84 protein-coding genes and 1 other annotated feature (1 of these 85 running past the window's edge) are annotated in these 115343 nt (G+C 47.1%); of the genes, 15 read left to right on the forward strand and 69 right to left on the reverse strand.

Going from position 1 to position 115343, the window contains the following annotated elements; all coding sequences use genetic code 11:
• The 5 genes from MHI12_RS21290 to MHI12_RS21310 form a co-directional block, all read right to left on the reverse strand.
• Positions 1-2770, reverse strand: the 5' portion of a protein-coding gene (locus tag MHI12_RS21290) for an SbcC/MukB-like Walker B domain-containing protein (protein ID WP_405170238.1). It extends 650 nt beyond the left edge of the window; 2770 of the gene's 3420 nt are visible here — the first part of the coding sequence; its start codon is at positions 2768-2770; its stop codon lies off the left edge, out of view.
• Complete coding sequence (locus MHI12_RS21295) at positions 2767-3951, reverse strand: exonuclease SbcCD subunit D (protein WP_127545229.1); 1185 nt, start codon at positions 3949-3951, stop codon at positions 2767-2769. Before MHI12_RS21295 ends, MHI12_RS21290 begins: the two co-directional genes overlap by 4 nt.
• Positions 3952-4005: 54 nt before the next feature.
• Positions 4006-8433, reverse strand: coding sequence for a helicase-exonuclease AddAB subunit AddA (gene addA, locus MHI12_RS21300; RefSeq protein ID WP_405170239.1), 4428 nt, complete (start codon positions 8431-8433; stop codon positions 4006-4008).
• Entirely contained in the window at positions 8430-11933 is a 3504-nt protein-coding gene (addB, locus tag MHI12_RS21305) for a helicase-exonuclease AddAB subunit AddB (protein ID WP_405170240.1), read from the reverse strand. The genes addA and addB overlap by 4 nt, the downstream gene beginning before the upstream one ends.
• Before the next feature lie 199 nt (positions 11934-12132).
• On the reverse strand, positions 12133-13509 hold the full coding sequence (locus MHI12_RS21310; protein ID WP_253502016.1) for a class I SAM-dependent rRNA methyltransferase: 1377 nt from the start codon (positions 13507-13509) through the stop codon (positions 12133-12135).
• 697 nt (positions 13510-14206) lie between these two features.
• On the opposite strand from MHI12_RS21310, the gene MHI12_RS21315 reads away from it, so the two are divergent.
• Complete coding sequence (locus MHI12_RS21315) at positions 14207-15208, forward strand: Na/Pi cotransporter family protein (protein WP_076250688.1); 1002 nt, start codon at positions 14207-14209, stop codon at positions 15206-15208.
• Positions 15209-15266: 58 nt separating this feature from the next.
• Here the strand turns inward: MHI12_RS21315 and MHI12_RS21320 are convergent, their stop codons facing one another.
• The 18 genes from MHI12_RS21320 to gpr all read right to left on the reverse strand — a co-directional run bounded on the left by MHI12_RS21320 (position 15267) and on the right by gpr (position 33074).
• Positions 15267-15701, reverse strand: coding sequence for an NUDIX hydrolase (locus tag MHI12_RS21320; RefSeq protein ID WP_036615070.1), 435 nt, complete (start codon positions 15699-15701; stop codon positions 15267-15269).
• A 113-nt stretch (positions 15702-15814) separates the two neighbouring features.
• Positions 15815-17161, reverse strand: a complete 1347-nt coding sequence (gene mtaB / locus MHI12_RS21325) for a tRNA (N(6)-L-threonylcarbamoyladenosine(37)-C(2))-methylthiotransferase MtaB (RefSeq protein ID WP_036615072.1) — start codon at positions 17159-17161, stop codon at positions 15815-15817.
• Positions 17162-17163: 2 nt separating this feature from the next.
• Positions 17164-17928 (reverse strand): 16S rRNA (uracil(1498)-N(3))-methyltransferase, encoded by a 765-nt coding sequence (locus tag MHI12_RS21330; protein ID WP_036615075.1) that lies wholly within the window; start codon positions 17926-17928, stop codon positions 17164-17166.
• A gap of 137 nt (positions 17929-18065) precedes the next feature.
• Positions 18066-18746, reverse strand: coding sequence for a site-2 protease family protein (locus tag MHI12_RS21335; protein ID WP_076211651.1), 681 nt, complete (start codon positions 18744-18746; stop codon positions 18066-18068).
• 3 nt (positions 18747-18749) lie between these two features.
• Positions 18750-19715 (reverse strand): 50S ribosomal protein L11 methyltransferase, encoded by a 966-nt coding sequence (gene prmA, locus MHI12_RS21340; RefSeq protein ID WP_076250681.1) that lies wholly within the window; start codon positions 19713-19715, stop codon positions 18750-18752.
• Positions 19716-19905: 190 nt separating this feature from the next.
• A complete protein-coding gene (locus MHI12_RS21345; protein ID WP_211080824.1) occupies positions 19906-20298 on the reverse strand; it encodes a hypothetical protein in 393 nt (130 codons plus the stop codon).
• On the reverse strand, positions 20291-20470 hold the full coding sequence (locus tag MHI12_RS21350) for a YfhD family protein (protein WP_017687220.1): 180 nt from the start codon (positions 20468-20470) through the stop codon (positions 20291-20293). The genes MHI12_RS21345 and MHI12_RS21350 overlap by 8 nt, the downstream gene beginning before the upstream one ends.
• A gap of 28 nt (positions 20471-20498) precedes the next feature.
• Positions 20499-20867, reverse strand: a complete 369-nt coding sequence (locus tag MHI12_RS21355; RefSeq protein ID WP_017687219.1) for a hypothetical protein — start codon at positions 20865-20867, stop codon at positions 20499-20501.
• 240 nt (positions 20868-21107) lie between these two features.
• Positions 21108-22232 carry a molecular chaperone DnaJ gene (gene dnaJ / locus MHI12_RS21360; protein ID WP_036615086.1) on the reverse strand — a complete coding sequence of 375 codons (1125 nt, stop codon included), beginning with the start codon at positions 22230-22232 and terminating at the stop codon, positions 21108-21110.
• Between the two features lie 129 nt (positions 22233-22361).
• Positions 22362-24206 carry a molecular chaperone DnaK gene (gene dnaK / locus MHI12_RS21365; protein WP_076328115.1) on the reverse strand — a complete coding sequence of 615 codons (1845 nt, stop codon included), beginning with the start codon at positions 24204-24206 and terminating at the stop codon, positions 22362-22364.
• A gap of 161 nt (positions 24207-24367) precedes the next feature.
• On the reverse strand, positions 24368-24931 hold the full coding sequence (grpE, locus tag MHI12_RS21370) for a nucleotide exchange factor GrpE (RefSeq protein ID WP_036668567.1): 564 nt from the start codon (positions 24929-24931) through the stop codon (positions 24368-24370).
• Between the two features lie 44 nt (positions 24932-24975).
• On the reverse strand, positions 24976-26007 hold the full coding sequence (gene hrcA / locus MHI12_RS21375) for a heat-inducible transcriptional repressor HrcA (RefSeq protein WP_036615092.1): 1032 nt from the start codon (positions 26005-26007) through the stop codon (positions 24976-24978).
• A 254-nt stretch (positions 26008-26261) separates the two neighbouring features.
• Positions 26262-26732 (reverse strand): N-acetyltransferase, encoded by a 471-nt coding sequence (locus MHI12_RS21380; RefSeq protein WP_017687214.1) that lies wholly within the window; start codon positions 26730-26732, stop codon positions 26262-26264.
• Positions 26733-26850: 118 nt separating this feature from the next.
• A complete protein-coding gene (hemW, locus tag MHI12_RS21385; protein ID WP_405170241.1) occupies positions 26851-28035 on the reverse strand; it encodes a radical SAM family heme chaperone HemW in 1185 nt (394 codons plus the stop codon).
• Between the two features lie 222 nt (positions 28036-28257).
• A complete protein-coding gene (gene lepA / locus MHI12_RS21390) occupies positions 28258-30072 on the reverse strand; it encodes a translation elongation factor 4 (protein ID WP_036615097.1) in 1815 nt (604 codons plus the stop codon).
• A 145-nt stretch (positions 30073-30217) separates the two neighbouring features.
• The gene (locus tag MHI12_RS21395) at positions 30218-30577 is read right to left on the reverse strand and encodes a hypothetical protein (protein WP_076328117.1); all 360 of its coding nucleotides are present in this window, start codon (positions 30575-30577) and stop codon (positions 30218-30220) included.
• Between the two features lie 53 nt (positions 30578-30630).
• A complete protein-coding gene (locus tag MHI12_RS21400; RefSeq protein WP_047843799.1) occupies positions 30631-31926 on the reverse strand; it encodes a stage II sporulation protein P in 1296 nt (431 codons plus the stop codon).
• Positions 31927-32072: 146 nt separating this feature from the next.
• Complete coding sequence (gene gpr / locus MHI12_RS21405) at positions 32073-33074, reverse strand: GPR endopeptidase (RefSeq protein WP_036615103.1); 1002 nt, start codon at positions 33072-33074, stop codon at positions 32073-32075.
• A 175-nt stretch (positions 33075-33249) separates the two neighbouring features.
• On the opposite strand from gpr, the gene rpsT reads away from it, so the two are divergent.
• Positions 33250-33522, forward strand: coding sequence for a 30S ribosomal protein S20 (gene rpsT, locus MHI12_RS21410; protein ID WP_024628504.1), 273 nt, complete (start codon positions 33250-33252; stop codon positions 33520-33522).
• Between the two features lie 187 nt (positions 33523-33709).
• Here the strand turns inward: rpsT and holA are convergent, their stop codons facing one another.
• The 3 genes from holA to MHI12_RS21425 form a co-directional block, all read right to left on the reverse strand.
• A complete protein-coding gene (gene holA / locus MHI12_RS21415) occupies positions 33710-34726 on the reverse strand; it encodes a DNA polymerase III subunit delta (RefSeq protein WP_036668560.1) in 1017 nt (338 codons plus the stop codon).
• A 257-nt stretch (positions 34727-34983) separates the two neighbouring features.
• Positions 34984-36267: a zf-HC2 domain-containing protein gene (locus MHI12_RS21420; protein ID WP_047843800.1), complete on the reverse strand. Its 1284-nt coding sequence runs from the start codon at positions 36265-36267 to the stop codon at positions 34984-34986.
• Positions 36264-36812, reverse strand: a complete 549-nt coding sequence (locus MHI12_RS21425; protein WP_017687205.1) for an RNA polymerase sigma factor — start codon at positions 36810-36812, stop codon at positions 36264-36266. Before MHI12_RS21425 ends, MHI12_RS21420 begins: the two co-directional genes overlap by 4 nt.
• A 351-nt stretch (positions 36813-37163) precedes the next feature.
• Between MHI12_RS21425 and MHI12_RS21430 the strand changes: the two genes are divergently transcribed.
• On the forward strand, positions 37164-37466 hold the full coding sequence (locus MHI12_RS21430; protein WP_017687204.1) for a hypothetical protein: 303 nt from the start codon (positions 37164-37166) through the stop codon (positions 37464-37466).
• Positions 37467-37706: 240 nt separating this feature from the next.
• Here the strand turns inward: MHI12_RS21430 and MHI12_RS21435 are convergent, their stop codons facing one another.
• From MHI12_RS21435 to MHI12_RS21450, 4 genes are all read right to left on the reverse strand, one after another.
• Complete coding sequence (locus MHI12_RS21435) at positions 37707-39146, reverse strand: polysaccharide deacetylase family protein (RefSeq protein ID WP_405170242.1); 1440 nt, start codon at positions 39144-39146, stop codon at positions 37707-37709.
• Between the two features lie 701 nt (positions 39147-39847).
• Entirely contained in the window at positions 39848-40624 is a 777-nt protein-coding gene (locus MHI12_RS21440) for a DUF3298 domain-containing protein (protein ID WP_405170243.1), read from the reverse strand.
• 170 nt (positions 40625-40794) lie between these two features.
• Complete coding sequence (locus MHI12_RS21445; protein ID WP_347397801.1) at positions 40795-41685, reverse strand: DUF3298 domain-containing protein; 891 nt, start codon at positions 41683-41685, stop codon at positions 40795-40797.
• A 1-nt stretch (position 41686) separates the two neighbouring features.
• Positions 41687-42193 carry a sigma-70 family RNA polymerase sigma factor gene (locus tag MHI12_RS21450; RefSeq protein WP_341008244.1) on the reverse strand — a complete coding sequence of 169 codons (507 nt, stop codon included), beginning with the start codon at positions 42191-42193 and terminating at the stop codon, positions 41687-41689.
• Positions 42194-42987: 794 nt separating this feature from the next.
• Here MHI12_RS21450 and MHI12_RS21455 point away from each other — a divergent pair.
• Positions 42988-43440 carry a hypothetical protein gene (locus tag MHI12_RS21455; protein ID WP_341008245.1) on the forward strand — a complete coding sequence of 151 codons (453 nt, stop codon included), beginning with the start codon at positions 42988-42990 and terminating at the stop codon, positions 43438-43440.
• Positions 43441-43455: 15 nt separating this feature from the next.
• On the opposite strand, the gene MHI12_RS21460 is transcribed toward MHI12_RS21455, so the two are convergent.
• The 3 genes from MHI12_RS21460 to MHI12_RS21470 form a co-directional block, all read right to left on the reverse strand.
• Complete coding sequence (locus MHI12_RS21460; RefSeq protein ID WP_405170244.1) at positions 43456-46326, reverse strand: ComEC/Rec2 family competence protein; 2871 nt, start codon at positions 46324-46326, stop codon at positions 43456-43458.
• Between the two features lie 101 nt (positions 46327-46427).
• Positions 46428-46949: a cytidine/deoxycytidylate deaminase family protein gene (locus tag MHI12_RS21465; protein WP_091028354.1), complete on the reverse strand. Its 522-nt coding sequence runs from the start codon at positions 46947-46949 to the stop codon at positions 46428-46430.
• A gap of 39 nt (positions 46950-46988) precedes the next feature.
• The gene (locus MHI12_RS21470; RefSeq protein ID WP_405170245.1) at positions 46989-47624 is read right to left on the reverse strand and encodes a ComEA family DNA-binding protein; all 636 of its coding nucleotides are present in this window, start codon (positions 47622-47624) and stop codon (positions 46989-46991) included.
• 185 nt (positions 47625-47809) lie between these two features.
• Here MHI12_RS21470 and comER point away from each other — a divergent pair, with 185 nt between their 5' ends.
• Positions 47810-48655: a late competence protein ComER gene (comER, locus tag MHI12_RS21475; RefSeq protein ID WP_036615122.1), complete on the forward strand. Its 846-nt coding sequence runs from the start codon at positions 47810-47812 to the stop codon at positions 48653-48655.
• On the opposite strand, the gene leuS is transcribed toward comER, so the two are convergent.
• The 17 genes from leuS to spoVAC all read right to left on the reverse strand — a co-directional run bounded on the left by leuS (position 48636) and on the right by spoVAC (position 66025).
• A complete protein-coding gene (gene leuS, locus MHI12_RS21480) occupies positions 48636-51080 on the reverse strand; it encodes a leucine--tRNA ligase (RefSeq protein ID WP_074095915.1) in 2445 nt (814 codons plus the stop codon). The two genes, comER and leuS, sit on opposite strands and share 20 nt — an antisense overlap.
• Before the next feature lie 78 nt (positions 51081-51158).
• Positions 51159-51428: a binding site (T-box leader), on the reverse strand.
• A gap of 111 nt (positions 51429-51539) precedes the next feature.
• Entirely contained in the window at positions 51540-52496 is a 957-nt protein-coding gene (locus tag MHI12_RS21485; RefSeq protein WP_405170246.1) for a phosphotransferase family protein, read from the reverse strand.
• A gap of 220 nt (positions 52497-52716) precedes the next feature.
• A complete protein-coding gene (locus MHI12_RS21490; RefSeq protein ID WP_249912226.1) occupies positions 52717-53487 on the reverse strand; it encodes a class I SAM-dependent methyltransferase in 771 nt (256 codons plus the stop codon).
• 320 nt (positions 53488-53807) lie between these two features.
• A complete protein-coding gene (locus tag MHI12_RS21495) occupies positions 53808-54713 on the reverse strand; it encodes a S1 RNA-binding domain-containing protein (RefSeq protein ID WP_036668546.1) in 906 nt (301 codons plus the stop codon).
• Positions 54710-55057: a ribosome silencing factor gene (rsfS, locus tag MHI12_RS21500; RefSeq protein ID WP_405170247.1), complete on the reverse strand. Its 348-nt coding sequence runs from the start codon at positions 55055-55057 to the stop codon at positions 54710-54712. Before rsfS ends, MHI12_RS21495 begins: the two co-directional genes overlap by 4 nt.
• 200 nt (positions 55058-55257) lie before the next feature.
• The gene (yqeK, locus tag MHI12_RS21505) at positions 55258-55824 is read right to left on the reverse strand and encodes a bis(5'-nucleosyl)-tetraphosphatase (symmetrical) YqeK (protein ID WP_405170248.1); all 567 of its coding nucleotides are present in this window, start codon (positions 55822-55824) and stop codon (positions 55258-55260) included.
• A complete protein-coding gene (locus tag MHI12_RS21510; RefSeq protein ID WP_074095918.1) occupies positions 55808-56398 on the reverse strand; it encodes a nicotinate-nucleotide adenylyltransferase in 591 nt (196 codons plus the stop codon). Before MHI12_RS21510 ends, yqeK begins: the two co-directional genes overlap by 17 nt.
• 15 nt (positions 56399-56413) lie before the next feature.
• Positions 56414-56707 (reverse strand): ribosome assembly RNA-binding protein YhbY, encoded by a 294-nt coding sequence (gene yhbY / locus MHI12_RS21515; RefSeq protein WP_017687186.1) that lies wholly within the window; start codon positions 56705-56707, stop codon positions 56414-56416.
• Positions 56708-56852: 145 nt separating this feature from the next.
• Positions 56853-57722: a shikimate dehydrogenase gene (aroE, locus tag MHI12_RS21520; RefSeq protein ID WP_405170249.1), complete on the reverse strand. Its 870-nt coding sequence runs from the start codon at positions 57720-57722 to the stop codon at positions 56853-56855.
• Between the two features lie 42 nt (positions 57723-57764).
• Positions 57765-58892, reverse strand: a complete 1128-nt coding sequence (gene yqeH / locus MHI12_RS21525) for a ribosome biogenesis GTPase YqeH (protein ID WP_017687184.1) — start codon at positions 58890-58892, stop codon at positions 57765-57767.
• Positions 58889-59416, reverse strand: coding sequence for a YqeG family HAD IIIA-type phosphatase (locus MHI12_RS21530; RefSeq protein ID WP_036615148.1), 528 nt, complete (start codon positions 59414-59416; stop codon positions 58889-58891). Before MHI12_RS21530 ends, yqeH begins: the two co-directional genes overlap by 4 nt.
• Positions 59417-59526: 110 nt before the next feature.
• Entirely contained in the window at positions 59527-61740 is a 2214-nt protein-coding gene (locus MHI12_RS21535; protein WP_405170250.1) for a DUF4129 domain-containing transglutaminase family protein, read from the reverse strand.
• Complete coding sequence (locus tag MHI12_RS21540) at positions 61737-62984, reverse strand: DUF58 domain-containing protein (RefSeq protein WP_405170251.1); 1248 nt, start codon at positions 62982-62984, stop codon at positions 61737-61739. Before MHI12_RS21540 ends, MHI12_RS21535 begins: the two co-directional genes overlap by 4 nt.
• A gap of 3 nt (positions 62985-62987) precedes the next feature.
• Complete coding sequence (locus MHI12_RS21545) at positions 62988-63944, reverse strand: MoxR family ATPase (protein WP_036615157.1); 957 nt, start codon at positions 63942-63944, stop codon at positions 62988-62990.
• Between the two features lie 208 nt (positions 63945-64152).
• Positions 64153-64503 (reverse strand): stage V sporulation protein AE, encoded by a 351-nt coding sequence (spoVAE, locus tag MHI12_RS21550; RefSeq protein ID WP_036615159.1) that lies wholly within the window; start codon positions 64501-64503, stop codon positions 64153-64155.
• 5 nt (positions 64504-64508) lie between these two features.
• Positions 64509-65525, reverse strand: coding sequence for a stage V sporulation protein AD (gene spoVAD / locus MHI12_RS21555; protein WP_405170252.1), 1017 nt, complete (start codon positions 65523-65525; stop codon positions 64509-64511).
• Positions 65522-66025 (reverse strand): stage V sporulation protein AC, encoded by a 504-nt coding sequence (spoVAC, locus tag MHI12_RS21560; RefSeq protein WP_036615164.1) that lies wholly within the window; start codon positions 66023-66025, stop codon positions 65522-65524. The genes spoVAD and spoVAC overlap by 4 nt, the downstream gene beginning before the upstream one ends.
• A 648-nt stretch (positions 66026-66673) precedes the next feature.
• Here spoVAC and MHI12_RS21565 point away from each other — a divergent pair.
• Entirely contained in the window at positions 66674-67747 is a 1074-nt protein-coding gene (locus tag MHI12_RS21565) for a M42 family metallopeptidase (protein WP_405170253.1), read from the forward strand.
• A 227-nt stretch (positions 67748-67974) separates the two neighbouring features.
• The gene (locus tag MHI12_RS21570; RefSeq protein ID WP_036615167.1) at positions 67975-68295 is read left to right on the forward strand and encodes a hypothetical protein; all 321 of its coding nucleotides are present in this window, start codon (positions 67975-67977) and stop codon (positions 68293-68295) included.
• Positions 68296-68526: 231 nt separating this feature from the next.
• On the opposite strand, the gene MHI12_RS21575 is transcribed toward MHI12_RS21570, so the two are convergent.
• Positions 68527-69234: a metal-dependent hydrolase gene (locus MHI12_RS21575; RefSeq protein WP_036615169.1), complete on the reverse strand. Its 708-nt coding sequence runs from the start codon at positions 69232-69234 to the stop codon at positions 68527-68529.
• A gap of 275 nt (positions 69235-69509) precedes the next feature.
• Between MHI12_RS21575 and nirB the strand changes: the two genes are divergently transcribed.
• From nirB to MHI12_RS21595, 4 genes are all read left to right on the forward strand, one after another.
• Complete coding sequence (gene nirB / locus MHI12_RS21580) at positions 69510-71939, forward strand: nitrite reductase large subunit NirB (RefSeq protein WP_405170254.1); 2430 nt, start codon at positions 69510-69512, stop codon at positions 71937-71939.
• A gap of 55 nt (positions 71940-71994) precedes the next feature.
• A complete protein-coding gene (gene nirD / locus MHI12_RS21585; protein ID WP_338588038.1) occupies positions 71995-72321 on the forward strand; it encodes a nitrite reductase small subunit NirD in 327 nt (108 codons plus the stop codon).
• 49 nt (positions 72322-72370) lie between these two features.
• Positions 72371-73153 (forward strand): formate/nitrite transporter family protein, encoded by a 783-nt coding sequence (locus tag MHI12_RS21590; protein ID WP_338588039.1) that lies wholly within the window; start codon positions 72371-72373, stop codon positions 73151-73153.
• A gap of 285 nt (positions 73154-73438) precedes the next feature.
• Positions 73439-74068: a YfbR-like 5'-deoxynucleotidase gene (locus MHI12_RS21595; RefSeq protein ID WP_405170255.1), complete on the forward strand. Its 630-nt coding sequence runs from the start codon at positions 73439-73441 to the stop codon at positions 74066-74068.
• On the opposite strand, the gene MHI12_RS21600 is transcribed toward MHI12_RS21595, so the two are convergent.
• Positions 74069-74878: a response regulator gene (locus MHI12_RS21600; protein ID WP_211080853.1), complete on the reverse strand. Its 810-nt coding sequence runs from the start codon at positions 74876-74878 to the stop codon at positions 74069-74071. It lies immediately after the preceding gene.
• A gap of 4 nt (positions 74879-74882) precedes the next feature.
• Entirely contained in the window at positions 74883-76760 is a 1878-nt protein-coding gene (locus MHI12_RS21605; protein WP_405170256.1) for a sensor histidine kinase, read from the reverse strand.
• 177 nt (positions 76761-76937) lie between these two features.
• Here MHI12_RS21605 and MHI12_RS21610 point away from each other — a divergent pair, with 177 nt between their 5' ends.
• The 3 genes from MHI12_RS21610 (at position 76938) to MHI12_RS21620 (ending at position 80041) form a co-directional block, all read left to right on the forward strand.
• Entirely contained in the window at positions 76938-78242 is a 1305-nt protein-coding gene (locus MHI12_RS21610; RefSeq protein ID WP_405170257.1) for an ABC transporter substrate-binding protein, read from the forward strand.
• 100 nt (positions 78243-78342) lie between these two features.
• Positions 78343-79215 (forward strand): carbohydrate ABC transporter permease, encoded by an 873-nt coding sequence (locus MHI12_RS21615; protein WP_405170258.1) that lies wholly within the window; start codon positions 78343-78345, stop codon positions 79213-79215.
• Between the two features lies 1 nt (position 79216).
• On the forward strand, positions 79217-80041 hold the full coding sequence (locus MHI12_RS21620) for a carbohydrate ABC transporter permease (protein WP_405170259.1): 825 nt from the start codon (positions 79217-79219) through the stop codon (positions 80039-80041).
• A gap of 161 nt (positions 80042-80202) precedes the next feature.
• On the opposite strand, the gene MHI12_RS21625 is transcribed toward MHI12_RS21620, so the two are convergent.
• From MHI12_RS21625 to MHI12_RS21700, 16 genes are all read right to left on the reverse strand, one after another.
• Positions 80203-81531 (reverse strand): MFS transporter, encoded by a 1329-nt coding sequence (locus MHI12_RS21625; RefSeq protein ID WP_405130494.1) that lies wholly within the window; start codon positions 81529-81531, stop codon positions 80203-80205.
• Between the two features lie 20 nt (positions 81532-81551).
• Entirely contained in the window at positions 81552-82187 is a 636-nt protein-coding gene (locus MHI12_RS21630) for a TetR/AcrR family transcriptional regulator (protein WP_036615194.1), read from the reverse strand.
• A gap of 60 nt (positions 82188-82247) precedes the next feature.
• A complete protein-coding gene (locus MHI12_RS21635) occupies positions 82248-83015 on the reverse strand; it encodes an ABC transporter ATP-binding protein (protein ID WP_047843824.1) in 768 nt (255 codons plus the stop codon).
• 12 nt (positions 83016-83027) lie between these two features.
• Positions 83028-85361: an ABC transporter permease gene (locus MHI12_RS21640; protein ID WP_405170260.1), complete on the reverse strand. Its 2334-nt coding sequence runs from the start codon at positions 85359-85361 to the stop codon at positions 83028-83030.
• 35 nt (positions 85362-85396) lie between these two features.
• The gene (locus MHI12_RS21645) at positions 85397-86137 is read right to left on the reverse strand and encodes a thioesterase II family protein (protein WP_405170261.1); all 741 of its coding nucleotides are present in this window, start codon (positions 86135-86137) and stop codon (positions 85397-85399) included.
• A gap of 25 nt (positions 86138-86162) precedes the next feature.
• Positions 86163-87047, reverse strand: a complete 885-nt coding sequence (locus MHI12_RS21650) for a hypothetical protein (RefSeq protein ID WP_405170262.1) — start codon at positions 87045-87047, stop codon at positions 86163-86165.
• Positions 87044-87307 carry an acyl carrier protein gene (locus tag MHI12_RS21655; RefSeq protein WP_017687156.1) on the reverse strand — a complete coding sequence of 88 codons (264 nt, stop codon included), beginning with the start codon at positions 87305-87307 and terminating at the stop codon, positions 87044-87046. Before MHI12_RS21655 ends, MHI12_RS21650 begins: the two co-directional genes overlap by 4 nt.
• A gap of 15 nt (positions 87308-87322) precedes the next feature.
• Positions 87323-88372 (reverse strand): HAD family hydrolase, encoded by a 1050-nt coding sequence (locus tag MHI12_RS21660; RefSeq protein ID WP_100527632.1) that lies wholly within the window; start codon positions 88370-88372, stop codon positions 87323-87325.
• A gap of 19 nt (positions 88373-88391) precedes the next feature.
• Positions 88392-89243 carry a 3-hydroxyacyl-CoA dehydrogenase family protein gene (locus MHI12_RS21665; RefSeq protein WP_405170263.1) on the reverse strand — a complete coding sequence of 284 codons (852 nt, stop codon included), beginning with the start codon at positions 89241-89243 and terminating at the stop codon, positions 88392-88394.
• A 28-nt stretch (positions 89244-89271) separates the two neighbouring features.
• Complete coding sequence (locus tag MHI12_RS21670; protein ID WP_076254388.1) at positions 89272-90591, reverse strand: aspartate aminotransferase family protein; 1320 nt, start codon at positions 90589-90591, stop codon at positions 89272-89274.
• Positions 90588-91568 carry an ACP S-malonyltransferase gene (locus tag MHI12_RS21675; protein ID WP_341008264.1) on the reverse strand — a complete coding sequence of 327 codons (981 nt, stop codon included), beginning with the start codon at positions 91566-91568 and terminating at the stop codon, positions 90588-90590. Before MHI12_RS21675 ends, MHI12_RS21670 begins: the two co-directional genes overlap by 4 nt.
• On the reverse strand, positions 91565-92716 hold the full coding sequence (locus MHI12_RS21680) for an acyl-CoA dehydrogenase family protein (protein WP_405170264.1): 1152 nt from the start codon (positions 92714-92716) through the stop codon (positions 91565-91567). Before MHI12_RS21680 ends, MHI12_RS21675 begins: the two co-directional genes overlap by 4 nt.
• Positions 92713-92970, reverse strand: a complete 258-nt coding sequence (locus MHI12_RS21685; protein WP_036668520.1) for an acyl carrier protein — start codon at positions 92968-92970, stop codon at positions 92713-92715. Before MHI12_RS21685 ends, MHI12_RS21680 begins: the two co-directional genes overlap by 4 nt.
• Positions 92967-97166 (reverse strand): beta-ketoacyl synthase N-terminal-like domain-containing protein, encoded by a 4200-nt coding sequence (locus MHI12_RS21690; RefSeq protein ID WP_405170265.1) that lies wholly within the window; start codon positions 97164-97166, stop codon positions 92967-92969. The genes MHI12_RS21685 and MHI12_RS21690 overlap by 4 nt, the downstream gene beginning before the upstream one ends.
• Positions 97156-113934, reverse strand: a complete 16779-nt coding sequence (locus MHI12_RS21695; RefSeq protein ID WP_405173031.1) for an amino acid adenylation domain-containing protein — start codon at positions 113932-113934, stop codon at positions 97156-97158. Before MHI12_RS21695 ends, MHI12_RS21690 begins: the two co-directional genes overlap by 11 nt.
• A 63-nt stretch (positions 113935-113997) precedes the next feature.
• On the reverse strand, positions 113998-114474 hold the full coding sequence (locus tag MHI12_RS21700) for a DUF6790 family protein (RefSeq protein WP_026080959.1): 477 nt from the start codon (positions 114472-114474) through the stop codon (positions 113998-114000).
• Positions 114475-114897: 423 nt separating this feature from the next.
• On the opposite strand from MHI12_RS21700, the gene MHI12_RS21705 reads away from it, so the two are divergent.
• Positions 114898-115323 (forward strand): Rrf2 family transcriptional regulator, encoded by a 426-nt coding sequence (locus tag MHI12_RS21705; RefSeq protein ID WP_405170266.1) that lies wholly within the window; start codon positions 114898-114900, stop codon positions 115321-115323.
• Positions 115324-115343: the final 20 nt, after the last annotated feature.

The following is a 115343-nucleotide window of genomic DNA, read 5'->3' on the forward strand; positions in this document are numbered from 1 at the left end:
CGGTGCAGGCTAACCACTGTTCCTCTGATACGACAGCACCACCCAGCTTTTGTTCCAATTCACGCAACTGGGATGCCAGTTCACGCTCACGTTCACGGTGTTGCTGGATCTCTCCTGCCAGTCGCTCGGCTTCGTGGGAAGGAATTGCCGCAGACACAACAGCATCATCCGAGTCAAACGGGGATTGTTCCAGCAATTGCTTCCACCGTTCCTGTGCCTGTTGCAAATGTTCTGTGGCCGAGGCGGCTGCCTGATGAGCCATGACGTCTTTCTTGGCTGATTCCTGCTTCAGCGTATCCGCTTCTTTGAAGCGTTGTGCCGAGTCCGAAGCTGTTTTCCGCAGTCCATCCAGACGAGCCTGAGCCGCAACAATCAGATCTTCTACCCGCTGCTCTCCGACCCATTGGCGCAAGCGTTCTTCCTTCTCGGCCAGCTGTTTGCTATTGCCCTGCCACTCCGTTTGCCACTGAATCAGTTGTTTGTCCAATTCCACCAGCTTCTGCTGGAGAGATTGAATGATTTGGTCTTTTTCCTCAAGGAACGTCACGCTTTTGTTCAGACGTTCCTTGATGTCTTCGGCGCGCGCATCGCGCTCCTGCATCGCCTGATAGAGGGCCTTGGCCTCCTCCTGAGCGATGCCCGGCAGTTCCGTGGCCCAGCGGCCCTGCAAGGCAGCCGCTGCGGCCTCGCTCTCGGCCAGCTTGCGCTCCGCCTGGGCGAGCCCGGCACGGCCGGCCTCTTGCGCAGCTGCCGCTTCCATGCGGCGCTGCTGCGCGCCCACAGCCGCCTGCTGCAACGCGGTGGCTTCGGCTTGGAGCGGCGCTGCTGCGGTAGCCAGCGCCTGCGCGGCTTCGCGCAGCGCAGCGGCACGCGATGCCCAGCCTGCCGGGGAGCGCCCGTGTTCGGGCGACCCGGCGGGCTCGGGCTCCGCTGCCGCAGGCGCGGCCTCGGCTGCGGCAGGAGCTTCGCCGGCCGCAGCGCCAAGCTGCGTCAGCAGGCTGCGACGTTCGTGCAGCTGCTGGCGCAGCCCAAAGCGCAGCTCCTGCAGCTCCGCGTGCAGGCTGCGCAGCAGTTCCAGGTCCGCGTCGCCTGCGTGCGGACCTTCTCCCGGCGGCGCAGCCGGGAGCGGGTGATGCGGCGAGCCGCACACCGGGCATGGCTCGCCGTCGTGCAGTTCGGCGCGCAAAGCGGAGGACAGCCGGTGCAGCTCCTGCTCGCGCATCGTGCCACGCAGCTGTTCCTCCGCAAGAGCCAGCAGGCTCTGTTCGCGGCTAATGTCCTGCTCACAGGCAAGCAAGGCCTCAAGACCTTCTGACGCCTGTTCTACCAGATGCTGACGCTGATCACTCAGGCGTGTTTCTTCCTCAGCCGCCGCCTTCAGCTTGTCGGCTCCCTGTTCTGCCGACTGCTTATAAGCTTGCATGTCAGCCTTGTTTTGCTGCAACTGCTCCGCAGCAGTATCCACACGATGTTTCAGTTCTAGCGCAGCTTGAAGTTGCCTGCGTTCCTCTGACTTCACTTCATTTGGCTTGAGGCTCTCCTGTAGTTCCTCTCGCCGTTTGCGTCCGCGCTGTTGCAGTTCCTTTTCTTTCTCAAGCTGCTGTCCCAGCGTAGTTTGTTCGCTCTGCCCCTGTTCCAGCAACTGCGCGAGGCGCGAGCAATCGGCTTGAAGTCCGTCCCGTTCACGTTGCAGCTCTTTTGCTTGTTCGAGTTGCTCCAGGCGCAGCAGAAGTTTCGGTTCTTCCTCAGTCATTTGCTTGCGTGCCGTCTCAGCCTTCTCCGCTTCCTGAACAGCCAGACGCTCATGTTCCAGTGCTTGCTGATGAGCTGTCTCGGCAGTATCCTGCCGCTGCTTCTCTGTAGTCATGGCATCTCGAACCGTCTGCAATGCAGGCAGTATTGCATCTGCCGCAACGGATTGTTTCAGCCGTTGTTCGCCTACCTCTATCTGTGGTTCCAGTGCTTTCAGCTTCTGCTGTTCATCCGTCCGAGCCTGCCGTTCGTTACTTAACTCACGAATTTTGCCCAGTTGTTCAGCTTCCTTCGCAGCTTCATCCAGCGCTTTGCGGGACAATTCAGACTGCTGAACAGCGGTTTGAAGTAGACGTTTCGTTTCTTCCAGCGTCTCCTTGCTGGCATTGCCCAGTCCCTGTTGCTCCGCAGCAAGAGATTGGTGAACCATATCATTATCCTTGACCCGCCGACTTAATTTGATGGCCAACTGGTCCCCATACTTCTCCAGATGGAACAATCGTTGCAGCATCTGGCGGCGTTCACTGCCTTTGAGTGACAAAAACTCGGCAAACTTCCCTTGCGGAAGCACCACTGCCCGTGTAAAATCATCCATCTTCAAACCGATCACATCTTCAACGCAGCGATTCACATCTGCCAATTTGTCGGCAAGTACCTGTTCTTCGCCATTAACCGTCTCTATGAATTTACTGATCGTATTACTCACCGAAACTTCATTATTTCGTTTGAAACGTCGCTCTACCCGGAACCTTCGAGTGCCTTCCGCCGACATCAGTTCAAATGTAAAAGCAACCGACAACGAATCCTCTGCATGATTCATAATGCCTTGTGTCCCGTTCACCGCGCGTTCCACTTTTCCGTACATGGCGAGTGTGATGGCATCGAGCAAAGAAGATTTACCACTACCCGTTGGACCGAAAATACCGAATAGTCCCGTCTCCGTCAGCACGGTAAAATCAATCTCCTGCATCTCCCGATAACTTTGCAGTCCGGCAACTTTTAATAAAATCGGCTTCATCTTTCCTCGACCTCCTCACGCGCACCCGGCTCGTCTTCATCCACAAGTTCCAGGAAAAGCTGTACCAGGCTGTCTTCCGGTTGTGCACCACCGGTCTGACGCTGATAAAATTTACGGAACAGTTCATGCACAGGTAGCTCGGATCGTTGCTCCAAAAGTCCTGCTGCAGCCATCTCGGGATACACCGGGCGAATATGGATGATACCTTCATGTGATTTTCGCAACTGCTGAATCTCCTTCAGGGACATCGCCTCGTCCAGCCACACTTCCATGTCGATAAAAGCCTGCGGATCACGTCCCTCATCCAGCCAGCGATATACTTCTGCCAGACCACCACGGGCCTGCCAACGTACAAGCGGACGCCCGGACGTTAACAAAACTTCTTCTACCTGTGCTGCTCCACCCGGCGCCAGATCAACCATCGTGACAGACTTGCTCTGCCCTGCTTCCGAGAAGCTGTAGGCGAGAGGAGAACCGCTATATCGAATCACACCGTCTCCTTTGACAGCCTGTGCACGATGGAGATGCCCAAGCGCCGTGTATTGCGCACCAGTCGATAAAGATGATGGATCCACCGTGTAGGCCCCACCGATTTGAATCGGACGTTCCGAATCACTCTCAAGTCCGCCGAGCACATAAATATGGCTCATGGCCAAGTTCACGGTATCCGGGCGAAAAGAAGCTGCCAGACGCTGCATTAACATACCCACCCGGTGACTGTATGCCTGACGAAGCACATTTTCATCCCCATCCGTGGTCAGCAATTCATTCAATCTGGCTTCAGAAGGATAAGGTAATGCGGCAATCTGTGCAATTTCTCCGGTTCGCTTTGCATGGATGGTTACCGCTTCTGAAGTAGGCATCCCTACGAGTGTAATGCCCTGTCTGTTCACAAGTGGAGTTACAGAAGCTACACGTTCTGGCTGATCATGATTTCCAGCAATCACCACGAGGGGTCTTCCATGCTCCGTCAGACGTGCTGCCGCTTCATAAAAAAGTTGTTCCGCCGCTGCGGGAGGATTCACCGAATCATACACATCTCCGGCCATCAATATGGCATCCGCCTGCTGCTCATCAGCGACCCTGACGAGTTCATCAACGAAATCTTCCTGTTCACGCAGTCGGCTTCGTCCTTCCAGCGTTTTTCCCAAATGCCAGTCCCCTGTATGCAAAATACGCATCGTCCGTTCCACCCCTCTCCCATGTGAGATACATGGTTTTGAATTCCGATCTTTTTACAATTTCACTGCATGTCCACCATCAAAAAAGTACAGCCATTTCCGGTCAACTTTCCGACCTAATATATCTTCAATAGCCCGTCCATACAGATCTAGCTGGAAGCGATAATTTTTGGTAAGTTCATCCAAACCACCACGATGCTCCAATACCCGATCCGTCTTGTAATCAAGCAAGACAAGCTCGCCGTCCACCTCATACAGACAATCGATAATCCCCTGTACAAGCACGGTTTCATTTTCAATCGTTGCCTGCATTTTGCTATCTTCATTTATTGTCTGCATATCTGAGTTCGCCGCCCGTTCATGTAGCCATTCCACAGGAGACTGATGTGCCGGAAGTCCATACACAAACGGAATTTCCCGTTTCACCCACGCTGCACGCAATAATTCTTTCCCTGGTTCTGTATTGAAAAATCCGGCCAGTTCTTCAGGTTCGATAGCCGCAGCATGATGGGGCAGCAAAATCTGAAGCTTAATCAACCGCTCAATCGTCTGTTCAATAAGCTGTGAATCAACAGATGATCCATCTATAGGAAGATGCTGCATCAACGTATGATACACGTTTCCCCGTTCTGCCCCTGTCAGCTGCGTTGCCTCCATGAATTTGGGACGACGCAGGTGCAGTTTGAAAGACGTACCTGCAGATCCCGCATCCGGAAGGTTCACCGTACCGTTTGAATCTGTCCATGATCCAGTCTCACGCTCGTTAGATTCATCGGATACGCCACGTAGTACATGGCCTGCTTCATCTTTGGTGTAATTGATTCCTGGGTTGTTGTGAGCCAATAATTTCTCGGACTGTTCTCCCAGTTCCTCCATCACCTCTACGGACTGGATATCCTGCATCGCAAGTAACGTTTTCAACTCCGTGACAGATGTACTGGCTGCTACTTGAGTTGCTGCTTCATAGGGGTACGTCCATGAAAGTCGTTGATCAACCTCGTTGATCAGCCGTGTCTCCTCTTGTTGAAGAGCTACTGTGTCTGCACCTTCATCTCCAATGTTTTGGTTAGCCGTATCTTGTGCACTCTTCGTCAGCTCTTCTACCGTTGAAGATGTAACCAACTTCACGGGTTGGACGGCTTTTAGTGCAGCAATTCGTTCTTTCCGTACCTCATTTATCCCGTCTTCTTCTCCGAGTATCAGATCTACCACATGGTCACGGGATACCTGATCGGCGGAAATAATAGAGATCGCCCATCGTGATTGATCATCTGCAAGACAAGCTGAGAACGAATCATTGCTTCCAGCAAGTTCACGCAGCACACCCGCATCTGGATGTCTCATCAGGGATGGCCCAATCCAGTCCAGGTAACTCCGTCCAGCAGCAAGCAGATAATCTGGCAATGCCAGTTCAGGGCTGTCTTTGACCTGAGACCACGCCAGCGCTTTTTTCGCGGCATCTTTTACAGTACCTAGCAGAATCATTTTCTCTTTTGGACGGGTCAACGCAACATACAGCACACGCATCTCTTCAGCCAGCAGTTCAAATTGCGCACGACGACGAATCGCCAGATTGGCTAATGTAGGATAGGCAACCCGGTTCTCACGATCCACAAACCTCGGACCAAATCCCAGTTCCTTATGCATTAGAAACGGTGCGTTCAAGTCCTGCTGATTAAACATCTTGGATATGCCACCGACAAAGACAATTGGAAACTCCAAACCCTTACTCCGGTGAATCGTCATGATACGTACGGCGTTGTCCTGCTCACCAGAGCTACTTGCTACAGTTCCGAGGTCTCCCCCGTTTTCCCGCAGTCTGGAAACATAGGTCAGGAAACGGAACAAGCCGCGATTCGCAGTTGATTCTTCATATTGTCGTGCGCGATCGTACAATGCCTTAAGATTACTTTGACGTTGCAGTCCTCCTGGAAGACCACCAACCCAGTCCAAATAACCGGTTTCCCGATACATACGCCAGATCAGTTCACTTAGACTACCTTGTCTTGCCTCAAGTCTCCACTGCTGCAATTGACGCATAAAACGAATTAACTTCTGCTGCAACTCCGAGCCTGAGATCTCCGTTATACCCAAATCCTCACTTGCATGTCCCGCAACACCAGCATCTTGCATTCCATCTGTATGCAATGTATGCACATCGGATTCATAGACATCATCCAGGATCTCTGCCTCGACTGAAGCTGCTGTCTCCCGCTGTCCCAGTTCCATCTCTGCCCCGGCTTCCGGCCACTGCAACTGGACCATATTGGAATCAGGATGATTATCCTGCCGGGATTGTTGTACAGCATTAGTGGAGGAATCGCTCCAATCTCCCGCAGCCGATATAACCGCATCATAGAATGACTGTCTTTTGTCACCAAGCCGAATCTGTGCCAGTTCCTCTTCATCCAGTCCAACAATCGGGGAACGAAGCACGGAAGCAAGCGGAATATCCTGCCTTGGATTATCAACAAGCTGAAGCAGAGACATCATGATTTCCACTTCTGTAGCCTGAAAATAGCCCTTACTCTGTTCTCCTCCAGCAGGAATTCCCTGCTGTCTGAATTCCTCAATCATGAGCGGAGCCCACATCAAGGTCGAACGCAGCAAGATGACCATGTCACCGTAACGTGCCGGGCGCATCGTTTGCAGGGCTTTGTCATATACATGAAGGGCAGGTTTGTCCGTGTCTCCAACCATCTCCCGAATACGCCTTGCGATTGCCCTCGCTTCCAACTGGGCTGTTTCAAGTTCGGCACTCTCCAGTTCTGCGGAGACCGATGCATCCCCATTCTCATCCGTACTCTCTGTCAGATCAGGACCACCACCCTGACGATCGATCAGCATGAGTTCAGGTGTATACGCCTCATCACCAAGTGTTTCTGACGGGAAGGTAGCCCCATATGCCAGTTGAGCTCGTTCATCGTAAGCAATCTCTGCCACACCTTCGTTCATGAGTTGTCGGAATATCATATTGACCGAATGCACGACTTCTGCTCGACTACGAAAATTCCGCGCAAGATCAATACGTTGACCAGTACGATGCAGACGTTCTTCCACCATTCCGTCCTCATTTGTGCTCGCTCCATACTGGCGATACTTGTTCATAAACAGACCTGGCTCAGCCAACCGGAAACGGTAGATACTCTGTTTGACATCACCGACCATGAATCGGTTACCCGGGTTTTCTCTGGAGATCAGTTTCACGATATCTTCCTGAACCGTATTGGTATCCTGATATTCATCAAGCAACACTTCATCGAATCGCGAACGGTACTCCATAGCCGCATCGGAAGGCATCGACTGTTCAGGCGTTGAATCCTCATGTCGCAAAATGTGAAGACAGTAATGCTCCAGATCACTGAAGTCAACTTGCCCACGTTCCTGTTTGGCCTGTCGATAACGTTCTCCAAATGTACTAACCAACCTCGACAACTCCTGCATGAGTGGTGCCGCTTGCTCCAACTCCTGCCAGAACGCAAACGCACTTCTTCCGAACAATGAACCTTTCAGGTCGGTAACTGCCTTTTTCGCGGCCTCACGGAGTTCCTTCACCTGATCCTGTAAACCCGGGTCCGTCTGATCTTTTTTGCAGGGTTTCAGTTTGCCAAATGTAGCGGGTTGAAACACTTCAGGCAACCTTTCCCATGGCATAACCTGGGCTGCAGACAACAGTTCTTCTACCATCACCAGGTCTTCTTTTAACGTATCTGCATAAGGTGCCGGACCTTCAGGCTGCATGGAAATATGAATGCCTTGACGGAGCAATCCTGCTGCACCACTTAAAGCAAGAGCCGCATCACGCAAAATACTCTGAACCCATGCTGAATGTCCAAGTGCCTCTACACTTTCCACCTGAAAAGCAGACGCCATCTCTGAGAGCCAATGATCCGGCCAGGAATGACTGCGGGAGAAATCATACAAACGTTGCACCAGTCGATGCATCGCATCATCGTTTCGTTCTCCACTGAACCAGTCCACTAATTCGCGGAATGTACTCCCTTCATCTTCTTCGCCATACTTTTCCTCAAATAGTTCTTCAAGCAGTTCCTGCCGCATGATTTCCGCTTCATTTTCATTCAGGATACGGAAAGCCGGGTTCAACGGAATTTGCTGATAATAACGGCGAATGACTTCCATACAGAATGAATGCAGCGTTGTAATAGATGCCCGTCCAAGCAGCGACAGCTGCTTACGCAGATGCTCTTCTCCAGGCTGTTCTTCCAGCGCACGTTCCAACGCTTCCCGAATCCGTTGTTTCATCTCGGCGGCGGCCGCTTTGGTAAACGTAGCTACAAGTAAACGATCCACACTGTATCCTTGGGAGGGATCTGCGATCTTGCGAATAATTCGTTCAACCAGTACGGCTGTCTTGCCTGATCCCGCCGCTGCGGCAACCAGTATGTCTTCTCCGCTTTCGGAAATCGCACTCCACTGGTCATCACTCCAGAAGCTTCCTTCCGGTTTTGGCATATTCGTCATGATGTTTCCCCTCCTTTGGTGTGAGATAACATATCCCAGATTTGCTGTTTGCCCGGTTTGGACAACAGGTTGTATTCATTTCCTTCTATATTCTCATCAAACTGACAAACAGGCTTATATGGACAGAACGTGCACGCCACTTCCTGCTGAATACGATAAGGCTCAATGGCCACATCCCCATCCGTAATCCGGGTACCAATCTCACGGATATTACTGCGGACTGAAGCAAGCAGCGTATCCCATTGCTCTGGCGTAGCTACAGCGGCGCTGCTATAAAAGCTTCCGTCCGCCTTAAGAGCAACTGGAATAATAGCTGAATACCCCTTATCCAGGGTGTTGTCCATTTGAGCAATTGCGTCCCGATCCGCCAGTAGCAAACCTTTCATTTTGAACCGTTTCAGCAGTTCTTGTCCTGCCTGCTCTGATGTCATGCCGTTTGCGGATTGCAACAGCGGGTTATGCACATGGAAATACAACGTTCCTCCCGGCATCGCCGTTTCCCCAAGCCATTCTTCGGCAGCACTAAGCAGCACCTCCAGATAGGTGAGCATTTGCAATGACAGACCATAGTACACTTCATGTAACTTGAGGTCCGTCTGGCTTGATTTATAGTCAATGACACGCAAGAGCAGACCATTCTCTCCTTCTGCGACATCCACACGGTCAATCCGACCCACGATCTCCATCACACAGCCGTTCTCCAGTTCAAAACGTAGTGGCGGCAGTGTTTTATCGGGTCCAAAATCAAGCTCCAATCCAATCGGTTCAAAACTTCCACGTCTGGACTGTTCACCAAGAATAACCGATGCCCGGCTAACAATGTCCTTCAATTTGCGGAAAATATAACCGTATCGCTTGGTGCTTAGCAAAATCTCCCCTTGCAGCTGTGGTGCAATCTGCTCCACCGTTTGCTCGGCTTCATGACGACATTGGTCTGGAGTCAAACTGCCCCAACTACGATTTTCTTCGCGCAATCGCATAGCCAACTGGCTTAGTGCAGCATGAAACAGCTGTCCGATATCAGGAGCCTGAAGGCGGTACAATTGCCGTTCTTTGAGACGCAGCCCATGCGAAGCAAAATGGGAGAACGGACAAGCGACGAACCGCTCCATTCGCGAGACACTCGTCCTCACCTCTGTACCATACAGTCTGCGACTGGTAACTGTACGTAGTGGTAATGCCCGATTACGATAAAAGATTGATCCCATCAACCGTTCCAGCTGAGGTCTGCTTGTCTCTCGAGATACATGCCAATTGTAGACCGCCCACCACATTTCAGGGATGTCTTCTCCGTGGCGCCATTTGCGCAATTGTCCAATGAGCGTTGACAGACTCTGACCCGGATGGGTGACATAGGACCAATGCGCTTCTTCCGAGTTCGCAACCGGCGGTTGAGCGAGCAATGGCTGTTCTTGTAAACCAAACATCTTCCGTACATGACGGACAATCTCGGAAGGAAGCAGTGCTTTCCCCTCATCATCAGCAACCGGGTAACTCAGCCACAACTGGCTGCTTGCCGCTGTAAGTGCCGTATAGATCAGGAAACGTTCATCCAGCATCTGCCTTGTTGCACCTGGTCCAAGCGCCACGCCTCTTTCCGTCAGTAACGATCTCTCCAGTTCCGTTAATACGCCATCATCCTGAGGTACGGCAGGTAATTCACCATCAATCGCGCCAAGGATAAATACGTATTTGATGTCCTGAAGTCGTGTACGGTCCATAGAACCAACCAATACCTGATCAAGTGCTGGTGGTACCAGACCCAGCTTCAGTTCCGTCAATCCGGTCTCAATCATCCCGGCAAACAGCGTGATATCCAGCCGTTCATTCCCCATCATATCGACCATCTGATCCAATAAATCCAGCACAGCTCCCCACATCTGCCGATGTTCTCTCGACCGTTCGGGGTCACCTTGTGCCTTAGCTTCAGCAGACATGTTATCCAGCTTCCATGGGATTTCAGCATCTTCCAGCAATCTGTATAGTGCCTCGCACTGGGCTTTAGCTGTCTTTGCCTTTTTCATTCGTTTCTCAAAAACACCCAAGGAATCTGTAATGACCGTTCGGCAGCTCTCCATTAAAGAAAGCATCTGGTCCCGTCCTCGACTACGGCCATCCTGACCGTTGTCTTCGAGCGACAGGCTTGGTACATACTTCCACGGTTTGCCGTCAGTCCAGCGATACCCGTGAATACCACAAGCCAGTACATAATTCTCAAGCTGGTCCATATCTTCACGAGTGATGGAACCATCACGCGGAAGCAGCAGATCCGTTTTGACACAACGAAATACATCCTCGTAACGCCAGTGGCGCCGAACAATATCCAGTGCGGAACGGATAAACTCGGATAATGGATGATGAAGTTCATTTCTTCTGCGGTCCAGAAAGACGGGTACGCCATAATCCCTGAATAGAGGTTCAGCTATATCAGCGTAGGTATCCAACTGACGAACAAGTACCGCCATGTCCCGATAACGCGCACCTTCGTTTTGCGCCAGACGCCGCATCTCACGCAGTGCCCCCTCCATCTCAGCTCGTCGGTTCTCCGCTGCAACCAGTCGGATTCCGGAATCAAGGCCTTCACTTTTCCAACGAATTCGCCGGTCGAAACCAGCCTCCAGATGAGCAAGTCCCGGACGATCCTTGTATCTCGGTGGAATCTCCGAATCTAGCACGGTTATATCGCTCGGTACACCCAGTTCGTCAGCCATCCCTTTGAGACGCGCATAGGCACTTGCCGTGGGATAAAATAGTTCCAGTTCTCCAGGCAGTGCGCCGTGATCATAAGGACGATCCAATGTCAGTGCAATGGTCACGGAAGAGGACTGCAACATCAGCCGACCGATCACACTCATCTCCTGTGGTGTGAATCCCTGAAAACCATCAATCCAGATTTGGGCATCCTGCAGCAATGCACTTTCCGACAAACGATCTGTCAGCTCGGTCAACGTGTCTTCATCATCAATATATAAATTGGTCAATTCCTGTTCATAGTCACGATATATCAGATTCAAGTCATGCAACTTGTCCTCCAGAATCGGCGAAGTGGATGAGGTATTCCCTCCAGACATCCCTTCTTCCAGCAATGATGGATCAACTTCATAACGTTTAAATTCACTATATAAGTCATTTAATTCGCCTATAAAACCCAGCTGGCTGCCGGATGCACCAAACAGCTTCAATTCTTCCTTACGGCGCTGAATTACTTTATAGAGCAGCATTTTTTTGCCTTCGGCTCCGATCGGAATACGAGCAGAACCACCTGCTTCCAGCATTACACGATAGGCTAAACGGCGAAAGCCGAGCACTTCTGCACGCATGGTACCTTTAATTGCTCCAGAAGACACCAATGCCTGCTCTGTTCGAAAAGAACTCTGTTCGGGAACGAGCAAAATCAAAGGTGTGCCTTGCGGTTCTTGTTGAAGCAGGGATGTAATTTCCCGGGTAATCAGCGAGCTTTTGCCGCTGCCTGCCCGGCCAATAACAAAACGAACGGACATGTCTAATCCTCCAAACCACACGTACAAGATTTTAATTCCCAGTATAACATATCTGACTTGGTTCGGAACATACGTTTGCCACTATCCGGTAAAACCGGAGATCATCTCCGTAAACACAGCAAAACAGAAAAAAGCCCGCAGCTATCACACTGTGGACTTTTGACTTGATCTATACTTGATTGGAACGGAAATCATACAATTAATTCTTTTTACTGCGCACTTCGAAAATAGCAAATTTCAGGTAATGCCCTTCATCCACGCCCAAAATTTGTGGGTGATCCTTACCGGCTGCTTTCCAGTCGATCAAACGAAGCACTTTGCCTGCATCTTCCGCTGCATCAGCAATCGTGTCCAAGAAAAGATCAGGACGCATGTGATACGAACAGCTGGCTGTTACCAAATATCCACCCTCATTAACCAGTTTCATTCCTTGCAGGTTGATATCCTTATATCCACGGCACGCACCTTTAACTGCTGATTTCGTTTTGGCAAACGCAGGAGGATCGAGGATGACCACATCAAATGTTTTACCGCCAGCTGCAAGCGCTTTGGACGTATCTACTTTCTGTTCGGCAGCACGCGCACGTGCAGTACGTTCATCCAGCCCTTTCACTTGTTCACGCAAGTACTGGAATGCATCGGCAACTACGAATTCGACCCGGTCGGTGAATCCGTTCAGCTCCACATTTGTTCGTGCACTCTCAATGGCATGCTCCGAAATATCAAGACAAGTCACTTTTTTGGCTCCATACTTGCAAGCATTCAACGTAAAGCTTCCCGTGTGTGAGAAACACTCAAGTACAGTGGCACCATCCCAATATGGGAATGTAACTACTTTACCGCTTTTATTCACAGGCAAAAGCTGCTCTATGCCATCCTGCTCGGTCGTTTGTAGTGTGATTCCACTCTTGTAGCCCCAACCCTTCATAAGCGGTTCAATGGCTGCACGATTCTCGCGTTGGTCGAAGAAGTAACCTGTCTTCTGACCTTCCACGATATCCACTTTAATGAGTAGTCCATTCTCTGTAACTGTGACATGCCGTGGGCACTCTCCATACAGCGGACCTTTGGTCTGCTCCAAACCTTCCAGTTCACGAATTGAGACATCACTGCGCTCATATATGCCTTCCGGCTGCATTACTTCAATGAGTGCCTGTACGATGGCTTCACGGCAACGATCCATGCCAAGTGTAAGCAACTGTACAACGAGGATGCTGCCGAATCGATCAACGATTAATCCTGGCAGAAAATCAGCTTCGCCGTAAACGAGACGATATGCCTCGCCATCCTGGATAAAACGTTCCCGATGACGCAAACAATCGCGGAAGCGAGATGCAAAAAACGCGGTGTCCATCTGTTCGGACTCCAGAGGTTGATACGCTACAACTCTTACAGTGATTTGAGATGCGGGATTGTAATATCCTGTCGCCAGATAGCGACCTTGATGATTCAATACATTGACCAGATCTCCCGGTTCCGGGTTTCCGTCAACAGAGGCAATTTCATTGTTAAATATCCATGGATGTGCATGTTCAAGCCGCTTTTTGCGACTGCGTTCGAGTGTAACTGATGGCAAGGTAGATCCACTTCTTTCATAGTTAGTTGAAAAGATAGGTTTGGTGCGGCGCGTAGGTGGCGTTTCGGTTACGAATCGATCTTCCGATCGCTGTTGTCTCCAGATTTTTTTGATTCCCTTTTTAAAGGGGAAATCCGGGGACAAAGGCGCACGCTTCGCTTCTTCAGATTCGATTTCGTCCCCTCCACTACGCTTGCACGAATCACCGTATCTTTTGAATTGGGGTGGCACAATTAGGTGGCGCTACGGCGACGAATTGTTCCTCTGATCGCTGTTATCCCCAGATTTTTTTTGATTCCCTTTCTTAAAGGGAAAATCCGGGGATAAAGGCGAGCGCTTCGCTTCTTCGGTAACAATTTCGTCTTCTTCGCTACGTTTGCACGAATCACCGTATCTTTCGAATTGGGGTGCGGCAATTAGGTGACGTTCCGGGTTCGAATCGATCTTCTGATCGCTGTTGTCTCCAGATTTTTTTGATTCCCTTTTTTAAAGGGAAAATCCGGAGACAAAGGCGCACGCTTCGCTTCTTCAGATTCGATTTCGTCCCCTCCACTACGCTTGCACGAATCACCGTATCTTTCGAATTGGGGTGGGGTAATTTAGGTCGCTTCCCTCTGAATTCCTTTAGGCTTGTCATGGTTGTCTTTTCTTACTCATAGGATGAGTTAAGGAACCGGACGGAAGGAATGATGTTTCTATGTTTAGAGATGTTATATTGCCCTTACTCTATGGGCTTATTATCTTTTTTGGTGGCATGAAGCTGATGGAAACGGCCTTGCAGCGCATGGCAGGGCCCATGTTGGCAGATTGGCTCAATCGTGCCACCTCTGCTCCATGGAAAGGCATGGCCTTCAGTGCAGGTGCAACGGCCCTGTTACAGAGCAGTACTGCGGTCACCGTACTCACCATTGGACTGGCTAATGCCAGATTAATTACCTATGGACGCACACTTGGCATCATCCTCGGCACCAACATCGGCACATGCCTGACGACGGAGCTGGTGGGACTGCAGATCGGACGTGCTTCCCTGCCGCTACTCGTCCTGTCGCTAACGGGCTGGGCCATGTTTGTTGTTCTTGGTGAACGCAATCTGGCCGCTCCTGAACGCACGCGTCAGACTCTGTTTAACATCCAGTACAGTTTCCTCGCAGCTGCCGGATTTGCACTTGTTATGACAGGCATTCAGGTGATGCAATCCATTGCCTTACCCTTGCGGAGCATGGGCGTATTTCAATGGTTTCTCGACCGCTCGGCCGACAGCTTGTGGTGGGGCTTCCTGGCAGGTGCCTGTCTGACAGCGCTCATTCACAGCAGCGCAGCTGTCATTAGCATGGCGATTACGCTGGCAGCCACAGGGGTATTGCCTGTGGAGATCGGCATCGCCATTGTGATCGGGTCCAATGTGGGGACCTGCATCACCGCTGTGATTGCTGCCGCGGGCGGAGCATCCGCAGGCAAATTTGTCGCAGCCTCCCATGTTGTATTAAACATTGCGGGAGCGCTGCTGTTTATGCCGCTGATCGGCCAGCTGCATGCAGCTTCGGCCTGGCTGTCAGCGGACAACGGGGCACAGATTGCGCATGCCCAGACCCTTTTTAACATCACCAGTTCACTGCTTGCTTTGCCATTCTGTTACTTGCCAATCTGGCACAAAAAACCACCGGTCCACGCCCCCGCGGCGAAGTCACCCGTGGCTTGATGATCTGCCTGTCCAGACCCACAGAGCGCGCGGCTAACTGACTCGAACAATAAAGCCGTTATACGTTAATGCCTAACTTGTTCAGGGCTACACGCAAGATATCATCGTTATTATCATATCCGCTCTGCTGCTGTAAGGACCATGCTTCTTCCGGAGCATACCAATCCACACCCTTGATTTCTTCAATCTGAGGCTGTAGATCACCACTCTCGGCTTCAACGAGATAATAATGAACTTCCTTGTCCACCGGGCCAAAATCTGCATGTTGGTACGTGTAAGCAATGATATCAACCGGCTCTACAATGCGACCCACCATACCTGTCTCTTCCAAAATCTCGCGCAGTGCCGTCTGTTCAATTGTTTCTCCATCTTCCATTTTGCCCTTGGCGAGAGTTGTTTTACCATAACGATCTACGATAAGCTGAATTTGAAGACGTCCGTCTTCCCCTGTTCTATAAACAACTCCGCCTGCTGAAATTTCTTTTTTGTTCATCGTGCTCTCCCCCATCAACTTCGATATCTTTATCTTATTTTTTGCAAAAGAAGGACCTCATCTCCCCGGGTAAGCTCCCCAAGGAAATGAAATCCTTGTTTCTGCCGCCTCGATCACATCGCGGCGGACTTAAGATTCTCTTCCAACACACGTACCAGCGTAGCCTGACTCTCGTTGACGCCGGCTTTAACCACTTTGACTCGGCACACTTTACCGACCATATCCATCGTTCCGTCAAAGACCAGTTGAATGTAGTTGTCGCTATAACCGTGCAGCTTGCCACTTCCCTCGCGGCCTTTGGCTTCCCCTTCGGGAATAACATCCAGTACCTGTCCAACAAACTGCTCAGCGTACTCCAGCTGCATCTGTTCAGACAAGTCAATCAGTTCATGCACACGTGCATTTTTGACTTCTTCGTCCACCTGATCTTCCATTCGTGCTGCTGGTGTACCCGTACGCTTGGAATAAGGGAATACGTGCATTTCGGAAAAACCGATCTTCCGCATCAACTCATAGCCATTACGGTACATCTCATCCGTCTCACCTGGAAATCCAACAATGATGTCTGTTGTAATCGCTACATCAGGCATTGCTTCCCGAATGCGAAGCATTTTGTTGTAAAACTCTTCTGTCGTATATTTACGGCGCATGCGTTTCAACACCGTATCATCACCCGCTTGCAGCGGAATATGGAAGTGACGAACGAGTTTATCCGAACGTTTGATCACGTCGAGCATGCGGTCATCGATCTGACTGGCTTCAATCGAGCTGATTCGAATACGCTCCAAACCCTCTACCTTATCCAAATCCCACAGCAGATCGGTCAGATCATAGTTCTCCATGTCATCGCCATACCCACCTGTATGAATACCGGTGAGAACAATCTCTTTGTATCCGGCGTGTACGAGTTGATGCGCCTGTTGAATAATGCTGTTTGCTTCCCGACTACGTGAGAGACCACGAGACCATGGAATAATGCAGAATGTACAGAAGTTATTGCAACCATCCTGAATCTTCAGGAATGCGCGGGTGCGGTCAGCAAAATCCGGTACGTCCATTTCTTCAAACACACGGGTTTTCATAATATTACGCACCGCATTAACCGGTTGACGGGACTCCTGAATTTCATTAACGTATGGTAAAATCTTGTCACGGTCCTGTGTACCGATAACCAGATCCACCCCTGGGATGTCCAGAATCTCTGCCGGAGAAGTCTGCGCATAGCAGCCTGTAACGGCCACAATCGCCTCCGGGTTGCGCCGAATGGCACGACGAATAATTTGACGGCTCTTTTTGTCGCCGGTATTGGTTACTGTACAAGTATTAATCAAGTATACATCCGCTGTCTGTTCATCAAAGTCCACTTGATCGTAACCTTCGTTTTTGAACAATTGCCAAATCGCCTCTGTATCATAGAAATTAACTTTGCAGCCTAAGGTGTAAAACGCCACGGATGGCATAATTACATTCCTCCCATTTCTCCGGATTCATATAGCACGCAAGTTAGTGCTGCCATTCCAGCTGTCTCAGCACGCAAAATGCGTTTGCCCAGTCCAACAGATACAGCACCTGCCTGATCAGCCTCTGCCGTCTCCTTCTCAGAAAATCCACCTTCCGGTCCAACCACGATCAAAACTTCTGCACTTGCATCAGGTGCAAGCTGCTCTATAAACGGCTTCAGTGCATCTCTCAGCTGTTTACCGTTTTCTTTCTCATAACAATAACATACCAGACTATAGCCCTCAAAAGAAGATAACAGCCCTTTCCAGGAAAGCGGCTGTTCGACGGATGGAATACGATTCCGGTGACTCTGTTCGGCAGCTTCCTTGGCAATTTTCCGCCACCGCTCCAACCGTTTGCCTTCTTTCTTGGCATCATATTGCACAATCGTACGCTCTGATAGGAAGGGTACAAATGATACCGCCCCAATCTCAGTACATCTCTGGATGACTGTTTCCATCTTGTCACCCTTGGGCAAACTCTGTGCCACGGTTACACGAATCCGTGCTTCATGGTCCATCTCGAGAGGTTCCACAATATTGGCTGTCACTTGGCCCACTTCAATACTCTCAATTTCCACGAGTGCTTCTCTGGAGTTTCCGTCACTGACAATCAGTTTATCTCCAGGTTTACCACGCATGACCTTGCCAATATGGCGTGCATCATCACCTGTGATAATCACAGCGTGTTCATTAAACTGTTCTGCAGATACAAAATATCGCTGCATTAGTCAATCCACCCATCTTGTCCTGTTATGACTGGAATTCACCCCGCCTCATGGCAGGCGTGAATCCAATCGCCACAGATGATCATACAACTTTTACGTGTTTCTGACCAGTATTCCAGTCCATAAACAATGCGCTTTTAGCGATATAATTCGATAATCACCTTTGCCAGATCCACATACATCGTTTGCGCAAACTCATACAAAGGTTGAATCGTCACATTTTGCAACGGAGGTATAACAAGAATCAATAGGAAGATAAAAATAGACCATTGCTCCACCCCTTGCAGCTTGCGGCTGATTGAAGGTGGAACTACATCTTCCAGAATCCGATAACCATCCAGTGGGGGCAACGGAATCAAGTTAAACAGGAACAGGAAAAAGTTGGTTAAGTTAAAGATAGCGAAAAACGTCGTGATTGCTGTCAGCAGCCGCTCATTATCAATCCCACCGAGAGCTCCCGAACCAACCAGTGAAGCATAGATGATTGTACCGATGATCGCGAGCAAAAGATTGCTCAGAGGCCCTGCTGCAGATACGATGATGCCCATCAATCTAGGTTTGTCGAAGTTAGCCCGATTAACGGGAACTGGACGTGCCCAACCAAAGCCGGCAATAATGAGCAGCAGCACACCAAACAAGTCAAAGTGTACAACCGGATTCAGCGTGACCCGACCCAACAGCTTCGCTGTTGGATCACCAAATTTGTTGGCAAAATATGCATGCGAGAATTCATGCACCGTAAATGCGATCAGAATGGTCAGTAAGAAAAACGGAAGCTGATCGATCGGATAACGAAAGAACGAATTCCAAAAGTCCATACTTTACCCCTTTCTGGCTACAAACGCCAGCCAGTCCTCATCACGGTGGATCGCACTCACTTCAAACCCCGAGGCTACCAGTGCATCATGCACAACCTGCTCTTTGTTCTTCCAAATGCCGGATACAATATAGGTCCCACCAGATTCAAGCGCATTATAGACATCGTCTACGAACAATAAAATGATCTCAGCCAGAATGTTCGCCACGACAACCTTAACCGGCAGTTGTACACCAAGTGCAGGGTCCTGACTCCCAAGGACGGACAACAGATCACTCTCTTTAACCGTAATTTGTTGTTCCAGCCCATTCAGTTCCACATTCTCCCTGGCACTGATTACCGCAACTGGATCAAGATCAAGCGCCAGTACATGTTTTGCCCCAAGTTTTATCGCTCCAATAGCCAAAATACCAGAACCTGTACCTACGTCAATGACTTCCTCGCCGCCCTGAATAACCGTTTCCAGTGTGCGCAAGCAGAGGGAGGTCGTTGGATGTGTTCCTGTACCAAAGGCCATGCCTGGATCAAGCTCAATAATTTTCTCATCCGGACTTTCAGGCGTATACTCTTCCCAAGTTGGCTTGATCGTCAAACGTTCCGATACACGTACCGGCTTGAAATATTGTTTCCAGGCTGTTGCCCAGTCATCTTCATCCACTGTACGCGTCTCATAACGAACCTCACCTGTATCAATTCCAAATTCGGAGAGTTCCTCAACTCTCGGATTAACTTCTGACTGTAATGCAACCATATCCGTACCTTCGGAGAAGTACCCTTTGATGACCGCAAAGCCTTCCGGAATATCATTCAACGGAACGTCATATAACTCACCATATGTCGTGTCCCGTTTTTTATTTAAAGTACCGGACTCTTCAATCGAAACCCCTCCAGCACCCGCTTCATGTAAAAAATTCGAAATCATCTCCACAGCTTCTTCTGTGGTATGTATTGTTAGTTCATGCCATAACATACTTGGTTTTTCCTCCTCATTATTCAAACATCCCAACTATTGTACTACACAAGCTAGCCGGAGCACAAAGCCGCACCAGTAAAAGAAAAACAAAACAGGATATCCGCAGCCTGACTGCTCGAATATCCTGTCATCTATTCATACATATCTGTTTCATTTACTTCAGCATTTTGCATAATTCGAATCTCAGTTAGCAAAAACGCCCACCATTCTGCGTGATCATCTCTGCGGCTTGCGGGAGCGAATCGTTGGATACGGACACGGTCAGCAAAATTTCTTGTTTTAGCCTGTTGGCCGAGTCCTCTTTGGGTGTATCATACACCTGACCATTGGACAACATTTCCGTTTCATCACTAATCAAGGCAAGTACATTCAGTTCGCCACTAAATCCTCCGACGACGGCCGTAGGAGAATTATCGGAGCCCGTAACATCGTTTGAATCCAATGCAGACGCTTCATTGCCAAGGCTCTCTATACTCAATTGGTTTGGGTGCAACAATTCCAGGGCTCTGCGTGCAGACTCCGCCTCAGTCCAGCTTGTAAAAACAGCTTCGAGGGTCACTGCCGAGCGATCTTCAGTCATGAAGCTCCCGTCCTTGACGTCGATCAGCCGCTTCACTGCGGCGTAGTGCTTCGATATCTTCATGATCCGCAGCTTCAGCGCTGAATTCCACGTCCTCATTTTTCGCGGATTGCATACGTTTCATCTTTTCCGTTTTTGTTAAAATCTTGCCTGGACGTTCATGTTCTGCCATTGTAATGCTCCTCCTTCAAATTGGGAAACTAGATCATTCCACCGGCTTGTTCGATTATAGACATCGCGCGGTGATGTACCGATTCATCTACGATGACAGTGAGTAATACATCCCTTCCTGTAGGTCCACCTTGCCCACCATCACTCATGCCGCTTGCAGAAGGGTCCGCCGCAGCCATGATTCCAGCACTGGCATTCGTTTGCATCGAATCGGGCACCCATGATGAAAAACTACCGGAAACGCCCGGCTTGTAGGAAGCCCCGCTTGGTCCTACACCCGCATATCGGCTGAATCGATTAATTGACAGGTCCTCCACTCGCAATGCCTCCAGTTTTTTGGCTGCCCCTTGAGCCTGTTCCGGGCTGTGAAAGTACGCCAAAATATTTTTCTCGGTCATCCGCTTCACCTGCTTCCCTAATTTCTCGCATATCAGCTATGCATATCATTCTCGCCATGCTATCTTTCCGCAAGTTCGCTCAGAATATACCGAAATGCTCCCACAAATTGCTGTCGTTCTTCGTAGCATAAATCCATGGATTTCACAAAAACCACTGAACCACAAAAAAAGGCGCACAAAAAAGGACACCCCGCGGTAAAAACCGCTATGGTGTCCTGTTGGGCTTGCTTTATTTTATTCTTAGTCGCCGCGGAAGGCGCGTTTCACTCTATCAAAGAAAGATTGTTCATGCTCATGTGTTTGCTCTCCATCCAGCGAAGCAATTTGGCGAAGCAGATCTTTCTGCTCGTCATTCAGCTTACTAGGTGTAACCACAACCACTTTCACATGTTGATCCCCTTGCCCCATACCGCGCAGGCGTGGTACACCTTTGCCTTTGAGTCTGAAATACGTTCCCGTTTGTGTACCAGCTGGTACTTTCAACTTCACTTTTTCGGTCAACGTTGGGATCTCAACTTCATCTCCCAGAGCTGCCTGAGCAAAGGTAAGTGGAATTTCGCAATAAATATCGTCGCCTTCACGCTCGAAGAAATCATGTGATTTCACGCGAATGACAATATACAGATCTCCCGCTGGTCCGCCACGCAGGCCTCCCTCGCCTTCACCTGTCATACGCAGTTGCGCGCCATCATCTACACCCGCTGGAATGCGAACATGGATTTTGCGTTGCTTGCGGACTTTACCGCTGCCACTGCACGTTGTACATTTTTCTTTGATAATTTGGCCCGAACCGCTACAGTTTGAACATGCACGACGATTAACCATACGACCAAACGGTGTATTTTGCACGACTTCCTGCTGACCGCTACCTTGGCAGACCGAGCAGGTTTCCGGTTTCGTTCCAGGTTTGGCACCTGAGCCATGACAGGTATCACAGCCTTCGGTACGCGGAATCGTAATATCGGTTTCTTTACCGAATACAGCTTCCTTGAACTCAATTGTCATCGTGTACTGCAGATCATTCCCACGTTGCGGAGCATTTGGATCACGTCGTCCACCGCCACCGCCGCCAAAGAACATGTCGAAGATGTCGCCAAATCCGCCGCCGCCAAAATCACCGCCACCACCGAATCCACCTTGATTCGGATCGACATGACCATATTGATCATATTGTGCACGCTTCTGACCGTCACTCACTACGTCGTAAGCTTCTTTAACTTCTTTAAATTTAGCTTCCGCATCAGCAGCCTTGTTTACGTCAGGGTGATACTGACGGGCAAGCTTACGGTAAGCCTTTTTAATTTCATCGTCGTTAGCCGTTTTACTAACGCCAAGCACCTCATAATAATCACGCTTTTCAGCCACTCTTCCACCCCCATATCATTCACCATATCGCACATCGTGACAAAAGGAAAGCCAAAGCGCGGGAGCCCCGGCTATGACTTTCCCTCTAATTCGAACGTCACCGATGTTTAATTCGCGTAGAACTACGAATTAGTTTTGTTTTTTATCTTCATCCACAACTTCGTAATCAGCGTCTACGACGTTGTCACGTTTAGCAGAACCTTGTTGCTCTTCAGTACCTTGTGCTTCTTGCTCTTGCGCCTGAGCTTGCTCATACAGTTTCACGGACAGTTGTTGAACGATCTCTGTCAGTTCTTCTGTAGCAGCTTTGATATCTTCCAGATTGTCGGAAGCCAGAACGCCTTGCAGTTTTTCTTTGGCAGCATTCGCTTTTTCAACTTCGCCAGCATCTGCTTTTTCGCCAAGATCTTTGATCGTTTTGTCAACAGAGTAGATCAATTGATCTGCACTGTTTTTCGCTTCAACGAGTTCTCTGCGTTTTTTATCTTCTTCAGCGTGCAACTCAGCATCTTTCATCATTTGCTCAACTTCCGCATCGCTCAAACCGCTGGAAGAAGTGATTGTGATTTTTTGAGTTTTGTTCGTACCTTTATCTGTTGCAGATACGTTAACGATACCGTTGGCATCAATATCGAAGCTAACTTCGATCTGTGGAACGCCACGTGGAGCTGGTGGAATATCACCCAACATGAAACGTCCAAGCGATTTGTTACCCGCTGCCATCTCACGCTCACCTTGCAGAACATGAATCTCAACGCTTGGTTGATTGTCTGCATACGTGGAGAACACTTGAGATTTGCTTGTAGGGATCGTAGTGTTACGCTCGATCATTTTAGTGAATACGCCACCCGCTGTTTCGATACCCAGGGACAATGGCGTTACGTCGAGCAATACAACGTCTTTCACGTCACCTGTCAGTACGCCCGCTTGTACAGCAGCACCCAAAGCTACAACTTCATCCGGGTTAACGCCTTTGTGTGGCTCTTTACCCGTCAATTTTTTGATTGCTTCTTGTACTGCTGGAATACGTGTCGAACCACCAACCAATACGATCTTGTCGATATCGTTAGGCGTCATACCCGCATCACTCAATGCACGACGAGTTGGTTCAAGCGTACGCTCAACCAGACCTTCAGAGATTTCTTCAAATTTCGCACGGCTCAGGTTCAACTCCAAATGCTGAGGAACGCCATCAGCAACTGTGATGAACGGCAAGGAGATCGTTGTAGTTAATACGCCGGAAAGTTCTTTTTTCGCTTTTTCCGCTGCATCTTTCAAACGTTGAACCGCTGCCTTATCTTTACTCAAGTCAATGCCTTGATCTTTTTTGAATTCACTTACGAGGTAATCAATGATCACTTGGTCAAAGTCATCCCCGCCTAGTTTGTTGTCCCCGCTAGTTGCTTTAACTTCGAAGAAGCCATCACCCAGTTCAAGAATGGATACGTCGAACGTACCGCCACCCAGGTCATATACGAGGATCGTTTGGTCTTCGGATTTCTCCATACCGTATGCCAAAGCTGCTGCTGTTGGCTCGTTGACGATACGCAGAACTTCCAAACCTGCAATTTTACCCGCATCTTTAGTCGCTTGGCGCTGACTGTCATTGAAGTAAGCTGGTACAGTGATAACTGCTTGAGTTACCGTTTGACCCAGATAAGCTTCAGCATCGGATTTCAATTTTTGCAGAATGATTGCAGAGATCTCTTGTGCGGAGTAGTCTTTGCTATCGATTGTTTCCTTGTGGGAAGTACCCATGTGACGTTTGATCGACATGATGGTACGATCCGGATTGGTGATGGCTTGACGTTTTGCTGTTTCACCCACAACGCGCTCTCCATCTTTTTTGAAACCAACTACGGATGGAGTTGTACGTGCGCCCTCCGGATTTGGAATTACGACAGCCTCGCCGCCTTCCATTACTGCTACGCATGAGTTTGTTGTTCCTAAGTCAATACCAATTACTTTGCTCATCCGAAAATTTCCTCCCTCAACAATTTAAAATGAATGGGTCTGATCTGACCCTTATTTAGATGTTCATGTTGCTAATCGTGCTCTATGTGTACAAACCTTTATATTAAACTTCGCCCACATTGTTCAATCATGGAGCCGACTCATTCCTTCCTATAAGGAAATTATGAGCTGACTTTAACCATAGCTGGACGAAGCACTTTATCTTTCAGCATGTAGCCTTTTTGGACTTCCTCAACAACGATACCTTCTTCGTACTCGTCGCTCTCCACTTGCATAATTGCTTGGTGGAATTCAGGATTGAACGGTTGTCCTACCGATTCCATAGCCGTCAGACCTTCATTATTCATCACGGTTTCCAATTGACGGAAAATCATTTGGATGCCCTTGGAGAAAGATTCGACCTCTGCTCCTTCCGGTACAGTAGCCATGGCGCGCTCGAAGTTATCAATAACCGGTACCAGTTCGGTGACCAGCTTCATCGAAGCGTATTTAGCCAATTCTTCTTTTTCCTTCTGCGTACGACGACGGAAGTTATCAAAATCAGCCTGTGCACGGACATAACGCTGTTGTTGCTCCTCAGCTTCTGCCTTCAGACGTGCAAGCTCATCCTGCTCCTGACCAGCCATCTCTTCAGCTTGTGCTTCTGCAGCGCCAGCTTCATTAATAGGCTCCTGCTCAGTTGCTGTTACCTCTTGTTCTTCTGTAAATGATTGCTCCTCTTTCAAGATGTTCACCTCCTTATACGAATGAAATGGTTCATTCCCGAATCTTATTTGAAACGATGTGTTAGCATCGCCGTCAAGTCACGGGATAGTGTATTTAGAATATGAATGACACGTGCATAATCCATCCGCGTGGGTCCTAGAATACCGATCGAACCCAAAGCCTCACCGTCCAATGAATAGGAGGCTGTAATAAGGCTGCAGTTGGCAAAGGCTTCATGATCATTCTCAGTGCCGATTCGCACTTGAATACCAGATCCACCCGGCACGGGCATCATCAATTTCATGAGTGTTGGTGTCTCTTCCAGCAGGTCAAGAATATCTTTTACCTTTTCGATATCTTTAAACTCCGGTTGAGTCAACATATTAGTGGCACCACTGAGGAACAGACGATTATCATGTTCATTGTCAAAGGCACTGTTGAGCACCTGCATAACTTCCTCATAACGTGTAATATGCCGTTCCATCTCTTGCCCAAGTTCGGTATAAAGACGGGATTTCAATTTGTAGATTGGTACGCCCACAAGTTTGGTATTTAACAAGCGAACCACATTTTCCATCTCAGCTACCGAGATTTCTGGTGGAATCTGAACCGTCTTGTTCTCCACTTGACCTGTATTGGTCACGATAATTGCCACAGCTTCACTCTCGTTCAACGGAAGCAATTGGAAGTGACGTAAGGACGTATGGAATACTTCCGGTCCAAGCAGGATCGAAGTATAATTCGTCATATGTGACAAAATATTGGATGCATGCTGAATAACTTGTTCCATGACGTTCAATTTTTCAGCGAAGAACGACTTGAGATCATCCAATTCCTGAGGCTCCACCTGATTCCAAGGGACCAAATGATCGACATAATATCGATAGCCTTTATGGGATGGAATTCGTCCTGCCGATGTATGCGGCTGTTCCAGGAAACCCATATCTTCAAGGTCCGCCATTTCATTACGGATCGTCGCCGGACTGTATCCAACATCTCCCCTTTTGGAAATGCTCCGGGACCCTACGGGCTCAGCTGAACGGATATAGTCATCCACTATAGCGTTCAGAATCATTCGTTGACGCTCTGTTAACATGGTGAGTATCCCTCCTTCTGACTGTACTGTCCCATGTCGTTAGCACTCCGGTTAGATGAGTGCTAAGCGGTAATACAAAAATACCAAACTGACGTGAACATTGTCAAGTGAGTTTGATGAGTGGGCTCATCTATTTATAGTATAGACCAATGTCGACGAGTCCTAACAACTTTATTGAACATACTTTGAAGTAAAAAAGGACTGCATGTAGGGCAGAGGCAGACTCGGCTCGATCCATGCAGTCCATTCAGTTGTTAAGCTGAAACGTTAAGCTCTTTTAATACCGCGATCTCATCGCAACAATCCTGCTTGCTGCAATGAACACAGTCGGTCCATACTTTCTCAGGGAAAATCTCTTTTTCCACTACGGCAAAACCGTTTTTGAGGAAGAAGGATACTTCATATGTCAACGCCATAACCTTAGGAATCTGTTGTTTCTCCGCTTCTTCTACCAGTCGGTCCAGCAATCGGGAGCCAATACCGAGCCCTTTGTGTCCTTCCGAGATACCGAGTGATCTGACTTCCACCAAATCATTCCCCAGACGACAAAGCGATCCGCAACCCACCACTTCACCATCAACTTCGGCTACAACAAAGTGCTCCAGCTGTCGGTGCAGTATCTCCCGTGATCGCGGAAGCATGATCCCACGCTCTGCATAGCCCTTAATCATTTCATACAGTGGTTCAACATCTTCCGGCACGGCTTTTCTGCATATTACCGACATCCTGCTCTCCTCCTATTACCAAGCTTTCCAGAGGAAAGCTGACTTCGTAGTTGTTAAATTAACACGCTCTGTAAAATCAATATGAATAAATATACAACAGAGCGTATAGAATTTCAAGCTATGAATTCAGCGATATGGACCCGATAAACTCCGCAAAAACGTCATTTCCGAACAGGATACCCTTCTCGCTCAGTCGGAAGCCGTCTGCCGTCCGCTCAAGCAACCCTGCGTTCAACATTTTGCCCAAAGGCTTCGCAAACACTTCTTCCATGGACTCTCCGAACTGTTCGCTAAAGCGTGAGGCCGAAGCTCCCTCCAACATTCTCAGTCCAACCATCAGATAATCTTCCATAGCTTCCGGGCGAGCAATCTCAAAATGATCCAGACGAGGCAGTCCTGTTCGTGAAGCTTCAACATAAGGATTTATACCTTTAATATTCATATGCCGTTCGCGGCCCACATATCCATGTGCACCTGCACCCAGACCATAGTAGTCCTCATTACGCCAGTAGGTAATATTGTGACGACTCTCAAAGCCCGGCTTGGCAAAGTTACTAATCTCGTATTGTCCATAGCCCGCTTCTTTCATACGTCTCATTAATAGAAGATACATCTCCAGCTCATCATCTTCATGAGGAAGTGGTAACTGGTTCTTCTGATACAGGGTATGGAAAAGTGTATTCTCTTCCACTTTCAGGCTGTAGATGGAGTAATGCGGCAGATCCAGTTCCAGCGCTTTGTCGATACTCTCATTCAACATTTCAACAGTCTGGTTTGGCAAACCAAACATCAGGTCAATGGACAGGTTATTCAAGCCTGCTTTTCGAGCATTTTCCAAACTGCGATATACATCATCCGTATTATGAATACGGCCAATGCCTGTCAGCAGATCATTCTGAAAAGCCTGCACGCCAAAGCTGACACGGTTGACGCCGCCTTCTTTCATCGCAGCGAGTTTCTCCGCATCCGTTGTTCCCGGGTTGGCTTCCATCGAAAATTCAATATCGTCTGCCCAATTTGGGAAATACGTCTTCACGGAACGAAGAAATACGGCCATCTCATCCGGTTTCAGAGCTGTTGGCGTACCCCCACCTACAAATATGGTCTTGATCTCACCCGGTGGATTGGCCTTAACTGTATGTTCCATCTCACGTTCCAGCGCTTCGAGATATTGCATCACGGGCTGATCTTTCAGAACGTAAGAGTTAAAGTCGCAATAAAAACATTTATTCGTGCAAAAGGGAATGTGAAGATACACCGCTTGGGGCGCACCTGTCTTCCGGCTGTGTGCTGCCAATGTCATGGCAAGTCCCCCTCTATTTGAAAAAAGGAAAGCCATCCGGCTTCCCTTTCAGCTTAGTTATTTAATATTCTGTGTTGTACCCATGTTTGCAAGCAAACGTCCTACAATTCAATTTCGATACACACATTATGTGATGTACCCGAGACAAAATATCGTTTATCCTTTCATACACAAATTATTGATGTACCAAAAGGATTCACGTGACGTTAGCAAGCAAACGTCCTAGTCATCAATTTTCAGTACCGCCATGAATGCCTCTTGTGGCACCTCAACGTTACCAACCTGCTTCATCCGCTTCTTACCTTCCTTCTGCTTCTCAAGCAGTTTCCGTTTCCGCGAGATGTCACCACCATAACACTTGGCAAGTACGTTTTTACGCATTGCTTTTACCGTTTCACGAGCAACAACCTTGGTACCTACAGATGCCTGAATTGGCACCTCGAACATTTGCCGTGGAATCAGCTCGCGCAGTTTCTCACAGACAATGCGTCCGCGGTTATAGGCACGGTCACGGTGAACGATGAAGGACAGAGCATCCACCTGTTCGCCATTGAGTACAATATCCATTTTTGCCAGATTGGACTGACGGTAACCGGACAACTCATAATCCAGGGATGCATATCCTTTGGTACCGGATTTCAACTGGTCGAAGAAGTCATATACAATCTCGGACAACGGAATCTCATAGGTAATGGTAACCCGGGTTGTGTCCAGATATTCCATATTTACATATTCACCGCGTTTAGTCTGACACAGCTCCATAATGGTACCTACATAATCATTCGGTACGATAATATCTGCCTTGACGTATGGTTCCTCGACGTAATCAATCCGTCCCACCTCAGGATAGTTGGATGGGTTATCGATTTTCATCACTTCACCATTCGTTAAGGTGACGTGATAGATTACACTTGGTGCCGTTGTGATCAACGGAATGTTAAACTCCCGCTCGATCCGCTCCTGGATAACGTCCATGTGAAGCAGTCCAAGGAATCCGCAACGGAATCCAAAACCGAGTGCACTGGATGTTTCCGGTTCAAAGCTCAGAGACGCATCGTTCAACTGCAATTTCTCCAACGCTTCACGCAGATCAACATAGTCCGATGTTTCGATCGGATAGAGACCACAATACACCATTGGGTTAATTTTACGATAACCCGGCAAAGGTTCCGGTGTTGGATTTTTGGCATCCGTTACCGTATCCCCGACTTGTGTATCGCCAACATGCCGGATACCTGCAACGATAAATCCAACATCCCCGACGTTCAGCTCGTCCACGATGGTCATACGAGGTTTGAACGCTCCAACTTCAATGACTTCAAATGATTTTCCTGTTGCCATCATTTTGATTTTGGAACCGGATTTGATTTTGCCGTCAACAACACGCACATATACGATTACACCTTTGTACGGGTCGTAGTGCGAGTCAAAAATCAGCGCTTTCAAAGGCTGGTCAGGATCACCAGTTGGTGCCGGAACACTTTTCACCACTTGCTCCAAAATTTCTTTGATTCCGATTCCTGATTTGGCCGAAGCCAAAACCGCATTACTTGTGTCCAAACCAATAACATCTTCCACTTCCTGCTTCACCCGTTCAGGATCAGCGCTCGGAAGGTCAATTTTGTTGATAACCGGTAAAATTTCAAGATTGTTATCCAATGCCAGATACACGTTGGCAAGTGTTTGAGCTTCAATTCCCTGAGCCGCATCCACAACCAGCAGAGCACCTTCACATGCAGCAAGACTGCGTGATACTTCATACGTGAAGTCTACGTGTCCCGGTGTATCAATCAGATTCAATAAATACTCTTCACCATCATCCGCTTTGTAAGTCAAGGCTACTGCTTGTAGCTTGATCGTTATTCCACGTTCACGTTCAAGGTCCATTTTATCCAGAACTTGTTCCTGCATTTCACGTGAAGTGAGCGCACCTGTGTGCTCCAAGATCCGGTCCGCAAGTGTTGATTTGCCGTGATCTATATGTGCAATAATAGAAAAGTTACGAATTTTACGTTGTCTTGCCCGAATGTCAGTCATTCCTTACCCCCAGAAACAGCCTAGTGTCAATCACTTCATTATAACAGTTGAAGCACAGTGCATCAATCCCGTGATTTCTCAACTTTATAATAAAGTGTAATCATGCACTCCCAGAGGTTATATTGTACCTTAAAATTATAGTATTTTATTCAGCAACGCCGCTAAAAAGAGAGACAACCCACTTGATCCCACTGTGTGAGAGATTTTGCAATAATCCAGCCGTTTTGTCTGCCAACACATCAACCGGAGCCTTATCTTGATCTGCCCCAAGCACTTGACTTGGTGACTGAACAGGTACAAATGGTGGTTCTTTAATTTCCTTTTGGACAGGTGCAGTCGGAACAGATTCGGTCACCGATGAAGTTGGCTCAGTTGTCACAACGGTTGACGTGCCTCCTGATGGATTGCCCATATGAAAGTTGCTGCCAGCCAGCTGCATTCCAAACAGCACACCCAGCAACATTAATACAGCGATGGATAACATTCTTTTACCGAATCTGGACATGTGGATTGCCTCCTGTCACTCTCTACTATTTTTCCTTCTTACATATATGGTTCCTATCCACCCTGCGACGAGGTTTTGGCACTGGCTTTGTCCACCTTCTGATCTTCCCAATACACTTGGGCAATCATGTCTGCTAGAATCTTCGATGTCCGTTGGAGCTCAGCTCCTGTGTTGTCGATGCCGCCAATCTCAATCAAAATGCTGTTGGGTGAAAGGGTTTGGTTATACTCTCCGTTGTTGGCTCCTCCGCCGTCCTTGCCCCACACACCACGGGATACCCCAGGATACTTGGCTTCCAGTTTCTTATGAATTTTCGCTGCAAAGGCTTCATTCTGCCGCCAATTTGGATTTTCATGTCCAATAATGAAATACACTTTGGCGTAGCCCAAGTCATTAATAGTGGTTGTTGTTTTGCCATGACGTTGTGAATCGCGATGAATGTCTATGAGATACGTCAGATCATCATTTTGGGAGAGTGCCGCTTTTACCGTTTGACGGGAGTATTTATAAGAATAGTTCCAGTTGTAGTCCTTTACTTTAGTGGGGTAATCATCCTTGGCGTGTTCTACGCCGATTCCCAGCTTCTCCAGACTATCTGAGAGGTAGGTTCCCACTTGAAACACATTGCCTGTTGATTTGCCTGATGATGGATTATCACTTTTCGTACCTAACAGTGGATTGTAGCCTTCCCGTGGATGGGAATGATAGATAAGAATTGACTTTTTGCCTGTTGTCGGTGAGCCTGAATTGTCTTTCTCACCATTCTTCGCTGGGGGATCTTCTTTACCTTCTCCATCTCCAGGCTCACTCGACTCAGGTGGATCAGTATTGTCCTGACCTGGTGGAACATGCAGCTCACTACCGGGTTTTCCTCCACCTGCGGAAGCCGTATCCGTAAGACCAGGACCGGGCTGATAATCTTCGGGAGCCTCGGCTTTTTCGTTACCAGATCCAGGACGGAGCAGAACAGGTTGGTTGGAACCCATGCCCGGCATTTCTCTCGCAATCAGGCTCTTCGGATCTTGAGGATTTACATTCGTTAGTAATTGGAAAACAAATGAGGTGAGATTTTCACCGGATATAGCAGAAGTCTGTTCCTTCTGGGTGAGATGGGGCATCTCCATACCGAGCATATCGACGAAAAAGCGGCTTGATACGGCACTCGCAAATCCTTTCATGGAAGAAACGGGTGAATTATTCAATCGTTTCTCTGCCATCCCCCCCAGACCCAGTACGACAAAAAACAAGGCAGATATGATCATAAGCAACAACAACGTACGGCCCATGGCCAGCACGTGCAGACATCTTTTTTTCCACTTCCCAATATTCCAGGCCAATATCTTGTTCATTCTGCTGTCTCCTTCCCTGCTGGACAACTCTTATACTTCAACTCTATGAGCCCGCCCAATTTGATAGAACAGGAAAATGAAAGATTCCAAAAACAAAAAAAAGAAAGTCCGATAGATTCGGACCTTCTTCTCAGCAGTTTTAAGTTTTAATGTGTATAGGCGGCTACGTTATCCGGATTCACGGCATCATGGAGTGCCGCGTTAAGTCCTGTAGCAATAACATTGGCAATTCCCTCAATAAACTCATCGATTTCCTTTGGGGTAACAATGAGGTCATGACCTAGTGGCTCCAGTACCTCTTTCACCAGACTCAAGCGATCTTGCTCACCAATGTCGTCCAGCATACCCATGATCTGTTTGGTCTGATCCGTTTCCTGGCGGAAGTGTGAGCGCATCATCTCAATCACATTGTTCACAATGGTGGACGCATAACATACGGTTGGTACTCCGATGGCGATGCAAGGCACACCTAATATCTCACGGGTCAGGCCACGCCGTTTGTTTCCAATACCGGAACCAGGATGAATACCAATGTCTGCTACCTGAATCGTTGTATTTACACGTTCCAAGGAACGGGAGGCTAGCGCATCAATCGCAATAATGGCATCCGGCTTGGTCCGGTCTACAATCCCCTGTACGATGTCACTGGATTCAATGCCCGTTGTACCTAACACGCCGGGAGCAATCGCGCTGACTTCCCGATACCCTGGCGCAACCTGATCTGGCACCAATTCGAAATACTGACGCGTCACCATCAGATTTTCCACAACAAGTGGACCGAGTGAATCCGGGGTGACATTTAAGTTGCCCAAGCCAACAATCAAGACCTTGGAGGTTTTGTTGATTCCTGCCTTAACCATAAAATCTTCCATTTCACGTGTGAACTCGGCAGCAACTCGCTCCTGTAACTCGGTATCACCATTCCGTAGTGAAGGTACTTCCAAGGTGACATAGTGGCCTTTTACCCGACCAATGGCCGTGGCTGCTTCTTCAGTCAGGACATCAATACGTGTAATCGTAATGCCCTCTTTTTTCTCTACATCTTCCTGTAGTCCGGGAATCGTCTGTTTCTGTCCACCTTGCGCCATTTCCTTGGAGTCGATCGCCAAATCGGTACGAACTGTATAGTTTTGCAAATCCAGTGTCATTCTGTCCCTGCCTCCCTTACCGCATTTGAGCATATTGTGTGGGAAAAAGGGTTTCTTTATACAGCATGTCGAACATCGTAGGAATATCTGTTGCATTTTACATGCTAGCGTGATAGAATATTTTAAGTTGTGAAACGTTTGTATTCATGCAAATGCCTTACAGGAGGTGAATGTAATGCCAAACATCAAATCCGCTGTTAAACGCGTAAAAACGAGCGACAAGCGCCGCGCACTCAACGCTTCTCAGAAGTCTGCACTCCGTACAGCTGTTAAAGCTGCTGATGCTGCTCTGGTAAGTAACGAAGTTGATACTGCAAAAGCTGCGATTCAAGCTGCTTCCAAAAAGCTGGACAAGGCTGTAACTAAAGGTCTGGTTCATAAAAATGCTGCAGCACGCAAAAAGTCTCGCTTGGCGAAAAAACTGAACGCTCTTTCCGCACAAGCGTAAGAAGCGTTACTTATACGATCCAATGGAAAAATCCTGAACAGCATAGGCTTTCAGGATTTTTTAGTATCTGATTCGATAAGTATAAGACAAACATAAAGCGACCTTTATTCCGATGATTAACTATCATGGAGCAAAGGTCGCTTTGTTTGTTATTCACACTAGTAATCTATTACGTTTACTTGTCCATTCATGCACCAAGTCTCAATAAGAACAGCTCCAGACCAAGTACTTTATCCACCGCTCCTGTTTTCATCTGGTAATCCAGTTCGCTGAGGTGACTCAAAATCATTCTCAGACGTTCCGGCTGAAATTTACGGGCTTGCTCACCTGCAATCTTAACAGCATACGGATGCAGACCAAGCTGACTGGCAATCTGCTGCTGGGAGTAACTTTGTTGCCCCAACTCTTTCACCTGGATCATGATCCGAAACTGGCGTGCGATTAGAGCCGCAATTTTAATCGGTTCTTCCCGCTGCTTCAGCAACTCATAGAAAAGAGCCAACGCTTTCTCCAGTCGCAAATTAGCGAGTTCCTCCACTAGTGAAAATACATTCTGCTCTGTACTACGGGCAACCAGTGACTCGATATCAGCACGTTTGATTGTCCCCCCATTACCCGCAAACAAACATAACTTATCTACTTCAGCAGACAGGGTCTGAAGACCTGTTCCTGCATAGCTGATCAACGTTTCCGCCGCTCCCGTCTCCAAGGAAACATCCCGCTGCTTCGCAAGTTTCACTATCCAATTCAATAACTCTTCTCCACTGAGTGGAGCAAAAGCAAGAACTACTGCCTGTTTCTTGACAGCTTTCACCAGTTTCTTACGCTCATCCAGCTTATCCCCTTGGGCCAGGAAAACAATCGTACTGTAATCTGCCGGATTTTCCATATATGTAAGCAGACGATCAACCTGATGTTCAATCTTGGATTCTTTACCTGCGGTGAACAGGCTCGCATCCCTTACGATAATTAATTTGCGTGGAACCAGAAAAGGTACAGTCTCTGCTTCTTCAATAACAACCTCCACAGCCGTTTCAGACAAATCATATGGAATAATCGCAAAATCACGATGTTCTTCTTCAATAACCTGTTCTTTTAACATATCCGTAAATTGCTGTATCTGGTACTTCTCCGTTCCGTACAGCACATAGATCGGTGCCGTTTCTCCATTACGTATTGCCTTTGTTGCACTTTTTACATCCATTCACGGCGCCTCCTTATCCCTCTTATCCTACCAGAAAAAACGCAAGACAACAAAGGGACCTTACATCCAGTTATGGATGAAGGTCCCCTGTCCTACATCTATATAAACGCTGACACCAGCAGTTCTAGAAAAAGCCGGTGCGCGGTCATACGACGTCAGTTGCTTGAACTGAGATAGGACGTTTTGTTACTTCTACTATATGCTTGTCATACTGAAAATGTTCTTTCGTTTTAGAGGAGCGCACTCCCCATTTTTAATTATTTCGCAGGAGCTCCACCTGAAACAGCAGGTACATTAAACGAGTTCTTCGCCGTTGTTCCGTCCTTGTCCGTTTCGTAATTAAATAGGGTACCATCCTTTGACCAACTCGCTGACTTCAGTGTCCCCTCTATACTGCGTTGTTCAACCAAATTTAGAACATCCGGTTCGCTCACAGGTTTGGAGTATATGCTGATTTGATCACCAATAAGCATAACTACATAGGAGCCGTCAGGTGACTTCCATTCTTTTGGTGCTGCTGTTGTAGCCATTCCCTGATCCGGTCCTGCTGCGAATCCTTTGTTTCCTCCAGAAGCGTCTGCACCTGCACTGGAATCAGGTACAGTGTTACCTTCAACCGGAGCATCTTCAGTCATATTAGGTGTTGTATCCTGAGAAGTGAAGGATTGCGCATCTCCATTTTCTGTTTCTGTTACTCCACTCTCTTCCCCATCTGCAGAAGATTTAGGAGAATCTCCTGATCCCTGAATTCTCTGCTCAGAATCTTGGTTTTGAGCCGGATTCTTCTGATTATCGGTCGAAGGAGTTCTGGACGAATTATCCTGCGGTCCTTTATTCGGAGCAGGCGTTGATTCAGTAGCCGGTTGTTGAGGTGTCGGATCTGACTGAACTTCAGGCTCCTGTACCTCATCTCCCCCGTTCTCTTCAGGCATTGTTTCTACGTCTTGGTTATCTGGTTTAGTTGGTGAAACATTCGATTGATCCACAAACACATCGTTGCTACTTGGTTGGGACGAAGTGGCAGGATCATAATTTTCAATATTCTTGCTTAATGGATTCTCGTCCACATTGCCGCTCTCTTGAGAAGCTCCAGAGCTCATCAGCATGGAATCGGCATTCTCAATCTGTTCAGGCGGATTTCCCCAGATGGCAAATCCCAATATAACTGCCGCAGCCGCTGCACCCATGGACATACGTCCTGCCATCGAGTTAAGCCATTTTTGCTTCGTTTTCCGCTCACTTGAACGTTGTAAATTCTCAAATGCAGCGGGGACAGGATTCATTTCCTGTATGGTGCTACTTTGTTCCCTCCGCGCTTCGTCAATGGCATCAAGCTGTGGCATAATCGCATCAACCAGACTAAATTTCGGGCTTACTTGCGGTAATTCTTCCAGTTCTCTGGAAAGAGCTCTGAGTAAACTAAAATTCTCGGCGCACTCCGGACACTTCGCCACATGCTGTAGCATCTGCGCGGTTTCCGCCTCGCCCAGATCATGATCCAGATAGCGGTGCATCCATTCCACCACCTCTTCGCATTTCATCCTGTCACACCACCTTTCTGATATTCCTGTAGTAGATTCTGTAATTGCTGCCTGGCTCTAAATAAATAAGATTTCACCGTATTCAACGGAAGATCGAGACAATCCGCAATTTCATTGTAGGATAAGTCCTGCAAATATCTTAGAACAATAACGGTACGATGATGCTCGGGAAGCTTGTTGATCGCATCCTGAATGTCCTGGGCCACATATGTAGACATGACCTCGTACTCCACATCCTGATTATCCTGAAAAACCATGTCATGTTCGTCAATGGAGACGGACGGCTTGGTTCTTCTGAATTTATCAATACAGATGTTCGTGACGATGCGTTGTACCCATGTTTTGAATTGGGCCTTTTCTTCGTATGAATTGATTTTGGTGTAAATTCGGATCAACGCTTCCTGCGCAGCATCCAAAGCGTCCTGTTCATTATTTAGAATGTAATATGCGGTCCGATAGACATGTTGTTCAATCTCCCGCAATAGGGTAATTAGAGCGTCGCGATCGCCCGATTGAGCGGCTCTGATGAGTTCCGGCTCTACCACAAAGGATCCCCCTCTCCCTGCAACCTTACAGACGTGATCATCAATAAAATTGTTGCAAAGTTAAGTATTTTTTTAATTTGCCATAACAAAATAACGGCGTATGTATTAGGGCCGCTGAAATCTTCTCTTAGAATAACAGAAATTGCATAACGAGTCACCAAACGTATCCAAAAGGGATTCCATTACTTACACGACTCAATTCAAATGCAATGGCATACATTATAGATAAGCACTTTTTTGGTTCCTAAAATAAAAAAAGTCGAAATTTGTCCAAATTTAAGCTGATTTTAATGCAATTTTCATGAAAATAGTGTATTGTAAATTTACATTCATAAACACGAGGTGATGAGCATGCCAGCTCTTGCGAAAATTCAAGCTTTAAAAGAACAAATGCCCAAAGAATATCAAAGTATTTCCCACTTTGTTGAACATGCATTGGAGTCCATTGATACTCTGGTCGAGGAACATCGGAAGTACGTAGCTGCACAGGCATTATACGGCGATAAAATCGTTGGATCGGAAGAACGCTTGTACAGAGAAACCGTGCTGGATGTCAGAGCACAGCTATTGATGACTCTTGAGAAAACGGTAGAAGATCTGTTGCACAAGGGCGACAAACACTGGAGCAAACACTTTAAGGATGGCGTAGAGTAGCTCTTATATTTCTTCTACATTTTGAAAAAATGGCCCGTTTTCCGATATTCTCCCTCCTGGGGTGTAACGGAAAGCGGGCTTTTTTTGTGCTGTGACTTGTAATCAAATGAAACAGCAAGGAATGATTTTTAAATCCAAATAAATGAAGGTCGGTTTATATAGGATAGTACAAATCCATTCTTATAGAAGAGTACAAACCTTAGAAAAACAAAGGTTTGTACCTCTTTTGGTGTGATGAACTTATTGATTATAATAAGGGCCATTTCCTGTGGATTCATTCAAGGACAACAACTGAGAAACCGTTACGAATTGGTAGCCTTGCTTTTTTAGTGATTTAAGCATTTGGGGCAGTGCATCAGCTGTAGAAGCGTGAATATCATGCATAAGTACAATAGAACCTGATCTGATGTTTTTAGCAACCTCTTTATTTACAGCTTGGGCGTTCCGGCTTTTCCAATCCAGCGAATCCACAGACCATAAAATAATGGGTGTTTTCTGTTCTTTGGTGACTTTTTTGACTGATTCATTCATAGCACCATAAGGCGGACGGAATAGGGTTGGTTTTTCTCCAGTCGCATCTTTGATTTGGTGGTATGATTCTATGATTTGTTTGCGCACCTCACTCAGGCTCATATTAGCAAGATTCGGATGACTCTTGGAGTGATTGCCGATCTCGTGGCCGGCCTCAGCAACCTTTTTAGCCATATCAGGATAATACTCTACTTGTACGCCCAGCATGAAGAAAGTAGCCTTCGCGTTGTACTCCTTCAAAGTCTTTAGAACTCTAGGTGTCACCCTTGGGTGAGGCCCGTCATCAAAGGTAAGAGCCACATATTTCCCTTTAGGATCAAGCGGAGGCTGAGTTGGCCTCTTCCCTTTTGGCTCATCGTTATTTTCATAAGTGATATTCCACTTTTTGGTGAGGTCCTTTTTCAAGTAGGAATGCAAGGATTTCAGTGGAATGTTCACTTGGACCGTTCCGGCTACACCAGCAGCAATCTCGTATTTATTAAAGTATAGAGTAAAGACTCCGTTACCTATGGACCATTTCCATTCAGATGTATTTTTCATAGATTTTTGAAGTTCTGCTTCGAATACATAAGAGTGGACGTTTTTCTGTTTCTTCAATTCTTCCTTCACGATGGACATAATATGGTCAACAGCTGCTTTGTCATAAGTCATGATATCGGATAAATTCAAAATTTTATTTTCAGCTGTGTCGATATTAAAAGATTTTATTATCGATTGTCCATTAGCACTGCCTGCGGTGATTTGATAGGAAGTGAACACTAAACTATATAAATGGTCACTAATTTTATTCGTATCTACTGTAATATTCAATTCAGCACGATAATCGCCTTGAAGCGTTTTAGCACCGGTTTTAACCTGGGTTAAGAATTTCTTTTCCTGATCATTGACCCACGTCTGAATAGGAGTATTAAGCTCCTTGCTGTTTGTGAGAACGTTGCTAATCGACAATATATAATGCTTCGTATTCTTCGTCCTTGTTTCGATATTTAAGCCTGGGTATGCACTGGGCGACACTTCAACGTTCTCTGTAACGCTGTGGTTTCCAGCTAGAACATTTTGCACCATTAAATTGATTCCTAGAATCCCGCCTGCTAATACAATAAATCCAACCAACCAAACGGGCCACCGTGTTTTCTTCCTTTTGTTCATTTCAAATCATCCTTATCTTTATTCTAATCATAAAACTGCAAGTCATTGTCTATCATTTCTTCCGTTATTCACATAAAACATCGATGACAGAAAAGCACCACTGAGTACCTTCACTCTCGACAGATCGATAATGAGGAGCCACGCAAATCCCCCTGAGCCCATTTGATATTAAGATGGTAGGCGATGACAGCCATGACGGATAATGCCCTTAAGCCATCAAGTCCTGGTATATAACGTTTACCATCGCCTCGTACCGGTGCAAAGTTCCGGATTAAACTTCCGAAATGATTCGTGTTGTCGTGCATTTCGCTTTCGTCCCTATCCTTTTTGATTTGTCGCTCATAGGCAGGACGCCGAGCTTATGAAAAAAGTTTTCTCCAATTAATGTAATCAATGAAGAGAACAAAACATTTTCATGGAACTTCTACCTTTAGAACTAAAAAAAGCATCCCGTAAGAAGAGAGTCTTCGGGATGCCACATTCAGAATAATCGTCATGTTTCCAGCATAAGACTTGAATTAATGTTGTACTTGTACATTTAGAATGTCGGACACAAATTGGATTGCACGTAAAACTGATTTTTATGAATCGAAGTGGCTACGCCGAGCGCTTTGGGAGCCATTCTCGAGAAGAAGCAAGCTGCCACCTTTTTCAGATCCAACTTTACTGCGACTTCTGGCTTCATATCATTCGGCTTTGCCTCAGAGGCTGGCATTCTTCAAATTGAAACGGAACTCCGGTGAACCCACATATCCCGGCGCGATACTGTATTTCGGGAAGACGATAACCAGTTCGCCTTTTTCAATATAAAACGACTGTTCCGTGAACGTCCCTTTGAATTCTTCCAGGAAGTACTGATCGGGATCCTTTCTTATTTGCGCAAGAATATCTGCATCAAGCTTTTCTTTATAGTTAGAACCGAGGATATCCTCCAGTGTCACGCGCTGAGCCGCAGAGGCATTTTTCAAGTTGTAGGTATCGATCCGGGGCATGCTCGTTCCACCCCTGTAACCTTCCGTGGTTACTTCAAGCGAAACTACTTCTGCCGGCTTTCCAGTTCCGTCCGACTTTAGCTTATAGCTGACGTAAAATTCATAGGGGTGGAACTTCTGGTGATTTACTTTTGCCTTTTTGGCCGTTTCTGCGGCATCCTTCTCCCACTGAGCAAGATCCTTTTGCGCACTGGATAAAAGGATGCCGTTCAGTTCATTCTGGTATCTGGTGTCCAGCATGCCATCCAGCTGCGGTACCTTGATGTTCACAATAAGGTTCTTGCTTGTTGTGCTCAGTACCTTCTCCACGATTTTTACTCCTGTAGCCGAAGGGACGGTTGCATGTACCTTAGAGCTGACAGTTACGTTTGCTGAAACAGGTGCCGAGGCCAGCGCATTTGCAGATAAGCTCGCTGCGCCGACGCCGAGCATGGCTACACAGCCCATGGCCCCCATCTTCATGTATTTTATCGTTTTCTTTTTCATAGCTTTCATCCTCCGTCTCTTTGTATGAGTGTCTAATCACGCACACTCATTGGCTAGACGCATGAGATGGTACAGAAAGTTTTGGAAAATCAACAATAGAACAATGTCTCTTCGACCAAAGTACTAACAAAAAAAACCGGCGCGGGGTACCCGATCACCGGTCTCTTCCATTATTTAATGTATTTGTTGTTAATCAGAACGTCTTTCAACACATCCGTGGGAATGACGAATTCCACAGAACCCATATAGCCTGGCGCGACGTCATATTCGTTGAAAGCAATCACCAGCTTGCCGTCGTTGTTGATATAGAAGCCTTGATCCTTCGCGATGCTCTGGAACTCACTGGTGATCGGCACGTCGGTAGCTCCCCGAGTCCAGTAAATCTTATTAGGGTCCGCTCTCATTTGCACCTGCATCTGCTCTTTAACGTTGTCGCTGATGAGCCGCACATAACGATCGTCCTTGAACAGCATCGGCAGAGTTATGAGGATTTGGTTTCTCTTATCGATCGTATCAAACTGAAACTCCTCCGAGGATGAAGCGGCGGTCTTGACCACGTATCTTTGTATAGATAAAATCTCGTCGTTGTCCGTCTTTACTTCATATCCGACATCAAGTCCCAGATGGCCTCCGCCTTGCTTCTTCAATTCGCTGATTTCCGCCTGGAACTTTTCGTAAAGCGCTTTGTTCTCCTTCATATATTTCTCGTTCAACCCGCTTTGCAACTGCTCATTCTCCATATCGGTAATGGAAGGCACTTTAATATTCGCATTGTAATTAGACTCGTCAACCACGTATTCCTTGAACGTGAGTACCTGAATAACCCGGTCCACACCCGGTATGGATGACAAGGCTTTCGCTACAGGAGGACTGACATTGATCGCAACAAGGAACATGAACGCAGCCGCACTGGAAACGGCTAACCATCTGTACTTTGAGCCGCGGCCCCTCCTTCCCTCCTTAGAGAATTTATGAATCGATTGGTTTACAATGCTATCCAATTCATCTGGAATGGGTATTTCTTGATATTCTTTTCGCAGCTGTTCCATGTTATTGTTCATCTTACTCGACTCCTTTGGTTGTTTCATCATTCATTTTGATTCGCAATAGCTGATGCGCCTGATACAGCCTTGTTTTAATCGTATTCACATTTTCATCCAGTACAGCAGCAACTTCTTCGATCTTCATATCTTCAAAATATCTCAGTATAATGACGCTCTTGTATTTATCCGGCAAGGATTCGAGCGTTTGCTTCAAATCAATGTCCGTATACGTATCTTCTGTCCCGGGGCTGTAGGTTTCGATCATTTCATGATCCATCGCCTGAACCTTTTTGTTACTACGCAGAAAATCCAGGGCGGTATTCACCACAATCCGGTAAAACCAGCTTTTTACCGCATCTGGGTTCTTCAAACGTTCGAGATGCGTCATCGCTTTGTATATGGAGTCTTGTACGATATCCAGGGCATCATCCTTATTTTTGACATAGCTATAAGCAAGTCGGTATACGTTCTCCTTATGCTCGGTAATACAGTGTGTAAGAATTTTTTCAGTTTTCCTATTAAACATGGTCGATTATCCCTTTTCTATATAAATCTTTTGTCGTAACAAGAAGTAAGACGTATACGGGTTCCCAAAAAGTTTTCGCATCCATAAATTTTTTTTTACTTCTGCAAATCGTTCAAGGCCCTCACAAACAGCTCAGCGTAAACCTCGACGCCTCTATTAAATGCACCTCGTCCTTTTAAAAATAATCTTCCCTTCCTTCACTTGCCGAATACCAGTCTACTACCGATGACCGAATTCATTTGAAACTTTTGAAGGTTTCTTTCCGAAAAAACAATGTATCACTCGGAACCGAAAGTCATTTGGTAGTCTGTTGCGCCTTTGTCGTTGTAGCCTTTCTATATTAACGATATTTCATATTTTTAATCCGTCTCCTTCTGATCTGTGCCGGTGGAACCACGCGCATTGAATTAATTTGCTTCGCGCTGGCCGCGAATTTCAATAGAAGGAATATCCATTTCAAAAGTTGCGACGTGTTCAATTATGACAGCTTCAATAAGTTCTTGAATTTTGTTAGTTATCAAATGATACACAGTAACTTGAACCGTCCAAATGCAATAATAAATGGGCATCCCATCCCTCATTTCCTACCATGCCACTACCAAAAAAATATATGTCACCACCATGAAATAAAAAAGTCGTTCGCAGCGAAACGACTTCTTTCTTTTATAGGTCAACTAAGTACTTTCTTTCTCTAATTCCCACTTTTCCTCAACCTCTGTATGTTAAAATATAGTAACTCCCTTAGCCTATCCTCTTGTTGAATATAGTTATTTAAGATGGAGGTTAATATTTAAATGACAAAAACCCATAGAATCAATAGGCCGCGCGGAAAAATACTTGCAGCTGTATTAACTGCAGTTCTCATTTCACTTGCAATGGGGATATATCACTATGTCCCTATAGATGAAAGATTAGAGAATACTTACTATTATTCATTCTGGTATAAATTTGCGGTTGGATTATTGATTAACCTCGCTATTTTACTTTTCTTAATTACGCCACTCTCTATATTAGTGGATGGATTACTTTTATACAGAAAAAAAGATAATACGTATATGAGATTGCTCGTTGCTATTGCCGCATATGGTCTATTAGGCTTCATAGGTGGGATCATCTACTCGATATTTATACTTAACTTTACTACTTTTTCTGCTCAAACTATCCACATTGTTGTATGTTCTCTTGTCTTTTTAACCTTCCAGTTGGTATTAAATCGGAGTTTTCTTCACTCATCTTCACACAGATAAATAGATTGTGTGCCTTCACTCAACCCCGACCAGCTTGTATCGAACATCAATCTCCCCATCTTTGACCCTCATCTGTACCTCACCCATCTGATCTGTCCGATAAATCTCTGACCCGGTAGCCTCCAGACGTTCCATCACTCCCGGATTGGGATGCCCATATGTATTGTTAACTCCTGCAGATATCACAGCGGTTTTGGCGTTCCAGTATTGGAGCCAGGCTTCGGTGGACGACGTTTTACTACCATGATGAGCGACCTTCAACACGTCAATGGATACAGATGCTGAAACATCATTTGAACTAACCTGCAACGGTCGTGTAAGTACCCTTTGTACAACTCCCTCTGTAACTCCAATATCTGAACCTTTCTGTTCAAACTGAGCAGCCAATGAGCCATCTTGAATCATATAGAGCAGGTCCTGCTCGGCCGCAGCATCCATATCCCCGGTGAACAACATGGAAGTTCCAGCCATTTCCAGCAAAAAGACAACCGAATCATGATTCTGATGTTCAGATACAGGCAAATTGCCTGATTCATTTACATCCATATGTGCCAGATCCGGAGCTATAAAATGTAAAATTGTCTCCTTATCAGCCTTATAGGACATGCCCTGCTGAATGGCGTACAGAGGAATTTTCCGTTCCATGGCCGTGTCCAGTAACTTATCAAAGTTATCCTTACCGCTGGTCGTTCCATTAAACATGAAACGTTTAACCGGAATCTGTTCCAGCACAGCCTGTAGTCCTCCGGCATGATCCTGGTCAGCATGCGTTACAATTACAGCATCCAGTTGATGGATACCTCTTTTTTTCAATAGAGGAACAACGACCTTGGCTCCCACCTCATACGGATCACGTCTTGTTTTCCAAGATTGTTCGTTGTTCCCAAAACTAACTGTTCCCCCGCCATCCACCAGAATGTGTTTGCCTTCCGGGGTTGTAATCAATGTGCTGTCCCCTTGGCCAATATCCAAAAACTGCACGATGCCGGTTCCAGCAGGCTTGGGAGTCTGATATGCCCACCATAATCCAGCAACAAAGCTGAGCGCGAGCAACCCGCACAACCATTGCTGAGCTTTGCTCATTCGTTCATGTGCATAATATCCTGCACCTCGTGCGGTAAATGCACTTGTATACTCCGGCCAGGCAATACTGGCTCCTAATGTCGTTAATGAAGTTTCTTTTCCACCTACATGGTTCTTACCTTGATACTGTGCCACGGTAGACATCGAAGAACGAATGCCCATATTCCCCATTGAAACTGAAGGCTGTCGCCTCACAAGAGGTGCCGTATCCTCCTCAATAAACGTTGTTTCTCGCTGCTCACCATTGCCACGATGCAACAGGTAGAGTAAGGCATACAACACAGCATAATATGCGGCGATCCATAACAAGGGCGGTGTTGCCCAGATCAATACAAAACCTGGCAAACTGTTCATCCACTCCACGCTTACAAATGTCAGTTGATTCAGTTGCATCGCAATCCATGCGAGAGGTTGCGCCAAGGGAACCCATATGAATGACAATAACATGGCGACCGTCCCCAGAGGTAATACAATGGCACTGATCAAAGAAACCAGCAGAAAGTTAGCTACAAATGAGAGTAGTGAGAACTGGTTGAAATACAAAATGGTTACTGGGAACGAAATCAGCTGAGCGGTCACGGTAACGGATGCCGTTGCTGCCAGAGATTTCGGCCAGCCGCTGAACAGCCGGTTAATCAATGGCATGTAGATCATCAAACCTGCGGTCACGAGAAAGGATAACTGGAAGCTCACGCTCAGCAAAAAGTACGGGTCCCACCACATCATCAGCAACGCTGCTGCACTAATCATCTGAAGACCGTCTCTCGCGAGGCCACGGCGTGCCATGTACAACCCAATCATGGACATAATTCCTGCCCGAATCACTGAAGGTGATCCACCGGATAAAAGTACATAAGCTGGCACCAGGATCAGAACAATCGTGAGTGCCGTCTCTCTGGTAAGCCTTAACCAGGATAGAATAAGGAGAAGAGAAGCTACATATACAGCGACATGGGTCCCGGAGATTGCCAGGATATGCGTTAGACCCAGTTGTGAAAACTGGCCATAGGTGCCAGGATCGATATCAGTAGCCATCCCGATAATAAGCCCCTTCATATATCCTGCATGAGGCTCTGGAAATAACTGATCAACCGCCGAGCCCAACTTATCCCTAGTCCAATCCGTCCACCGTAGTACGTTATATTGTCCAAGTCCCTCAGGAGCAACTGCTGTGACCGAACTGGCTCCCTTCACTTTGAACAACCAGTGGATATGCAGGGTGCGCAAGTAACTGCGATAATCAAACCCACCAAAGTTCCTGGCTTCACCAGGAAGGACAAAAGAACCATTAAGCGTAATCAAATCGCCCCTCTTCCAGCCCGCTGCTATCTGTTGTTCTTCTTCCTCCAACAGTCTGACTTGTACCATCAATTGTTCATCTATGTTGAATGCAGATGATGCTGTTGCCAGATCTGTATCTGCTAACGAATCCAAGGTTGGCAATATTGAAGACATCTGTATCTTAAAGTCAGCCCGATCTCCATCAATACGTACATCTGACACCAGCTCACCCTGAATTTCAGCTGACCATCCGTCCAACTCATGAGCAGCGATATGCATGGTCTCCGGCAGACTGCTATGATTGCGTGCGTCATTCCACTCCCAATGTGCGGCACCTCCAATAAAGGCAGCGAGTAAAAATAAAACAGACCATCCACGCACATCCATAAAACGAAGCAAAAGTGGAAGACATGCCAGAGCTCCAATTAACCCCCAGATTAACGTCCAGCCTGTTAACGCGCATGCTATCCCGCTCCCGCACAACCAACAAATCGTAAAACTTAATAATGGTCTGCCTTTCATTTCTACCCCTCCTTCATTTCACCCGTTGAACGCAGAAAAACCCCCGGAAAGCCAATTCAGGCTGCCGGAGGTTCTCCCTCACGTATTCGATCATATTTACATTAATTGCTCACGGTCATCATCGTTTCCCGCGGGGGCTGGTAATTCTCCAGCCTGCGGAACGTTATGCCCTTCTGTTCCATCATATTGGTAACCTTGCCGGTATCTTTAGGATAAGAACGATGAAACACGATTTCTGTAATCCCGCTATTCGCCAACATATTGGCACATGTCCAGCACGGTTCGTCGGTCACATACACGGACGAGCCTTCGCGGTCGATTCGATCTGTGAATAAAAGTAAATTTTGCTCCGCATGAATTGTGCGAATGCATCTTTGCTTTTTCACCATTTCTTCTTGCCCATCGGTCACGACCAACTCATACTCTTCCGATATCATGCAACCTGCCTCAGAACAATCCGGGACGCCGGTGGGTGCACCATTATAGGCTGTTCCCAGCAGTTTCTTTCCCTGAACAAGAACGGCACCCACATGACGACGCGAACAGCGGGAACGGGTAGAAACCATATACGCGATGTCCATAAAATACGTATCCCAGTCCTTGCGTACCTCTACTGTACTCATGCTGCTTTCCTCCCGCTCAACACATTTTTTATTCTAATATTACCGGATCTGCACATAAGGTGCCATCTTCTCCAGCATCTTCATGCCGATCCCTTTGACCTTTGTCAGATCACTGACTTTTGCAAAAGGACCATGTACATTCCGATAATCCACAATAGCCTGAGCTTTCTTCTCTCCGATTCCGGGAAGCTCCGTAAGCTTGGAGACAGGCGCAGTATTCACATCAATCTTGCCATTGTCGCTGGCTTCCTCACGAACTACAGGTGGATTACTGTTCGAGCCCGTCTCGGAAGTAACCGAAGGATTCGAATTCGTACCCTGCACAACTGGTTCAGTCGAATTTGAGGTGGCCGGTGGATTATCATTCGTCTGACTTGTAGTTTGAACAACTGAATCACCTTCAACCCCAACGCTCGCAAGCTCTTTAGACTCTTCTGCCTTTGCCTCATTCCCAGTCTGCATCCCACTTGCATCCGCTCCCGAAGATGCTCCTGTATTGCCCTGAACCGAAGTAGCCGACTGTACAGCAGGGAGTTCCTGCTCTATCGTCGGCTTCTCGGTGCCGAGCTGCAAGGGTTCCCAGCCACTAGGTGGTTGTTCACTTTTGCCCGACCATAATATAAGTATACTTCCAACCACCGCAGCAGCAATGGTCATCCCTTTGTTCCATCTCATTCTTCCACACCTCTCCCTGAATTCAAAATCATTCATTTCGAACACGGGCGGTGCTTCCGAACCGTTGAACTTTCCTGATGAAACAAGTTGTGCATTTTTCATGTCATGTGAAACAGGTCCTCACGCATAGAATAGAGGGAATGAACTGCGCCAGTACCGTAAAGCATGAAAGGAGGCCTGAAACAATGAAGGTTGGATTTATCGGAACCGGCAGCATGGGCAGCCTGCTAATCTATGCCCTGATCCAATCGGGTGCACTTGAGCCCCGGCAGATCGCGGCCAGCAATCGAACCCCGTCCAAAGTACGTCAGTTATCCCTCCGTTACCCCGGTCTGCATGAATCCCAGAGCAATCGGGAAACGGTGATCCGAAGTAATATCATCTTCCTGTGCGTGAAGCCGCTTGAATTCAAACATGTTATTGACGACATCCTGCCTGTCGTGAATCCCAATCATATAATTGTCTCGATCACCAGTCCCGTGCAGCTGCGACATCTGGAATCTTCACTTCCTTGCAAAGTCTCCAAGGTAATTCCCAGCGTCACACACCAAGTCGGCAGTGGAGCATCCCTCTGCATACATGGCGAACGAATGACCAGTGAAGACCGCGCTGTGTTGGAAAGTCTGCTCAGTCATATCGGCAGGCCGTACCAAGTGGATGAAGCCTGTACACGAATCACATCCGACTTCTCCAGCTGCGGACCTGCATTCATATCGTTCTTTTTGGAACAGTGGATCGAAAGTGCAGTGAAGCTGACAGGCATCAAAAGGGCAGATGCCTGCGCTCTGGCTGGCGAAATGCTCCTGGGAACAGGCAAGCTGCTCACCGAAGGAGGATACACCCCGCAAGAGCTTCAGGCTCGTGTCGCTGTACCTGGCGGTATTACCGCTCAGGCACTTGCACTGCTGAAGGTTAGTCTTGACGGCGTTTTCGACAGCCTGATCCACACGACACATGACAAATATGATGAAGATTTGTTAAAGCTGGATGAACTATTCCGAGCCGGTGAGATTAACCGGCAACAATATTAACGAGTTTGCCTGGAACGGCAATGACCTTGCGAATGGTCTTGCCTTCCAGCGCCTGCTTAACAGGTGCCAGCTCCATCGTAAAGTCCTGCATACCCTGTGCATCCAGATCCTTCGCGATCGTAGCACGAGTTACAATTTTACCGTTTACCTGAACAACGATTTCTACTTCCGCATCCACTGTCATGGACTCATCATATTCAGGCCAAGCCACGTAAGAGATTCCACCTTCATGACCCAAACGGCTCCACAGTTCCTCTGCCATATGTGGTGCCAGTGGTGACAACAGCTGCACAAATTTCTCCATCGCTTCACGAGGCAGTGTGTCCGCTTTGTATGCATCGTTGATGAAAATCATCAGCTGGCTGATGGATGTGTTGAAGCGCAGATGTTCCAGATCTTCCGTAACTTTTTTGATCGTTTTGTGAGCAGTCCGTTTGAACTCATCCGTTCCACCGTCCACCGTAATCTTGTCATTGATGGCTCCTGTATCTTCGTTAATGAAGAGACGCCATACACGTGACAGGAAGCGGTGCATGCCTTCAACCCCGTTTGCATTCCACGGTTTTGTCGCTTCCAATGGTCCCATGAACATCTCGTACAGACGCAATGTATCTGCACCGAATTCATTGACGATTTCATCCGGGTTAATGACATTACCACGGGATTTACTCATTTTCTCATTATTGGTACCCAGGATCATACCTTGGTTCACCAGTTTGTGGAAAGGTTCTTTGGTCTCCACAACACCCAGATCATACAGCACTTTGTGCCAGAAACGAGCGTACAGCAAGTGAAGTACCGCGTGCTCTGCTCCGCCAATGTACAGATCAACCGGCAACCACTGCTGCTGTTTCTCCTTGGAGATCAGTTCCTTGTCATTGTGCGGATCGATAAAGCGCAGGTAATACCAGCAGCTACCCGCCCATTGTGGCATGGTGTTGGTCTCACGACGTGCCTTCATTCCCGTTTCCGGATCTACCGTATTCACCCACTCCGTAACATTCGCCAGTGGTGATTCTCCTGTACCCGAAGGTTTGATCTGGTCGATATCAGGCAGCAGCAGTGGAAGTTGATCCTCCGGTACTGTCTTCATCGTTCCGTCTTCCAGATGCAGAATCGGGATTGGCTCACCCCAGTAACGCTGACGGCTGAACAGCCAATCGCGCAGACGATAGGTTACTTTACCTTGTCCTTTACCGTTCTCTTCCAACCAAGCAATCATCTTGGCAACCGCTTCTTCATTATTCAGTCCGTTCAAGAAATCCGAATTCACATGCGCGCCATCACCCGAATACGCCTCTTGTGTAACGTCTCCACCTTGAATAACTTCGATGATATCCAGACCGAACTGCTTCGCAAATTCCCAGTCACGTGCATCATGACCCGGAACAGCCATAACCGCACCTGTACCGTAACCTGCAAGAACGTAATCAGCAATCCAGATCGGCAGTTTTGCACCATTAACGGGATTGATTGCATAAGCGCCAGTGAATACACCTGTTTTGTCTTTGGCCAAATCTGTACGTTCCAGATCACTCTTACGAGAAGCCTGCTCCTGATAAGCCTGAATAGCTTCACGTTGGTCATCGGTTGTAATTGCTTCTACCAATTCATGTTCCGGAGCAAGTACTGCAAAGCTCGCACCGAACAATGTGTCCGCACGGGTAGTGAACACCTTGATGACTTCCTCGCGACCCTCAATGGCAAATACAACTTCCGCACCTGTCGATTTACCGATCCAGTTGCGCTGCATATCCTTGATGCTTTCAGACCAATCCAGCTCTTCCAGGTCTTCCAACAGACGCTCTGCATACTCGGTAATTCTCAGAACCCATTGACGCATCGGTTTGCGTACAACTGGATGTCCTCCACGTTCACTCTTGCCATCAATAACCTCTTCATTAGCAAGTACCGTTCCAAGGGCTTCACACCAGTTAACTGCAACTTCATCCACATAAGCCAGGCCCTTATTGTACAGCTGGATAAAGATCCATTGTGTCCATTTATAGTATTCAGGGTCCGTTGTGCTGATCTCACGATCCCAGTCATAAGAGAAACCGAGCGATTTGATCTGGCGACGGAAATTGTCAATATTACGGAATGTAATATCTCGTGGATGTTCACCTGTATCCAGTGCATGCTGCTCAGCAGGCAGACCGAAAGCGTCCCAACCCATTGGGTGCAATACATTGTAACCGCGCATACGTTTGTAACGGGAAACGATATCCGTTGCCGTATATCCTTCTGGATGGCCTACGTGCAGACCTGAACCGGATGGATAAGGGAACATATCCAGTGCATAAAATTTTGGTTTAGCAGGGTCCTCACCCGTTTTAAACGTTTTATTTGCATCCCAGTATTGCTGCCAACTTTTTTCCATGACTTGTGGCTGATAGCCGTGTTTCGGCTGGTTATTCTCACTCATCTATTATTCCTCCTTCAGGTTATTCGCTTTAGCTTTAATTGCAACAAAAAAACCTCAGCATCCCGTAGCGTTTGCAGCGCTAGGGACGAGAGGTTGAATTCCCGTGGTACCACCCTAGTTAGCGGACGAACGTGCTTCGTCATCCACTCCCTTTGGACCTGTAACGGCGGTTAACCGATGCGGATTTCCATTCCTGAACCCAAGCTTTATACAAGCAGGTTAAACAGAATGGTGTAATCACCGCATTTCTCCAAGGCGAGTTCGCAAATCACTGTCAACCGGCTTGCACCAACCGCCGGCTCTCTGTTATGTACAGGAATTACTACTGATCCTTATCATCGAAATATGTATACAATATCGGGACCATTATATAAAAAAGCAAGCCCAAAGTCAATATTACACGTTATAATCGCTATCTTGAAGTCTACGCTTCGTACCGTTCATAACGCTGGTTTCTTTTCAAGATAACCGAAAACGCTCAATGCCTTCCTCCAGATTATGAATGGTCCAATTCACATGTTCCTGATTATCATATTGACGATAAGCGCACTCAATGCGCAGCACCAGATCAAAGTACAAGTCATAGAGACTTCTTCTTTTCAGCTCACTTTCAGTCGTAATCGCATGCCCATACCCTTTCACAAAACCGGGCGTATAGTTAAAATGACTGAAATAATGCTCCATCAGAGGATCTGCCCACAGTGAACGTTCAAAATCAATAATTGCTGTGATGCGACCTGCGTCTACTAACACATTGCCGTCCCACAGATCCCAACTCACAAGCACAGGTTCTTTTACATCGTCCAGCACATTCGATTTTTCTCCAATCAAGCGTCTCAATTCAGGATAATCTATTGAAAATGTAACCCCGGCTTCTTCCCCGTCGGTAAGAATATCCTCCATCAGATTCATAAATGCTTCTTTCCATGTGGAATATCGCTGTTTTTGCTCCGAGAAATATCCAAACTTCTTGCCCTTGATTTCATTAATTCGACGATTGTACCGACCGAGCTGGTGTTCAATGGCTTCCTGCTCTTCCGCAGAATATTGATCCTTGACCTGATTATAGGGTGTTCCAGACATGTACTCCATGATAAAATAACGCGCTGAAGCCATAGTTAACGAGTCATCATAAGCCAGCACTTGGGGTACGGGAACATCCTGTAGCTCCGTGATGAGGCGTAGTGCCTCAACTTCGGCAATCATGAGATCCTGTTCACAGCGCATCAGATTTGTCGAAGCTGACGGTGCAATTTTGAGTACCACTCGCTGTGCGTCACTCAGTGTAATGAGATATGCATGATTGGCCCAGCCATCCACCAATTCCTTGTAGTCCTGTATACTTGCAGAGAAATGCTGCTCTATTATGGCATTCAACTGTTCTGACGTAAGTCTTGTTTTATATGTACTTTCCATTTCTACACCTCACATTGACAATTGATTTATTTTCTCAGAAAACGCTTTCTATCCGACTATTATCGCCTCCTTTACTTTAACTGGCAATACTTTTTGTCACGTGATTATGTCTTTTCTTGCATTCCTTTACCCTATTTAAGAATATTGCTATTCATTCTCCATAAAAAAATCAAAAAAAACTGCCCTTATGCACCATAAGGACAGTTCTCATTATTCGCTCTTACTTCACAGCCACGTAGAACAAGCGCTGCGCGCTGTCTCCGGCCTCTTTCCATTCAAAATCCGCATATACCTTCACGTCTCTAAAACCTGCCTTGGATAACTCCAGCTTCATCCAGTCCGGATTATATGCACGCTGGACATGAACTTCTTCAAACCGCTGGTACATATCCTTGCTACCATCATCCACACGCGAAAAAATACTGAGATGATGCTCAATCTCACAGCGATCCTGGTCCAGATCACAAGTCCAAATATAAGATACGGAGCGCTCATCCAGTACAAAAGGCTGCTCCTCATCATAACGAATAAGGGTATTGGGATGATGCACATCAAACAGGAACGTACCACCAGGCTTCAGCATCTCGTATGTCCGCTGGAATGTTCGAATGACATCTTCTTGTTCAAGCAAATAATTGACACAATCACAGAAAGATATCACCGAATCCACAGGTTCTGGAACTCGCCATTCCCGCATATCCTGCTGCACCCAACGGACACTGCCCTCGCGATACAAGCGATGACCCTGAGGCGTAGCCTCCATCTTGCTGCGTGCAACCGACAGCATATCTGATGAGAGGTCAATGCCTGTAACTTCGAAACCGGAGTTCACGAGCGGGATCGTAATGGAGCCCGTTCCACAGCCAAGTTCAGCGACACTTTTGGGCATTCCATGCTTTTCCCATGCTGTTCTTGCAAACCTTATCCAGTCCGGATAAGGCATATCTTCCATTAATTCATCATACACATAGGCAAATTTCCGGTAAGACATGTCAGGCACCGCACTTTCAATTTCATTTTCGAATTAATCTATATAAATTGAACTAAAGAATATTTACACTGGACACTCCAATGACAGAACAACCTTCCGATCGCTGTTATCCCCAGATTTTTTTGATTCCTTTTATAAAGGATTAAATCCGGGGATAAAGGCGAACGCTACACTTCTTCAGGTTCTTTCTGTCCTCTCCGTTTCGTGTAAATGTTTAGTTCAATTTATATAACAATAGAAAAAGCAGGGGTATCCGGTATTTACCCAGCCTAGCCCTGCCTTCTCCGAGTTTCATATTACGAAATATTCAATCAAGAAGATTACTTGTTTTCACTTTGATCCGCAGGAGCAGATTCGGACAGATACGTCCAGCTTTCCTTTTGGACCACCAATCCGTCTTTCATCAATTTGCCCAAGGCACGCTTGAAAGCAGACTTACTGATGCCAAAGCGTTGCTTGATGATATCCGGCGGAGTTGCATCCGAGTATGGCATTCCGCCCATAGGACGCTCTTTCATAAAGGCGAGCAGTTTGTCTGCATCTTCGTTACGTCCAACTTGTTTGAGTTGAGTCATGGCCAGATTCACACGTCCGTCTTCACGTACCAGTGTAACCCGACATTTCACTTTCTCACCAAGACGCAGCATATGACTGCGTTCGGATGAATGAATCATACCAATCGCGCCAAAGCCCAGCACACCGCCCTCTACAAGTACAAAAGTACCCATCTGCAGTGGTTTGTATACCGTCGCTTCAACCCACTCGTTTAACCATGAAGTTGGCGCATGGAAAGACAATGGTGAAAGCTCACGTTCCCCGGCCAATTTGGCACGCAGACGTCCCTGCTTGTCATGTTCCATGATTACAAAGACTTCATCCCCTACTTGAGGACGCAGTTCTTCCAATTCAGGCAGTTCACGAATAGGAAGCAGCAATTGCCGTCCAAGTCCCATTTCCAGGAAACAGCCCAGTCGTGGGTGAACATCAGCCACAACCAGTCGTGCCATTTCGCCGAGCATGAGATAAGGCTTTTTCATCGTTACCGCCAGACGATCTTCGGTATCAAAGAATACAAATACCTCAAGCGTCTCACCAATCTTAATATCCCGCGTTAACTCGGTGTAGTGAAGCAGTACATCTTCCGATCCTGTCGTCAAAAAGAAGCCAAACGGAGACACTTCACGTGAAACCGGCAAAGAGACGACTGTTCCAGCAATCAAACTCATACAGTTTCCACCACTTTGGCATCAGACCATAGTCGTTCAATGTTGTAGTATTCACGCTCGTCACGGTGGAAGATATGAACAACAACATCGCCCATGTCCATCAGTACCCAACGTGCGGAATCCATACCTTCGATACCTTTGATCGTCGCTCCGGCTGCATGAGCCTGTTTGCGAATTTCAGTGGCAATGGCTTGTACCTGTGTATCGGAATTCCCGTGACAAATAACAAAATAATCTGCCACCAGAGAAACATTAATCAGATCCAACGCTACAATATTGGATGCCTTTTTGTCGTCAGCGGCAGAAACCGCCATATTCATAAGTTCTTTCGATGATACTGTCATGAACCAACCTCCATAATCTATAATTGTGTGTTCAAAAAGATCAGTTTTCAGTACCGAGAAGATGGAATAAAGCTAGAAATGGAGTAGCGGAGCGTAGGCAAACTACGTGAGCAACGGACATTTCAGCTGAATTTCATCTTCGATGCTGATGATGCCGCTAGGCATCCTTCGTAATCAAAAGTGGGCTTTTTGAACAACCTCTATAATTGTGCAATTAAGTCATTCCGCGACAGCATAGTCAAAGGATAAATGACACGTCGTTGCGAGATCAGCAAGCTGATCGTCGAATCGAATCCGGCAATTAAACCTTCCTCCAGACTACGTTCAGCCTGTTCGCGAATGTGATCCACTCCCGGGAAATCTCGTCCCGGTTCAATGTAATCGGCAAGACATACCACTTTGTCCAGCAAGCTCATGCCTACCCGACCCGAGGTGTGCCACCGGATGGCATTAATAACTTCGGAATCTTCCACACCGTAATCACGCTTGGCTACAAAAGCACCGACTTCGGAATGCCAGAGTTGTTTGTCATGCTGCAGAAGTTCCTGGTTTAATCCGTTATCACGGATGACCGCTTCCATCTCGGCTACGGGCCAGTACTTCGCCACATCATGCAATATCGCTGCCAAATCTGCTTTCACAGGATCAGCCCCATATTTTTCAGCCAACTTCACTGCCGATTCCATCACACCCAGTGTATGCTTCCAGCGTTTCTCCGGCATTTGTCCGGATACGGCTTGAATCAGTTCATCACGGCTTAGTGCCATATAAACCGCTCCTTACAATGTATTGGTGCACTTCATCAGGAATCATGAAGCGTACCGAATGTCCTTTGGCCAGACGTCTGCGTACGGCTGTCGATGAAATATCGACCAAGGGCATCTCGGCCAGCAGGACCCGATCCTGTAACTCGTCTGGTAAATCATCCAGATGTAACTGGAAGCCCGGCCGACCAACTCCGATAAAGGTTAAGCGTTCTGCAAGCTCTTCAATCTGCTCCCATTTGGGAAGATAGTTCACCATATCCGCCCCGATAATGAAATAAAATTCATGTTCAGGATGGCGACGCCACAGCTCCTTCATCGTATCGATGGTATAAGACACTCCGCCCAATTCCATCTCGATACCCAGCACCTCATATTGCTGCACACCCTTCACAGCCGCTTCCGTCATATCAAGACGTTGCTGTCCCGAAGCTCCGGCTCCGCGTTTGTGAGGTGGAACATGGGAAGGCATGAACCAGATCTCATCCAGTGCATGTGAGTCCCTTGCCGCTTCAGCTGCCAGGAGGTGTCCCATGTGGATCGGATCAAACGTACCACCCATGATACCGATCTTCACCTGCGTCACGCTCCCTTATCTAGGTAGTTCGATTTGTTTGTTATCGCGAGATTCTTTGTACAGGATGATTGTGTTACCGATGAGTTGTACAAGCTCACTTCCCGTTTCACGGGCAACTTCTTCTGCCATCTCTTTTCTGTCCTCATCATTGTTGTTCAACACTTGCACTTTCATCAATTCGCGCTTCTCAATCGCATCTTCGATGTGACGGAACAGGTGCTCGTTGGTTCCACCTTTACCAATCTGAAATACAGGGGTCAGGTGATGTGCCTGTGACCGCAAAAAGCGCTTTTGTTTACCGTTTAACATGAATACTCCATACTCCTTATGTTGAGCAGGCCCTGATCGACAGCGCAAAAACTGTCCGGACCTGACCATTCAATTATTATTTTTCAATGGTGAAAATGATCACTGAGTACACAAGGTGACTCCGATTGCACTCTTGATATCATTTTCACACTTCAAAACTGTTTAGTACAGCACGTCTCATCGTTTCCACAGGAGCCGGGATGCCAAGCCAATATTCAAAGGCCACTGCGCCTTGGTATACAAACATACCCAGACCACCGTGCACCGTGCATCCTCGCATCCGCGACTCTCGAAGCAGACGGGTCTCCAGCGGATTGTAGATCAGATCACTCACCGCTGCTCCTTCACGGATCAGTGTGGGATCAACCGGTACGTCATCAACATACGGGTGCATTCCTGCAGCGGTTGTGTTAATCACGATATCAGCCGTAGCCAGTACCGTCGCAACGTCTTCCATGCCACTGCCCGAGATTTCTCCCAAGCCATGCCCCCGCAAATCCGAAGCAAGTGCAATAGCCCTGTCCGCTGTACGGTTTAGGATATGGATCCGCTCAGGCTTCTCCAGTGCAAGTGCATATATGACACCTCTCGCTGCTCCTCCTGCTCCGAGTACAGCAATACGTTTACCAGCAAGCTCAGGCACAGCCTCTTCCTTCAGCGATCGGACATAACCAATACCATCCGTATTGTACCCTGTCAGTGTTCCACCTTCATTGACGATGGTATTCACCGCACCAATCAGGCGAGCACTTTCATCGATCACATCCAGATACTGCATCACCTGCTCTTTGTGCGGGATGGTGACATTGACACCACGATAGCCCAGTGCCACAATTCCCCGAACTGCCGCTTCCAGTTGATCCGGATGAACATGCAGTGGCATATACATTCCATTCACTCCTGCAGCCAGCAGAGCCGCATTGTGCATTGCCGGAGACTTGGAATGAGAAATAGGATCACCCATAACGCCAAGCAACACGGGAAGTGAAGAGTTGAATTTGTTCTGCTCAGACATAGGTCCGCCTCCGATCCATCTGATGTACAGCTTCTGAGATTACTAGATCAAGGATGGGCGGATCTGTACACGAATGCCTTTTGGAGCATGAACAGCAACAAGCGCTCCAATATCGCCATTAACCTTAATCCAGCCCAGACCCGAGATGAATACATCCGATTGACTGCCGCGTTTGATGCGGAATTCATGTCTGGTCCATTCAGCCATCTCTGCTGCATCCTCACGGGTTGGCGGAGACAACAATTCTCCCAGATGGTCGCGGTACAGATCATCTGCACGCTCCAGCTTCGTCCGGTGGATATCAAGCGCAGTGCTGATAAAACAAGTGAACGACTGGCGATCACCTTCAACAAAGTCGAATCGAGCCATGCCGCCAAAGAACAGCGTCTGACCGGAGTTCAACTGATAAACAGCCGGTTTAAGCGGTTTTTCCGGCATAATGGCAGCGAGATCCTTACGTGAAACAATCTCGCTGAAACGCCATGGATACACGATTCCAGGCGTATCAATGATATATTTTCCATCATCCAGCGGAATGTTTACCATATCCAGCGTCGTTCCCGGATAACGGGACGTGGTCAGTTCCTGCTCCAGATCGCTGTAATCACGGATCAGACGGTTAATCAGTGTGGATTTACCCACATTGGTACCGCCAACCACGTACACGTCACGATCTTCGCGATACGTTCCCACGAGCTCAAGCAGTCGGTCGAAGCCCTGATTTTGCTTCGCACTGCACAAGACTACATCCACTGTGCGCAAACCTTGTTCTTTGGCTTGCTTTTGTACCCAATTGCGAACCTTGTTCCAGTTGGTTACCTTCGGAAGCAAATCCGTTTTGTTCACAGCAAGCAATACTGGGTTGTTGCCTACAAAACGTTGCAGACCGGAGATAATACTGCCATCAAAGTCAAACAAATCAACGATATGGATGACAAGTGCATCCTTATCCCCGATTTTGCTAAGCAGCGCCAGGAATTCGTCCTGATCCACCGTAACGGATGATGACTCATTGTAGTTTTTGATGCGGAAACAGCGCTGGCATATAACCGGTTCACGATCCAACGCCTTCTCGGGGATAAACCCTGGTAATTCCGAATTTTCTGTTTGCAGATGCACGCCGCATCCGCTGCACCTTACGGCAAGATTGCCGTTATGCGGTTCTGTCATTTCTTCTTTTCCTCCTCAAGCCATAAGCCTTTCCTGCGTAAACTCGTTAGAGCAATCCGTTCCACGCGTCGATTGAAGCGGGTCATAAAACCTTCGTCCCCAATGGAGATTGGCAGTACCAGAACGGTATATAACCCCATTCGGTTCCCTCCATAAACGTCCGTAAGCATCTGATCGCCTACTACAATCGTGTTTTCAGGAGATAACTCCATCATTTTCATTGCTCTACGAAACGGTACATTCGATGGTTTGCGTGCACTATGCACAAACTGGATATCCAGCGGGGTCGCAAACAGGGATACACGATTCAAATTGTTATTGGACACAATCATCAGCTTGAAACCTGCCTCTTTCACACGTGCAAACCATTCAATCAGTTCGGGCGTAGCGTCAGGGGCTTTGGCTCCAACGAGTGTGTTATCCAGATCAGTTATAATTCCACGGTAGCCTTGAGCGTACAGCTCTTCCAGATTAATGTCAAAAACCGTGTCTACACGCAGCTTGGGCATTAACATTTTAAACAAAGAAGTCACCTCAGTTTCATACGACACACTATATCACAAATCCGTCTTTCCTGAAAATGCATACAGTGCCTGATGGCATAGGAAAAAAGGAAAAACGGGACGGGCAACAACTATGCCCGTTCCGCTTTCAGTTCCTTCCGCAGCTTCAAGGCAGTCTGATAGACGGCCTTCCAGTCGTCGGCTTTTACGGACGCCGGACTGTAACGAGTCTGTTCAAACTTCGTGAGAAGCTCATGCAATGTAGCTTCTGCAGCAGGTTTTGACTGGCTCCAGCGGGCTACCGATTCACGAAGTGTCTCGTCTCCGCTCCGGGTCAACCCTTTGCGTTTCACATACTGAATCCAACGCTCGGTCTCTGCCACTACCTTCTGTTCAGGGGTGAGCGGTCCACCTGTCCGTAGACGAAGCAGGAAGAATCGCATGGAGAAACGATTACGCCAGAACATATAGGCTACCCACAATACAATAATGGCTCCTGCAGCCCAGATAACAAAAGTCGGGATGGCAGACGATGTCTGCTCAGGTGCAGGGGTCTGCTCTTCCTCTTGTACCGGCTCCTCTTCTGGCTCTTCTTCTGGCTCATCTACAGGCTGTACATCAGGCTGTTCTGTTAGCAGCGGCATATCAAAGCCCGGCGTTGCTTCAACAGGAATCCATCCATACTCACCAAAGTAAACCTCTGCCCAGGAGTGTGCATCTGCATTGGTAACGGTGTAGGTCGTCTCAATCTCCGCGCCAGGTTGACGTGGAGCCTGCATGTCCGAATTCAGGGACAGTTGTCCAGGCGCATAACCTTTAACCCACCTTGCAGGAATGCCCTCCGAGCGCGCCATCATCACCAGCGCAGTCGAGAAGTAATCACAGTAGCCTTCCATAATATCGAACAGGAAACCTTCCACAAAGTCGCCGCTTACTTTTCGAGATAAATCCGGATTGTTCGTGTATTCAAAATTAGTTTGTAAATAGTTTTGCAGTAATGCCACTTTTTCATACGGAGTATTCGCAGATGCCGTTATCTCGGCTGCCAGATCCGAAACCCGGTCAGGGAAACGGGATGGTAACTGCAAGTACATATCATCTGCCGGATTACTGTTATACAGATCTTCAAATGACTTTGTACGAAGCTCATCTTCCACAATCACAGGGGCTTCCGATACGATAGTATACGTCTTGGGATACTGTGGTTGCTGACGGTCTGTCACCACATGCAGTTCAGCCTGTTCGGCATTCCACAACATCCGTTCCGTTCTGTCCTCACCATTAATGGAGCTCACTTCCGAGATCGAATAAGCACCAAAGAGAATCGGATAGACATTATCATTCAGCATCGTTACGTTCTGAGTCACTTGTTTGGTATTCACATTACCGGATTCTTGGTTCTCCAGAGGCTGTCCGGCTTCAACATTCTCTGTCGCACCCCGTCCACGGTCATCCCAGCCTGTGCCTGTATACTCTGCACGTGTCTCACCACGCCAGTAACTGCGCTCATTGGTCGTGACAGACATGACAGGGGTATAGTCGAAGTTAAAACCTCCACCCAGCTGATTGTCTTCCCTGCTGTATCCCGATTCGGTAGCCGCGGGAATATCAAGGTTTCCGTTACCAGCCTGACTTGTGGAAGTTCCGGTATAGTTACGCCACGCCGTGTATGGGTCCGTCAAGGTGGGTGGAATCTCCGGCATATTAACGCTGGCTACAATAATCAAAGAAAAGATAATAGCAATATTGGCCAGGACTTTATAAGGATACCGGATGATCCGTTTCCAACCTTGAGGATACTGTAGCTGATAGTTACGGAAATGCTGACATACGAGCCATCCCATCCCCGCAAACATCACCCACGCGATTTCAATCCAGAGTGGAATCTGGGTGAAAGAATCGAGAATCCCCATCGAAATGATGTTAACACCCAGAAAAACAAGAATGCGACGTGTTGTGGTCACGAGTCGAAGCGCAGCTTCAAGCATCACCCATGCACACAAGGAGAACCAGATGTACGGCGTCATGTGTAATATGAATTGCTCCGCTCGGTCTGTTAAAGAGCCATAAGGGATGTACACCGTATAATCGATCAGCGTTTTATGCAAAATGTAACCAACAACGACCGCCTTGATAATCGCGCGATATATCGTTTTGAAGGGCAGAATGACCTCCAGCACACTGACTGCTGCAAGTGTCCATAACACCAGAGAAGTGGTCTCCGTGTACCACGATTCCTGCGTAAATGAAATCCACTGCATTCCAATCAGGAAAATCCAGAGCAATGACGCTGCATGATACCAGGATCGTTTGCCTGTAACACTTTCAATTCCTTTTGTACTCATACAGAACCTCCCCCCATCACCGTTGGAAGCTCCTGCAAGTGAGAAACAGTGAATGACCTCGTGCCTCTTCCACGCAACATGGCATTCCACTCGGCACTCCGGCGGGATTCACTGGTATCGATCAGAATATGACATGGAGTCATGCCCCGCGTATCGGCCCAGCGCAACAGTTCCATTATTTTTTCATCCTTCTGGGGAGAAATCACGACAAAGTAAGCTCCCTGAGGCAGTTGACGTGCAATTCTTTCTACGCCGGGCAACAGATGGGTATCCTGACCGTTATATTGAATATCCACCAGATGATGCATCATCTTCTGTCGTTCCATCAGACTTTCACTGGGGGCCATGAAGGATGTCTGGTCTGACAATGTCAACAACCCCATCCCCATTCGTTCCCTTACACCATACTCCAGCAGAGAGGCAGCCGTGGAAACGGCAATTTCGAATGCATCCCCATGTTCATAACTTGATGCCAGCGCATCCAAAACCAGAACGGTTTTGGGCACAGACTCATGTTCAAACTCCTTGGACTTCCAGTTCCCTGTCTTTGCCGTTGCATTCCAGTGAATGCGGGAAAGTCGATCTCCGTATACGTAGTCACGTACACCATTGATCTGAGTGGTCTCTCTCCGTGAACGGGTTAACGCCGTCTGAGGACCGGATAACCGTGATTTGCGGTCGTAGAGCTGCCAATATGGAATAAATACCGTTCTTGGCAGTACGCGAAACTCACCTTTGGCCTTAAACTTTCCTCGATATTCAATCAGTCCAAATATGTCCTCGCTGGCACATTCCGTTTCTGAAAAAACATACTTCCCCCGCTCAAGTGGCGGCGTCTGGAATGACAGCTCCCCATTACCTCGCATATTGGGAATCAAACTTTCCTTGAACGACCACGATTCTCCGTTATGCCGATGCAGCATTTCACGTACAACAACATAGGGAAGCGGGAGGAATCCCGGAATCGTCAGACTCAGCTGTACTTGAACCTGGTCACCCGCATGCAGCAATTCTTCGTGGTCTGGACCAGAAGATAACCTACGAACTCCTTGAGCACGTCTTACCCCGCTAAATCCAGCAATGGCAAGGTACACACAGAGCAGGGTCACCATCGACAGCAACATAAGGGATGTCTTCCCGCCCTGAAACAAAACATAAGCCAGACAGCACATCCACACCATAGCGATGCTCCATACGCGTGGGTGGCGTAACCCTCTATTGACTGTTCTCAAAAGCGGCTTCATGAACTATTGCCCCATGGAGACGGGCACGCGTACTTGCTGGAGTACGGCATTCAAAACGGCCTCGGAACTCATACTGTCCAGTCTCGATTCGGGACGAAGCACAATACGATGAGAGATCACATAAGGGGCCATCGTTTTCACATCATCCGGAAGCACATAATCACGTTCCTGCAAGAAAGCAAAGGCTTTTACGGCCATCATGAACGATATGGCTGCCCGTGGGCTGGCACCCAGCAATACAGATGGGTGGGAGCGAGTTTGACGAACAACATCCAGCAAATAGTCCATAACCGGATCACCGATAAAGACCTCTTTAATCTCCTGCTGGATTGCCGAGATCTGGTCCATATGAGTCACGGATTCAAGGCGATCTACAGGCTGACCGAGCTGATGCTGTTTCAATAGGATTTTCTCAATTTCTTTATCGGGATAACCTAGACTTATTTTCAACATAAACCGGTCGAGTTGGGCTTCCGGCAAAGTATACGTACCTTCAAAATCAATCGGATTCTGAGTTGCACAGAGCATGAATGGATGTGGCAGATCATACGTATCGCCATCAACGGTTACGCTGCGCTCCTCCATCACTTCGAGCAGAGCCGATTGGGTTTTTGTTGTGGCCCGGTTAATCTCATCAGCTAGCAAAATGTTGGTCATCACAGGACCTGGCCGGAAATAAAAACGCTCATCCTTCGGATGGAACACAGATACGCCCGTAATATCACTAGGTAAAATATCAGGATTACATTGAATACGCCGGTACTCACCACGCATAGATTTCGATAATGCCTTGATTAACTGCGTTTTTCCAGTTCCCGGTACGTCTTCAATCAGAACGTGCCCGCCTGCAAGCAAAGCTGTAAGTAAAAGTTGAATTTCAAAGGATTTCCCCATAATACAGGATTCCAGATTAGAACGAACTGCGGATATGATTTGGATCGACTCTTTGCGCACAGGCATGTGGTCTAACCTCCTAAAAAAGCATACAGATTTCCTTTTATTGTACATGATCCAGAGTCACGAGTACACTCGAAGGAACTCACAATTTGTTTCCAGCCCGTCAGATTCACCGCAGTTCTCGCATGAATACGACAAAAAAGCCCCGGATAAAAGTTATCCGAAGCCTCTGCTGAATCGCAATATGTTCGAGTAGATTTCTCATTCTATGTTAGCCTTTTGGTCTAACGACCAATGCCGCGAGAAAAGAAAAGATGATCGCTGACGATATTCCCGCCGCAGTCAGGTCAAAAATCCCTGTAATCACACCCAGCCATCCCTCTTTTTCCAGCTCCGTCAATGCCCCGTGCACCAAGGAATTACCGAAACTTGTGATGGGGATGGTAGCACCCGCACCTGCAAATTTAACCAAGGGGTCATACACGCCAAATGCATCCGCAAGCGCACCTGTTACAACAAGTGTACTCATGGTATGAGCTGGCGTCAGTTTAACCCCATCCATTAGAAGCTGTCCGATAACACAGATTAAACCGCCAACAATAAATGCCCACAAGAACTGCATTACCTTTATCCCTCCATTTCTATGGCTACGGCATGTGCAATACAAGGAATACTTTCACCCTGCTGGTACGAAATCGGAGATAACAGCGCCCCGGTAGCAACAACGAGCACCCGTTTAAGATCACCCTTCTGCATCCGGTTCAAAATGTGACCATAGGTGACGGTGGCAGAACATCCGCAGCCACTTCCCCCGGCAACCACATAAGGCTGTTTCTCCCGATCATAGATCATCAGGCCGCAGTCATTAAATACCGTCTGTTCCATGGGAATGCCTTCTTTTTGCAAAAGCTCTTTTGTAATAGGCAGACCGACGGAAGCCAGATCCCCAGTCACAATGAGATCATAATAGCCGGGTTCCAATCCCGTATCCCTGAAATGAGAGATTATAGTGTCGGCTGCTGCTGGCGCCATGGCTGAACCCATATTAAAGGGATCCTTGATGCCCAAGTCCATAATGCGTCCAATGGTCGCTTTGGTAACAACGGGACCATCACCAGTACGGGAGACCACACCACACCCTGCTCCTGTGACGGTATATTGCGCATAAGGCGGCTTTTGGGAGCCATACTCCGTCGGATAACGAAATTGTTTTTCCACCGTACAGTTGTGGCTCACCGTTCCTGCAAGGACATAATCTCCAGCTCCGGAGTCAACAATCATGGAGGCCAGAGCTAATGTTTCCATGGATGTGGAGCAAGCACCAAAGACACCCAGGTAAGGTACACCCAGTTTTCGTGCTGAAAAGGAACTGCTGATAATCTGATTCATCAGATCTCCACCAACAAAATATTGAAGCTCTTCCTTGGTGATATTTGCATTAACCAAAGCCAGTTGGGAGGCCTGTTCGAGCAGTTTGCGTTCTCCCTTTTCCCACGTTTTCTCGCCGATCTCGAGGTTGTCGTAGACATAATCGAAATCAGATGACAGTGGACCCTCGCCTTCTTCTGGTCCTACAACTGCGGCTTTACCGATGATCCGCGGACGATTTTCAAACTGCCATGTCTGGCGACCCAATCGCTTCATAGGTGCCCACCTCCAAATCCTAAAAAGGCGTAAACAATCCCTACGACAAATGCTGCCACGACACCAAACACAATAACGGAACCAGCAAGTTTAAACATGTTGGCCCCTACACCGAGCACCAATCCTTCAGCACGATGTTCCAGTGCAGCGGAACACATGGAATTGGCAAAGCCGGTAACCGGCACAGCAGTTCCTGCTCCTGCCCATTGAGCCATTTTATCGTAAACGCCGAGACACGTTAGAATAACCGATATGAGAATCATGACCGCCACCGTAGGACTGGAAGCTTCCTTCGATGTCATGTCGAAACCGGCCATAAAAGCCTCTTGAATGGCCTGTCCAATCAAACAGACGGTACCCCCAACCAGAAAAGCTTTGAGGCAATTTTTCAGGATTGGACGAGGCGGCTCATGTTTTTTTGCGACTTTTTTGTACTCCTTTTCATCCATGGACAGGGACGATGATTTTTTTTCGCTTCCGGATGCAGATTGAGCTGGCAAGATACAAGACCTCCTCTATGTGAAAATGGTTCAAAGCTACGGCTGAATGCCAATGTGTGTAATTCTATATTCATTGTTTGTTAATAATCGGAAGGTTATGTATCCGGCGACAGACAGCATATGTTTCCAACAAGATCATGTTGTGAAAGCAAGATGGGAATACGCCGGATTTGAGGACTTTTAGATACGTCTATAAATAAAGAAGAACAATCACGAGCAAGATAAAAAGAACGATAAACAGTACTTTTTCCGTGCCCTCTTCTGGAGGCTTCATTGGATATTTAGCTCCTTCCTGTAAACAGACAAACAAATATTGAAATAAAGAACTTCACAAAGTGATGACATCTCCTCCATATATTCATATTCATTGAAGTGGCATCAGGACTGCGACTACAGCGGATAGAGTCATGAAACTTGGACACGGTAAGCGCCCAAAATATGCCTTAAATACGTGACATAAACATGGACAATCACTTGCGCAAGGTTCATACTGTAATGTGACCAGTGGTTAAATAACAAGTCCTCAGCATATTAAAGTGCATGTTCAAAAAGATAAAAGACTTTTTGAACTACATCTTAAAAGGACAACAGGCGGGTAGCCGTTCTACTGTGACCTGAAATACATACCAACAGAGGAGTTGTTGACACATGAATGAAAAAACGATGGATATGTTCCGTACGTTGACGGAATTTCCTTCCGCATCCGGTTTTGAACGTGAGCTTCGCGGCTGGATGAAAGATAAGCTTTCCGCTTATACCGATGAGTTCGTCCAGGATCGCCTGGGGAGTCTATTTGGTGTATTACGCGGTGAGGAATCCGGTCCTAAAGTTATGGTAGCCGGACACTTTGACGAAGTTGGTTTCATGACTACAGGCATTACGGAAACGGGTATGGTCAAATTCCGTCCTCTAGGTGGATGGTGGAGTCAGGCTGTACTGTCTCAGCGACTGGAAATCATCACACCTGATCGTCGGATTACCGGAGTTGTAGGTTCTACTCCTACACACTTGCTGGACGAGTCCCAGCGGAACAAACCTGTTGATCTGAATTCCATGTATCTCGATATTGGAGCAGACAACCGTGAAGAAGCAGAATCTTGGGGCATTCATCCAGGGATGCAGATCGTACCAATCTGTGAATTCACGCCGATGGCGAACCCGAAGAAAATTATGGCTAAAGCGTGGGATAATCGTTACGGCGTAGGACTTGCACTTGAACTGGTTGAAGCGCTGCACAAGGAAACACTACCTAACACACTTTACGCTGGTGCAACGGTTCAGGAAGAACTGGGGCTTCGCGGTGCACGTACGGCGGCCAATCTGATTCAGCCTGATATCTTCTTTGCACTTGACTGTAGCGCGGCGAATGATATGACAGGTGACAAACAGTCATTTGGACATATCGGAGAAGGCGCATTGCTTCGTATTTTTGACCCGGGCATGTTCACCCATCGCGGAATGGTGGAATATGTTCAAGATACGGCTTCATCCAATCAGATCAAAATGCAATATTTCATCTCACCAGGTGGTACCGATGCAGGTCAAGTTCACCTGAGTGGCATTGGTGTACCATCAACAGTTATTGGTATCTGCGCACGTTATATCCACACGTCTTCTTCCATCATTCATACGGATGACTACGATGCGGCCAAAGAGCTGATTGTGAAGCTGGTCAAAGGTCTGGATCGGACAACGATGAATACCATAATTAATAACGCGTAACAGTTGACAAGAGACCTCCTAACTATATCGGGAGGTCTCTTTTTTATATCCACAACTATTCAGTTGGACACATTTACACGAGAAAGGTTATTCTGTCATTCGGAGTGGAAAGTGAAAATATTTTTTAGTTCAACGTACGTAGATTAATAGGCCGAACATTATATGGGATTACACATAAGATACAATAACGGAAGATGAATTAAACACCAAACAGCGGGGGACCTGTTATGGCAGTGAGAAGGAATGGAAAATCGAATAAAGGTTCCAAAAAAACAAATGCCGCAAACACCCTTCTCAATGGCAACCTTAAAGGAAGAAATCTGGAACTTATCGTTGCAGCATTACTGGTAAGTGGGAAGTTAAGAGTGGATGCGGTCACGTTGTTTCGAGAAGCTACACTGGTCGTTGAACTGGTCGGGCAGTATAAATCGCTACAAAATATTACACCCTCGAATCAAGATAAACTGGTGCAATTCCTCGATGAGATCGGTGGCGATATGACGTTGAATGACGTTATACGGGCTTTCCAACAGAGAATCAATTCCTAAACGCCAAGAAATGAGGTTGAAGTGATGTCTGACTTTGACGGAAATGGGTTCGCTGAACTACTGATCATTGTCATTCTTGTTGTTTTATTTGTATTCGGTTCTTCCGATATTGATGACCTGACTGATTCTCCTTCTCAATCCTGAACTGGCTAGGTTATTACGATTTATTCATTATGAAATGCATACCTGTAAACGCCAGCCCACAATATGCGGGCTGGCGTTTTTGGATGGCTATAGAAATAGCGGTGAGAATGCAATCCAGGCCAAAATAAGAGTAAGCACAATGCAGACATTCTCTACAACGGCCCCACGCTTGGTCCCTGTACTCATCAGATTCACCCGTATGCGCCACTTGAGCGGTGGTAACGGACGAATACCCCGATTGGTTAGTGAATCGGCCAACAGATGCATCGCATATGCCGTGCCTCCCGCTACCCAAATCTCCGGTCCCTGCTGCTGGGTCGTGCTGTACAACAAGCCCGCCCATATTGCGGTTCCGTATAGGGTATGTGTCAGTCCCCTATGAGTCAGTGTGGTGCAGAGCATTAACAAACTGCCTGCAATCAAGTTCCACGGTGCGAACGCGTGACCATAGAAGACCAGCCCAAGTCCAATCGCAAACATCAACACTTTGCGAAGCGAACGTGAAGGCAGGAATGACACGAGCGCAATGAGGATCGCAAGCAACAGGTTCCATGGTTTGGCATGAACATAGAAGTACACAAATACAGCTGTGGGCAACAGAATCGTCTGTAACAACCTGATCAGACTGTTGGGCAAGGCTCTGGATACCAGCAGCGAATTTGGCTCATCAATGTCAGGCAATAACGAACCAATCAGAGCAACCGTAACTGCCGGTGCAGTCACCGGCATACCGGCCAACTGCAGAACAGAAAGCGACACGCCTGTCCCGATAATAAGGTGGGATCTTCCCATCATGATGCAAAAACGTCCTTTCGAAGAAATCGGGAACAATACGGCCCAGTTCCGATTTTACAACGAAAACAAAATAAGAACAATAGTTCGCATTTCTTATTTGTATGAAAATAAATATGACTTTCTGTGATAGGGCTCACACTATTATATTAATGACTCTTCTATCTTTATTAGTGAATTAAATCACATAAACTGTCGTCAACTACTTGTATAATTTCAAATATAAACCACTAAAATTGTTGGTAATGTACAGCGTCTATCCAAGGAGGCATACACACATGAACGGAAAAAAAGAGAAACTCGTTATCATAGGTAACGGAATGGCAGGAATCAGTACCGTAGAACAAATTTTGAAATTAACATCGCGATTTGATATTACCGTTTTTGGCGCAGAGCCCTACCCTAACTACAACCGCATTATGTTGTCCTATGTATTGGAAGGAAGCAAAACACTGGATGACATCGTGCTGAACGACCTTCACTGGTATGAAGATTACGGCATTACGCTGCACACAGACACAACGGTTACACGAATCGATGCCGAGACACACGAAGTTGTGACTGAAGATGGAACTCGCGTTTCTTATGACAAAATTATCATTGCAACAGGCTCCAACTCCTTCATTCTCCCCGTACCGGGACACGACAAAGAGAGTGTTGTCGGTTTCCGCGATATCGCTGATTGTAATGTGATGCTCGACGCTGCTAAACAGTACAAAAGAGCGGCCGTCATCGGGGGCGGACTGCTGGGGCTTGAAGCTGCCAAAGGTTTGGTACAACTCGGCATGGAAGTTACCGTAGTGCACTTGATGCAGGATTTGATGGAGCGTCAGCTTGATCCGCAAGCTTCAGCCATGTTGAAAGCTGAATTGGAACGTCAGGGTATCCGGTTCAAGATGGGTGCGCAGACTTCCGAACTGCTGGGCGGCGAACGCGTTGAAGGGATTCGTTTTGCAGATGATACGGTTCTGAATGTTGATTTTGTGGTCATGGCTGTAGGCATTAAACCCAATACGGCTGTAGCCCGCGAAAGCGGTATGGAAGTGAACCGGGGTATTGTCGTGGATGACTATATGCAGACTTCCCTGGAGAATGTGTATTCGGTCGGGGAATGTACAGAGCACCGCGGGGTATGTTACGGCCTCGTTGCCCCATTGTTCGAGCAAGGTATGATTCTGGCGAAACATATCTGCGGTGTGGAGACCGCTCCATATGAGGGTTCTGTTGTATCCACAAAATTGAAAATTTCGGGTGTAGACGTCTTTTCAACCGGTGAATTCATTGACAGTCCAGAGCACACCGTCATTTCACACAAAGATGACTGGAAACGGACTTACAAAAAAATTCTGCTTCGTGATAATAAAATGGTCGGCGCCGTTCTCTTCGGTGACATTACGGATTCTGCCGAATTGCAAAAACTGATTAAAAATCAAACCGAAATGACCGAAGAATTGTATGGTTCACTCATGGGTACAGGCTGCGGCGGTCATAAGAAAGCAACCTCTGTTGAAACGATGCCCGAGGACGAGATCGTCTGTGGATGTAACGGGGTAACCAAAGGAGCCATTGTTGATGTCATTACAAACCAGGGCCTTACTACTGTTGATGAAATCAAAGCCTGTACCGGTGCAACACGCTCTTGTGGTGGGTGTAAACCGGTTGTGGAACAGATTCTGCAATATGTACTTGGAGACAGTTTCAGTACTGGGGCCAAACAGGGCATCTGCGGATGTACTTCCATGGGACGGGATGAGATTGTAGCCGAGATTCGTGCAAAAGGATTACAAACAACCAAAGAGGTCATGAATGTACTGGGTTGGAGTCAACCTGAAGGTTGTTCCAAATGTCGTCCGGCGATCAACTATTACCTTGGCATGATTGCACCAGATACTCACGAAGATGAGAAAGAATCCCGTTTTGTTAACGAACGTATGAACGCGAATATTCAAAAGGATGGAACGTATACGGTTGTACCTCGAATGTATGGCGGGGTGACTACACCAGCGGACCTCAAACGTATCGCTGACGTTTCAGTCAAATATGATGTGAAAGCAGTCAAAGTTACCGGTGGTCAGCGTCTCGACTTGATTGGTGTTAAAAAAGAAGATCTGACTAAAGTCTGGGCTGAACTGGATATGCCTTCAGGGTATGCATACGCCAAATCGCTGCGTACGGTCAAAACATGTGTCGGCTCCCAATTCTGCCGATTCGGTACACAGGATTCCATGGCCATGGGTGCTCGCATTGAACGTAAATTCGAACGTCTTGATCTGCCAGCCAAGTTTAAATATGCCGTCAACGGTTGTCCGCGAAACTGTGCAGAGGCGTGTACCAAAGATATCGGTATCGTTGGTAACGACGGAGGCTGGGAAATCTTCATCGGTGGTAACGGCGGTATTAAAGCTAGACTGGCTGATTCCTTATGCAAAGTGAAAACAGATGAAGAGTTGATTGAACTGTGCGGAGCCATCATGCAATATTACCGCGAGACAGGTAACTATCTGGAACGGACTTCCGAGTGGGTGGAACGCATGGGTCTGGAGCATATTCGTTCGGTTGTCGTGGATAACCTTGAGGAACGTAAAGCGTTGATGCAGCGGATTGAATTTGCACTTGAGCATGTTGAAGAACCTTGGCAAAAAGCGATTCGCAATGAGGAAGGCCAAAGCAAAATGTTCCATGGTATCGAAGTATCGGCTCGTCCATAAGCAAGCTTGCAGGATTAATACTGGAGAATGTTAAATAGATAAGGAGTGGTTTAAGATGACGACAAAACAATCAGGCATCTACTTCCCCGCCGGAGTAGTTGAAGAATTCCTGCCACGAATCGGAAGAGTAGTTGAGATTCGGGACCATCAGCTTGCTGTCTTTCGTGCATCGGATGGCACCATCTTCGCCGCTGATAATCACAACCCCCACCCCAAGGGTGGGCCGCTGGCTGAAGGCATCGTGTCCGGGCATTATCTGTACGATCCGCTGTATGATTGGAAAATTGACCTGACTACCGGTGTTGTGCAAGCACCCGACAATGGGCAAGTGCAAATGTATCCGGTGAAGGTAGAGAACGGCCAAGTCTGGATTGAAATATAGCTCCATCGAAACGTTCAAAGATTGATGCAAAATAATGGGGGAAACCGTGATGTATACACCAAGTGTTGAGGGAATTATTGAAGCTGCGGTTAAAAAACGGGATCAGATGAACTCAAATCTTTCACGCTACATGGTTGCCGCCTTAATGGCGGGTGCCTATGTAGGGCTTGGCATCGTACTGATCTTCAGTATTGGTGCCCCGCTCCTAGCGGCACAGTCACCACTGCAAACCATGTTGATGGGCATGTCCTTCGGACTCGCCCTCACGCTGGTCATTTTTGCCGGATCGGAACTGTTTACAGGCAACAACATGTTTTTCACCATGAGCACGCTCGCAGGCCGGACCACAGTTAAAGATACACTGAAAAACTGGGGACTCGTTTTCCTCGGCAATCTGTTAGGTGCGATCCTGCTCAGCCTGCTTATTGTAGGCAGCGGCCTGTTCAAAACGGCTGCGCCCGAACATCTTCTATTTGTCGCTTCTGCCAAAAAGATGGCCGCTCCCGTATCGGAGTTGTTCTTCCGCGGCATTCTCTGTAACTGGCTTGTCTGTCTGGCGATCTGGATGGCTGCTCGCACCAAAGAAGATATCGCCAAAATTGCGCTCATCTGGTGGTGTCTGTACGCCTTTATTGCAAGTGGGTATGAGCACAGTGTTGCCAATATGACTTTGCTGTCTTTATCCTGGCTGCTGCCAAACCACCCGGATACCATTACTCTGGCAGGCTGGTTTCATAACATGATCCCGGTGACGCTTGGTAATATCATCGGCGGTGCCCTCTTTGTTGGAATGGCGTACTGGTATACTTCTCCGGTACGTAAAAAGTCATAATGCTTGATTCAACTGTACTTATGTAGCGCTAGAGCACAACATCTACACACTGAAGCCACGATGGATGCCGAACTCACGTTCAGTCACACATCGTGGCTTTTTATTGTTTGTCGATAAGCTACGTACTTTCTCCTACGTCTCCCTTTCATCCTCTCGTCCTTCTATAGAGAATTAAAACTTCATTTTACCTTCGGCGCTATCCGCGTTAATCCACAGTTGACATAACTGGCGTATAGTCGATGGATACTCACACTTATACTCAATCAGCAAAGGATGAACGCTTATATGGGAATTCACACGTACTTCAGGTCACTGAATGATCTTGAACGTATTATTCGTACACCTGGCAAATTCAAATTCGAAGAACACAGCGTATCCGCTCATTCCTGGAAAGTGGTACAGTACGCCAAAACGCTCGCAGATATTGAGGAGCAACATGGAGTCACCATTGATTGGAAGAAGTTATACGAAATTACGAGCAGTCATGATTATGGCGAAATCTTCATCGGTGATATCAAAACACCCGTGAAACATTTTTCACTGGAGCTGCGTTCGATGCTGCAAAAGGTGGAAGAAGGCATGGTTGAACATTTTATTAATGAAAATATTCCTGAAGAGTTCCAGCCTATCTTCCGCAGACAGCTGCGTGAGGGCAAAGACCAATCGGTTGAAGGACTGATTCTCGAAGTCGCAGACAAGATGGATCAGGTATATGAAGCCTTTGCTGAGCTCCAACGTGGCAATACGGAGAAAGAATTTATCGTTATGTACCGTTATGCCTTGGTCAAAATCAAAAATATCGACCTCCACTGTGTGCAGTATTTCCTGGAACAGATTCTCCCCGACATGATCGAAGAAGGCATCCGCTCCCCGTTTGATATTCGCAAAATAACCGAAGAAGCTCTGGCCCAGTAATCAGCTCAAGTCAACATGGTTCTCATCATCCATGGACAGGGCTTTTTTTCGTTCCTGCAGTTGCAGTCGGTACTCGCTGGGGTACATGCCCGTTTTGTTTTTGAAAATCCGGCTGAAATAGTGGGAATCACTATACCCTACCGCTCCACCAATGGTCTTGATATCCATATTCTCATGAGTAACGAGCATGCGTTTTGCTTCATTAATCCGAAGACCTGTCATATATTTCAACGGGGTCTCACCCGTTACTTTCTTAAAACACTTCCCCAGATAGTCCACACTAAAATGCATCTGTCCCGCCATGTCCTGGAGTGTAATCTCATGCATGTAATTCTGCTTCAAATACAACTTAACGGCCTCTGCGATATCCTCCGGCTTCACCTGTTCATCCAGCACGGCACTGACATGGGCAAGCGAATCCACAGCGCTCCCAAGCTTCAATTCCATCGCATCCAGCAGTGTACGAAGCTGTTCTTCCGATAATGGTTTGAGCAGATAATCCTCCACCTTGTAACTGATCGCCTGTCGTGCATATTCGAATTCATGATAACCACTCAGAATGACAATTTTCACATGCGGATAGGCAAAATACAGATGTTTGGCGAGTTCCAATCCGTTCATCACCGGCATCTGAATATCGGTTACAACCAGATCAGGAACGGAATGTTCGATCAGCTGTAACGCTTCCTGACCGTTCCTCGCCTCACCGATCACCTCGAACCGGGTGCCCAACTCTCTGAATTTGCGTGAGACATTCCGGCGAATCAGGGCTTCATCTTCCACAATAATCGTTCTATATTTGATTGTCATGGGTTCAGTCATGCTCCTTTCGAATGGAACCACCTATGGTAATCTGGACACCGCCGGAAGGCTTGTTCGTAATCTGCATGTGGGCTGCCGTGCCATACCATAATTTCAATCGGACCCATATATTCTTGAGTCCCATACCGTTAATTTCGAGGTCAGGCATCCGCTCCCACTCCTGTGACTGTTCAATGTAATGCATGATCTTGGCAAGTGCCTCGGGTTCCATGCCAGGTCCGTTGTCTTCCACGTGGATCTGCCAGGTTTGCTGTACTGCATCCATATCTCCAGTGATATTTAGTTTCCATGGAGGGGTATCACCTAGTCCATATTTCATGGCATTTTCGAGTAGTGGTTGTACCATCAGCATCGGAACCTGGATATGTTGCATTTCATCCGGAATATGAAACTCGTAGTGCAGATCATCTTCAAACCGGATCTTCATACACTCCAGATACCGCTCGCAATAATCCAGTTCCTGAGACAGTGGAACCCCGTTCTTACCCGGAGTAGAAATATAACGGAGCATGGATGCAATATGACCACAAAACGCGACAATCTGCTCATTCATGCCTTCTTCCGCCATGATGCTAATATTCGTGATGTTGTTGTAGAGAAAATGCGGGTTCATCTGGGATTGTAACGCCAGTAATCTCGCTTCTGTCTCCTGAGATTTCATCGCCAGCCTGTCCTGAAACGATTGCACAAGCTGTTGATTCAGCCGGATAAACGTATCATTCAGCTCATCCATCTCCCGAATAGAACCGGGATGCTCCAGCTTGAACAACTGACCGGAATCCTGACCCGATACCAGATCATTCTCACCCGTTTTCTGAATAATGCGCTGCAAGCGATGCAGCGGCAAAGTAACCCGTTTGGAGATCAGATACGAGAGAACCAGGATCAGCATGAGAGTAGCTAATGTGGCACCGATAAACATCACCGCCATCCGGTTGAGACTCGCAAAAAGGGACTGTTTGGACTGCATGACAATAACGGTCCATCCCGTCTCCTGTGACGTCATGTACGTCATCATTTGTTTGGACTGACTCAAAGGATCGGTAATCTCCTGCATCGTATCAGGCGGAAATGAAAGATTTTGAATCAAGTCCACATCATCAAAATGGCCTGCTTGGGAAGCATCGGCATCCGAAGAAAGTGGGTACAACCGTGTATTTTGTTCATCCACTACATAGATCCGAAGATCGTTGTTATTGGTCTGCAATTCATTCAAATGCTGAAACAGGGTTCCGGCATCCTGCAAAATCTCAACGACGCCCTGACTGACATAATTGCCATCTTTGTATACCCGGGTAAGCGAAATGTAGGGTTGATCCGATTTCCCCTCACCGGTCGGCATGGGCAAAGCTCCCCCCTCTAACAATTGGATCACCCGCCATCCACTCCGCTCCCAGGTTTCCTTGTACCACGGTCGCTGAGTCAGGTCTACCGACAGTTGACCGTTGAATGCACCCGCTCCCAGCATCTTGCCATTCACATCATAGATATTGGCCTGCTTGGCTGTATTGGAGCTGCTGATGATCGCGAGAATAACATCAATTAGTGTGGTTGTATCCTTATACAATGCCGGATCACTCGTCATTGTCTGCTCGCTATCCTCCGCTGGTGCCAAGTAGTGACTGAAGTGTTCTTTGACCAGATTGGAGTACACGATATTCATGGAGAAGTTGTTCATTTTCACCACTTCCTGATCCAGGTTACTGACGATGGATACCCCCAGTTGTCTCTGCTGTTCTTCACTTCGATGACGAATGTCACTTGCAAGAAAAACATACAGAAGCCCCGCCACAATCAGCGAAAAGATAATAAATACCGCAGAGTAATAGGCAAACAGACTTTGCTGAAGCGTTCCAAATCGATATCGCAATCCCCACACACCTCGTCCTATGATGATATCTGTCACACCATTCGAAAATGTCCACCCAACAGAACGCTTTTGTCTATTGAGCACATCCTCTGTTCACAGTAAAGTTATCCACATAAGAATACGCTTACATTAAGCGTTTCGGCAAGTGACAATTTTCTTTATATTCCGGGAGGTTCAATGATGAGAAAACGATTTCTATTTTCGCTTGCAAGTGTGCTCCTGCTCTCCACCCTGCTGCTTGCCGGGTGCAACTCAGGTACAAGTACGGAAGGTTCGGGTAAGGTGACTCTCACGTTTGGAACAAGCCAATCCGGTATTCCGCGTACAGGCATCATGCAGACGATGGCCAAGGAATATGAGCAGGAGACGGGTGTCAAAATTGACTTCCAGGTCGTCCCTGACGCACAGTGGCGTGACCTGATCAAGGTGAAGCTGGCCTCTGGCGAAGCACCTGACATTTTCAATGTCGATGTGGACCCACTGAGCATGCCGGCTAACGTAAGACCGGAGGAAAATGCGATTGACTTGACCAATGAGGAATTCACAGGTCGGATGTCTGAAGAGATTTTGCCAACCGTTAGTCACAATGACAAGGTGTACGGGGTTTCTTTTGCGCCAACGAAAATCTGGTATGTGTACTATAACAAACGTATCTTCCAAGAGCTCGGCATAGAACCTCCTACATCCTATGCCGAATTCAAGGCAATCAGCCAGAAAATTAAGGATAAAGACATTATTCCGTTCTATCAAGCACCTGCCAGCGGGTGGTATCAGGTTCTGCCTTTGTTCGAAACGGGGCCCAACTATGAGCAAACAACAGCAGGAACCTACGAGAAGCTGAACAATAATGAGATGAAAGTCGCAGATATGACACAGCTTAAGACGGTCATTGAACAATTGAAGGAATTTGCGGATCTCGGTTATTTCGGCAAAGACTTCTTGTCCAATACCGTTGAAGCGGGCATTGAAGCGTTTGGTCAGGAGAAAGCCGCGATGTTGCTGCGGGTTCCAGGGACGGAAAAGGAAGTTTCCGAAGCGTATCCGGAAATGGAAGACAATATGGGATTCTTCGTCATGCCGTGGGGAGATAATCAAACGATTGGTGTGAATCCGGGCGGATCGGCTGCGATGTTTGGTAACAAAAACAGTAAACATCCTGAAGAAGTGCTGAAATTCTTCCGCTGGATTACAGAGCATGATCATCTGCAACGTGTGTTCGATGAAGGTGAAGGTAATCTAACGATCTGCTGGCCGGAAATCGAACCAAAGCTGACACAGGACTATATTGATTATGAGAAAAATCATGAAAAAGGTACGGTCATGCAGGCCGCTGTGAAATATATTGATCCACAATGGATGGATATTGGCAAAGACTTGTCAGGCATGTTCGCTGGCGCAATGACACCGGATCAGATTTTGCAAAATATTGATAAACGTCGTGCTGAACAAGCCAAAGTGCTGAAAGATGAGAAGTGGCAGTAAAAGCGCGTATTTCAAGTAAATATAAACGCTGAACAACCTTACATGCAGCGGGCATTTGCCCGCTTGTGTATTTTGGCAGGAAGGAAAGGTGTTACGGATTATGAATACAAACAAAATCTATCCCTGGTATTTCTCATCTGGAGCGATTGTATTATATCTGCTGTTCATCGTTGCTCCCGCCCTGCTGGGCATCTATTACTCCTTCACCGACTGGAACAGTTATAGTTCGGAGAAGAACTTTATCGGTCTGGAGCATTTCCGCACCATTCTGGCGGGTGATCCGACCTATCTGCTTTTTATCAAAAATACAGTCCTGTTCACCCTCGTTACATCCATCGCCAAGACGGTTCTCGGCTTGTTTCTGGCCCTGCTGCTGGTCAGCGGTGTAAAGGCCGCGAATCTGCACCGGATGATCATTTTCTCCCCGCAGGTGCTGTCGTTTCTGATTGTTGGGCTTGTGTTCAAAAGTCTGCTTGACCCCAACAACGGGTTCGTTAACGTGACCCTGCGTTCCATGGGACTGGACGTTCTCGCACAGAATTGGCTGGGTTCCCTGACCTGGGCCATGCCATCCATCATGGCAGTGGACACGTGGAAGGGCATGGGGTACATCATGGTGCTGTTCATCGCCGGACTGCTCGCCATCCCCCGCGATTATTACGAGGCAGCATCCATTGATGGCGCCGGGTTCGGGCAGAAGCTGTTCCGGATCACGATTCCGATGCTGATGCCTACCATTACCATCGCCACGGTGCTTAATATTACGTACGGGCTGAGAGTATTCGATGCCGTATACGTGTTAACCAATGGTGGCCCCGGTAACGCGACAGATGTGATTAACACGGCGGTCTATTCCTCTTTTGCCAAAGGGTATTGGGGGCTAGGGAGTGCGCTATCTACCATTCTGTTTGTCATCATGGCGATCATCTCCTTTTTCATCATTCGTTTGATGAACCGAAAGGTGGAATACTGACATGCGATTGAGAAAAAGATTGGCTTCGATCGGGTTAAATGCACTCGCCTGGCTGCTTAGCCTGGTGGTCCTGATTCCTTTTGTGGTCATTGTACTGAATTCATTCAAGTCGGACGCCGAGGCCAAAGTGCTAAAACTGACGCTGCCCGAGAAGTTTATTTTCGAAAATTACAAAATCGTCTATGAACAGGGACATTTAGGCGGTTCCTTTTTCAACAGTCTGCTGCATTCCGGGGCTTCTTCCCTGCTACTGGTGTTTGTTGTGGCCTTCTCGGCCTTCACGTTATCACGCAACCATTCGAGGCTCAGCAAGTTTCTGTACTTCTTCCTGATTCTTGGCATCACCCTACCGCTCAACTACATTCCGCTGATGGAAGTCATGAAGTCCATGAGCATGATCAATTCACATGTCGGCATGATTCTGCTCTATACGGCTATGGGTATTCCAATCTCGCTGTTCATTACGTATGCGTTTGTGTCTAACATCCCGAAGGAACTGGATGAAGCCGCAATCATGGACGGATGTAATGGGATCAAGCTGTTCCTGCGAATCATTGTACCTTTGTTAACCTCGGTGCTGGTAACGGTATTTGTTCTTAATTTCCTGAGTGTCTGGAATGAGTTTACTGCCCCACTCTATATGCTGAATACAGTGGAGATGTGGCCGATGACGCTGGCTGTATATAACTTCTTCGGGCAATTCAGTGCCCAGTGGAATCTGGTTAGTGCCGATATCGTGCTTACGTCATTGCCTGTGTTGATTGTGTTCCTCATTGGGCAAAAGTATATTGTAGGAGGACTAACTTCAGGGGCGGTTAAAGGGTAAGCTCCACCGACAATCCAAATACACAAACCTTCTTGTCTAAGTACATCTTCTGACTCCTCAGCACAAAAAAGCCCTTGTCTGCTCATCGTGTGAACAACTTCTTCGTACAGAAGAAGTATCACACGCTGCTGCGGACAAGGGCTTACGTTGTTGGATTCGAATTAATCGTGCGCCAACCCGCCAACATCGGATGGAGCCGCTATATCTGGGCTCTGCTCCAGAGATTTGATCATTTTCAAACGGGATGTGATTATTGCGATCAGAATAACAAACAGACCCGCGATGATAAACAGAAAGGCAATACCTCTCCCTGGCCCAGTTCCAATAATTTGACCAACAGACGAAGCCAGTGCTCCCCCCTCCATCAGCAACGGATTAAACACATGGTCGGCCAGAAATCCAGCCAAACTGTACGCGATAATAAACCCGAGTTGTGACAGAATACCAATGATTCCCCATACCCTGCCCTGCTTTTCGTTGGCGATATTGTTTCTTACCAGTACATCTGCGCTCATATTAACAAACGGCAGCGATGACAGGAACAGAAAACCTGCGAAGATAATAAAATAAATGTTGGTGGATATCCCCAGAAGCGAGAAGGACAAACCGCACAAAATCAGACCCATCACAAGCACACTTGCGTATCTCTTTGTTATTGTAAATATGCCGATGCACAAGCTGCTAATCAGCATGCCGATGGCACTAACAGACTGAAACGTTCCAAGTGTCTTTGCATCCGTGAATGACAGAAGCATCGGACCAATGAGTGTCTCCAGGAATCCCAGATAAAAGGTGACAAGTGAAATAATCACCACCAGCAACAGTACTCCCTTGTTGGTTACAACTTCTCTCCAGCCCTCTTGAATATCGGTGATCCAGTTTTTGCCTTCTCGATCCTCTCGCTCCACCTTCATGCTCTTCCGAATAACCAGCACAGCCAGAATGGCAACCAGGAATGTCAGAATATTAATGACCAGAATGACTTCAATGGTTGTTATACTAAGCAGAATGCCCGCAATGATGGGTGAAAACAGAAACTTCGAGGACTCAGCCAGTTGTACAAGACCGCTTCCTTTCGAGAATTGATCCTTATCCAGCAGGTCCGTAGCAGAGGCCTTATACGCCGGGCTCTGCAACGCGGAAAACACGGAACTAAAGGCCACTCCCACATAGATATGCCATAATTGGATATCTCCTGTGAGCATAATGGACAGAATGAAAATCAATCCGGCTGCCGACCCCAGGTCGCCGATAATCATCATCGTTCGACGGTCGAATCGGTCTGCCAGTACCCCTCCAATAGGTCGAAGCAGGATATTCGGCAGAAACGTGAATAAGGTAATCAATGCAACACTTGTTGCTGTATTCGTTTTTTCGAAGGCATACACCCCCAGGGAGAAGGCTGTAAGTCCAATCCCAATCATGGAGATGAGCTGACCGAACCATACTACCAGAAACTTTTTAAATGATTTTTGAACGGTATGTTCCATGGATGATACTCCTTTCTCGGCTAACCTTGATTCGGAAAATAAAGACGAGTGACGTAGGCGAAGCTTCCTTGTTCTGCTCCCAGCACACGTTCCATAATATGTGTGAATGCTTCAACCTTTTTTTGGAGTTCTTCCTCCTCCCATTGAAAGATGCCTCGATCCAGCAAAAATTGTGACGATACGAGCAGGAATTCGATGGATTCCTTTGGGTTAGGTGTATGAAATACCCCCTCCTGAATGCCCTGCTCTACCACCTCGGCCAAGATGGGACTTAATCGAATTACCGTCTCTACAAGACTCTTTTGGTGCATCTCCACATTATGAACACTGTGCAATTGCTCGATGAGATCATGTTTTCTGCCGTCAGGCTGATTCTGCGCCATCATGATGCGAAAAATTTTGTCATGGGCGTTCAGTTTGGGATCGGACACCACGTGCCTGGCCGATGCCTCCCCACTCAGAATAAAACGCATAACAATGGCGTTCATAACCTCTTCCTTGGACTGAAAATAATAATAAAATGTACCCTTGGCAATGTTGCACGCCTGAAGGATATCCATGACCGTAGCTTTGGTGTACCCCTTTGTTATGAACAGAATCTCGGCGGCATCCAAAATCTCGTTCCTGCGTTCTTCCGGGTTTTTTATCAGTCTCATATCCTGGCCTCCGATACGTTCGACCGACTGTCGGTCTATTGTAGTCATGGAGTTCTTGTTTTAGAACCCCATTTCAGTCAACCATTGCGCCAAATGGCTTTCCCTTGTTTTCAGATCCTGACGCTCTCTTGCATATTTTCCAATATTTCTGTCTGCAACCAGCTTACCGTCCATCATAAACAGTACACGCTCCGATCTGGCAGCGACTTTCACATCATGGGTCACCAGCAGAATGGTTGTACCCGTTGCATTAATATCTCCCAGAATATCCATGATTTCATACGTTGATTTGGAATTCAGCGCCCCCGTTGGTTCATCGCCGAATAAAATATCTGGATTATTAATCAGCGCACGGCAGATGGCAATCCGTTGAAGCTGTCCGCCTGAGGCTTGGGTGATGTTATGCCCAGCAAGCTCATCAATCCCCATTTTTTTCATTAATGACATTGCCCGTGTATTAATCGTTTCTCTGCTGCTATTCTTGGCCAGATACGCGGAAAGTACGATATTGTCTAATAGATTCAGATTCTTGAGCAGATGAATATTTTGAAAGATGAATCCCATCTTGGTCAAACGTAGACTTGCCAGATCCCTCTCCTCAAATGCCGATATTTTTTTGCCATTAAAATAGACACTTCCAGCACTAATCTGATCCATACCACTTATGTTGTACAGTAAGGTAGACTTGCCTGAGCCAGATGGCCCCATGATGGAAACAAATTCTCCCTTTTTTAATTGAAGGTTGATATCTTTCAAGATGTTATGTTCTTCATTCTCGCCGATCGCTACCGATTTATTCACGTCTTTAGCCTCAAGTATAGTTGTCATCGTTGATCCTCCCTATTCGACAATCATTTTGGATATGCTCGTTTCCTTGATCGATTGGATACTAATCCATGCTGTCAGTACAATCGTGCCCGCAAGTAACAATGGACACAAAATATATGCCTGTAACGGGTTAACAACAAAAACAATATTGGAAGCTCCGAACGTCGACATAATGGCACTAACCAGCAACGGACCCAACGTATTGGACAATATCGTTCCAGTAACAACCCCTAAGATTAATATGACAAGTGACATCACGACATACTTGAACTTGATTTTAGACAAGGCAAACCCAAGGCTTCTTAGTACAGCAATGTCGTTGTTGTCCTTGGCTACTAACATCTGAAGGAACAGTGCTGTAATTAAAATAGATATGAAGACACCGATGACCAAGGCTAGCATCGTCACCAATTTCAATTGTTGGATGGTTCCGCCTAACGTCTGATCCAGATAACCTTGAAGATCGGTTACTTTGGCTGGCGAGAAAGCCGCCTCATATTCAGCAATTTTGGTAGCCATGTCCCCGCGATTATTCAGATCCAAACTGACCACATACCACAACACACTATCCTTGTTGTAAGGCAATAAGGCCTTCGCCGTTTTCCCACCATTCGTAACGTCCTGGTATATTCCGCTGACCGTCATCATCTGGTCCTTGCCATTAACCAGCAAGGTAAGTTGCTCACCAGTCTTCAGGCGCAGCTCGCTACTGTTGGCATCAGATAACGCAATTTCATTCTCGGTTGTTGGCGCATTACCGCTAACATAAGACAATGGGAAAATACTGAAATCCCCAGTTTCTACACTCAGATTGTCGTAACTTCCTTCCGCATTTTTAATCTTGAACTGGCTTGTTACCAATGGGGAATACGTTTTGATGTCTTTATCATTTTGGATCTGGGCAACCAGATTGTCATAACGCTGCTCCACATCATCTGTGTGCCTCAAGTCAATGCGAATATCACTTTGTCCAACACCCATATAAGAGATAAAACTTGGCGCCTGCAAAGTGTTCAGGAAGTTGACCGGCACAATCATGATAAATGAACTGACTACAAAGACAAATAACAATAATCGGAACATCTTGATTCGCTGTATCACTTCCTTCAGACCAAGAAAGACAGGTACGGAAGACCAGCGATTGCGGGACAAACTAAGCCGGTTTCGAATGATCTGTGTATCTCCCAGGCTCCCGGTACGGAGAGCATCCACCGCGGAGATGGAACGAAAACGCCGCAGTACCGTTCGACAGAACAGAACAACCATCGCAAATATGATTCCAGCGGCTAATAACGGAATCGCGAAATGCAACAGGGTTGCAGGTGCTTTTCCCATATACAACATGATGTTGGAAACAAATAATCTGTTAACGCCAAGTGATGCAATGTAACCAAGCACGGATGCAAATCCGGCCATAAATACATACTTCATCAGATACAGTCTCTTAATATCCTTCTCTGCGATTCCAATCGCTTTCATGACACTAATCTCACGGTAATCCTCTTCGATGGTCGCAAGCATCGTGAATCGGATGCAGAGCATGGCAATCAGAATCAGCACAAGACTGACCAAAATAATAACGGCTGCAATAACTCCGTCGGTCATCGCATTCAATACCTGGAACAGCCCATAGGTTACGACTGGACCCGCGTTGGGAAGTCCGGCATTTTGGTAAGCCTGGGTAAATTCACTCGTCAGTCCGGGATCCGTCAACCGGAATTCAATGAGATACTCCATCTCTCCCACGCTCTGCTTCAGTTCCTGCAAATTCCCTTCACTCACGATAAAACGTTTGGAGTGCACAACCGATGGATTCATCTGAGCATCACGGACAAAATCAACGATGGTGTAAGAACGCTCAAATTGACCATTATCGATCCGAACCTGGTCGCCCACGCTCAATTTTTTTTGCTGCATGTAATATACCGGAACCGCGATCTCGCCATCGTTAACCTGAATAATCTCACTGTCCAGATTCAACAAATAGTCGAAACCCTGATTCTGTGTAACAAAGTCAATGTCCATAACGCTGTTCTTTTCGGACTCTGTTCCGAGAAACAGATTAGAGCCGTCAATGTTAACCATTTCCACAATCTGATGCTGCTGGACCATGGCATTTTCTTCAGCCCATGTGTTCACTTTGACCTGATCAAGTTCTCCGGCATGCATTTGCACAAAGTGTGGTGTTTTGGATTCAGAAAATAGATATTGGATGGAACTCGTCAGTTCCATAATCATTCGTGACCCCGAAGATACCAGCAAGGCGGCCAGCAGTACAAAAATAAATAACGCAGCGGTAATCCCTTTTTTTCTCGTTATATCGTTTCTCAGCATTCGTAGCAGCATAAACGAACATGGCTCCTCTCATCTACAAGTTGTTCCTATTTATCTGGAGTCATAAAGCTTGTCAGACAATGCGCCACCGTTGAAGGTTGATGCATCATGAACATGTGAGCACCCTCTTTGATGGTTTGAAGCTTCATGGATGTGCCAAAATATCGGCCCCATCTCAACGCTGATTGAAGGGTAACGGTACGATCCCGTTCTCCCCACAGATACAATACCGGCAAAGAGAGCGGCTCATATTCAAGCGTTGCTGCAGATTCCAGCATCCTGAAATCCGCCCGGATGACGGGCAGAAAATAATTCAACAATTCTTTTTCATGTATCAGTTCTTGCGGAAGAGCTTCATAGGAAAACAGATGATCAATCAGATTTTCGTCTGACATCTGATCATAATTCTGCATCCCGCATTCGTCAGGCGTGTTGCAGGCAGATAACACAAGCCGTAGCGTTTTAGCTACATCTGGACGTTCCTGACATAAGCGTTGCGCAACGAAGTAGGCTGTAATCCCTCCCAGACTATGTCCAAATAACAGACTGCCAGGCTGTATAACATCCAGCAGCTTGCTGGTATACAGTTCTACGAGTTGCTGCATATGCTCCAGGGGAGTTTCGGTGTTCAGACCATGACCCGGGGGCGTAAACGCCCAAATTTCCGTGTCAGGAAGGTACGGCACTAGGGGCTGAAAACTGTTGGAGTTGCCACCGAGATAAGGAAAACAGACCACTTGTCTGTTTCCCTCCCCCTTTTGTAGCTGCTCCAAATAGATCGGTTCCATCACTTATCCACCACCATAACCAGGCTTACTTTCTTTCCAGAACATATGCAGGGAATGTCTGAAGTGAAGTATCCACATTTTTACGCTTGAAGATGACATGTATGACAATAGCTGATATTGCAAAAAAGAAGAATTGCATAATCTGAACTTGCGGATTAAAGTAGTACAAATCAATTTGACTTCCTGTGGCTACAAGCCAGAATGCAAGCAGATAAAACAGAAGTGTACCTTTGGTTGCATTGAAGATATAACTTTGGAACACGATAAATGCCATAAGCTGAACAACGTAGTATATGTAAGTGGTTGAGGTGCCAAAAGAGGAAATCAAGTATCCCGGAAGCACCCATAATCCGAACAACAGGCCGGTAATCAGACCACTTGTTATATTATTTTTTAACTTCCCTTGCAAGAATGGAAGCAAAAATCCGATCCAACCAAACAGCCCACCAATCAGCCCCGTCTCTTTGATCAGATTCACAATCCCCAACCAGATCATTTCAGGTACACTATATGTCAACTCAGGGACCGGTATGCCGAATAACAAGGAACCAAAGTGCATTGTTGATGCAAAGATGATGGAAATTCCAATAATGAGCGGTATCCAGAACAGGTCCTGTCTGCGCGGAACCAGCTTCATAAATATTCCTTTTAATGCTTCCTTTCCGCCCATTACATAACATGTAATTAATCCGGCAATAGAAGGTGAATACAGAGCAACGATCGCAAGTGGATGCATCAAGGTTAACTCACCTGTTATGGGTACAATAAAATCCGCAAAGAACATGAACAAACTTGCGATTCCATAACATGTGCCAAAGGAAATTCCCAAAAACAAATACATATATTTGTTGGACGGGCTGGTTGCCGGACTTGTGACTGGACGAATGGATGCCTGATTAGCTGTAATCATAGTGCCGCCTCCTTCTCAGTCAACTTTCTCTCAATAAGATCATGCAAACGGTTAATCGTGCAGAAATTAGCCAAATCCAGATCTTCATTTGCTATCTCAATCTGGAATCTACGCTCTACAAAGTCCACCAAACGCATCGCAAAGAGCGAATTGACGAACCGCTGCTCAAAATAATTGTCATTATCATTAATTTGAGTGTCCTCATGATCCATGGTGAGGTTGTTCCCGATAAACTCCCGAATTTCCTGACGATAATCCACTGCCCTTCCCCCTTGTTATTGATGTTGCCCCTCGGGCACTAAAACCTCAATGTAATCTGGAAACTCTACAGCCTGCTGCAAATCATGATAAAACAGTACTCTTCCTTCCTGATCTGCGGATTGCTGCTTGAAACCGGCAAAGCGATAGCTGATATTCATCATTCGGTTCCTTCCGGTATCCCTGAAGTCCGCAAGCATCTGTTTGCCCTGCTTCTGAGCTTCACGCATGATATACGTTAGCAGCACACTCCCTGCTCCCCTGGACATCACTCTGCAAGACATCAGAAGCATGTTTAACCGCCATACTTTCTGCTGCATGTGAATTAGTGCGAGCCCAATTTTGCCATACGTTCCGTATTTGTCTTCGAGTTCACACACCAATAACATATGGTCCTGCGAGGTCATCAGTTGATGCAGCTCCTCGTAACTGTAGGTAATTCCCGTTGCATTTAGCTGATTGGTACGAACGGTAAGTTCCTCTGCACGTTGAAGATCATCCTCAGTAGCCTCGTAGATGGAAAATTTCATGCCGAGCGTAGCCAGAAATTGTTCTGAAGGTCCTTCATACTGTTCCTCAGCCTGTTTACGGAGTGTATCCGCCTGATACATCTGCCTTCTGCACGCAGAGTCGGCTGTAATGAATCGTGGCATCAGCCTTGGGTCATCAAGCATGGTTTCATATTGATCCGCATGAAGTACCTGAATGTCAGCATGTACACTTTGTACTTCTTCCAGTTCAAAAGGTTGATCATCCACAAACAAAATGGCATCCATGCCGATATTAATGTTCTGCTGAATCCGCTGAACAGAGACGGACTTTGCATCCCAATGGATTTCGGGATATAGAAAATATTCGGCGATGCCCAGTTCGTTTAGTTTCGCCCAAGCCAACTCTGCATCATTTTTACTGGCAACAGAATGCAAAATACCTCGCTGGTCCAGTTTTTCAATCACCTCCTTTAAGCCCGGCTTCAGTTGCACATCTGCAGATTCAAGCAAAACTCCATCCCATATGGTGTGGTCCAGATCCCAAACGATACACTTGATATCCTTGAGCTTTTCCATGGTCACGCCACCCTTCATCTTAGTAGGCATAGAATCCTTGACCCGTCTTCCGCCCCCACTGTCCTGCATCAACCATTTTCTGCAACATCGGACAGCATCGGAATTTGGGGTCCTGATAGCTGTCGTACAATACTTTCAATGAATGCACGACCGTATCCAGACCAATCAGATCCGCCGTCTCCAGCGGCCCCATCTGATAATTGAAGCCCTTTTTCATAATGGCGTCCACCTGCTCGGGTGTAGCGATTCCATCCTGTACAATGTACGCCGCTTCATTCATTAACAAGTGCGAGAGGCGATTAGAGACAAACCCGGGCAGATCCTCTATGACAACCGGACTTTTATCAAGAGTTTCCAAAAACGCTACCATCTCATGTTCCGTACCCTGTGTTGTATGATGTCCTTTGATCACCTCCACCATGGATTTAACAGGAACCGGATTCATCAGATGCACCCCAATGACTCGACCTGGGTCAGGCAAAAATGAAGCGAGCTTTGTCACAGAGATACAGCTTGTATTTAGCGCAAATAAAGCATCCGGGCGAGCCCTGTGGGATAGTCGTGCGTAAACTTCCTTTTTCAACTCCAGGTTCTCGGTTACATTTTCAATAATGATACTTGCCTCTTCCACACCTTCATCTTGTGTCTGGAACGAGATTCGTTCCATGATCTGATCCAGGGGCACCTGACCGTACCCTTGCTTCAGAAAGCAAGCTGAACGATATTCACGACGTATAACATCAGGGGCATGTTCGATGACCGACGCCGAAATATCCTGCAAAATTACACGATAACCAGCCCTCGCGACATCCAGTGCTGTGGCGCATCCCATCACCCCTGCGCCAATGATTGCAATGAGTCGATTATGCATACCTAATCACCTCCTTATTGAGCTACCATTAGATCAGCTCGTCGTAGATCTCTTTCATTTCTGCAAGTGCTGCAGGGACACGCTCACCGAACCAGGCAACATCTTGCATATCAAGCAGGATATTCGGATACATCCGCGAGAGCGTAGATACCAGAACACCGTGCTCAGCAAGCTTGCTATTTAACAAAATATCAAAAGACATCAATTCAAACGTATAATCAGCCGTATCCGTAAGCGGCTCCGTGCAGCAGTGATAAGAAGCACAGCCAGACGGCCCTTGAACAATTAAAGGCAGACCTACCTTCACTGCTTCCTGGCAGAGTATGTCATGCATCATCTCAGCGTGGCGGTTCATGCTGTGCATCGCCTGTCCTCCATTGCGTCCCAACATTTCCAACGTAGCTTTTACAGCAGCTGTACCTAATGGATAGCCATTAAACGTACCCGCATGAATTACTTTTTTGTCTACAAGCAACTTCATGATATCCGCTCGGCCAACCAGGGCTGACACCGGAACTCCGCCACCCGCGATTGCCTTCCCAAGTGTGGTCAGATCGGGCGTTACACCGAATAACTGTTGGGCACCACCGAGACCCATACGGAATCCTGTTATAATCTCATCAAAAATGAGCACGACCTGGTACTGATCACATAACTGTCTGACTTTTTGCAGATAACCCGGAGCAGGCATGACTCCGCCTCCATTTACACAAACCGGCTCCATGATTACTGCTGCAATGTCGTCTCCATGCTGGCGAAATAGTTCCTCCAGACGGGGTGCGTCATTCCATGGCAGGAGGTAGGATTGAGATTCCATGGCATCCCTTGCCCTCCCCTTTGTTCCTTTCATGTCACCAGGATAGTCTGAAGGTACAGGCAGACCTGTACGTGCAGTCTTGCCACCCATAATATTGTCTGCATTGCCATGATAATGGCCTTCAAAACGTACAAAGCGATTTTTACCTGTCCACGCCCGGGCAAGACGAAGTGCATTCTGGACAATCTCCGTGCCTGATAACCCAAAACGAATCATCTCTGCTGAAGGTACATATTGATGGATCAGTTCCAGAGCCTCTGCATCCAGATCGCAATGACTTACGGAAAGAACACGGTCAATGGTATCCTTCAGACACTCGTTATACTCCTCGTTGCCGTGGCCAACAATGAGGGCACCAAAACGGGCATATAGATCCAAATACTCGTTGCCGTTCATGTCCGTCACTCTGCTTCGGGAAGCATGCTTGAAATGGAGCGGTGTCTCTTCCCAAGGAAGGTGAAAATTATAGTGCACACCGCCAGGCAGCCATTGTTTCACCCGCTGATTGTACTGCATCATCTCCGTGATCATCCCTTATCGCCTCCCCCACTTGTCTGGTTTACTGCTTCATATCGCTCCAGTAACCTGGACCGATCTTGCGGATCATCCAGCGAATAGGCTGCAGGCAAGGTCTTATTCTCAGCCAGCATATTTCTTACACTCTGGCCTGGACCGATATCGATCCATACCGTTGCTCCCAGATTTTGAACACGTGCCAATGCCTGATTCCAGCGAATGGGTTGCAAAAGCTGGCTGCTCAGCAGCTTAGGAATGTCCTCGGCTCCGCGAATGAACTCCCCATGTACTGTAGAGCAGATGGGAAACACCGGTGCAGAGAAGGAAATCCCTGCAAGCATCTCTTCAAGCTCAGGCTGAATGAACTGCATCAACTCGCTATGATAAGGTGCATCTGCCTTCATTGGCATCATGCGAAAAGGAATGAATTCCCCACCGTAGCCATCCACCTGATCATCCAGCAGTTGAAGACCCTTTGCAGTACCTGCGACGACAAACTGTCCCGGTGAATTATAACCGGAGATCGTCACATACTCGTTCTGACGAATATTCCCGACTAATTCTTCAAGCGCTTCTTGGGTTACATCAACGACAATACCCGCTCTTCCTTTTTGCTCCTGAATGGAGCGATGCATCAATGCACCACGCTGAGCTGTAAAACGGATCCCATCAGCAAATCGCAATGCTCCCGCCGCTACTAAAGCCGAAATCTCCCCCAAACTGTGACCTACTGCATAATCTGGAGTCATTCCAGTCCGCCGAACAAATGAGTCAAATAAAACGTAGCTTGCCGTCAGTACAGCAGGCTGAGCATATTCTGAGACCGTCAATTGATCCAGGGTCCCTTCCATAACCAGTGCCTTCAGATCAAATCCGATCACCTCGCTCGCTTCCGCAAAGATCTGATTCGCCTCCGGCTCACTGTCCAACAACTCGCTGCACATTCCGATATACTGGCTTCCCTGGCCGGGAAATAGCGCACAGAACGTCATACGCTACCGCCACGCTTGTAATAGGCTTTTAATCCGTAATGCGAGATCATCTCCTGCTGCATCTGAGAAGAACCTTCAATAATCTCCAGAATTTTGGCTTCCTTATACAGCCTGGCAACAGGATATTGGTTACTAATTCCGTTCGCACCATGAACCTGTAGCGCATCGCTTGCAACTTCAACAGCAACTTTGGACGTAAAATATTTGGCGATCGTTGTCTCCATGGCGGCCTGCGGGTCCTTGGCTTCTCTCAGCTCGGCTGCCCGTAAACATAATGCTCGTGCTGCATGGACTTTTGTCACCGCATCTCCAATCATGCCGCGAATCAGCTGAAAATGACTCAGCTTCTGATCAAATTGCTTCCGCTTCCTTGAGTAAGTCACCATGGCATCCAGCGCTTCCTGCGCAATCGCCAGCCCTGCCCAGGCTATGCTATATCTGCCCTGGTCCAGCGCCCCGGTTACGATGTACTCAAAACCTTCATTCAGACGTCCAATAATGTGATTCTTTGGTACACGCACCTCATGGAGATCAATCTCAGCTATACCTGTCTCTCCCGCAACCATGACACCTTCAATAGGTTTGGTCTGTACACCCTCAAACTGGCGTTCGACCCAAAAAGCAGTGCTTCGTCCCTGATTCGAGGCAATAATGATAAATACATCTGCCAAATGTCCAAACGTAATCCACTTCTTTTTTCCATTCAAAACATAACAGTCCGATTCTTCTCTCCACTCGGTCTTTACACTTTTCGCATCCGAACCAACTTCCGGTTCAGTCAAGCCAAAGGCAGCAATCCACTCTCCCTTCACCAACTTGGGCAGCCAGGACGATTTTTGCTCAGGCGTTCCGAAACGTACCAAAGTTTCACTTACAAGTGAGGTATGTACCGTTAACAAGCTGCGAACGGCTGGAAGAGCCTTTCCAAATACTTCAGTCAACAGCCCGTACGCCTTGGGACCGAGACCCATGCCGCCATATTCAGCCGGGATCGAGGCAGCCAAGTAACCTTTTTCAGCCATGGCACGGATCAATGTTTTGGGAATGGCTTGCTGCTCTTGAATCTGTTGAGCATAAGGACGAATTTCACGGGCAGCAAACAATTCAGCTTCATGAATGATCTCTTGCTCTACATCCACTTCAATCATTCGGCAACCCCCTCTTGAAGAAGAGATTCATTGAGATAGGCGGCGAACTCGGCAATTGTTTTGTATTCAAACAAAGCAACCGGACTGATGTCAACTTGAAGATGCTTACGCGCACGGTTAATGATCTTGAGCGCCTGCACAGATGAGACGCCAATTTTCAAAAAATTCATCTCTTCATCGATGTCCTCTGGCTCCTGATTCAACGCTGCAGCAATCTCGCTTTTGAGAAAAAGCTCAATTTCTTCTTTTGTCATATCATGACCTCCGTTCCCTGATTCACATCTATCCAATGTACATACGGCTCGAATGGGTGTGCTGGCAGATGTACGATCTGGCCAGAGCCATTCGGATGCAACTGTTCCCAATCCAGCGCAGCACCACGTACATAAAGCTGTCCCAGCAATAAAGCAAGCTGATCCTCCATGGTAAGTGTCGGCTCGGCAGACAGGCGGATGAAGCTCTCCTTGCCACTGTAATCAAGCTGCTGCACTGTCTGATCTGCAGCAATTATAATTACAATGTCGGCGTTTGCCATCTTGCCAGGTGTGTCTTGCAGACTCTCTAACGTCACTCTGTTGTTCACTGGAATGGATTGGCTTGTATGAGCGCTGTGATGTTCCTCGCCATCCAGATGTAAACTGGATACAAGTTTCTCTCCTGCAGCTATTCCACGAATCTCCTGAATGGAAGGGACCAGACGTACAAGTGTCTCAAGCAAGGTCACCCAGTAGTTCAAGGTTGATACCGTATTTTCATTAGAATCGTCTGGCCTGATTACCTTACGAGCTTGAGCCTCATCTTCTCCGCAAATCTCATGCCCCCCAACCACAATATTGACACGAGCAGCTCGGTTTCTAGGCTTGAAGCCAAATTCCATCTCTTCGATGTTCCACTCTCCGGTTGAGCTGACAGTTACTGCTGCACGATACCGATAATGTTTTCTATATCTGTTCCGGGTAAAACAAAGATCCTCTAGTGCCAGGTCCGCATGTTTCTTCACATACTGCTCCGTGTTATCAATCAGCTTTTTTAAAGCCTGCTCTGATTTGGCAGAGAACGTTAACAACTGGCCGCGTGCCGGGGCATCTGCACGGACAGGGGCTTTCCATTCTTCCAGCACAATGTGGGCGTTCGTACCTCCCAGGCCAAATGAACTAATGCCTGCCTTCCGTGTTTTTCCTTCAGGTACATCCCACGTTCTATGCTCGCTAACGATATGGAACGGCGATTGCTCCAGTCGGAGGGCCGGATTCGGATTATCCATATGCAGACTTGGTGCCAGTTCCCCATGCTGCATACTGAGCAGAACCTTGGCAAGACTGGCTCCACTGGAGGCTGCAAATAAATGACCAATATTGGTTTTGACTGAACCTAATCCAATCGAATTATCGCTTGTATATCCCTTTTCCCGGAACAGTCGGAGCAAGGCATTCACCTCAATTGGATCTCCAATCCTTGTCCCCGATCCATGTGCTTCAATATAAGAAATCTCGCTCGGGTTTAGGTTGGCATCGCGATAAGCGGCACGGAGTACCTCATATTGCCCCTGAGGATTGGGTGCCATAATGCCAAGGGAATATCCGTCGTTATTCACCGCTGTCCCGCGAATCACACCATAAACATGCTTATTGTTGCGAATTGCCTCTGTTAGCAGCTCCAGATATACAACAACAGCACCTTCTCCCAAGACTGAACCATCTGCTTCCCGGTCAAATACCTTCGTATGTTGAGTGGAAGAACAGATTCCAGCATTGCGTGATAGTTGATGAACATGCGGTGTAGCCAAAATGTTCGCTCCACCTACAACTGCCCCAGAGATACGCTTGTCCTGAATGGCCGCCACAGCTTGTGTCAGTGCTACCAGAAAAGAAGAACATGCTGTATCTATCGACAGTGCCGGCCCTGTGAAATTGTACATGTGTGAAATGGAGGCCGCTGCTATATTAGACATATTGCCTACCATAGCGTGAGAATGAACAGCCTTTCCAAGACTCCGGTTCATATATTCAACAACCAGATCGAAGTATGTGCTGGGGTTAATCCCTACATACACACCCACATCACGCTTATCCTCATGATCCACGAGCATACCCGCATCCTCCAGCGCCTCATGAGCAACTTCCAGCAGCTTCCGATGTTGCGGATCCATAAATGCAGCTTGTTCAGACGGGATTTCAAAGAACTCATGATCAAACGTATCCGGTTGCTTCAGTTCCCCAATCCAGTCATCCCAACCGGGTTGCTTGGAACGTGTTGCACGCTCTAAGCTAACCCGGTCAACACTATCTAACCCGTTAACCAGATTGCTCCAGAACTGCTCTTGGGTGTCGGCATCAGGCAGACGCAGAGACAGTCCGGTAATAGCAATAGCACGATGTACATTCAGGTGATTATCTGTTGTTTCAGCTTGTTCAAAGTCCTTCGTTTCTGCTGGAAGTTCCTGCAGATATTCCACCATCTCACGTACTGTACTGCAAAAAACAAGTAGTTCTTGTCCTAATTCACGTCCCATATGTGCAGACAGCTTGTCAAGTAATTGATAAGAGAGAATGGAATTGCCTCCAAGTGCGAGAAAAGAAGTATCCATCTCAATCTTTCCTGCGGGCAATTGAAGAATTTCGGCCCAGGCTTTACGTACGGTATACTCCAAAGACGATGCGGAAACCGTCTCGTGTTCTTGCTGTTGTGTGTTTTCGCGAATCAGCTCTTCAATGGCCTCGATGTCCTTGGTAAATACTCCACGCTCATATTCGTTTCTCAGCATGAAGCGCTGGACCTTGCCACTCGTCGTTTTGGGAATAACCTTGATTGGGAGAACATGGGTGATCTCAATCCCCAATCCAGCCCTCATACGTTGGATCAGATCCTGTCGTACCTCCAGAAACTGTGTAGTGCCCGATTTGTATTTAACAAATACAAGCAGCTCCTCTACTTGTTTGAGGCTGTTAAAGTGCCCGACTACCGTCAGATTCCCTCTCGAAATGCTGCTATTCTGGTACAAAATTTCTTCAAGATCATGCGCATAATGGTTCTGTCCCCGAATAAACACAATGTCCTTGATTCGTCCGCTTACAACCAGGGAGCCATCAGCCATATACCCCAAGTCTCCAGTGCGAAGCCACCCATCCACATACATTTCACGATTGATCTCCGGAAGACTGTAATATCCGGAGGTTACCGATTCCCCACGAATCTGGATTTCGCCAACAACCCGCTCATCCAGCACTTCACCCTGTTCATCCGCAATCCGGATTTGAATCCCTGTCATGGGATATCCTTCATGGACAAATTCGATCACATCCGAAGTATGGCTATCACTGCTAGGCAGCTGGACTGGCACAGCCAGTCCTTCCTGCACCAGCCGTGAACGCGAAATACGTTCAATTCGCGGTTCTTCCCCCAGTCTGGAGGTACATACACCTACTGTCGCTTCTGCCATGCCATACGCAGGAAACATCATATTGGGACGATAGCCACAAGAGCTAAATTTTTTGACAAATCGCTCGATTACAGACGTTGATATAGGCTCTGCACCATTCAAGGTCATACGCAGTGAAGACAGATCAAGCGTTGAGAGCTTGGAATCCGGGATCTTCTGAACCATCCATTCGAATCCGAAATTGGTACAGCAAAACCATTTTCCCTGATGCTCCGTAATCTTGCGCAAAAACAGATAAGGGGACCGTACGAAGGTATAAGGTGACATCACCATAATGTTGGCTCCACTCAGGACGGGTGTCAGATGCTGTCCAAATATCCCCATATCATGCGTATGCGGCAACCAGGTAAACACATTATCTCCTTCTTCAGCTCCAAGAAAAGTCTTGCATGCAATACTGTTGGCGATAATATTGTGATTTGTTAACTGCACACCTTTGGGAATTCCCGTGCTTCCTGATGAGAATTGCAGGAACACAATGTCATCAGGAGAGGTTGGGCATAGATCAGCCATCTGCTGGCCTGCTTGAAGCTGGCTCACGCTAATCAACATAAGACCTTTGAATACCGGACTTTCCGCAAGCTGCTTATACTTGGACATGTAGGCTTCCTCGACGATAACGACCGGACGCCCGAGTACCTCCCACACTTTCGTGAATTTCTCCAGACCGGCTGAGCCTGGTTCCCAGGCAGCCGGAGGACTAACCGGGGCGACAATAATGCCCCCCAGCATACAAGCCCAAAAGGTACGGTAAAATTCCTGTGACTGGTCAATTTCCAAAATAACGACCTGTCCTTGTTGAATGCCTTGCTCCTGAAGAGACTGCAGGTACTTGCGCGCCTGCATCAGTAATTCAGGATATGATTCAAACTGTTCGTCACCTGAAGAGCTGATATAGGTCATTCCCTTTTCTGGATGAGTATCTGCAATGTAGATTAGCATCTCAGCCACTGTTGAATAATGTTCTGGCACAATCAGCTCGGGTCCTCGCTGTATGGATTTACTGGACATGTTGCACCTCCATTGCCTCATTGTGAACTACCACTTTCACATCGCTACCAAGCTTGTCATCGATCAGCTGTTTCATACGTTTGATGTCCAGACCAGCCTGACAGGCCAGATGTACGTACAGAAACTCTTCGTCGTAACGAATAACCCATTCGAATTGGGCGAGTCCCGAATTCGAATCTTGGTCATCCGACGACTGAGACGACATTGGGATCGCTTCGCTGCTGGAGATGAAGCCTTGATAATTAAACAGAATCATCTGACGCGGCTCCTGTTCTGCTTGCCTGTAGGCAGTTCCCAATTGTTCCTGTATGCCATCATATTGTGCCGAGAGGGAAGAATCATGTGTAAGTGCCATAAAGTTAATGCTGTGTTGCTTCGTAAATTCAAGACGTTCCAACAGATCTTCCTGTGTGAATTCACTGTCTACCAGCACTGGAATCAGATCAAGGAATTCTCCCACAAAATCGTAGTAGGATTCTTCGCCATACTCCCTTCCGTAATGCACCAGGGCTATTGGCAATTGGCTTATGTTCAGATAAGCCGCAATGATGTTGGAAAAAGTTTCAAAGCATGTCCACCAAACATCTGCAGGCTCCTTCCCTGCAAGGGACAACTCGGCAGTCATGGCTGAAGGCGACAATGTTTCTGTTTCCTTCAGCTTGTTCATGACGATGGTGTTACAACTATGCCATGCCTGAAGCGAAAATTGTTTCTCTATTGCATCTTCTGATACCCCTATGGGGCCTTGAGACAGAAAACTTACATAATCCTCATAATTTCGTACTTGGTACAGAAGATCACTCTCTGTCCCTACACCTTGCGGTCTATATAATGCCTTCGACTCAAGTTGCTGCTTGATGATTTGGGCACTCATACCATCAAACGCAAGGTGATCAAAACTCCAAATCAGCTTATGCTCTGTGGCTCCTGTACGCAAAATACACAGACGCCAAGGTAGTTCCTTCAACGTATACGTTTTGTGTAACAGAGACTGAACCAGTTTGTACTCCAACTGCTCAATCGTAGCCGAAGCATAATGACGAATATCAAGATACGGGATAAGCTGTTGCAGCATGTCCGCCGCTAACGACATATCACATGGATGCCAATACAATTGTTCTTCCTCATATATCATGCTGTGCAGCAACTGATGCCGGGATATAACCCCAAGAATCAGGTGTTTTACAGCTTGTTCATTCAATTCGCCTTCCAGCGTTGTTGTAAATCCGCTTGCTCGTGAAATCGTAGAAGCATGTGCTTGTTGAATTGGAGATAGTGGGAATTGACCCATAGGGGTCATGCCCGCCATAAAAGATGAAACCTGATTGCAGCTGTTTAAGACATGCAGGACCAGGCTGTCCAGTTGTTTCTCATGAAGTGTTATGTCCTGTGGTATGACTATCGGGGACTGAATATGCAGGCTATCTTCGGACCAAACTGACGCCGGAGGATTAATGTCTACCAATTTGGCAAGTCCTCTAACTGTCGGATATTGGAATAATTCGTTCACATTGATGGCAATTCCTTCTTTTGCCAAAATTTGAGTGAATGCAATCGCTTTGAGCGAATGCCCCCCATTTTGAAAGAAGTGATCTTCCACACCAATGCCTGGATTCCCCAGAATCTGTCGCATGGCGGCAAGAATGACACGCTCTGTTTTTGTCCGAGGTGAACTCACCTCCAGAGACCTCTGCTGCTCCTCAACCAAATGCTCGGACAATGCTCTTCGGTCCACTTTGCCATTGGCATTAATCGGAAGATGATCCATTCGAATAATTCGTGCAGGCACCATATACTCTGGCAGCTGCTGGTGAAGTTCTCTTCGAATATACTCACCATCTGCTCCAGTATCAGTTGTATAAAAAGCGGCAATGTATAGGCTTCCTAATGATTCTGTAGCTGTCATGACAAAGGCATCACGTACTCCCGAAAGACGCTCCATGCAATTGCCAATCTCCGACAACTCAATGCGAAAACCTCTAATCTTGACCTGGAAATCCGAACGTTCAATAAAAATCAGACTGCCGTCAGCCAGACGTTTGACGATGTCACCTGTCCGATACATTCGTTCTCCCTTGCGGAAGGGATCATCAAGAAAGTGTTTTCGGGTAAGATCCTCACGGTTAAGATATCCAATACCCACCGCATCCCCACTGATATACAGTTCACCTGGAACGTTGGGTGGCACAGGCTTCAGCTCATCATCCAGAACATACAAGGCAGTATTAGACAGGGGGTAACCTATAGGCAATGAGCCAGTATAAGGCTCTGTTTGCTGTAATAAGTGGTAGGAGGCAAAAAAGGTTGCTTCCGTTGGCCCATATCCATTTAACAGCCTACCCGGCCCCACACATGCAAGCGCTTTGTTGGCATGACTCACCGATGCAGCTTCACCACCAAACATCACTCTACGCACATTCTTCAAGCAATCAGCATCCCAATCCACCAGCATATTAAACAAGGATGTCGGAATATAAAATACTGAAATCCGTTGCTGTTGGATGACATCCGCCAAACGAGCCATATCCAAAATGGTCTCTTTTGAGATTAATACAAGAGTAGCGCCATTTATTAATGAAGCAAAAATATCGAAAATGGAACCGTCAAACGCATAGTTAGAAATTTGCAGGATACGATCCTCTGGCACGACGGTAACAAAATTACTATTTTTCATGACTTTGGTCACATTGCGATGACTCATCACAGTCCCTTTCGGGGTTCCTGTTGACCCTGATGTATAAATGATATAAGCCGGGTCAAGAGCAGTCTTGTTCATATGTTCAACGGGCTCCTGCATGTCTCCTGAATCAAATGCTGCCAGTTCATCTGCGGGCACGATACAAGGAACTACAGATTGCCATGTGGAGGCATACGCCGTTTCAGTCAATAACACAGCCGCATCGCAATCTTGCAAAATAAATTCAATTCTCGATGGCGGCGAAGCCGGGTCGATCGGAACATAACTGGAACCCACTTGGAGTGTAGCAAGAATACTGATCATCTGGATCGGTCCACGCTCCAGAATGAGAGCAATACTGGAGCCTGATTTTACCCCTTGTCCAAGCAATCTGAACGCCAGCCACTGAACACGTTCATACAGATCCGCATAGCTCCATTCACCGTCTTCCCAGACCAATGCTGTCTTCTGTGCATGCACATGAACTTGTTCCTCGAATAATTGGGAAATGGTCGCATCTCGCGGATACTGGGCGGCATTATCGTTGACTCCGTACAGCAGCCATTCCTCTTCCTCCGGTGTAGTGAGCTTAATCTGACCAATTCGTTCATTATCCCCTGTTGTGATCTGAGACAGGATATACCAGAATTTATCCAGCATCAGTTCCATGGACTCGGCTTTAAACAAATCTGAGCGATAGGCAAGTTCAACCGTGTAACATTGTTTATGTTCGACCAGTGTCCAAGTCAGATCAAATTTGGCATCCACCTTACCTTCGACCCATGGTTCAAGCATCAGTTCCCCGGCTTCAGGATCATCGGTTCCCATATTAATGTAATTTAGCACCACATCAAATAGGGGGTTGCGGCTTAAATCACCGAATAGACCAAGTTGTTCCACCAGTGCTTCATAAGGATATTGTTGATGCTCATAACAGGATAACAGCTTGCCTCGCATCTCATTCAAATACGCCTCTGTGGAGCATTCTCTGTCCATGCTGGTGCGAATGGCAAGCATGTTCACGAACATCCCCATAACGTTATTGAGTTCTGGCTTCTCACGCCCCGCAACCGCTGTACCAACGACCAAGTCGTCTTGACCCGTATACTTCCAGATTAATAGATTCAAAGTTGCCATGAACAACATATAAGGTGTAAGCCCTTGTTGAGTACAGAAGTCATTGACCTGTGTGCTTAACGACTCACCAAGTTCAATGGAACGTCTGTCTCCGCTGTAGGATGACGCGCCATGTCTTGGGAAGTCTGTAAGCAATTCAACCGGTGCAGGCATGTCCTCGAATTCCCGTATCCAAAACTCGGCGTCTTCAACAGATTGTCCATGTGACGCAGCTTCATCAAGCCATTCCGCATAATCCTTATACTGAATATCAAGAGATTGCAATATTTCTCCTCTGTACATGCGAGCAAAATCCTGCATCAGGATAGCAATGGAACTCTGATCCGAAATGATATGATGCATGTCGATGAATAAGATGTGTTCCTCTTCAGAAAGGCGAATGAGCTTAACACGAACCAATGGTGCGCTGGTCAGATCAAAAGGCTTGATCCATTCCATGACCTGTTCTAACCCTGCCGTTTCTAATTCCAGCAACTCCACCACGCTTGGAACCTGATCCTTCACAATTTGGAAAAGCTCACCGTCAATCATTTCAAATCTGGTACGGAATGCTTCATGTCTCTCTACCAGTGCATCCATTATTACTCTGAATTGCGTAGGGTCAAGTTTTCCCCTTACCCTATAAGAGCTGGCGAGATTGTACGCCGTACTCTCACCTTTCATCCACTCATGCACCACATACATTCTTCGCTGTGCAGAAGTGGTCTTGTATTTCTCTTTCTTAGTAACAGGCAAGATTGGGTTCACTGAGTCAGAGTCACTTGTAGCCTGATGTTCAGCAATCCATTGAACCATGTGTTCAAACACTGAATGATCAAAAACCTCTTCCAGCCCCAAATTTAATCCAAACATTTCTTTAATCCTCGACGCCAAGGAAATCGCTTTTAATGAATGACCTCCAAGCTCAAAGAAATCATCTTCAAGGCCGACTTCTCCATTACCAAGCAACTCCTGCCACAATTGCGATAATACATGCCTTATCTCATCATCAGTCCGTTGAACCCTGACTTTCCCAGATGGAGATTGGTCCAATGCTGCGATAGAACCCGCTGCAACCTGCGACATACCTGCAAGCTGATACAACGCAACATCATGTTGATGAACAATGGGATCAAAGGAATACGTCGGCAGGGAGATTTTTTGCCTACGCCCCGTTCCGTTTAACTGTTCCCAATCCAACTCCATGCCAGAGCACCAGCAAAAAGCAAGTACTTTCATTAAATACACGTCTGCCTCAAGCAAGCTCTGACGATCTCCAGTAAGAGCAATGATGTTTGGCTCTGAAAATGAATCCGGGGTTATTTGTTCTGTATCCTGCAGCTGATTCGAAACGATCCACAGCGTATGCCCAGCAGATTCAGAAAGCGTCTTGCGATTTAGCAGCGTAAACAGGAAATTTGGAGATAACAGTGGTGCAATACTCGACGCAAGGTCTGTTACAGTTGCATCTGTCATCCTTCCTGTCAAAGCATCTGACAATGCTCCTTCTTCTAGTGACCAATGCTCCAGATTGTATAGAAGCCCCACGGCATGTACTGGATCAAGTGCATCACTAATAACCAACCCCACGAGTTCGCCAACGCCTTGCCCACAGACAGCATCTGGCTTGACACCAAGCTGCATCACGGTTTTATAAAGAGCATATTGCACAACAAAGCACTGCATGCGCTCAAGCCTTGAATCGATTAACGATCGCCCTATGCCTTGGCGGATGGCATACTGTTCCTTGGACTCAAAGAGGTTCAGTATCTCTTCAAAGTGCTGTTTGAATATCTCTGAGACCTGGCTGCGATACACAGAAGCATATAGTTCCCGAATCTTGCGCGCTTCCCAACTTGCATTTCCGCTGAGATAAAACATGACCTTAGGCTTCCCATTCATCACACTTGCCTGTGTCTCAAACTCTACAGACTGCTCGCTTGGCGGAATATAACCGTCTACAACGATTAGCGCTTTACGATGAACGAATCTGCTTCTTCCCTTCTGTAGCGTCCACGCAGCATTGGGCAACTGCTCCGGCAATGCATGGATTGCCTGTAGAACCGAATCATACGTGCGTTCCAGCGCAGATTCACTTTTGGCCGAGAAGGGCAGCAGAAGCAATGATTCATAATTGGCTTGGCTCTCTTGGACGGGCGGCTGCTCCAGAATTACGTGAGCATTGGTACCCCCGATCCCAAACGAACTGACACCTGCTCGCAGGATACGCTTCGCGTCTTCTAATGGCTGTGGCTCCCTGTTGATATAGAAGGGACTATGCTCCAGCTCCAACATCGGATTTGTCCGATTCATGTGAATCTGTGGCGGAACCACCCGGTGATATAGCGTCAGTACGGTTTTAATAAAACCGGCGACACCTGCTGCCGCATCAAGATGACCAATATTGGCCTTCACAGAACCTAGAGCACAATAATTTCTACGATCTGTTCCCCATGACTGCCTGAGCGCTTCAATTTCAATCGGGTCCCCCAGTTTGGTTCCTGTTCCATGCGCCTCCAGATAGGAGATCTCTTTTGGAGACACTCCCGAACGATGCAGGGCTGATTGAATAACCTTGACCTGCCCGGCCACACTCGGTGCCGTATATCCAATTTTGTCCATGCCATCATTATTAATCGCTGAACCTTTAATGACTGCATAGATATGATCTCCATCTCTCTGCGCGTCGCGGAGTGACTTGAGCACAACCATTCCGCATCCATTACCAGACACAGTACCAGATGCCTGCTCATCGAACGGTCTGCAATGACCATCCTTTGAATAAATCATGCCTTCATGCCAGTGATAACCTTCTTTGAGCGGATAGGAGATAGAGACACCTCCCGCAAGTGCCACATCACACTCCCCCCGAATCAGCGATTCAGCAGCTTGGTGGATAGCGACCAAAGAAGTCGAACATGCGGTCTGTACGGCCATACTCGGCCCTCTCAGATTTAATTTGTGAGATACCCGGGTTGTAATATAGTCCTTTTCATTTAAAGTCATGGCTTCAAAAGCCTGTAACAAATTACCGGAACGACCCAGAAATTGCACCATCCATGGTAAGCTCAGTCCACTTCCCGCAAACAATCCTATAGATCCCTCATAACTGTAAGGATCACACCCGGCATGCTCAAGCGCCTCCCATGAGCACTGATGCAGCAGCCGTATTTGCGGATCCATCATGTTGGATTCCTGATGCGGATATTCGAAAAATCCGGAGTCAAAATACTCAGTATCTTGCAGTACACCTTTGGCCCGTACATAATCAGGATGTTTGAAGTCTTCCGGTCGTACACCCGCAGCGGTTAGATCCTCCTCATTCAGACGGGTGATACCATCCTTACCTGCCATTAGGTTATCCCAGAACTCATCAATATTTCTTGAGCCGGGAAAATGCCCTGCCATGCCAATGACTGCGATATCCGTCGAAGTAGAAATTCTGCTACTGTGTTCTGAAGCAAACGGGATACTCTGTTCCGGTCTGCCCTGCTCCACTTTGCTGTGTTCAACTGTGCTCATTACATACTCTTTTGGAGCTGTTGTCGGCTCCGGGTTCGTAACAGGATATCCAGCTGAAGCAATATGCCCGCTCTCCTCTTGAACCTGTTGTGTAACTGTCGGCAGCATCTGCTCAGCCACCAGATGATTAACCAGTGATGCAATGGAGGAATGCTCGAACAATTGCACCAGCGGAACGCTTTTATCCAGATAGGCATTCAGGCGATTATTGATCAGAATAAGCCCCAGCGAGTTGCCTCCGATGTCAAAAAAGTGATCATGGATATTAATCGTATCCAGATTCAATATTTCCTTCCACGCTGCAATGAGCATCTGCTCCAGATCAACTTTTACCCGCTCGATTCCTTGAATAGATGAGCCATAAACCAGAGCCGGATTAGCATTCTCTCCCGTTTCAAAATCAGCCAGACGAAGGGCATTGCGATTCAGTTTGCCATTAGGCAGCACAGGCAGATTTTCCAGATGAATCAAGCGAGAAGGCATCATGTACTGTGGAAGCCGCTGCTTTAACCAGGTCCGAAGCTGTACGTCTTCATCTCCCATAACGGAAGGCCCAATCCCAGGCTTCAGACTGTAGAAAAGGATTAATTGCAATGAATGTTGCTCGGCCCCTTCTACCTTAACGACAGCTTCTCTTACACGTTCATAATTCATCGCTGCTTGCTCAATCTCGTTCAGTTCAATCCGGTAGCCACGAATCTTCACCTGCTGATCTAACCGTCCCATCAACTCAACGTCCCCATCCGGCAGTATACGGGCCAGATCGCCAGTTCGGTACAAACGGCCTCCCAAAACATTGGGGTTTGCAATGAATCGGGCATCGGTCTCAGCAGCATTGTGCAGATAACCGCGGGATAATCCTTTTCCTGCAATGCACAGCTCTCCATAACTGCCAGGTGGCAGTATTTCACCTTCATCATTCAGAATATAAATCTCTGTATTGGTAATGGGTTTGCCAATGGTAATCGCGGCTGTGTCATTCAATTCTTTGGTCGTTGACCAGATCGTAGTTTCCGTTGGTCCATACATGTTAAAGACTCGAGCGGGCGTAAGCCGCTTCAGATCGGTGAGGAGTCCCACAGGGACATTTTCCCCTCCGGTAAGAACACACCGCAGATTGCCCAGCGCCTGAGCGAATTCCGGATTTTCGACAAATGCCTTAATGCGTGAGACCGTGCTAAGAATGTGCGTAACACCATGTTCACGTATTCGACGTGAAGCAAGAGCCGGGTCAAGCTGCTCCTGCTCATTGGCCAGATACAGCGAATATCCGGTGCACAATGGTGCCCACACTTCAAATCCGAAAATATCAAAAGATATGGTCGTTACACTGATGATGCGATCTGTCTCATGTGCAAAAATATGTCGGTGCCTGATGTCCTCAACAAAATTGACCATCGCCTCATGAGTAATCATGACCCCTTTGGGACGACCCGTCGATCCTGAGGTGAAAATCACACAGGATAGGTCCGAAGACAGGAAGTTTACGTCCGGGTTAACGGATGAGCGCACATCCTGGGCAATTGGATCATACACGAATTGCTCTCCGCTAAAAGTCACTGTGCCTTCTTCATCAGGCGTACACAGCAATACGTTCATTCGGCTATCTTCGATCATATTCACGATGCGCTGCGGCGGAAAAGCAGGGTCCAGAGGCACATAAGCCGCCCCAGCTTTCAGCACCGCCAATAGCATAATGATCAACGATTCATCTCGTCTGGATAATATGCCTACAGGTTCATCCCGGCGCACACCTTGATCAATCAGCTTCCAAGCCAGCGTATTAGCTTTTTCATTAAGCTCCCTGTAGGTAAAAGAGGCTCCGGATGATACAAGGAGAGCTTTCTTGTCTGGTGTGTGTTCTGCCTGCAGCTCGAATAGCCGATGCAGACCCCCCGCAGAATTGTAATCCAGACGTGGACCAGCAAGACGATGGACTGGGTGCTCATGAGAACGTTCGTTTCTCTCAAACAGTTCGCTCAGAGACAGGTCAGGCTGTTGTACAACCTCTTGGCAGAGTCCGATAAACTCCTGCATCATACCTTCAACTGTGTCCTGGCGGAACAGATCCAGCGAGTATTCGATATATCCTTCAATGACCTGCTTCTCCCTGTTTTCTTGACAGGTCATTAACAGATCATAAGTAGACGTACCCGTCTCCACCGGAAAAGAACTGAATTGCAACCCATGAAGTTCAAGTCCATGCAAATCCATGTTCTGATAATCAAAACAAACATCAAATACCGGATTTCGGTTCAACTCACGTGTAACGCCCAGTTGTGCCACAAGCTCATTAAACGGATACTCCTGATACGCAAAAGCATCGAGTGTATGTTGTTTAAGTTCGCGTAAAAAATCAGTGTACGTACGATCAAACGTTGGAAAATTCCGCATCGCAATCATATTGACAAACATGCCTACCGTCTCTTTCCACTCCTCTTGCATCCTTCCTGCAACAGGCGTTCCTACCACAATGTCCTGCTGACCTGAGCGGTGTGCGAGAAGAAGATTCCACACACTTAGCATTACCATGTACATTGAAGCTTCCGATGAGGAAGCCAGCTCGTGCAAGTGTTGTGTTAACGAACGATTCAACGTGAAATGGAGACGTCCCCCTTGCATGGATCGCTGTGATGGACGCTCCTGGTCAAGTGGAAGCTCCAGCACAGGTAAAGAAGGGCCAAGATGGTCCAGCCAGTACGTTTGATGTGAAATGTATTCCTGTGAAGCGAGACGTTGCTGCTGCCATACCGCGTAATCTTTGTACTGCAATCGGACTGCATGCTCTTTGCCAAAATATAAATCATTGAAGTCACGAGTAATGATTTCGACAGATGTACCATCCGCTATAATATGGTGAATATCAAAGAATAACAGGTGCTTGCGCTCGCCTATTTTAATCAGTTCAACCCGCATAAGCGGAGCACTCCCCAGATCAAAAGGACGAATCAATGTCTCGATCATCGCAGGCAACTCTTGGTCATCTGCCACATGCTGCTCTGCATAGCCCATACTTAAGCGAACCGAAGGTTGGATGATCTGAACGATCTGACCACCCCGTATCTCAAACGATGTTTTGAGCGCCTCATGATGCTGCATCAACTTCTGCAAAGCAGCCTCAACTCTTATACGGTCCAATTCACCTTCAATAATGGTTGCAGACGGTAAGTTGTAGGCCGTATTGCCTGGATCAAGCATCGCTTGTGTGAACATACGCATCTGTGCAGAAGAGATTGGATAAGCATCCATAGGGGGTGCAGATTGAATGGTCTGTTGGTCTACTTTTGGTTTCGCTATGACATAGAGATGCTCCGCCAGTTGAATAGGCGTTGAATGATTGAAAATATCTGCTACCTCAGGCTGAATTCCTAAATGAGACCGGATCCATGCAGACAAGCTGACTGCTTTAAGAGAATCTCCTCCAACCGCAAAGAAATTAACCTCTTCATCTAGATCATCGATGCCAAAAATCGTTCGATATGCGTCCAGGACAATCTGTTTCAGTTGGTCTGAACCACCAGTATAAACTGTCCCTTTTATTAGAGTAGAGCCACTTCCCTTACCCTGCTCTGCATGCTGCCTATCATCCCCGGTACCCATTCCTTCCGCTGCTGATGAGCCAGAAAGAGAAACACTGACAGGATAGGATTGTTTGTTGAAAACATAAGTAGGCAGAGAGCATTTGCGTCGTACCGTCTGCCCTTTGAGCACCTTCCAGTCCGGTTCAATGCCTTCGCACCATAACTCCGCAAGTCTGCGGTTCACATAGATACTGTCCTGCTCCGTCTCCCTTACGTGACGTAGCATATTCAGTACCTTCTGGGAATCTCTTGATAGACTGTGCTGTCTGGCAAAGGAGCTTAGCGTTCTTCCTGCACCTACTTCAATTAATACAGCCCGCTCATCCATTAACACTTCAGCCAAGTTTGATTCAAACAACACCGGCTGTAAAATATGACGGGACCAATAGTCAGGTTGTGTGATTTCATCTCCAAGCGCCCATGTTCCACTGGTGTTGGACAGTAAAGGGATCTGTGGCGTATGAAGTGAATGCTCTGCTAAATAACGTCTAAATTCCTCGGCGGCCTGATTCATCATTGGCGTATGGAATGCATGGGAAGTCTTCACACGAATGCACTTCCACCCCAGTCCCTCAGCCTTGGCTTCCATCCGTGAAATGGCTTCAGCTGTCCCACCAATTACACTGGAACCTGTAGTATTCACCAAGGCAAGCCACATGTCTTCCTCCAGTTGTGACTTCACCTGCTGTGCATCCGCCATAATGGCAAGCATGACCCCGGGTTGTTGTTGCTGCATCAGACGTCCGCGAAGTCGAACTAACTTGACAGCATCTCCGAGTTCGAATACACCCGCTACCGCTGCGGCAGCCAATTCACCAATGCTATGCCCGATCATGCCATCTGGCTGGATGCCCAGATCCAGCAGCGACTTGGCCAGCGCATAACTTGTCATGAACAGTGCGAATTGGCTGTACTCCGTCTGGTTTATTCGCTCAGGCTGCTGATCCCCGTATACAACGGACAGCATATCTTCTCGTTCTTCCGCAGGCAGAAGGTCCAATATTTCCTGAATATAACTTCTAAAGATTGGAGCTAGGCCTGCTTGCTCCGTAGATCTGTATAGTTCTGCACCCATTCCCTGATACTGACTGCCCTGTCCGGGGAACATAAAGTATACGGGACGAGTGCCTTGAGCCGTATGGTATACGCGTGCTTTCCCCAGCTGCTGTATCAGCTTGTCCGGATTATCCTTCCATGTCTTATCCAGAATGAGTGCCTTACGATACGCAAAAACAGATCTACCTGATTGCAAGGTCCACGCTGCGTTCGATACAGATTGATTCGGCTGCTGAGTCAGATGTTCCATAATCCGTTCAGCGGTGCGGTTCAGCGAGTACTCCGTTTTGGCGGAAAAAAGCAATATATTTACGTCATCATCAGGACTGCACTTCTCCATCTCGGGAGCCTCCTCCAATACCATGTGAGCATTCGTGCCCCCCACACCAAATGAATTGATTCCTGCGCGCATGACTCCAACATGGCCCTGTTTCCAGTCCACCCCTTGTGCATTAACTTTAAAAGGCGTATTCAAAAAATCAATCTTGGGATTAGGCTGCTCATAATTCGCTGTTCCAGGGATATAACCTTGTCCAAGACTGAGCGCTACCTTGATTAAACCAACCACACCTGCGGCTGTATCCATATGTCCCACATTGCCTTTGACCGAACCCAGATAGCAAAATTGCTTTTGGTCGGAAGCAAAGGCCCGAGTTAACGAGTTTACTTCAATTGGATCACCAAGCAACGTTCCCGTACCATGTGCTTCGATATAACTCACCGTTTCCGGGTCTACTCCGGCTACCTTATAAGCATCCTGAATGACTTCAGCCTGTCCGCTTACGCTTGGAGCAAGAAAACTGAGTTTCTCTTGTCCGTCATTGTTAATTGCTGAGCCTTTGATGACCCCGTAGATATGATCTCCATCCCGCAGAGCATCGGTTACCCGCTTCAGCACCACAATTCCCATACCATTGGAGAAGACGGTTCCACTGGCTGCCGCATCAAATGGACGACAGTGTCCATCTGTGGAGAACATCATGCCATCCTCAAATATGTAACCCCCTTCATTGGGCAACTCCACGGTGATCCCACCAGCCACGGCCACATCACATTCTCCAACGATCAAAGATTGACATGCCAGATGAGGTGTAACCAATGAAGTAGAACATCCCGTCAGAGCGGTATAGGCCGGCCCTTTTAAGTTAAGCTTATAAGCCATTCGGGTAGCGAGAAAATGATTGGTGCTGAGGGTAAATGCTTCGTATTTACTGCTATAGTTAGCATCGTTAAAAAGCACTTGACGGTACCATTCGAAGTCATCGGACCCGCCAAGGAACACACCCACCTTACCCGCTTCATCCGGTCTGCAGCCTGCATCCTCCAGCGCTTCCCATATTCCCTGATACAAAAGTCTGAATTGGGGAGACATCATTTTGGCTTCACCGGGAGTATAGTCAAAGAACCCTGCGTCAAACTCATCGATGCCGTTGGCACGTCCTTTTGCCTTGACATAACGAGGTGAACGCAGCAGCGCTTCCTCCACGCCAAGCTCCCTCAATTCATCATCACTATAAAAGTGAATGCTTTCCCGCCGTTCAACAAGGTTACTCCAGAACCCTCTTATATCCTCAGCGCCCGGCACATTCACCGCCATGCCCACAATTGCAATGTCCTCACGCATAATGCCGTCTTTTCGTTGAAACAATTGTTCCCTTTCAGTCGATATCTGAACTCCCTCATCTTTCGGTCCCAGCGCGGCAAATTGACGCAATGTCGGGCATTCGAAAAAACGAGGAACAGGGAACTCCACATCGGTATAATGCTTTAGTTTATTGTGAGCCTGAATGACAGAAAATGAATTTCCGCCCAATTCAAAGAAATGGTCATCGCGCCCTACTCTCTCAACACCGAGCACTTCGGCCCACACTTCGGCTATAACCTTCTCAAGCTCAGAAGACGGAGCGGTATAGAACGTACTGGAAGTGTGAGCATGCGTGATATCTGCCATGAGTGCCTTCCGGTCAATCTTCCCACTGCTATTCAATGGAAATTCGGATTTATGTACAAAAACGGATGGTATCATATATGCCGGTAACAAACGAGACAGGTGCTCTCTCAATTCGACAGAAGGCAGCTCCTGCTCTGACAGATAGTAGGCATACAGCAAGCCGGACCTACCTTCAAATGATTTCATGACTACCACGGTCTGGATGACACCCGGATAGGATGACAGGGTATTCTCAATTTCGCCTGTCTCCAGTCTGGCTCCTTGAATTTTAACCTGAAAATCAATGCGCCCCAGATATTCGATCGTACCGCTTGGGAGTGAACGTACCAGATCCCCTGTGCGGTACATGTACCTGAAATGCTCGGCGTCCTGTCCTTCTTGAAAGAAAGGATTAGGGACAAACTTCTCTCGGGTCATCTGTTCCAGATTCAGATATCCACGTGCAAGCCCAACACCGCTAAGACAAAGCTCCCCTGGAATACCTAACGGCTGAAGCTCATCATGATTTCCGACGACATACCATCTGGACTCATTGAGCGGGTAGCCAATCGGTACATTGCCCAAGCCTTCGTAATGGCTTAATGGATAATGAGAAACCCATATGGTGCATTCGGTTGGACCATAAACATTTTCAAGACTTGCTCTAATGCCTAACCTGTTAAATTTCTCAATGATGTCTGGCGTAACTGCCTCTCCGCCAACAAACATCCATTTCAGCGTTTCCAATGCTGACAGATCGGAGCGAAGCTCCATCGTTTCCAGAAAAAGACGGAATAACGTTGGAACAAAGTTGATGTGGGTCACTTTATGTGATGCCACCGTAGACACAATACGAGCAGGGTCTTTTTCTGCTGCAGGCTCAAGAATACTTAGTGCGCCTTCACCCATGAACCAGCCGAAAAGTTCCGTGGCGGACACATCAAAGGTATATGCCGTTTTCAGCAAGTAAACATCCTGCGCCTGCATTGGAAAACGACGCTCCAGATCAAGCAGTGTATTAACTACGCTATGATTTTCAACCATGACTCCTTTGGGCTTGCCTGTTGATCCGGACGTGTACATGATATAGGCAAGGCTATGCGGATTCAGCGCCTCTTCGAGATTTGAGACATCCCCCGTATAAGCCCGATCGCCCTCAACGTAGATGTACTGGACATCCAGAGTCTCGTCATCTTTTTCGGGTTGCATAGCCAGCACTATGGATATGTCTGCATCCGATATAATATAGTCCTTTCTGGACAAAGGATAGGAAGGGTCTACAGGCACAAAAGCACATCCGGCTTTTAATACAGCCAATAGGGCAATGACCATATCCGAGGAACGTGACATTTGCACGCCAACTGCCGCGTTATCACTTTTTTTACTCGCAACAATCTGCCTAGCCAATTGGTTCGCTTTTGCGTTGACTTGCGCATAGGTCTGATGCTGATTCCCTTCCATTAGAGCTACCCGCTCCGGGAAACGTGCTACTTTATCGTGAAATATATCCATAATATGTTGTGGGGTGTAGGGAAAATAAGAAGTTTGATTGAATCGGTACAGTAGGTTTTCTTTCTCATCCTGCATCAGGAGGCTGAACTCACTGATTTTTTGATCAGAATTGGTTACTAGTTGATTCAGCAAGTATAGAAATCGTTGGCCCATTCGCTCCATTGAATCTTCACGGAACAAGCTCGGTTTATATTGCAGCTTCAACTGAGCACCTTGCGGTAAACGACTCAACACCACCATTAGATCTCCTGGAAACGTAACCTTATCCTGATCCAGAATACGAGTTCCGAGCATATCTTCCTCATAGGAATCATACACAAAGGAGATATCAAACAACGATGGTGATCCGGGTTGAGCCTGTAACATGCTGTCTCTGACAATGAGGTTATTGGGATATCCGATGTTCCTGTACGTATCCATCCAGGTTGTGGCTACTTGTTGCAGCAGAGGTTTTAGAGTTGATTCGAGGTCAATATGGAATCGCATGGGCAACATATGGACAAAACATCCAATCGTTTCTTCCAAGTCCATACCGGGACGATGAGAATATGGGGAGGCAAAGGTGATATCGTCTGTACCGACATATTTACTCATAAGAATGCCAAAGGCACCCATAAAGAACATAAAAACGGTTACTTCATTATCTTTGGACATCTGTGTAATATCAGCCATTAACGATTCCGAAATATCAAATCGCAGTTCATGACCAATACCTTCTTGTACAGAACCTGCTGGAAAGTCGTGCTTTAGAGAAAGAGGTTCCGCTCCCTTCATTTTGTTTAACCAGTATTCCCGCTCTTTGGAGTACTTGTTTTCGTGCAGTTTCTTGTTCTCTGCCTCAACATAAGAGATGAACCCTTCATCCAGCTTGACATCCACAGGCTGATCTTCAAGAAGACATGTATATGACTGGATAAGTTTGTTTTTCATCAGTTCAAGCGACAAGCCATCACATATTAAATGATGAATACATAAGGTCAGAATATATCGGCTTTTATCCATCTGAACAATCATTATACGGAACAGAGGACCTTTCTCCAGCTCAAAAGGTGTCCCGATGCATTCATCCACCAATGCTTCTAACTGTTGTTCCTTTGGATTCTCCTGATTCTCGCTACTTAGGTCCCACAAGGCAAGTGAGTAATCCATATCTTCATGAACGGATAACACGGGTACATCATTTTGAATCTCAATCCGAGTACGCAGCACCACTTGCTCATACATAAGCAATTCGATGGCCTGGCGAAATATCTCCATTTGAAGATGATCAAATTGTATTGAAGCTGAGATGTTATACGAAGTGGGATCATTCACCTGACAATCAAAATAGATTCCCTTTTGTGTTTCGGAAAGTTCAACGGTTTTTTGTACCATCACGACCACACCTCATCGTTTAATTGAGATTCAAGCTGTGTAAGGCAAAAAATCAGTTACAGCTTAGTGCATTACCCAGATTCCACCAGCCAATACGGAGAGAACCGTGATAAACGTTTGATACACCACATCCATAATGAGATTCCCGATACTGTCTCCATCTGCCTTGCGATTTTTAATCATGACATAAGTATGTGACCAAAGACCACTTAATCCGTATATGTACATCGTTACCAATACACCAACCCAAAAGTTCCCTTGGAACCAGATGGCCATAATTCCCATAACTCCAAGCCCTACCTGGGAAAAACCGTATTTAACCTGAAATGGTCCACCAGGCCATCCTAACATTTTGGCTGTCTGATCCGCTCTGGCAATGTTGACAACATAACCAATCACTCCAACCAATCCAAACGTAACCACAAACTGATGAAGCAGTAACACTCTGCTAATCTCGCTCATTTCCCCGGGAAAACCTAACACATATAGGTGTACTCCCCCTGAAATTAGACCTAACAACCATAGAACCAAAAACCACATGCCTGTCCCACTCCCGCCGTTTGTTATTTGGAATCATTTGTAACTAAATGTACAATCTTGTAGTTAAACACATTATATAATCGCTTTTACATTTGTCAATTCATACATAATTTTCTAGTTTGTCGAAGCTTTTGTCATTTTTCTTCTTCTGTACGCAAACAAGAAAACCATATAGTTCCATTTAACTTGAAAATAATAGGAATTTAGCCCTATTATTACATTAAAAGGTTTGAAACCTACTTCTTTCTTAACGCTTCAAAAGAACCACAACTCATTTATTTGACATAGGTGATAGTTCAATTATCATCTGTTTGATCATCTACGATTACAGGATAACAGCAACTATCCATTAAAATATAATATAAAGGAATTGACATCCGATCGCTTTGTAACTATTATAGTTACAACGGTGGTGATTATCCCATGAGACAAATCAGCAGTCGCTTTTCCATTGCGGTTCATACCCTGTCCCTGATCGCTGTTATGCCCAATGAATGCACCGGAGATATGATCGCGCAGAGTGTGAATACAAATCCCGTGATTATTCGGCGGATTATGTCCAAGCTGAAACAGGCTGGTCTGATTGACGTCAGACCCGGTGTGGGTGGTGCTTCCTTGTTGAAAGATCCGGCCAACATTACCCTTCTTGATGTATATCGAGCGCTTGAGGTCGTGGAGGATGGGGAATTGTTTAACTTTCACAAACATCCGAATCCGAAATGTCCGGTCGGCAACATGATTGAACACACCTTGCGTGCCGAACTCATTGAGGCTCAGACAGCCATGGAACAGCGCTTGAATTGTGTAACCATACAGCAGATGATGGATCAGATTCATGTCTCTGAATAAAAAAGCTCATAATGAGCTTT

The organism is Paenibacillus sp. FSL H8-0280, from assembly GCF_045040665.1.
Taxonomy (GTDB): Bacteria; Bacillota; Bacilli; order Paenibacillales; family Paenibacillaceae; genus Paenibacillus; species Paenibacillus xylanexedens_A.

Bases quoted from the DNA above. Each gene is read 5' to 3' on its own strand.
- MHI12_RS21295 (WP_127545229.1), bottom strand. From the start codon at position 3,951: ATGCGTATTTTGCATACAGGGGACTGGCATTTGGGAAAAACGCTGGAA.
- addA (WP_405170239.1), bottom strand. From the start codon at position 8,433: ATGACGAATATGCCAAAACCGGAAGGAAGCTTCTGGAGTGATGACCAG.
- addB (WP_405170240.1), bottom strand. From the start codon at position 11,933: ATGTCCGTTCGTTTTGTTATTGGCCGGGCAGGCAGCGGCAAAAGCTCG.
- MHI12_RS21315 (WP_076250688.1), top strand. From the start codon at position 14,207: ATGTTTAGAGATGTTATATTGCCCTTACTCTATGGGCTTATTATCTTT.
- MHI12_RS21320 (WP_036615070.1), bottom strand. From the start codon at position 15,701: ATGAACAAAAAAGAAATTTCAGCAGGCGGAGTTGTTTATAGAACAGGG.
- mtaB (WP_036615072.1), bottom strand. From the start codon at position 17,161: ATGCCATCCGTGGCGTTTTACACCTTAGGCTGCAAAGTTAATTTCTAT.
- MHI12_RS21330 (WP_036615075.1), bottom strand. From the start codon at position 17,928: ATGCAGCGATATTTTGTATCTGCAGAACAGTTTAATGAACACGCTGTG.
- MHI12_RS21335 (WP_076211651.1), bottom strand. From the start codon at position 18,746: ATGGACTTTTGGAATTCGTTCTTTCGTTATCCGATCGATCAGCTTCCG.
- prmA (WP_076250681.1), bottom strand. From the start codon at position 19,715: ATGTTATGGCATGAACTAACAATACATACCACAGAAGAAGCTGTGGAG.
- MHI12_RS21345 (WP_211080824.1), bottom strand. From the start codon at position 20,298: ATGACTGAAGATCGCTCGGCAGTGACCCTCGAAGCTGTTTTTACAAGC.
- MHI12_RS21350 (WP_017687220.1), bottom strand. From the start codon at position 20,470: ATGGCAGAACATGAACGTCCAGGCAAGATTTTAACAAAAACGGAAAAG.
- MHI12_RS21355 (WP_017687219.1), bottom strand. From the start codon at position 20,867: ATGACCGAGAAAAATATTTTGGCGTACTTTCACAGCCCGGAACAGGCT.
- dnaK (WP_076328115.1), bottom strand. From the start codon at position 24,206: ATGAGCAAAGTAATTGGTATTGACTTAGGAACAACAAACTCATGCGTA.
- hrcA (WP_036615092.1), bottom strand. From the start codon at position 26,007: ATGTTAACAGAGCGTCAACGAATGATTCTGAACGCTATAGTGGATGAC.
- MHI12_RS21380 (WP_017687214.1), bottom strand. From the start codon at position 26,732: ATGTCGGTAATATGCAGAAAAGCCGTGCCGGAAGATGTTGAACCACTG.
- hemW (WP_405170241.1), bottom strand. From the start codon at position 28,035: ATGACATTGGCAGCACACAGCCGGAAGACAGGTGCGCCCCAAGCGGTG.
- lepA (WP_036615097.1), bottom strand. From the start codon at position 30,072: ATGACTGACATTCGGGCAAGACAACGTAAAATTCGTAACTTTTCTATT.
- MHI12_RS21395 (WP_076328117.1), bottom strand. From the start codon at position 30,577: ATGTCCAGATTCGGTAAAAGAATGTTATCCATCGCTGTATTAATGTTG.
- MHI12_RS21400 (WP_047843799.1), bottom strand. From the start codon at position 31,926: ATGAACAAGATATTGGCCTGGAATATTGGGAAGTGGAAAAAAAGATGT.
- gpr (WP_036615103.1), bottom strand. From the start codon at position 33,074: ATGACACTGGATTTGCAAAACTATACAGTTCGTACCGATTTGGCGATC.
- rpsT (WP_024628504.1), top strand. From the start codon at position 33,250: ATGCCAAACATCAAATCCGCTGTTAAACGCGTAAAAACGAGCGACAAG.
- holA (WP_036668560.1), bottom strand. From the start codon at position 34,726: ATGGATGTAAAAAGTGCAACAAAGGCAATACGTAATGGAGAAACGGCA.
- MHI12_RS21420 (WP_047843800.1), bottom strand. From the start codon at position 36,267: ATGAAATGCGAAGAGGTGGTGGAATGGATGCACCGCTATCTGGATCAT.
- MHI12_RS21430 (WP_017687204.1), top strand. From the start codon at position 37,164: ATGCCAGCTCTTGCGAAAATTCAAGCTTTAAAAGAACAAATGCCCAAA.
- MHI12_RS21435 (WP_405170242.1), bottom strand. From the start codon at position 39,146: ATGAACAAAAGGAAGAAAACACGGTGGCCCGTTTGGTTGGTTGGATTT.
- MHI12_RS21440 (WP_405170243.1), bottom strand. From the start codon at position 40,624: ATGAAAAAGAAAACGATAAAATACATGAAGATGGGGGCCATGGGCTGT.
- MHI12_RS21445 (WP_347397801.1), bottom strand. From the start codon at position 41,685: ATGAACAATAACATGGAACAGCTGCGAAAAGAATATCAAGAAATACCC.
- MHI12_RS21450 (WP_341008244.1), bottom strand. From the start codon at position 42,193: ATGTTTAATAGGAAAACTGAAAAAATTCTTACACACTGTATTACCGAG.
- MHI12_RS21455 (WP_341008245.1), top strand. From the start codon at position 42,988: ATGACAAAAACCCATAGAATCAATAGGCCGCGCGGAAAAATACTTGCA.
- MHI12_RS21460 (WP_405170244.1), bottom strand. From the start codon at position 46,326: ATGAAAGGCAGACCATTATTAAGTTTTACGATTTGTTGGTTGTGCGGG.
- MHI12_RS21465 (WP_091028354.1), bottom strand. From the start codon at position 46,949: ATGAGTACAGTAGAGGTACGCAAGGACTGGGATACGTATTTTATGGAC.
- MHI12_RS21470 (WP_405170245.1), bottom strand. From the start codon at position 47,624: ATGAGATGGAACAAAGGGATGACCATTGCTGCTGCGGTGGTTGGAAGT.
- comER (WP_036615122.1), top strand. From the start codon at position 47,810: ATGAAGGTTGGATTTATCGGAACCGGCAGCATGGGCAGCCTGCTAATC.
- leuS (WP_074095915.1), bottom strand. From the start codon at position 51,080: ATGAGTGAGAATAACCAGCCGAAACACGGCTATCAGCCACAAGTCATG.
- MHI12_RS21485 (WP_405170246.1), bottom strand. From the start codon at position 52,496: ATGGAAAGTACATATAAAACAAGACTTACGTCAGAACAGTTGAATGCC.
- MHI12_RS21490 (WP_249912226.1), bottom strand. From the start codon at position 53,487: ATGTCTTACCGGAAATTTGCCTATGTGTATGATGAATTAATGGAAGAT.
- MHI12_RS21495 (WP_036668546.1), bottom strand. From the start codon at position 54,713: ATGAGTTTGATTGCTGGAACAGTCGTCTCTTTGCCGGTTTCACGTGAA.
- rsfS (WP_405170247.1), bottom strand. From the start codon at position 55,057: ATGACAGTATCATCGAAAGAACTTATGAATATGGCGGTTTCTGCCGCT.
- yqeK (WP_405170248.1), bottom strand. From the start codon at position 55,824: ATGGCACTAAGCCGTGATGAACTGATTCAAGCCGTATCCGGACAAATG.
- yhbY (WP_017687186.1), bottom strand. From the start codon at position 56,707: ATGTTAAACGGTAAACAAAAGCGCTTTTTGCGGTCACAGGCACATCAC.
- aroE (WP_405170249.1), bottom strand. From the start codon at position 57,722: ATGTCTGAGCAGAACAAATTCAACTCTTCACTTCCCGTGTTGCTTGGC.
- yqeH (WP_017687184.1), bottom strand. From the start codon at position 58,892: ATGACAGAACCGCATAACGGCAATCTTGCCGTAAGGTGCAGCGGATGC.
- MHI12_RS21535 (WP_405170250.1), bottom strand. From the start codon at position 61,740: ATGAGTACAAAAGGAATTGAAAGTGTTACAGGCAAACGATCCTGGTAT.
- MHI12_RS21540 (WP_405170251.1), bottom strand. From the start codon at position 62,984: ATGAAGCCGCTTTTGAGAACAGTCAATAGAGGGTTACGCCACCCACGC.
- MHI12_RS21545 (WP_036615157.1), bottom strand. From the start codon at position 63,944: ATGCCTGTGCGCAAAGAGTCGATCCAAATCATATCCGCAGTTCGTTCT.
- spoVAE (WP_036615159.1), bottom strand. From the start codon at position 64,503: ATGCAGTTCTTGTGGGCATTTATTGTTGGCGGTTTAATCTGTGTTATC.
- spoVAD (WP_405170252.1), bottom strand. From the start codon at position 65,525: ATGAAGCGATTGGGTCGCCAGACATGGCAGTTTGAAAATCGTCCGCGG.
- MHI12_RS21565 (WP_405170253.1), top strand. From the start codon at position 66,674: ATGAATGAAAAAACGATGGATATGTTCCGTACGTTGACGGAATTTCCT.
- MHI12_RS21570 (WP_036615167.1), top strand. From the start codon at position 67,975: ATGGCAGTGAGAAGGAATGGAAAATCGAATAAAGGTTCCAAAAAAACA.
- MHI12_RS21575 (WP_036615169.1), bottom strand. From the start codon at position 69,234: ATGATGGGAAGATCCCACCTTATTATCGGGACAGGCGTGTCGCTTTCT.
- nirB (WP_405170254.1), top strand. From the start codon at position 69,510: ATGAACGGAAAAAAAGAGAAACTCGTTATCATAGGTAACGGAATGGCA.
- nirD (WP_338588038.1), top strand. From the start codon at position 71,995: ATGACGACAAAACAATCAGGCATCTACTTCCCCGCCGGAGTAGTTGAA.
- MHI12_RS21590 (WP_338588039.1), top strand. From the start codon at position 72,371: ATGTATACACCAAGTGTTGAGGGAATTATTGAAGCTGCGGTTAAAAAA.
- MHI12_RS21595 (WP_405170255.1), top strand. From the start codon at position 73,439: ATGGGAATTCACACGTACTTCAGGTCACTGAATGATCTTGAACGTATT.
- MHI12_RS21600 (WP_211080853.1), bottom strand. From the start codon at position 74,878: ATGACAATCAAATATAGAACGATTATTGTGGAAGATGAAGCCCTGATT.
- MHI12_RS21610 (WP_405170257.1), top strand. From the start codon at position 76,938: ATGATGAGAAAACGATTTCTATTTTCGCTTGCAAGTGTGCTCCTGCTC.
- MHI12_RS21615 (WP_405170258.1), top strand. From the start codon at position 78,343: ATGAATACAAACAAAATCTATCCCTGGTATTTCTCATCTGGAGCGATT.
- MHI12_RS21620 (WP_405170259.1), top strand. From the start codon at position 79,217: ATGCGATTGAGAAAAAGATTGGCTTCGATCGGGTTAAATGCACTCGCC.
- MHI12_RS21625 (WP_405130494.1), bottom strand. From the start codon at position 81,531: ATGGAACATACCGTTCAAAAATCATTTAAAAAGTTTCTGGTAGTATGG.
- MHI12_RS21630 (WP_036615194.1), bottom strand. From the start codon at position 82,187: ATGAGACTGATAAAAAACCCGGAAGAACGCAGGAACGAGATTTTGGAT.
- MHI12_RS21635 (WP_047843824.1), bottom strand. From the start codon at position 83,015: ATGACAACTATACTTGAGGCTAAAGACGTGAATAAATCGGTAGCGATC.
- MHI12_RS21640 (WP_405170260.1), bottom strand. From the start codon at position 85,361: ATGCTGCTACGAATGCTGAGAAACGATATAACGAGAAAAAAAGGGATT.
- MHI12_RS21645 (WP_405170261.1), bottom strand. From the start codon at position 86,137: ATGGAACCGATCTATTTGGAGCAGCTACAAAAGGGGGAGGGAAACAGA.
- MHI12_RS21650 (WP_405170262.1), bottom strand. From the start codon at position 87,047: ATGATTACAGCTAATCAGGCATCCATTCGTCCAGTCACAAGTCCGGCA.
- MHI12_RS21660 (WP_100527632.1), bottom strand. From the start codon at position 88,372: ATGGAAAAGCTCAAGGATATCAAGTGTATCGTTTGGGATCTGGACCAC.
- MHI12_RS21665 (WP_405170263.1), bottom strand. From the start codon at position 89,243: ATGCATAATCGACTCATTGCAATCATTGGCGCAGGGGTGATGGGATGC.
- MHI12_RS21670 (WP_076254388.1), bottom strand. From the start codon at position 90,591: ATGATCACGGAGATGATGCAGTACAATCAGCGGGTGAAACAATGGCTG.
- MHI12_RS21675 (WP_341008264.1), bottom strand. From the start codon at position 91,568: ATGACGTTCTGTGCGCTATTTCCCGGCCAGGGAAGCCAGTATATCGGA.
- MHI12_RS21680 (WP_405170264.1), bottom strand. From the start codon at position 92,716: ATGATTGAAGTGGATGTAGAGCAAGAGATCATTCATGAAGCTGAATTG.
- MHI12_RS21685 (WP_036668520.1), bottom strand. From the start codon at position 92,970: ATGACAAAAGAAGAAATTGAGCTTTTTCTCAAAAGCGAGATTGCTGCA.
- MHI12_RS21690 (WP_405170265.1), bottom strand. From the start codon at position 97,166: ATGTCCAGTAAATCCATACAGCGAGGACCCGAGCTGATTGTGCCAGAA.
- MHI12_RS21695 (WP_405173031.1), bottom strand. From the start codon at position 113,934: ATGGTACAAAAAACCGTTGAACTTTCCGAAACACAAAAGGGAATCTAT.
- MHI12_RS21700 (WP_026080959.1), bottom strand. From the start codon at position 114,474: ATGTGGTTTTTGGTTCTATGGTTGTTAGGTCTAATTTCAGGGGGAGTA.
- MHI12_RS21705 (WP_405170266.1), top strand. From the start codon at position 114,898: ATGAGACAAATCAGCAGTCGCTTTTCCATTGCGGTTCATACCCTGTCC.